The 115,343-nt window shown below is 39.6% G+C and carries 77 protein-coding genes and 4 tRNA genes (2 of these 81 running past the window's edge); 60 read left to right on the forward strand and 21 right to left on the reverse strand.

Translation table 11 applies throughout. The features are described from left to right. Positions 1-995 carry the 3' portion of a porin gene (locus Q4533_RS00790; protein ID WP_303501345.1) on the forward strand. 22 nt of this gene lie to the left of the window's left edge, so only the last 995 of its 1,017 coding nucleotides appear in the window; its start codon lies off the left edge, out of view; its stop codon occupies positions 993-995. A gap of 265 nt (positions 996-1,260) precedes the next feature. Here the strand turns inward: Q4533_RS00790 and Q4533_RS00795 are convergent. The 4 genes from Q4533_RS00795 to Q4533_RS00810 form a co-directional block, all read right to left on the reverse strand. Then, positions 1,261-1,336 (reverse strand) — tRNA-Thr (locus tag Q4533_RS00795). 38 nt (positions 1,337-1,374) lie between these two features. Next, positions 1,375-1,450 (reverse strand) — tRNA-Phe (locus Q4533_RS00800). Between the two features lie 64 nt (positions 1,451-1,514). Then, positions 1,515-1,590, reverse strand: a tRNA-Thr gene (locus tag Q4533_RS00805). Positions 1,591-1,629: 39 nt separating this feature from the next. Then, positions 1,630-1,705 (reverse strand) — tRNA-Phe (locus Q4533_RS00810). A gap of 384 nt (positions 1,706-2,089) precedes the next feature. On the opposite strand from Q4533_RS00810, the gene Q4533_RS00815 reads away from it, so the two are divergent. Together Q4533_RS00815 and Q4533_RS00820 are read left to right on the forward strand one after the other, a co-directional pair. After that, positions 2,090-2,641, forward strand: a complete 552-nt coding sequence (locus Q4533_RS00815; RefSeq protein ID WP_102440638.1) for a cytochrome b — start codon at positions 2,090-2,092, stop codon at positions 2,639-2,641. Positions 2,642-2,770: 129 nt separating this feature from the next. Further along, on the forward strand, positions 2,771-3,358 hold the full coding sequence (locus Q4533_RS00820) for a YceI family protein (protein ID WP_102440637.1): 588 nt from the start codon (positions 2,771-2,773) through the stop codon (positions 3,356-3,358). A 73-nt stretch (positions 3,359-3,431) separates the two neighbouring features. Here the strand turns inward: Q4533_RS00820 and Q4533_RS00825 are convergent, their stop codons facing one another. The 6 genes from Q4533_RS00825 to mutY form a co-directional block, all read right to left on the reverse strand. Beyond that, complete coding sequence (locus tag Q4533_RS00825) at positions 3,432-4,304, reverse strand: sugar-binding protein (RefSeq protein ID WP_303501346.1); 873 nt, start codon at positions 4,302-4,304, stop codon at positions 3,432-3,434. 140 nt (positions 4,305-4,444) lie between these two features. After that, on the reverse strand, positions 4,445-6,862 hold the full coding sequence (locus Q4533_RS00830; RefSeq protein ID WP_303501348.1) for a glycosyl hydrolase family 65 protein: 2,418 nt from the start codon (positions 6,860-6,862) through the stop codon (positions 4,445-4,447). A gap of 16 nt (positions 6,863-6,878) precedes the next feature. Continuing rightward, positions 6,879-8,276, reverse strand: a complete 1,398-nt coding sequence (locus Q4533_RS00835) for an MFS transporter (RefSeq protein WP_102475645.1) — start codon at positions 8,274-8,276, stop codon at positions 6,879-6,881. 377 nt (positions 8,277-8,653) lie between these two features. After that, a complete protein-coding gene (locus tag Q4533_RS00840; protein ID WP_303501349.1) occupies positions 8,654-10,456 on the reverse strand; it encodes an aryl-sulfate sulfotransferase in 1,803 nt (600 codons plus the stop codon). A 322-nt stretch (positions 10,457-10,778) separates the two neighbouring features. After that, positions 10,779-11,057, reverse strand: a complete 279-nt coding sequence (locus Q4533_RS00845) for an oxidative damage protection protein (RefSeq protein ID WP_102440634.1) — start codon at positions 11,055-11,057, stop codon at positions 10,779-10,781. A gap of 9 nt (positions 11,058-11,066) precedes the next feature. Beyond that, entirely contained in the window at positions 11,067-12,203 is a 1,137-nt protein-coding gene (gene mutY, locus Q4533_RS00850) for an A/G-specific adenine glycosylase (RefSeq protein ID WP_303501350.1), read from the reverse strand. Positions 12,204-12,366: 163 nt separating this feature from the next. On the opposite strand from mutY, the gene trmB reads away from it, so the two are divergent. The 5 genes from trmB to Q4533_RS00875 all read left to right on the forward strand — a co-directional run bounded on the left by trmB (position 12,367) and on the right by Q4533_RS00875 (position 17,084). Next, on the forward strand, positions 12,367-13,083 hold the full coding sequence (trmB, locus tag Q4533_RS00855) for a tRNA (guanosine(46)-N7)-methyltransferase TrmB (protein WP_102440641.1): 717 nt from the start codon (positions 12,367-12,369) through the stop codon (positions 13,081-13,083). Between the two features lie 55 nt (positions 13,084-13,138). Continuing rightward, on the forward strand, positions 13,139-13,465 hold the full coding sequence (locus Q4533_RS00860; RefSeq protein WP_102440632.1) for a 50S ribosome-binding protein YggL: 327 nt from the start codon (positions 13,139-13,141) through the stop codon (positions 13,463-13,465). Between the two features lie 8 nt (positions 13,466-13,473). Then, entirely contained in the window at positions 13,474-14,388 is a 915-nt protein-coding gene (gene glsB / locus Q4533_RS00865) for a glutaminase B (protein WP_102440631.1), read from the forward strand. Between the two features lie 398 nt (positions 14,389-14,786). Next, positions 14,787-15,596 carry a YggN family protein gene (locus Q4533_RS00870; RefSeq protein WP_303461713.1) on the forward strand — a complete coding sequence of 270 codons (810 nt, stop codon included), beginning with the start codon at positions 14,787-14,789 and terminating at the stop codon, positions 15,594-15,596. Positions 15,597-16,142: 546 nt separating this feature from the next. Continuing rightward, on the forward strand, positions 16,143-17,084 hold the full coding sequence (locus tag Q4533_RS00875; RefSeq protein ID WP_102440629.1) for a LysR family transcriptional regulator: 942 nt from the start codon (positions 16,143-16,145) through the stop codon (positions 17,082-17,084). A gap of 659 nt (positions 17,085-17,743) precedes the next feature. Here Q4533_RS00875 and Q4533_RS00880 read toward each other — a convergent pair. The 8 genes from Q4533_RS00880 to Q4533_RS00915 form a co-directional block, all read right to left on the reverse strand. Beyond that, positions 17,744-19,633, reverse strand: coding sequence for a DUF885 family protein (locus Q4533_RS00880; RefSeq protein ID WP_303501352.1), 1,890 nt, complete (start codon positions 19,631-19,633; stop codon positions 17,744-17,746). Between the two features lie 353 nt (positions 19,634-19,986). Beyond that, positions 19,987-21,138, reverse strand: coding sequence for a radical SAM family heme chaperone HemW (hemW, locus tag Q4533_RS00885; RefSeq protein ID WP_102475648.1), 1,152 nt, complete (start codon positions 21,136-21,138; stop codon positions 19,987-19,989). Positions 21,139-21,143: 5 nt separating this feature from the next. Continuing rightward, entirely contained in the window at positions 21,144-21,743 is a 600-nt protein-coding gene (gene rdgB, locus Q4533_RS00890) for an RdgB/HAM1 family non-canonical purine NTP pyrophosphatase (protein WP_303461708.1), read from the reverse strand. Between the two features lie 308 nt (positions 21,744-22,051). Continuing rightward, positions 22,052-22,486, reverse strand: coding sequence for a DUF4426 domain-containing protein (locus tag Q4533_RS00895; RefSeq protein WP_102440625.1), 435 nt, complete (start codon positions 22,484-22,486; stop codon positions 22,052-22,054). 213 nt (positions 22,487-22,699) lie between these two features. Next, on the reverse strand, positions 22,700-22,999 hold the full coding sequence (gene yggU / locus Q4533_RS00900; RefSeq protein ID WP_102440624.1) for a DUF167 family protein YggU: 300 nt from the start codon (positions 22,997-22,999) through the stop codon (positions 22,700-22,702). A gap of 42 nt (positions 23,000-23,041) precedes the next feature. Then, complete coding sequence (locus tag Q4533_RS00905; protein WP_102440623.1) at positions 23,042-23,593, reverse strand: YggT family protein; 552 nt, start codon at positions 23,591-23,593, stop codon at positions 23,042-23,044. An 86-nt stretch (positions 23,594-23,679) separates the two neighbouring features. Then, positions 23,680-24,498, reverse strand: coding sequence for a pyrroline-5-carboxylate reductase (gene proC, locus Q4533_RS00910; RefSeq protein WP_102440622.1), 819 nt, complete (start codon positions 24,496-24,498; stop codon positions 23,680-23,682). Positions 24,499-24,636: 138 nt separating this feature from the next. Further along, complete coding sequence (locus Q4533_RS00915; protein WP_303501354.1) at positions 24,637-25,332, reverse strand: YggS family pyridoxal phosphate-dependent enzyme; 696 nt, start codon at positions 25,330-25,332, stop codon at positions 24,637-24,639. Between the two features lie 35 nt (positions 25,333-25,367). Between Q4533_RS00915 and Q4533_RS00920 the strand changes: the two genes are divergently transcribed. The 5 genes from Q4533_RS00920 (at position 25,368) to hemH (ending at position 30,703) form a co-directional block, all read left to right on the forward strand. Further along, the gene (locus Q4533_RS00920; RefSeq protein WP_076542380.1) at positions 25,368-26,405 is read left to right on the forward strand and encodes a type IV pilus twitching motility protein PilT; all 1,038 of its coding nucleotides are present in this window, start codon (positions 25,368-25,370) and stop codon (positions 26,403-26,405) included. A gap of 11 nt (positions 26,406-26,416) precedes the next feature. Further along, a complete protein-coding gene (locus Q4533_RS00925; protein WP_102440621.1) occupies positions 26,417-27,529 on the forward strand; it encodes a PilT/PilU family type 4a pilus ATPase in 1,113 nt (370 codons plus the stop codon). A 188-nt stretch (positions 27,530-27,717) separates the two neighbouring features. Next, entirely contained in the window at positions 27,718-28,839 is a 1,122-nt protein-coding gene (locus Q4533_RS00930; protein WP_303501355.1) for a hypothetical protein, read from the forward strand. A 159-nt stretch (positions 28,840-28,998) separates the two neighbouring features. Continuing rightward, entirely contained in the window at positions 28,999-29,544 is a 546-nt protein-coding gene (locus Q4533_RS00935; RefSeq protein ID WP_102475766.1) for a glutathione peroxidase, read from the forward strand. Between the two features lie 145 nt (positions 29,545-29,689). Further along, positions 29,690-30,703 carry a ferrochelatase gene (gene hemH / locus Q4533_RS00940; RefSeq protein ID WP_303501357.1) on the forward strand — a complete coding sequence of 338 codons (1,014 nt, stop codon included), beginning with the start codon at positions 29,690-29,692 and terminating at the stop codon, positions 30,701-30,703. 69 nt (positions 30,704-30,772) lie between these two features. On the opposite strand, the gene ruvX is transcribed toward hemH, so the two are convergent. The 3 genes from ruvX to yciH form a co-directional block, all read right to left on the reverse strand. Then, positions 30,773-31,195 (reverse strand): Holliday junction resolvase RuvX, encoded by a 423-nt coding sequence (gene ruvX / locus Q4533_RS00945; protein ID WP_102440617.1) that lies wholly within the window; start codon positions 31,193-31,195, stop codon positions 30,773-30,775. A gap of 128 nt (positions 31,196-31,323) precedes the next feature. Continuing rightward, the gene (locus Q4533_RS00950) at positions 31,324-31,884 is read right to left on the reverse strand and encodes a YqgE/AlgH family protein (protein ID WP_102440616.1); all 561 of its coding nucleotides are present in this window, start codon (positions 31,882-31,884) and stop codon (positions 31,324-31,326) included. Positions 31,885-32,031: 147 nt separating this feature from the next. Continuing rightward, positions 32,032-32,361 carry a stress response translation initiation inhibitor YciH gene (gene yciH / locus Q4533_RS00955; protein ID WP_102440615.1) on the reverse strand — a complete coding sequence of 110 codons (330 nt, stop codon included), beginning with the start codon at positions 32,359-32,361 and terminating at the stop codon, positions 32,032-32,034. Positions 32,362-32,750: 389 nt separating this feature from the next. On the opposite strand from yciH, the gene Q4533_RS00960 reads away from it, so the two are divergent. The 47 genes from Q4533_RS00960 to Q4533_RS01190 form a co-directional block, all read left to right on the forward strand. Further along, positions 32,751-33,311, forward strand: coding sequence for a DUF4136 domain-containing protein (locus tag Q4533_RS00960; RefSeq protein WP_102475764.1), 561 nt, complete (start codon positions 32,751-32,753; stop codon positions 33,309-33,311). A 247-nt stretch (positions 33,312-33,558) separates the two neighbouring features. After that, complete coding sequence (gene rfaH, locus Q4533_RS00965) at positions 33,559-34,050, forward strand: transcription/translation regulatory transformer protein RfaH (RefSeq protein ID WP_102519267.1); 492 nt, start codon at positions 33,559-33,561, stop codon at positions 34,048-34,050. Between the two features lie 470 nt (positions 34,051-34,520). Then, complete coding sequence (gene wecA / locus Q4533_RS00970; RefSeq protein ID WP_303501360.1) at positions 34,521-35,567, forward strand: UDP-N-acetylglucosamine--undecaprenyl-phosphate N-acetylglucosaminephosphotransferase; 1,047 nt, start codon at positions 34,521-34,523, stop codon at positions 35,565-35,567. A 64-nt stretch (positions 35,568-35,631) separates the two neighbouring features. Next, complete coding sequence (locus tag Q4533_RS00975) at positions 35,632-36,033, forward strand: hypothetical protein (RefSeq protein WP_303501363.1); 402 nt, start codon at positions 35,632-35,634, stop codon at positions 36,031-36,033. A 23-nt stretch (positions 36,034-36,056) separates the two neighbouring features. Next, positions 36,057-37,757, forward strand: coding sequence for a polysaccharide biosynthesis/export family protein (locus Q4533_RS00980; RefSeq protein WP_303501501.1), 1,701 nt, complete (start codon positions 36,057-36,059; stop codon positions 37,755-37,757). Positions 37,758-37,759: 2 nt separating this feature from the next. After that, positions 37,760-38,545: an ABC transporter permease gene (locus Q4533_RS00985; RefSeq protein ID WP_303501365.1), complete on the forward strand. Its 786-nt coding sequence runs from the start codon at positions 37,760-37,762 to the stop codon at positions 38,543-38,545. A gap of 99 nt (positions 38,546-38,644) precedes the next feature. Next, the gene (locus tag Q4533_RS00990; protein WP_303501367.1) at positions 38,645-39,295 is read left to right on the forward strand and encodes an ABC transporter ATP-binding protein; all 651 of its coding nucleotides are present in this window, start codon (positions 38,645-38,647) and stop codon (positions 39,293-39,295) included. 2 nt (positions 39,296-39,297) lie between these two features. Further along, the gene (locus Q4533_RS00995; protein WP_303501369.1) at positions 39,298-40,872 is read left to right on the forward strand and encodes a lipopolysaccharide biosynthesis protein; all 1,575 of its coding nucleotides are present in this window, start codon (positions 39,298-39,300) and stop codon (positions 40,870-40,872) included. A gap of 66 nt (positions 40,873-40,938) precedes the next feature. After that, the gene (rfbA, locus tag Q4533_RS01000; protein ID WP_303501371.1) at positions 40,939-41,850 is read left to right on the forward strand and encodes a glucose-1-phosphate thymidylyltransferase RfbA; all 912 of its coding nucleotides are present in this window, start codon (positions 40,939-40,941) and stop codon (positions 41,848-41,850) included. 63 nt (positions 41,851-41,913) lie between these two features. Further along, positions 41,914-42,459, forward strand: a complete 546-nt coding sequence (gene rfbC, locus Q4533_RS01005; protein WP_303501373.1) for a dTDP-4-dehydrorhamnose 3,5-epimerase — start codon at positions 41,914-41,916, stop codon at positions 42,457-42,459. A gap of 94 nt (positions 42,460-42,553) precedes the next feature. Next, positions 42,554-43,480, forward strand: coding sequence for a dTDP-4-dehydrorhamnose reductase (rfbD, locus tag Q4533_RS01010; protein ID WP_303501503.1), 927 nt, complete (start codon positions 42,554-42,556; stop codon positions 43,478-43,480). Between the two features lie 50 nt (positions 43,481-43,530). Further along, a complete protein-coding gene (rfbB, locus tag Q4533_RS01015) occupies positions 43,531-44,619 on the forward strand; it encodes a dTDP-glucose 4,6-dehydratase (protein WP_303501376.1) in 1,089 nt (362 codons plus the stop codon). A gap of 25 nt (positions 44,620-44,644) precedes the next feature. Further along, entirely contained in the window at positions 44,645-46,060 is a 1,416-nt protein-coding gene (locus Q4533_RS01020) for a mannose-1-phosphate guanylyltransferase/mannose-6-phosphate isomerase (RefSeq protein ID WP_303501379.1), read from the forward strand. A 1-nt stretch (position 46,061) separates the two neighbouring features. Beyond that, positions 46,062-47,495, forward strand: a complete 1,434-nt coding sequence (locus tag Q4533_RS01025; RefSeq protein WP_303501382.1) for a phosphomannomutase — start codon at positions 46,062-46,064, stop codon at positions 47,493-47,495. Between the two features lie 130 nt (positions 47,496-47,625). Further along, a complete protein-coding gene (locus tag Q4533_RS01030) occupies positions 47,626-49,341 on the forward strand; it encodes a hypothetical protein (protein ID WP_303501385.1) in 1,716 nt (571 codons plus the stop codon). Positions 49,342-49,370: 29 nt separating this feature from the next. Next, positions 49,371-50,681 (forward strand): hypothetical protein, encoded by a 1,311-nt coding sequence (locus Q4533_RS01035; RefSeq protein ID WP_303501386.1) that lies wholly within the window; start codon positions 49,371-49,373, stop codon positions 50,679-50,681. A gap of 33 nt (positions 50,682-50,714) precedes the next feature. Then, on the forward strand, positions 50,715-53,228 hold the full coding sequence (locus Q4533_RS01040) for a hypothetical protein (RefSeq protein ID WP_303501387.1): 2,514 nt from the start codon (positions 50,715-50,717) through the stop codon (positions 53,226-53,228). A gap of 11 nt (positions 53,229-53,239) precedes the next feature. Beyond that, complete coding sequence (locus Q4533_RS01045; RefSeq protein ID WP_303501390.1) at positions 53,240-54,778, forward strand: hypothetical protein; 1,539 nt, start codon at positions 53,240-53,242, stop codon at positions 54,776-54,778. 66 nt (positions 54,779-54,844) lie between these two features. Further along, positions 54,845-56,071 carry a glycosyltransferase gene (locus Q4533_RS01050; RefSeq protein ID WP_303501392.1) on the forward strand — a complete coding sequence of 409 codons (1,227 nt, stop codon included), beginning with the start codon at positions 54,845-54,847 and terminating at the stop codon, positions 56,069-56,071. Between the two features lie 11 nt (positions 56,072-56,082). After that, positions 56,083-58,350: a glycosyltransferase gene (locus Q4533_RS01055; protein ID WP_303501395.1), complete on the forward strand. Its 2,268-nt coding sequence runs from the start codon at positions 56,083-56,085 to the stop codon at positions 58,348-58,350. Between the two features lie 17 nt (positions 58,351-58,367). Next, the gene (locus Q4533_RS01060) at positions 58,368-59,105 is read left to right on the forward strand and encodes a sulfotransferase domain-containing protein (protein WP_303501397.1); all 738 of its coding nucleotides are present in this window, start codon (positions 58,368-58,370) and stop codon (positions 59,103-59,105) included. 2 nt (positions 59,106-59,107) lie between these two features. After that, positions 59,108-59,440, forward strand: coding sequence for a sulfotransferase family 2 domain-containing protein (locus Q4533_RS01065; protein WP_303501398.1), 333 nt, complete (start codon positions 59,108-59,110; stop codon positions 59,438-59,440). A gap of 18 nt (positions 59,441-59,458) precedes the next feature. Further along, positions 59,459-59,830 carry a hypothetical protein gene (locus Q4533_RS01070; RefSeq protein WP_303501399.1) on the forward strand — a complete coding sequence of 124 codons (372 nt, stop codon included), beginning with the start codon at positions 59,459-59,461 and terminating at the stop codon, positions 59,828-59,830. Beyond that, positions 59,820-60,521, forward strand: coding sequence for a Stf0 family sulfotransferase (locus tag Q4533_RS01075; protein WP_303501401.1), 702 nt, complete (start codon positions 59,820-59,822; stop codon positions 60,519-60,521). Before Q4533_RS01070 ends, Q4533_RS01075 begins: the two co-directional genes overlap by 11 nt. 4 nt (positions 60,522-60,525) lie before the next feature. After that, positions 60,526-61,593, forward strand: coding sequence for a hypothetical protein (locus Q4533_RS01080; RefSeq protein ID WP_303501403.1), 1,068 nt, complete (start codon positions 60,526-60,528; stop codon positions 61,591-61,593). A 10-nt stretch (positions 61,594-61,603) separates the two neighbouring features. Next, the gene (locus tag Q4533_RS01085; RefSeq protein WP_303501404.1) at positions 61,604-62,626 is read left to right on the forward strand and encodes an NAD-dependent epimerase; all 1,023 of its coding nucleotides are present in this window, start codon (positions 61,604-61,606) and stop codon (positions 62,624-62,626) included. A gap of 478 nt (positions 62,627-63,104) precedes the next feature. After that, positions 63,105-64,220, forward strand: coding sequence for a GDP-mannose 4,6-dehydratase (gene gmd, locus Q4533_RS01090; protein ID WP_303501407.1), 1,116 nt, complete (start codon positions 63,105-63,107; stop codon positions 64,218-64,220). A gap of 6 nt (positions 64,221-64,226) precedes the next feature. Then, positions 64,227-65,648 (forward strand): SDR family NAD(P)-dependent oxidoreductase, encoded by a 1,422-nt coding sequence (locus Q4533_RS01095; protein WP_303501410.1) that lies wholly within the window; start codon positions 64,227-64,229, stop codon positions 65,646-65,648. A 42-nt stretch (positions 65,649-65,690) separates the two neighbouring features. Then, positions 65,691-66,656, forward strand: a complete 966-nt coding sequence (locus tag Q4533_RS01100; protein WP_303501412.1) for a GDP-L-fucose synthase — start codon at positions 65,691-65,693, stop codon at positions 66,654-66,656. 24 nt (positions 66,657-66,680) lie between these two features. Continuing rightward, the gene (locus Q4533_RS01105) at positions 66,681-67,847 is read left to right on the forward strand and encodes a nucleotide sugar dehydrogenase (RefSeq protein WP_303501413.1); all 1,167 of its coding nucleotides are present in this window, start codon (positions 66,681-66,683) and stop codon (positions 67,845-67,847) included. A 95-nt stretch (positions 67,848-67,942) separates the two neighbouring features. Beyond that, positions 67,943-68,959 carry a hypothetical protein gene (locus Q4533_RS01110; protein ID WP_303501415.1) on the forward strand — a complete coding sequence of 339 codons (1,017 nt, stop codon included), beginning with the start codon at positions 67,943-67,945 and terminating at the stop codon, positions 68,957-68,959. 31 nt (positions 68,960-68,990) lie between these two features. Beyond that, complete coding sequence (locus Q4533_RS01115; RefSeq protein ID WP_303501418.1) at positions 68,991-69,437, forward strand: GDP-mannose mannosyl hydrolase; 447 nt, start codon at positions 68,991-68,993, stop codon at positions 69,435-69,437. A 176-nt stretch (positions 69,438-69,613) separates the two neighbouring features. Next, positions 69,614-70,468: a hypothetical protein gene (locus Q4533_RS01120; protein WP_303501419.1), complete on the forward strand. Its 855-nt coding sequence runs from the start codon at positions 69,614-69,616 to the stop codon at positions 70,466-70,468. Positions 70,469-70,687: 219 nt separating this feature from the next. Continuing rightward, a complete protein-coding gene (locus Q4533_RS01125) occupies positions 70,688-73,402 on the forward strand; it encodes a glycosyltransferase family 4 protein (RefSeq protein WP_303501421.1) in 2,715 nt (904 codons plus the stop codon). Between the two features lie 25 nt (positions 73,403-73,427). Next, the gene (locus Q4533_RS01130; RefSeq protein ID WP_303501422.1) at positions 73,428-74,072 is read left to right on the forward strand and encodes a hypothetical protein; all 645 of its coding nucleotides are present in this window, start codon (positions 73,428-73,430) and stop codon (positions 74,070-74,072) included. Between the two features lie 42 nt (positions 74,073-74,114). Further along, the gene (locus tag Q4533_RS01135; RefSeq protein ID WP_303501424.1) at positions 74,115-74,519 is read left to right on the forward strand and encodes a hypothetical protein; all 405 of its coding nucleotides are present in this window, start codon (positions 74,115-74,117) and stop codon (positions 74,517-74,519) included. A gap of 372 nt (positions 74,520-74,891) precedes the next feature. Next, positions 74,892-76,442, forward strand: a complete 1,551-nt coding sequence (locus tag Q4533_RS01140; RefSeq protein ID WP_303501426.1) for an MBL fold metallo-hydrolase RNA specificity domain-containing protein — start codon at positions 74,892-74,894, stop codon at positions 76,440-76,442. A gap of 178 nt (positions 76,443-76,620) precedes the next feature. Further along, a complete protein-coding gene (locus Q4533_RS01145; RefSeq protein ID WP_303501427.1) occupies positions 76,621-78,654 on the forward strand; it encodes a hypothetical protein in 2,034 nt (677 codons plus the stop codon). 467 nt (positions 78,655-79,121) lie between these two features. Then, complete coding sequence (locus Q4533_RS01150; RefSeq protein ID WP_303501429.1) at positions 79,122-83,822, forward strand: thrombospondin type 3 repeat-containing protein; 4,701 nt, start codon at positions 79,122-79,124, stop codon at positions 83,820-83,822. 126 nt (positions 83,823-83,948) lie between these two features. Next, entirely contained in the window at positions 83,949-85,973 is a 2,025-nt protein-coding gene (locus Q4533_RS01155; RefSeq protein WP_303501432.1) for a hypothetical protein, read from the forward strand. Positions 85,974-86,726: 753 nt separating this feature from the next. Then, positions 86,727-91,421 carry a thrombospondin type 3 repeat-containing protein gene (locus Q4533_RS01160; RefSeq protein WP_303501434.1) on the forward strand — a complete coding sequence of 1,565 codons (4,695 nt, stop codon included), beginning with the start codon at positions 86,727-86,729 and terminating at the stop codon, positions 91,419-91,421. A gap of 284 nt (positions 91,422-91,705) precedes the next feature. Continuing rightward, the gene (locus Q4533_RS01165) at positions 91,706-93,115 is read left to right on the forward strand and encodes a hypothetical protein (RefSeq protein WP_303501435.1); all 1,410 of its coding nucleotides are present in this window, start codon (positions 91,706-91,708) and stop codon (positions 93,113-93,115) included. Between the two features lie 9 nt (positions 93,116-93,124). After that, complete coding sequence (locus Q4533_RS01170) at positions 93,125-95,800, forward strand: hypothetical protein (RefSeq protein WP_303501436.1); 2,676 nt, start codon at positions 93,125-93,127, stop codon at positions 95,798-95,800. 763 nt (positions 95,801-96,563) lie between these two features. After that, the gene (locus Q4533_RS01175) at positions 96,564-104,513 is read left to right on the forward strand and encodes a S8 family serine peptidase (protein ID WP_303501438.1); all 7,950 of its coding nucleotides are present in this window, start codon (positions 96,564-96,566) and stop codon (positions 104,511-104,513) included. 356 nt (positions 104,514-104,869) lie between these two features. Next, positions 104,870-109,429 carry a hypothetical protein gene (locus tag Q4533_RS01180; protein ID WP_303501441.1) on the forward strand — a complete coding sequence of 1,520 codons (4,560 nt, stop codon included), beginning with the start codon at positions 104,870-104,872 and terminating at the stop codon, positions 109,427-109,429. A gap of 353 nt (positions 109,430-109,782) precedes the next feature. After that, on the forward strand, positions 109,783-114,351 hold the full coding sequence (locus Q4533_RS01185; protein ID WP_303501442.1) for a hypothetical protein: 4,569 nt from the start codon (positions 109,783-109,785) through the stop codon (positions 114,349-114,351). Between the two features lie 157 nt (positions 114,352-114,508). Continuing rightward, positions 114,509-115,343 carry the start of a hypothetical protein gene (locus tag Q4533_RS01190; RefSeq protein ID WP_303501445.1) on the forward strand. It continues 1,163 nt past the right edge of the window, so 835 of the gene's 1,998 nt are visible here — the first part of the coding sequence; the start codon lies at positions 114,509-114,511; its stop codon lies beyond the right edge, outside the window.

Below are 115,343 nucleotides of genomic sequence, written 5' to 3' on the forward strand. Positions count from 1 at the left end.
CATCGGTTTCATCTATCATTGCACTAACATCATTTGGCGCGTTTGCCGAAGGGCCAAGCTTTTATGGCCGCTTAGATCTATCGCTGACCAACTCTGACACCGGCCTAACCACTCGTGAAGCCAAAGAGGGTACGGTACTGGAAAACAATTTCTCTCACCTAGGAGTTAAAGGCACTGAAAAGATTGCTGATGGTATCGATGTCATTTACCAAATGGAGTTTCAAGTAGAAAATACTTCAACTAACAGTGATGTGTTTAAAGCACGTAATACGTTTCTTGGTCTTAAGGGCAATGCCGGTACTATTCTTGTTGGCCGTAATGACACGGTATTCAAGCAGGCTGAAGGTGGCATTGACTTGTTTGGTAATTCAAATGCCGATATCGACCGTTTGGTTGGCGCTCAAACTCGTTCTGCGGATGGTTTTTGGTACTATTCACCAAAAATAGCGGACGTATTGACGATTAACGCGACATACTTGATGGAAGATAATCAAGCATCTGAAGGCAGCCAGTATGCTGTGAGTGTAACACTAGGTGACAAGAAGCTGAAAGCACAAAGCTATTATGTTGCTGGCGCTTATAACAAAGCCATTGCTGGTATGGATGCTTATCGAGGCGTGGTGCAGTTTAAGGTTGGAGAGTTTAAAATTGGCGGTTTATTCCAAAACTCTGAAAGCACCAGTAAGCCAAATCTTGAAGGGAACTCATACTTTGTAAACCTAGCCTATAACCTTAATGGCGTGAACCTAAAAGCCGAATACGGTATAGATGAAGCGGGTTTAGGGCTATATGCTAAACGTTCAGGTATTCAAAATGATGACACAACAGATGTCAACATTACCTCAATTGTTGTGGGGGCTGACTATAAGGTGACTAAATCGACAATGGTTTATGGTCACTATGCAATGTATGACGGTGATTATAAAGCAAACAGTATAAAAACTGATCTTGAAGATGATAATGTGTTTACCGTTGGTGTTCGTTATAACTTTTAATTAGGTAAACTAAGACTGTGATATTGGAAGGCGGCCTGAGGTCGCCTTTTTGTTTGGCTTGTATAAGCTAACATTCTATATTTGAAAGACCTTAATTCAACCAGAGTCTAAAGGGGTTTATATTGGTGGTTAAAAGGGTGCTTGCAGATAAATAGCTCGTCGGCATTGATGAATATAAACTGCAGTGATATCCAGTGCCGATAAGTCGCAGATGATAAATTTCAGACACAAAAAAGCCACTCATTGAGTGGCTTTTTTGTTTTTATGGTGCCGGCACCAAGAGTCGAACTCGGGACCTACTGATTACAAGTCAGTTGCTCTACCAACTGAGCTATGCCGGCTTATCTTTTTTAACGGTGAAAAACCATTAAATTAAATATGGTGCCCGAACCCGGAATCGAACCAGGGACACGAGGATTTTCAATCCTCTGCTCTACCGACTGAGCTATTCGGGCGACTAACTATCGTTAGCTTGAAACTTACAAGAAAAAACCACTCACTGAGTGGTTTCTCTGTATATGGTGCCGGCACCAAGAGTCGAACTCGGGACCTACTGATTACAAGTCAGTTGCTCTACCAACTGAGCTATGCCGGCTTATCTTTCTTAACAGTGATAACACTATTAAATTAAATATGGTGCCCGAACCCGGAATCGAACCAGGGACACGAGGATTTTCAATCCTCTGCTCTACCGACTGAGCTATTCGGGCAACTAACTAAGCGTTAGTTTACTACTTCAAACTGGGTGCTAACTTAATCGTTAGAGCCTGTGTCGTTTGGAGTGCGCACATAGTATAGCGATGGTTTTAATCCTGCAAGTGCTTTTTTAAATGATTTTAATCGTTCGGCTAGTAAATGGCCAAACTGAGCGATTTTTTACCTTTAATTGGTTTAAAGCCCAATGATAGTGGTTTTAGAGAGTTTAATCGATATCTCAAATTGAATGCTTATTTGAGTAAGACTGGCTGGGTTTAGTCAGGACTCAATTAGTTTTATTGTTCTATTTTATCGAATGATTTTGGCGATTTTTAGCGATATTCTTTTTGTTTTGTGTCGATATAATCATTCACATAGATTTTGACAAGGACAGCTTGATGTTAGCAAATACAAAAAATGGCTATGGTTTAGTGAGTATTAGTCTCCATTGGTTAAGTGCATTAACCGTTATTGGCTTATTCGGCTTAGGTTTTTGGATGGTTGATCTCACTTATTACAGTAGTTGGTATAAAACCGCGCCGGATATTCACAAAAGTGTTGGCATTTTATTGTTACTGGCAACGCTAGTGCGATTAGTGTGGCGCTTAGGCTCTGCGAAACCTCATGCAAAGAATAATCACAAGGCTTGGGAGCAAACGGCGGCTAAGTGGGCTCATGGAATGCTTTATCTATTAATGTTGGCCATTATGGCGACAGGCTTTTTAATTTCAACGGCTGATGGCCGCGGAATTTGGGTATTTGATTGGTTTGAAGTGCCGTCACTGGGCAGCTTTATTAACAACCAAGCTGATATTGCTGGCTTAGTTCATCAATATGCAGCCTATACATTAATAGCCCTAGTGATTATTCATGCTGCAGGCGCGGTAAAACACCAATTGATTGATAAGGATGGCACTTTATCAAGAATGATAAAACCTGCCACAAAATAGTTTTAACACCTACAGCACTTGAATCGAGCCTGTAACTCGACGAGCTGAGAACGCTAATTATTAGCTAGCAACACTTATTAGTACTTGAACATATCAATAATATTGAATTTATAATAAAGGGAATGACCAATGAAAAAGCAACTTTTAGCCACAGTATTATCTAGCGTTATCGGCGCTGCAATGTTACTACCATCAGTCGCTAATGCGGCCGATTATAAGATAGATACTCAAGGTGCCCACGCATCAATTCAATTTAAAGTAAATCATTTAGGCTATAGCTTTGTAGCTGGTCGTTTTAATGATTTCAGTGGTGATTTTAGTTACGATGCGGCAAAAATTGCTGACACTAATTTGAATGTCACCATCAATACAACGAGTGTTGACTCAAACCATGCCGAGCGTGATAAACATTTACGCAGTGCTGACTTTTTAAATACTGGCGCGTTTCCTCAGGCGCAGTACACCTCGACTAGTGTTGAAGACCAAGGCAATGGCAAGATATTGGTTAACGGTAATTTGACCTTAAATGGGGTGACTAAGCCTGTGGCTATTGCCGCTGAATTTGTTGGTGAAGGCCAAGATCCTTGGGGTGGTTATCGTGCTGGCTTTATTGGTACCACAGAATTTGCCATGAAAGACTTCGGTTTTAAAATGGATTTAGGCCCAGCGTCTGCCAATGTTAGCCTAGATTTGGTTATTGAAGGGATTAAGCAATAACGTCTATTGAACAGGTTTACTAAAAACAACAAAGCCGTCAATGATATTAGTCATTGGCGGCTTTTTATGATGATTATTGTGCCGCTTTTAGAATAATACTGCCAAAAACATCAGCGTGTTTATAGCCGCGATTCATGTCGCCATTTAACGGCTTTATCGGGTGGGAGCCAATAAAGTTCTCTCTTTGTTTGGAGCCATCATTATCACAATAGGCCAGCATAAAACCCATTTGTTTGTTGGCTTGTAAGCTAACGGCTGCAACCTGCTGCTTATCAAAAGCGCTTAAGCTGTCATTGTAACTGTCAGGGAATACCGTTATCGCCATTTCCCAATAGATTTTTTGAGGGTTAACTGGGTCTCTCGACCATGCTGTGGTGATATGCTCATTAAAGGTGGCGGCCTTTTTTTGCGTGGTAAAATCAGCCACTTGTTTATCTAATGCCACATGATAGGCAAAAGCATTATGGCTATATTGATGCTCGCCACCTGAGCCATCTTCATCAATAAACACCTCTACGGTGTCATCATCCCAATACCGCACTGTGGGATCTGCGGTTTGATCAAATAGCACATCATCAATCACTTCAGTCAGTAGATAGAGCTTATTTTCGCGCCAAAGCAGTTTATATTGGCCACTAAAATCATCGGCAGTTATAGCATCGCCGATGATCATTTGATCAATAGGTTGCCACTTAGCTTGTTGCCAATCAGATTCATCTGGAATGCCATCAAGGGTAATGGCTTTATTAGCGTAGTTAACTTCAATAGGGGCCTGAACATATTCGGCAGATGTTTTGTTTGTGCTTGAAGACGTATCAGCATTCGCCATTGAAGTAATTGCGGTGCAATTTAATGCCAACAGGCAGGGCAGTATTAGGCCTTTAAGTGAGGCGTTGGCCTTATGTTTATGGCTCGCTTTATTAGTTGGTTTTTCAGTGCAGTCCATTGTCCAGTAAACTCCTAATGTTTAAGTCTTAAAGTCAGTATCTTATAGAATCATTTATTATTGGGCATATTCACACGCTTTGACATTAGTCGAAAGCGTTATCTTAATCAGTAGCTAGGATGCTGATTTTTCAACTTGCGTTATTCAGCCAGCAACACGCTGATGCTATAGCTTGTATTAGTGTTAGGGCTTGTATCTGTACTGATCGGTAGAATATGCTCACCTGCAGCATTAGTCTGTAAGCTTTTACCATTAACTAGAACCTGCTGGGATCTAACGTCTGCTCGCCTTTGTATTGATACATCCACAGTTGCGCCGCGAAAACGTCTACTTACCTTTAGGCTAGGCCAGTGCTTTGGTAGTTGCGGTTTAATTTTTAAGCCGTCGCTGCAGCCTTTTAGGCCGCAAAGTTGCTCGATGATAATGCGGTAAATCCAAGCGACGGTTCCAGTATTAAATAACTGGCTCGATTTACCCGCATCGTCAGGATATTGAAAATAAGCCCCGCGGTAATAGTTGGGAATAAACACGGGCAATTGACCACGGGTGAGCTCATTTTGTACATCTTCAGTAGTTATCATGGTTTGTAATAGTTCAAATGCTTGCTCTGTTTCGCCTTGTTCAAATAGGGCGTATATATAAAATGCCCCAGCATGATTATAAACAGAGCCATTTTCAGCGGTGCCAGGAAACTTTTGGGTTAATCTGCCCACTTGCTTATCCATTTGGGTATAAGCGGGAGCTAGCATCATCATCCCAAAAGGTGTTTGTAATTGCTGCTGGATTTGCGGCTGCATCAGTGACCAGCGCTGATCATTAACCGCGCCAGATAACATGGCAAAAGTTTGCGGGTTAAGATAAATGCGGCCTTCTTGATTATCGCTTACGCCAAAACAGTGACCTGCATCGGTAATACCGCGGGCAAACCATTCATCATCCCAGCAATGCTCAATTACGGCATCATTTAATTCAGCAGCAAGTTGGCTGAATTTTGATGCTTTATTGTCACAGTCCATTTGCTGGCAGACTTTTGCCCACAGTGTCATGCTGTAAGCACTTGCTAACGTCAACCAGCTTGAAACACCCAAGCCTTTATAGCCCACCATGTTCATCGGATCGCACCAATCGCCTTGGTTAATAAAGTTAAGGCCGCGGTTATCACGTTGAGAGTATAAGAACTCCAGCGCTAAATTGACGTGCTCCATCACCGAAAGCTTATCTTCACTGTTGGCAAAACCAATGGTTTGATTTAAGAAATCAAAGTCGGCGGTTTCATTTAAATATGCCTCAATACAAATCACTAGCCAGACACAATGATCCGTGTGGGGGATTTGATTGATGTATTTAAGCTCAGATTCTGGGTGCAATAAAATGCCATCAGGCATTTCACCATTGCGATGTTGCTGGGCGAGGGCGACTTCAAAGGCGGCTTTGGCCTTGTTAGGGTTGATATAAATCATCCCCATAGCATCTTGAAGGTAGTTTCTGGTTTGTGGATCGGTACTTAATCGATTGACATCGCCATGGTAAAAAACCTGTCTTGGTAGCCAATGGTTGATGAAGTTATCAAGCTTAGGGGTTGAGGATAAAAGGCTTAAACAGCCAGTTTCTCTGCTGAGATACGCTTTGTATTTATCTTGGGCTTGAGTAAATTGCGCTGTTGAACTCAAATAGCGCTGTTTTAACTCACTCGCTTCGTGAGCATCTTTTACCGGCGCAAAAACAAACTTTAATGCCACTGCTGGCTTGGTGTTATTGCTAGCGTCATCATAAGCGGCAAGCTTACGATTAAATTGCATTATCGCTGCAGGGGTTTGGTAATGAGCAGGCTTATTTTCTAAGCGGTTATTACTGATAGCCGTTGGGTTATGTAAACCGCCTTCGCCTTCAAAAACACTTTGACGGGTTTCGTAACTATCAGGGGTTGTGTCAGTTAGAAATACCGTGGTGTCTTTAAAGTCTTGTTGAACAAAGTATTGATCGACTTTTTGATAGGGGGTGATTGAGTGACATAAAATTGCATTAAGTGAAGGATCAAATTTTGCAGATTGATTCATCCACGACATATAGCCCACAGGAAAGTAGCTATAAATGCTGATATCTCGCGCCGATTGACTTAGGTTATCAATGGATAATTGCCATAGCTCTGCGGTATCTTCAGTGGCTAAGGTTAAGCTTAGTTTACAGTGTAGGTTGAGGTGCTTAACTTGCCAACTGACTTGATGCTGGCTAACGATAAACTCAAATGATGCCAATGATTGCCTTACTGGCTCATAGGGCAATGAGAATAGCTCGTTAGTGTGGTTATCTTTTATATAAAAAAATCGCCCAGGATGATGGCTAAAGTAGGCGTGTTCTGGCTGCATAAAGGTTTTGGCTTCTAATGCAGGCCCATGGGCATATTTAGCAGGTTCTGGCTGCATAAATTGCGCAGTCGCAAAACCCCGACAATTCATTTGAATCATCATGTTTTTATTCCATAAAAAACCACAGGCTTTTGGCATAGTGGTTGGACTATGCAAGCTGACGTTGCCATTTTTTTGATGGTAAGTAATCACTATTTAAATTCCTCAACTACTCGCTTGCAGGCTCTGATTTATCAATAGGTTGATAAAGCGACTGGTTAATTTGGCGCATTTTTTGTTCATCTAAGCTGTAGTGTTTAACAACCCAAACCGCTAATAAGGCAAAGCCTGCAGGGATGATGGTATTGAGCAGTAAAATCCCCATTAACGAGTCGGGTGATTGCTGCTGATTTGCCACATAACCCATGGATGACAGCATCCAACCGATCATCGCGCCTGCAAAAGCGCCGCCTAATTTTTGCGAAAAGGCTGCTGCTGAAAAAATCATTGCGGTGGCGCGGCGGCCATTTTTATATTGTGAGTAATCAGCAGTATCGGCATACATAGAAAATACCAACGGCGATTTAGGCCCTAAGCAAAATCCAATTAAGGCCTGCATAATAAACATCAAGGTAAGGTTGTGAGCTGGAATAAAGTAAAAGCCAGCCGAAAGTATGGCAACAATGGTCATTAAACCAATAAGCAGTGGGCGTTTATCAAAGTATTTGGTTAATAGAGGCGTAGAGGCGGCGCCTAGGGCAAGTGAGATCATATAAACCGCGGTAAAGGTGCCAATGAGGTCTTCTCGGTTTACATAGTATTTAAAGTAAAAGGTGCCGGTACTGGCGCGCAAAGTGATGGTGAACATGATGATTAACGCTAAAGAGAATAAAATCAGCCATGGCTTGTTGTTGGTTAAATCGATTATGTCTTGTTTGATTGAGGTTTGTTGATTAGTTGGTGGCGCTATGCGCTCTTTAGTTGCAAAAAAAGTAAGGCAAAACAGCACCGCTGAAATAAGTCCATAACAGGCCATGGTCAGTTGCCAGCCTAATGCCTCATTACCCGCGCCAAGATAAGTAACTAATTCAGGCGTCATATAAGCAACTAAAGTACCACCAGAAAAAGCACCGATAAATCTAAAACTGGTTAATGTGGTTCTTTCCTGACTATTACTGGTGACCACACCTAATAGCGCGCCGTAGGGCACGTTAATAAAGGTGTACGCCAGCATCATGAAAATGTAAGTGCCATAAGCCCAAATCAATTTACCATCATCACCTAAATCGGGCACTGTGAAGGTGAGTACACCAGCTGCAGCAATCGGAATAATGCCTAATATGAGATAAGGGCGAAATTTGCCAAAGCGGGTGTTAGTTCTATCAGCGAGGGCGCCCATTAATGGGTCAGATACCGCATCGATTATGCGAGTCACTAACATCATGGTGCCAACAGCTGCAGCTGATATACCAAATACATCGGTGTAGAAAATAAATAAGAACACATCAAAAACACGCCAGTAAAAGTTAGATGCCACATCCCCAAGGGCGTAACCAACTTTCTCTTTAAAGGATAACTTATCGAATGTGACCGATGTGTTTTTTACGCTGGTTGCTGATTGTTCCATAATCGTTTTTATACCTTTATTGTTGCAATCTAACTTGAAGGTATTACTTACAACTAACCCACTATTCACTTGTATTTACAACATCTTCGCTGGGTTGATACCTGATAAAGTGTAAGGCTTTAATATTTATCACGCCTAAGTGTAAGCGCTTACATTGTGATTTTAATGTAAATTATTAATCATTTTTTGACCAGTATTAATTTAAATAAACTGAATATGATTTTTTGAAAAGAGGCGGGTAGAAGCGTTTTATTGATCTGGGATAAAGAGGCTAAGGTATTCAGCCCTTTTCCATCAAAGGGCTGAATAACATTTACTAAATAATTCTTATTGGATAATTGTTACTGGGTAACTGTTATTGAATAAGAAGCGACTCACTATTTAAGCATCTCGTTTACTCGTATAACCTGAGCGCGGTAACCCGTTGCGAACATATCGTGACTATTGATATTAATGCGCACAGCGGGTTTGGTTTCACCATAGCGATGCTCAACTAAAATAGATTTAACTTTACCTGTGGTGTCATCCATTTTTAAGTTGCCATAACCGCCACCTAAACCAAATAAACCAGCTGAGGCAAAGTAGCTCATCATGCTGTCTTTATCTTGCTGATATTTAACGATAGATGTTACTGGCGAGTAGCCTTGATAACCCAACTCGTCTTTACCGTATTGCCATACTTGGGTAACGGTTTTATTGGCCTCATCAATTTTGTATTCAACCGCGCGGGAATATTTTTCACTGGCAAACATCGGCTGACCAAGGTGTCTACCATCGCCATTATCAAATACGGTTAAAGTGCCCTTTTCAGGAACAAGATAAGCGGTATGGGACGTGTATGAGAAGTCAAAATAACTGCCTCGGCAACGACCCTTTTCATTACAGCTAAGTTTGTTACCTGTAGCATCAACTGGCGAGAGTAGCTTATCTTGGAACTTGTCACTCCAGCCTTTTTCAGGGCCTAATATCCATTTAACTTGTTTATCGCGGCCAATTTTGATTACCGCAGATTGATGACGTGAGCTAATAATGATGCTGTCATCTTTAGGGTCGTAATCAATTGAGTTTACATGGACCCAGTTACGGCCAGTTTCAACCCCATGAATGTCGCCATAAGGGGCATTCTTTAAATCTTCCAGAGTCGTTTGATGACCTGCTTGGTCAATATTCATATTCAAGCAAACTGCGCCAGCATCAAGGGATAATAAGGCTGCATCACGCAGTGGGTCTAAAATAGTATTAAGATCCCAGTAATCAACTAATTTACCTGTGTTATCAACCTCAATGATTTGATCGCGTATGGTGTTGACTAACATGCCATCAGCGCGGCGATAATCTTTGGCGGCGGCGCGAATAAAGATGTTACCGTTGGCGGCTTCAATACCTTCGTGTGATGCATCGATAAAATTTCCCGGTAAATTGTGCTCTGAAATCATTCTTCCCATTAATGACATCTTTTTCCAGCCTTGGCCCTGTACCCACACCATGTTGCCGTCTTTAGTGACGTTCATACCCATGGCGTAACCTGCGCTGTCATAATTTTTTGAGTTATGGGTGGTGTAAGGATTCAGGTACCAACGAATATCACCAGCGGTATCGATAATGAAAAACCCTGGTTTCCCATCCCAAGAAAACGCCCCAGGTGCATCAGGATTATTGTGGGATAACTGACCCGACTTTCCGTCTGGATTGGTCCAGTTTACAAAATAAAGGCGGTCTTTAAAGTCAGCGTCAACATGTTCTACTTCGACGATGGGCGCTTTAGCCCACTGGCTTTCTGAAAAGCCCATATCAATGTCTGGGGTTAGCATTTGATACTCGTGGCTGCGCTGCTTGCCGTTTTCAGTCCATTTAATTGTAAAGGTGTTCATAAAGGCAGGGTAGAGACCAAAAATGGGTACGCCACCTTCATCCATTACCCGCATATCATCAACTTGATAGTTTATGCTGACACCAGTTTCACCTTTGGCATGTATGGTGACATCCACATTGGAAATTTTATGGCCATTAAGAGTCACTAAAGCCGTTAGTGGGGCATTTTCATAGGGATTATGAATGATATAACCCAATGGCGCATCTGCCACTGGCATTGGCTTCATCCCCATGGGGTCTGCATTAACATTATTGATTGAATAAAGCAGTGACAAGGTCAATGCTGTATAAAGTATTGGCTTTAGCATGGGCACACTCTGAAATTAGTTATAGCGGCAGTATACCTTGGCATAATCGATAATAATGCAGTGTAACTAACAGAAAGTGTTATAATTTTTTACTTTTGATTAATAGCTCACGAAATAAGATTTTTAACTAAATTTAGGGAACTTTTGTGAATAGGCTGTGGAGTAACAACTATTTAAAAGCTATGGGGAAGTTAATTACAATTGTCTCAAAAGTGATTGGTAATTGATGCGAATAAAAAAGCCTACTTTATATCAACACGCCGTTAGCGGTTTTAAAGTAGGCTCTTAAGCTATTCAGCTAGCTAAGGGGTTAGCTATTTAGTTACTCGTCTTCACTTGGAGGTACATAACCTTCAACGGCAACATCTTTGCCTTCAAATAAAAAGCTAACCATATTCTCTTCAAGTAGTTTACGGTCATCAACATTCATCATGTTAAGTTTGTTTTCATTGATTAGCATGGTTTGTTTTTTCTGCCAAAGTGCCCACGCTTCTTTACTGATTGAATCAAAGATACGCTTGCCTAGATCGCCAGGGTAAAGTTGAAAATCTAAACCTGGAGCTTCTTTCTTTAAATATACGCAATTAACATTACGAGCCATGATTATTCCTTAAAGGGATTCCTTGACGGGATCTACTGCTAAAAGAGCGGCTAAGTTAGATAAAATCCGCTCAGTTGCTGCGGCTAATCCAACTTTCGCGGGATGATGTATGTTATACCAGAGTGTCTGATTTTGTTCCATTACACTTGAGTCAATTTGAGGCGATTGTTGATTTTCGCCGAGATTAACTAAGATAGGCTGAATATCTAAATGAAAATGACTAAAAGTATGTCTAAATCCTGCAAGCCATTGTGATTGTTTATTATTGTTGTTTTTTGCTGCGGCATATTCATTGCTACTGTGATTAAACCCATTAGCACAGATATGTGCAAGCAGCGCCGCCTCAGTATCAAATTGAGGAAAACACCATAAGCCGCCCCAAATGCCTGCTGGTGGTCTTTTATTAAGAATGACTTCACCATCTTTATGCAGTACTAGCATCCATGCAGATTTTACTGGAATGGTTTTTTTAGGCTTTTTACCGGGGAATTCTGTCTGTCGGCCAGCAAGCTGCGCTTTACAATCAATTGCAACAGGGCATTGAGCACAATTGGGTTTACTGCGAGTGCAAACCGCAGAGCCAATATCCATCATGGCTTGGTTAAATTTAACCACATCTTTTTGCGGGGTTAACTTATCCGTTAAGTGCCATAATTGTTGTTCAACTGCTTTTTGACCTGGCCAACCTTCAATTGCGCCGTGACGGGCAAGTACCCGTTTAACGTTTCCATCTAATATTGAATGATGCTGACCAAGGGACAATGACAAAATGGCCCCAGCAGTCGAGCGGCCAATACCCGGTAAGGCTATGACTTCATCTAGCGCTTCAGGAAACTTGCCTGCATGTTGCTCACAAACTGTTTTAGCCGCTTTATGCAGATTACGGGCGCGGGCATAATAGCCTAACCCCGTCCAATGATGCAGTACATCATCTTCGCTGGCATTGGCAAGGGCTTTAATGTCGGGAAAGCTTTGCATGAATTTTTCATAGTAGGGGATAACAGTGGCAACTTGAGTTTGTTGCAGCATGATCTCTGAAATCCACACTCTATATGGGGTTTTATTGATTTGCCACGGTAAGGTCTTGCGTCCGTGTAAATCGTACCAAGCGGTGATCCGCTCAGAAAAGGAGTTAACTTTTTTCATCAGCGCAGTGTATATGGAGAATATTCTATAAACAAGGGAGCCTGTTAACTGATAAATACTTTAGTCATGGTGATTTTAAGATATACTTAGCCACTATTATTGGAACAAAGATGAAACTTTGAATAGTCGGCAATTTAAACGCTATTCAAATGATGAGGCATACATGAGCGACGTTACCACCGCTGAATTTAACGAAGATGGCAAATATATTCGTAAAATCAGAAGTTTTGTATTAAGAGAAGGCCGTTTAACCAAAGGCCAAGCAAACGCAATTGAAGCACATTGGCCTGCAATGGGTTTAGATTACACACCAGAAGCGATTAATTTAGCTGAAGTGTTTAAGCGTGATGCTGATACCGTATTAGAAATTGGTTTTGGTATGGGTGCATCTTTAGTTGAAATGGCTAAAGCGGCTCCTGAGTTAAACTACATTGGTATCGAAGTACATAAACCAGGTGTTGGCGCATGTTTAGTTGATGCCGGTGAAGCTGAAATTACTAATTTACGTGTTTATCATCATGACGCGATGGAAGTGCTTGAAAACAGCATTGCTGATGGCTCACTTGCCCGAGTACAATTATTTTTCCCAGATCCTTGGCACAAAAAACGTCATCACAAACGCCGTATTGTGCAAGCTGAATTTGCGCAATTAATTCGTCGTAAGCTTAAGATTGGCGGTGTTTTCCATATGGCAACAGATTGGGAAAACTACAGCGAGCACATGTTAGAAGTGATGTCTGTGGCTGAAGGTTATAAAAACCAATCAGCAACCAATACTGTAGTTGAACGTCCAGATCATCGCCCGCTAACTAAGTTCGAAGCCCGCGGCCATCGTTTAGGTCATGGCGTTTGGGACATAATGTTCGAACGTATTGCATAATTATAATAAAATATTGTTAAAATAAGCTATTTAATCAACTAACTAGGAAATAACCATGGCTAAGACCCGAACTCGCCGTTTACGTAAGAAACTACGCGTTGATGAATTCCAAGAATTTGGTTTTGATATCAACTGGACTTTTGATGAGTCAATTTCTGAAGCAGATATTGATAAAGCTGTTGATGAGTTCATTGAACAAGTCATTGAACCTCGTAAGCTAGGTTTCCATGGCGGCGGTCATAAAATGTGGGAAGGCATTATTGCAACACAAGAGATCGGTAAATGTACCGAAGAAGATGTTGCTGCTGTTAAAGCCTTCTGGGAAGCGAAAAAAGTGCCACAACTTGAAGTTAGTGCACTGTACGACATCTGGTGGGGCTAATATAGCTAATGCCTGAGCAAATATTGCTTGATGAAGTGGTCGACAAGGTTCGGCCACTTATTGGTTTAGGGAAAGTCGCAGATTATATTCCTGCATTGGCTGACGTAGATCCAAACAAAATAGCAATAGCAGTCACTGGCGCAGATGGTCACACCATTGGCGCTGGGGATTATCTTGAGCCGTTTTCCATTCAATCTATCTCCAAAGTATTCAGCCTTACTTTAGCGCTAAGTTTGTACTCCGAAGATGAACTTTGGAGCAGGGTAGGTAAAGAGCCTTCAGGTCAGTCGTTTAACTCATTGGTTCAAGTTGAGCTTGAACGAGGCATTCCAAGAAATCCATTTATTAATGCTGGTGCATTAGTGATAGCAGATTTAATTCAAGCGCGCCTTGGTGCACCTAAGCATCACTTGCTTGAAGTGGTTAGAAACCTGAGCGAAAACCCTCACATACTTTTTGATAAAGTGGTGGCTAATTCAGAATTTCAGTTTAGTGCCCGTAATGCCTCTATTGCCTATTTAATGAAGTCATTTGGTAATTTTAACGGCGATGTTGATACAGTATTAAAGAGCTATTTTCATTACTGCTCATTAAAAATGAATTGCGCTGACTTATCAAAAGCGATGTTTTATCTCGCCAATCGCGGTAAAAGCCTAGCAGGGGATCAAATCGTTACCCCAGTACAAACCAGACAGCTAAATGCACTGCTTGCTACCTCAGGTTTATATGATGGCGCAGGTGAGTTTGCTTATCGGGTTGGTATGCCAGGTAAAAGTGGTGTTGGCGGCGGCATTATTGCGGTGATCCCTGGGGACATGTCTATTTGCGTATGGTCGCCTGAACTTGATCAAAATGGCAACTCACTGGCAGGCACTCGCATGCTTGAGCATTTATCACAATCATTAGGTCGCTCAATTTTTTAAACTCGCTTATGTTGCTGGGCAAGTTTTTTATGCCCATTTTCAAATGTTAAGCTTGAAATCATCCATTGTCTTTTTAGTATCCTCATCCACGAGTTTGAAAATCATCTATTCTTAAATCTACCCATATAATAGCGATGATGAAAATTACCAACATTTGGCTTATTTCACACATAGTTAATATAAATCCAAATCTAAAAGCTAAACCTATTAGTTATTACCTGCTTTAAGTTATTGATAAAAAGCTTATTTATGTTTTTGGCACAGCCTGTGCAATAACTTGGTATCAGTCTAATTAACATTGAAACTAGATATCAAAACGTTGGCAGTAGCTTAGTGAGCAGTTTAGCCACTCGCCCCATTGATTATCTACATAACGATTAACAGCAAGGATAGAGCTAATGAATACCCAAGGTTTATTTAAAAGTATTGCACTAACTGGTTTGATTTTTACCGCAGGGGCTATGACGCCTGCGGTGGCCAAAATGTCCCTTGAAGATAATCAATGCAACGTGACCTTAAACTATGATGTTACCGTTGAGCCACAAAAATTATCCTTTAGCGAAAAAGGCGCTGAGGTTTACCGAGTCGAACTTGGAAAGTTATATATTGATGGCAACCAAGTTGCACTAAATGATAAGCAAGCAGCTTTGTTAGCTGATTATTCGGAGCAAGTATCTAAACAGATCCCAGAGGTAATTGATTTAGTTGATGATGCTGTTATTTTGGCAACAGATGCAGTGAGCATGGCATTAACCCCTATTTTTGGCGATGCCACCGCGGCTAAATTGGATGAGCTTTTAGCTGGAATTCAAAGCCGTGTTGACCAAGCAGCATATCAACAAGGGGATAAGTTTTATCTTGGCGCGACAGAGTCTTCGTTAGAAGAAGCATTTAATGAAGAGTTTGAACAAGAAATGGAGCAAATGATTAAAAACTCCATGGGCAGTTTTATGATGGCGCTAGGGGCTGAAATGATGTCTTCAGAAGGCGGAAGCTTTGATGAAAAAATGACTGCCTTTTCAAGCAAAATGGAAAGAATCGGTGAAGATGTTGAATTGCAGATTTCTGAGCAATCAGAGGCCATAGAAGCTAAAGCCAAAAAAGTCTGCGGTAACTTTGAGCAGTTAATGGTGCTTGAAAGTGAATTACGTCAATCCATCCCACAGCTATCTTCTTATGAATTAGCGACATTCTCAGATACTGAGTAGCGGTAACCTTGTAAGTTCTAGCATTGTCAAAATGCACCTGACCTTCCCCTGTACCTTGTGCAGGGGCTTTTTAGTTAAACCATTCCTGCTTAAATTACCAATCAAAAACTTCGCCCGCCAATCAAGCTCTAGTTAACTATCTGTTATTTGCGCTACTTTGTAGCGAGATATGCTAGCCGAGCTAGTCGTTTTTTGTCTAATTGCCACCGTTCAAGTTGAGAAAATGTCATTAATATTACAGTTTATCGTAGATTTGTTCTGATAAAAAAATTGTATATTATAAATATAGAGCCATTTATACAATTTTTGGTATACTCCTAAAACTATAAAACTGTATGGCGTTAACCAATTAACTTGTTGTTTTAGTTTTGGTTGGCTATTCATGATAATGGACTATCGAAATTTAATTTCTTTTTGGGTGAGTGGCGCAACGTTTAAAGAACCATATAAAGTAGGTGGCGTTTATGCAGCATTGTCTGTAATAAGCGACATTACTTGGAACTCAAAAAATATTTTTAATGTCGTAAACAGCTTAAGGCGACTCCAATGTTAGAACTATTAGAACCTATTGCTATTTTTACTCATGTTGCTAGAGCCGGGAGCTTCAGTGCCGCTGCCAGAAGGTTGAGTATATCTAAGTCCAAAGTAAGTACTCAGGTTGCTGATCTTGAACATAAACTTGGGGTTCAACTCATCCAACGTACTACACGTAGTTTAAGTTTAACTGAAGCGGGTAACTTGCTTTACATACAAGGTGAGGAGTTATTACGTGATGCAGAGCAGGCCGTTGCTAGTGTGCATAATCTAAATGATGCCACCCGTGGTGTACTTAAAGTCGGTATTTCTCAGTCTTTTGGTACCATGCATATTATTCCTGCATTACCTGAGTTTATGGCACGACATCCAGAGCTTGAGCTACAAGTTAGCTTACTGGATCATAAAGTCGATGTGGTTAGTGAAGGTTTAGATTTACTTTTGACTATGTCTGAGCAGCTACCATTAGGTATGGTTGCAAGACCATTAATGAAGTGTCAGTTCTTATTAGTGGCATCGCCAGAATATATTGCCCAACATGGCAATATTTCTCGACCTGAACAACTTGTTGATCATAACTGTCTAGTCTACCAAGGTGAGTGGCATGAGCACAGCATGTGGCAGTTTAAGAAAGCTGATGATTACTGTGAAATTGGTGTTTCTGGTAACTTCCGGGTTGATAATGCACCAGCATTAAAATCGGCCGCGGTTAGCGGTTTAGGTATTGCCTACCTAGCAAGTTATTTACTTGAAGATGAAATCGAACAAGGTACATTAGTGCCGTTATTACCTGATTGGCAATTGACCAACAACTTACCACTACAGGCTGTTTACCCAAGACGTAAGCACCTTGCCCCTAAAGTAAGTGCATTTATTGAATTTATTAAAGGTCATATTGGTACTACACCTTATTGGGATGGTAAGTTTGATCATTTATACAAATTACGTAAATAGCCATTCAATGGGGTTTCTAAGTCAGTAACTAAAACTGGAAACATTGTTCGAATTTTAAAACAAAGTCGCAACTTAAGTTGCGACTTTTTTATTTGCATAATAAAAACAATAACTTGATTGTCTTGTGGTTGAAAAACGCTCAGGTTGTTTCTGTGCTGAGTTATTAATGGAGTGTAAAAAGCTGCTTGAACTCTGTTCTTAAATCAATACAATAGATTTCAGTTGATTCGGAATGATTTGAGTCACGCATCTTGTTGAGAAATGACCCCTTTTCAGCTTTTTGTGCAAATCAGCAACTTCGCAAGTTTTGAATCACTGCTGGCAGAGGTTTTAAAATCAGAACAATGCCGGCTTTGAAACCATCATCCTAGTTTTAATTGGTTTACCCCAGACATTGTGCTGGGGTTATTTTTTCTGCCCTATAATATCCGCTTAATTTGTTTACTCTCTCGCCTTTGTACTTTTGTTCTCTTTTAAGCTGCCAATTGAATATATTTGTCGGGTATAGCATTTGTTAATGCACTCGTTATTGAACTTGTTATTGCCTTGGTAATTTATAGAGTGGCGCTCATTACTTAGATTTCATTACTTAGGCTTTAGTACGAGCCAAAAAGAAGGCCACTAAAAAGTGGCCTTAGATAACTTAATCGATTGGTTGATTAACCGCGATTTGAGTCTGCTGATTGGCTTAATAGCTCAGGTTTATTGGTTTGATTAATCCAATTGTCCACTTCAGCTTCTAATACATCTAATGGTACAGGGCCATTTTGCAGTACTAGGGTATGGAACTGACGAATATCAAACTTGTCACCTAATTTAAGCTTGGCGTTTTCACGTAGCTCTAACACTTTAATCATACCGACTTTATAGGCAGTAGCTTGGCCAGGCATCACCACGTGGCGTTCTACCATTTTAATGGCATCAGACTTAGCATTTGGGGTGTTGTCTACGTAGTATTGGATACCTTGCTCACGAGTCCATTGTTGAGTGTGGATCCCTGTGTCTACAACCAGACGACAAGCACGCCATAGCTCCATCGCTAAGCGGCCAAAGTCAGAGTAGGGATCAGCATACAAGCCCATTTCTTTAGGGAAGTATTCAGTATAAAGACCCCAGCCTTCAATATAGGCAGTATAGCCACCGAATTTTCTAAATTTAGGAATACCTTCCAGCTCTTGGGCAATGGCAATTTGCATGTGATGCCCAGGGATCCCCTCATGATAAGCCAAGGCTTCCATTTGGTAAGTGGGCATTGCTTTCATGTCATACAAGTTGGCGTAGTAAGTACCAGGGCGTGAACCATCGGGAGCGGGTTGATCATAGAATGCTTTACCAGCAGACTTTTCGCGAAAGGCTTCAACAGGTTTAACGATTAATCCGGCTTTAGGTTTAATATTAAACACTTCACCTAAGCGTGACTCCATATTATCAATTAGGTCTTTAGCTTCGGTAATGTAACGAGTTTTACCTTCATCGGTGTTGGGGTAATAAAATTGTTCATCATCACGCATGAAAGCCATAAACTCGGCTAAGTTGCCGGTATAATTTACTTTTTTCATGATCGCACGCATTTCATTATGAATACGTTCAACTTCTGCTAAACCTAACTGATGAATTGTTTCAGAGCTCATATCAGTCGTCGTAATACGATTTAGACGAGTATTATAAAAATCTTCGCCTAAAGGTAACTTCCACACCCCATCACGGCTATCAGCTTTGGCTTCTAATTCATGTAAATAGCTGATTAAATTGTCATACCCAGGTTTTACACTTTTAATTAAGGCTGTTTTAGCTGCCGCCAATAATTCATCTTTTTGAGCTTGGGTAATATCGAGCTTCTCGATTTTACGGTTAATATCACCCCATAGGGTGCTTTTAACTTCAGTATCAGTAAAAGGTGCACCCTTGATAATATTTTCGCTGTCTGAAATCACATAAGGGAAGACAAACTTTGGCGCGATAATATTTTTATCGGCGCGAATTTTTAATGCATCGATCACTTGCTCAGTTATATGCTTTACACCGTTTAAACGGCTAATGTAAGCCTGTGCATCACTGACATTTTCAACTTGATGTTGATTGATAAGGAAGGTAGCAATAAACGAATGACTACCACGCATCTGGTTTACAGGGTAATTATGGTAACGCCATTTATCATCGCTGATTTGCTGCTCTAAGCCTTGTTTCATTAATTTGTAGCTAAGTGCCGTTTGCTTGTCTAACTTAGCAACATTAATAGTTTCAAGTTGTTTTAAATGCTTTTTAGCTCTGGCTAAGTCTTCGTCAGCAGATTTATCACTAAAATCACCCCATTTGTCATAATCAGTTTTGATGCGTAAATAGGTTTGGGAAATCGGGCTAGCCATTACATTTTCCATGAACATACTTTCAAACAGCTCATTGGCTTTTTCTGACTCGGTGGTGGCTGTTTTAGTGGAGGCTACTGTATTGGTTAAAGGTTGGTGCCCTGCAGTGTGGGCGATTGCGGCGTTTGATAATAAGCTGGTTAAAGCAACGGCTATTAATGTCGTTTTTGTTGTTAGTCGCATAGGGTTTCCGTTAGCAAAGTAATAGAACAGGAGATCGATTGATATCCTAAATGACACAAGCATAAATGTATAACGTGAAATGTTAGCAATTGTGTCTTAAATGTTGCTGAATTTACAGGGTAAATGCGAAATGATTTATTTAGTGACTTGCAGGCACTTTGCTTAAAGCGCCAAGCTTAATGGGCAAAGGAAATCAAAAAAAGCCTAATGCATTAACCTTGTTTTATAAAGGTAATCCATCAGGCTTTTATATAGGCTAGTAATAAATAGGCTAGTAATAAATATGCCAGTAATAAGTAGACTAGTTATATAGGCTAGTAATAACTTTAATAAATCAGCTAGCTATAAAGTAGCTAATCTAAAAACTGCGACAAAATATCATTAACAAACATATGGCCTTTGGCGGTTAATTGCCAATGGGTCTCAGTTTCGGTTAATAAGCCTCTTTTAATTGATTTAGCAATACCTTCATCAAGCTCTGACACAGGTAAGCCGGTGCGCAGTTCAAATTCAGTTTTAGGGATAGCCGTCATTAACCTGAGTCGATTCATTAAATATTCAAGGGCGCGATCTTCAGCTAGCACTTCAGTAGTTTCACTGGTGTAATCTGACGTTGCTAGATAACCCTTCGGATGCTTAATTTTGACGGTGCGAATAATCTTATTGAGCTCAGGTTGAGTAATCTTGCCATGGGCGCCGCAGCCAATCCCCAAGTAATCGCCAAACTGCCAATAATTGAGATTATGTTTGCACTGAAATCCATCTTTGGCATAAGCAGAGATTTCATATTGCACATAGCCAAGTGCTGCTAGCTTCTTCTGTCCTTGCTCATAGATATGCCACAAGTTTTCATCGTCAGGCAATTGTGGCGGTTTAGAGTGAAATAAGGTATTTGGCTCTATGGTCAGTTGATACCAAGATAAATGCGGTGGCATTAACCCAGCAGCAGTATCGATATCGGCCATGGCTTCATCAAATGACTGATTCGGTAAGCCGTGCATTAAATCTAAGTTAAAGCTGTTGTAACCTGCATTACGGGCTGTATTAGCAGCGGTAACGGCTTCATCCTCATCATGGATACGGCCAAGAAGGTTGAGTTTATCTTTTGAGAAACTTTGCACCCCAATGGACAAGCGCGTCACCCCTGCAGCGCGATATGCGGCAAAGTCATCATGCTCTAACGTACCCGGATTGGCTTCCATGGTAATTTCAATATCATCTTCAAAACCAATGGCGGCTTCAGCACCGGCTAGAATGCGCTGTATTTGGGTGGCTTCAAATAAAGATGGCGTGCCGCCACCAATAAAAATGCTGTGAAGTTTTCGCCCTTGTACATAGTGAAGGTCGTGATTGAGATCGGCTAAAAGTGCATCAACATAAGCTTGTTGCGGTAATACTCCATGCTGACCATGGGAGTTAAAATCACAATATGGGCACTTTTGAACGCACCAAGGGATATGGATATATAAGCTCAGTGGTGGCAGAGATAATTTCGCTGATTGCATGATAGTTACTTAATAATCCCTTTGGCTTTCATAGCGTCTACAAGCAAAGTAAGTGCTAACCCACGGTGGCTCAACTGGTTTTTTTGCTCACTTGAAAGCTCGGCAGCCGAAATATCAAACCCCTGTGGAATAAAGATAGGGTCGTAGCCATGGCCTTGCTCACCTTGAGGGCTCAATCCTATAGTGCCTTCCCATGCCGCTTGGCAAACTATTGGGGTTGGGTCTTTAGCATGGCGCATATAAACCAATACACACTGAAAGCGTGCTTTGCGCTGTGTTTTGTCTGCTAATGCAGCAAGTAATTTAAGGTAGTTGTCTTGCTCGCTGGCGCCTTCGCCGCCGTAACGGGCTGAATAAATCCCCGGTGCGCCTTGAAGGGCATCAACTTCTAAACCAGAATCATCTGCGATTGCGGCTTTACCAGTGATTTCTGCAGCGTGGCGGGCTTTAATAATGGCATTTTCAATAAAGGTGGTGCCTGTTTCAGCCACTTCTGGAACGTTAAATTGGTTTTGCGGTAAAACCTCAATATCAAATTGGGCTAGCATCTGATCAAACTCTGTTAGTTTACCTTTGTTACCGCTTGCTAAAACAATCTGTTGCATGGAATACCTTTTTATTAAATAAGGGGGCTGATGTTTTAAATAGTGCTTATGGGGTGAGCAGGCTTTGCAGTAAACTAAAACTCACATCAAATAAGTGGCATCTAGCCTTAAAAAAGGCTTAGTTTTCGCCTTGACTGGCTATTTAAATTTTCATCAATGAAATTGGCCTAATGATACCTAAGCACTGAGTTGATAGACAGCAGCAAAGGATAAAATAGCTATGATTTGCGCAACTAAATAAAAAGCTAAACCTTGAGGTTTAGCTTGTTAAAAGTGCAAAATCATTTGAAATAAGCCGCTGTTTAGCCTTATTCCACATAAAATTTTTGTTTGAACTTTAACGATGTATTGAGCTTATTGCCGTACTTTATCGTCAGGTTAAAGTTGATTTGTTGATCGTCTCGGTATGGCACTTGGGCGATATAATAAATAGCATCGCCTTCACGGATTTCTTTAAACTCTAAATCCATTCGTGCATCAAGTAAGTTGTTGGCTACGCCAGCGATTTCAACAGCAACGGCGGGATTACCTTCTTGACTGGTATCTAACACTGCAATATTGACAATACCGTTGTAATTACTGCGTTCAATACCATAGGTTTTGGCAATAGCAGGGGTAATAAAGGTACTACCTAATGCCATGTAATGAATATCATAATTACCGACAGTCTGTTTTTGTTCTGCTTGAACGGTCGTTAGGGTACTCATTAAAATGACAAAGCTACATAAAAGGGTGCGAAACATAATCTAAATCCTTGATCGACTCTGTGTTGCTAACAACTGGCTTAATTGACCTAGCGGGTTAGTTTAGCCCTAGGTTAGTTAATCGTCGCGACGAAAGAGTTGATTCACTAATTGGAATGTAGACTTAAGTATAGAGAATTTTTAGCCAGATCACCCGTAATTGGATCATTTTGATGGATGATTTCAATAATGGATGATTTCACTAATCGATGCTTAGTTGCATTGGGCTATTATCTGCGATATTTCAGGCGGGATCTTTAACGGGCTAAGTATCTTCACTTGCTTATGACGGCCTTGAAGCCCTTTTAGAAGCATCACATCAGACTTTGGCACTTTAAAGGCTTTGGCTAAATACTTTATCAGGTGGCTATTGGCTTTACCGTCGATTGGCGGGGCTGTGATGGCGATTTTTATTTCATCACCATGTAAGCCCACAATTTTATCACGGCTGGCCTTAGGCTGAATATAAAGGTTCAGCAACAGGTTACTCTGTTGCTGAATAACGACAGGCATTAGCTTAAGCTCGCTCGGAGGTTAAAACGGAAAACATGAACTTTAAACCTGAGCCCAAAATGGAATGTATTGCGCTAACAAAATATTAAGGAAGTTCATTGCAATCAGCACTAACATCACCGATAAGTCTAAACCACCCATAGGAGGCAGGATACGACGAACAGGGGCTAAAAAGGGTTCGGTAAGTTGATCCATTACCATCACAATCGGGTTGTGACCTTGGTTAAACCAGCTAAGCAGTGCGCGCAGAATGAGTACCCAAAACAGTAATACTCCAGCTTCTTTTAATACTGAAACCACAGTAAGAACACCAAGCATTAATGGGTCAAATAGCGCAGCAGGTGTCATAGCGGTAAGTATTGAATATTTTATAAATACCACCAATAAGGCCAGTACGATTGATGCGGTATCAATACTGCCCATAGACGGCAATACACGGCGCATTGGGGCTATGATAGGTTGAGTGGCTTTAATCACAAACTGGCTAAATGGATTGTAAAAATCAGCTCTGGCTAATTGTAGCCAAAAGCGCAGCAGGACTATCATAAGATAAAGACCAAAAACGGTATCGATTAAGAAATGTAGTGCATTCATTGAGTGTGCCTTAGTTGATCTGAAGTTGATCTAAAATTGAACTGAAAATTATCTTCACGGGCTATTTTCCATTAAATATCGTTTGTTTAAAATGTTTTTGCCATTTCTTGTGCCCGTTTTATGCAGTTTGTCATAGCTTTATCCACTAAACCGCGTAAATCGCCTTGTTCGAAGGTTTCAACCGCTTGAGCTGTAGTGCCGCCTTTTGAGGTAACATTATTACGCAAGGTTGCTAATGAAAGTTGTGGATTTTGAATCACCATTTGCGCCGCGCCTAATGCCGCCTGCTGGGCAAGCGCTCTTGCTGTGGTTTCATCCATGCCAGATTTAATGCCATGGTCAATCATAGACTCAATAAACAAGAAAAAATAAGCCGGTGAACTGCCAGCTAATGCAATCACTTGGTTAAGCTCGTCTTCTTTTTCAACCCAAACTATTTTGCCACCACTTATCATTAAGGTTTCGCAAATTTGTTTATGCTCTGCTGAAATGGATTCATCGGCGTATAAGCCTGTCATACCCACGCCAATTTGCGTTGGTGTATTAGGCATAGTGCGAATAAGGTTAATCGGTTGCTTAAAATAATCGACATAGCGCGCCGCAGGAATGCCTGCAGCGATAGTGATTAATAACTTTTTTGATAAATCTAACTGACTTAGTTGTTCACACACCATTTGCATTAACTGCGGTTTTACGCTGAGTACAATCACATCTGCATCATCTGCAGCAGCAATATTGTCGTGAGATACACCAATATTAAAATCGGCTTTTAACGCATCTAATTTACCAACACTGGGATTGGTGGCGTGAATACGATCTGCTGGGTAACCATTACTGACTAAACCACTGATAATTGAGCGGGGCATATTGCCTGCACCGATAAAACATACTTTTGCTTGAGTCATATTAAGGGTCACTTTTAATTTTTATGTCGGCTGTTATTTGCTAATTGCTTATTTACTAATGTTTGGGCTATTGCTTACTAATACAAGCAGTAGCGGATAAATTTTAATTAATGATTTGGCGTTTTTGGACTTTAGGGTTTATGGGTAATCTCGAGCGCCAAATATTGCGGTGCCAATTCTGACCATGGTAGAGCCATGCTCAATCGCCACCGCCAGATCATTACTCATGCCCATTGATAGGGTGTCAATGTCAGGGTATTGGCTTTTTAGCTGCGCAAAAAGCTGTTGCAGTTTGGCAAATTCTTGGCGTTGCAGAGCGATATCGCTGGTGGCAGTCGGTATGGCCATTAAGCCTCGTAAAGTCAAATTAGGGAGCGATGCTATCACCTTAGCTAAAGCGCTAACCTCGGTCGCTATCACCCCTGACTTTGATGCCTCTTCACTGATATTAACTTGAATACACACTTGCAACGGCGCTTTACCTGCTGGTCTTTGGTCATTGAGGCGCTTAGCGATTTTTTCACGACTTAAAGTGTGCATCCAATCAAAATGATCGGCAACAATACGCGACTTGTTGGACTGCAAAGGGCCGATAAAATGCCACTCAATATCACAATAGTCATCTTTTAGTGCGAGGACTTTTTCTTCGCCCTCTTGGACATAATTTTCACCAAAGCAGCGCTGGCCCGCTTGATAAGCCTCAATAATAGCCGATATGGGCTTAGTTTTACTGACGGCAAGTAAGGTGACTTCTTCACTATTACGTGAACAATTTTGCGTCGCTTGTGCAATTTGGCTCTGGGCGATTGATATTCGGTCTGCTATTGTTGTCATATTGTTTTGATTTGTTTGAATGGATGTCATTAGTCATGGAAATAACTGAGTTACTTGCCTTTAGTGTAAAGCACAATGCATCAGATCTACACCTTTCTGCCGGTGTTTCTCCGATGATTCGCGTTGATGGTGAAGTGAGAAAAATCAACTTACCCGCATTAGACCATCAAGCTGTTCATGGATTAGTCTATGACATCATGAATGATAAACAGCGTAAGGACTTCGAAGAACATTTAGAAATCGATTTCTCGTTCGAAGTGCCAAACCTTGCCCGTTTTCGTGTTAACGCATTTAACCAATCCCGTGGGGCTGGTGCCGTTTTCCGTACCATTCCCAGCGATATATTATCACTTGAGCAGTTAGGCGCTCCTGAAATTTTCAAAAAGATTTCAAGCTTCCCTCGTGGATTAGTCTTAGTAACAGGGCCGACAGGTTCTGGTAAGTCTACAACACTAGCGGCGATGGTGGATTATATTAATAATGAACGCCATGACCATATTCTGACCATTGAAGACCCAATAGAATTTGTGCACCAAAATAAGCAATGTTTGGTCAACCAACGTGAAGTGCATAAACATACCCATAGTTTTGAAGCGGCGCTTCGAAGTGCACTGCGTGAAGATCCCGATGTTATTCTTGTGGGTGAGATGCGTGACCTTGAAACCATTCGCTTAGCAATGACAGCAGCAGAAACCGGTCATTTAGTTTTTGGTACCTTGCATACCACTTCAGCGGCTAAAACCGTTGACCGTATTGTTGATGTATTCCCTGCAGGCGAAAAGGACATGGTTCGTACTATGTTGTCTGAATCTTTGCAGGCGGTTATATCGCAAACCTTAATTAAAAAGGTTGGCGGCGGCCGAGTGGCAGCTCACGAAATTATGATGGGCACGCCAGCTATTCGTAACCTTATTCGTGAAGATAAAGTCGCACAAATGTATTCAGCTATTCAAACGGGTATGTCTCATGGAATGCAAACCCTTGAACAGTGTCTACAAAACCTAGTCAATCGCGGCCTTATTAGCCGTGATGATGCCATGTCAAAAAGCTCTAACAAACAAGCTAACTTTTAAAGGAAAGTAAAATGGATGTGCATCCTTTTTTAAAGGTAATGGTTGACAGAAAGGCTTCAGATTTATTTATTACTGCAGGCTTTCCGCCCAGCGCCAAAATTGATGGTGAGCTAAGACCACTATCGGATAATAGCTTTAACCCTGAGCAGTCATTAGAGTTTGTTGAATCCTTAATGACAGAGGTGCAAAAGAAGGAGTTTCACGAGTCTCGTGAATGTAACTTTGCTTTTGCTGCAAAAGATTTAGGCCGTTTCCGTGTCAGTGCTTTTTGGCAACGTGAATCACCCGGCTGCGTGATGCGCCGAATTGAAACCAAAATTCCTGAAGTTGATGACTTAAAACTACCGCCGATCCTTAAAGACTTAGTGATGAGTAAACGTGGTTTGATCATCATGGTGGGTGGCACTGGTACTGGTAAATCAACTTCGCTGGCAGCATTAGTGGGTTATCGTAATGCCCATGCTCGCGGGCATATTTTGACCATAGAAGACCCAGTAGAATTTGTTCATGACCATCGCAAAAGTATTATCACCCAGCGAGAAGTCGGTATTGATACTGATTCATTTGATGCCGCGCTTAAAAGTTCGCTGCGTCAAGCGCCCGATGTGATTTTGATTGGTGAAATTCGTACTCAAGAAACCATGGAGTTTGCCTTAACATTTGCTGAAACAGGTCACTTATGTATGGCGACCTTGCATGCTAACAACGCTAACCAAGCGTTAGACCGTATTATGCATTTAGTGCCTGAGAGCAAGCATAACCAGCTATTGTTTGATTTATCATTAAACCTTCGCGGTATTGTGGCGCAGCAATTAGTGGCAAAATCTGATGGTAGTGGCCGTAGGGCAGCAATCGAAGTGTTAATTAATACCCCACGTATAGCCAGTTTAATTGCTAACAATGAGCTGCATTTACTCAAAGAAACCATGGCTAAATCAAGAGAGCAGGGCATGCAAACATTTGACCAAGCCTTGTTGGATTTATATCTTGAAAAAGAGATTAGCTATGCCGATGCATTACATCACGCTGATTCACCCAATGATTTACGCTTAATGATTAAACTGCAAAGTAATGAAGCTAACTCGTCAGGGATGATGGATGGGGTGACATTTGATATGAATTAACGGCTAATGTTGGTTGTGCTTTTAACTATGTGTTCACATTAGTGTTAATCTCCATTGATATTATTAAATATTTTATAAAAAGGCCAAGGCGTAAGCCTTGGCCTTTTTTAACGTTACAAATACTTACCATTTACAGTCTGCTAATTTGCTATAATAACAATCCAACCAACTACCCCCCTAGGGATCCCATGTTTTGTTTCAAAAAAAACGTATTAGCAACATCGCTAATAGCGGCATTTACACTTATGTCATCTTCGGCTCAGGCTGTCAGTATTAATGATGAGCTCGATATTGGTGGGGCAGTAAGGGTAAATTATGGTTGGCAAGATTACGCTGATGGTAATGGCACGCTTGAGTTTGAACTGTTTAGAGCTGATGTAAATTACAAATCAGACAGTGGCTTATTTGCCTCAGCCCAATACCGCTGGTATGAGTATATGGATGTGGTACACCATGCTTATATGGGTTATCAATTTGATGAAAACCAAAAGGTGCAAGTGGGCGTTACCCAAGTTCCATTTGGTGTGATGCCAGTGGCTTCTCATTCATTTTGGTTCGGGGCGACCTATTATCTGGGCTTAGAAGATGATTATGATGCTGGTATTCATTATCAATACCAAGGCAATGGCTGGCGTTATGATGCCGCATACTTTGTTAATGATGAGTATGGCGATGGCAGTCGTTTCGATCGTTATTCATTTGATGTTGGCACGACTGAAGATTCACCTTATCAGGAAGCGGGTCAATTAAATTTACGTATTGAAAAAAGCATGGGTGATGAATTTAAAAGTAAAGTTGGCGCGTCATTCCAATATAGCAATTTAGAATATGTAGCAGATGGCTTTGAAAATGCAGCTGAAGGCGAAGATACCACAAGTATTACTGCAGCTGTACATTGGCAGTTAGATTGGCAGCAATGGCAATTACAAACTCAGTATATTCATTATGACTATGATTTAGACAACCGCAACCGCATCACCTTAGCTGCTTTTGCCGCGCCGTTTGAAATTGCCGCTAAAGCCGATGTGGTAACGTTGAACTTATCGCGTCAAATTGATGTGGATTGGGGCCCGATTAGCCAATTAAACTGTTACAACGATTACAGTCAGGTGGTCGCTTCTGGTGAAGGCTTAGATGACTCTATTCAAAATGTCACCGGTTGTATGATTGCTGCCGGTAAGTTTTATTCATATGTCGACTGGATTGCTGGCAAGAATATGTGGTTTGCTGGTGGCGATGGGATTGGCATTGATAATGGTGATACCGCTTGGCATTCTCGGCTCAATATTAATGTTGGCTTTTATTTCTAAGCCCAGTGTATCAGTTTGATCTGATACGCTTATTAAAACGTATATGTACTTGTGGCCTGTGTAGTCAAAACTTTTTGTCAAAGTGGCGTTAAAGCAAAAGCCGCAAGTATGATTTACCTTAAATAGATTATTTTAGATATATGTTGGAAAGGAATCAAAATGAACAAACTCTTATTATCAGCAGGCTTAATCGGTTTAAGCTTTAGCGCTTTTTCAACGAATTCAATGGCTAATAGCTGTCCTGAATACCTTAATGTAGAAGCCAGAAAATTACATTCTGAAGATACGGTCGATTTATGTGAGTTAACCGCAGGTAAACCAGTATTAATTGTTAATACCGCCAGTAACTGCGGTTTTACACCGCAATTTAAAGCACTTGAAGCGCTGCATCAGCAATATAAAGATGATTTAGTGGTCATTGGTTTTCCATCGGATGATTTCTTTCAAGAAGAAGATGATGAAGCCAAAACCGCAGATGTGTGTTTTTTAAATTACGGCGTGACATTCACCATGGTGTCGACCTCTGCAGTCAGAGGCAGCGATGTTAACTCGGTATTTTCTTATTTAGGTGAAAAATCAGCAGCGCCTAAATGGAATTTTTATAAATACCTTGTTAGCGCAGACGGTGAAAGTGTGCAGCAATTCAACTCTCGAGTAAAACCAGATAGCGAAGAGTTGAAAAAAGCGATAGAGTCAGTGCTATAAATAATAATATTGCTAATAAAGCATAAGCTTGCAGATAAATTTGCGTGGCTATTATTAGCATGACAAATAGCCGTTATTGGATGATGCCTTAAGCAATAAATATTTAATCGGGCATCATCAATAATCACTTTTCTCGGAGTCAATCTTGTTCAAATTTTCTGGATTAAGTAAAGAAGTCGGCCACAAAACCCGTGGCAAAACCGGTGTGCTGTTAATGAATTTAGGCACCCCTGATGAACCTACCGCCTCAGCCGTTCGTCGCTACCTCGCAGAATTTTTATCTGATCCTCGGGTAGTCGAAATCCCTAAATTAGTGTGGATGTGTATCTTACACGGGATTATTTTAAGAGTGCGACCAGCAAAATCTGCAGCACTTTACAAAGAAGTATGGACCAAAGATGGTTCGCCTTTAATGGATATTAGCTTACGTCAACAGGCCAAGCTTGATGCCTTGTTTAAGCAGCACGATGTCGATGCATCAGTGCATTTATCCATGCGTTACGGTAACCCATCAACCCCAAGTGTGTTACAGCAAATGCACAAAGACGGAATTGATAAGATTATTGTTTTACCGCTTTATCCTCAATATGCCGCACCTACCACGGCGTCAGCCTTTGATGCTATTGCCAAAGAGCTATGTAAATGGCGCTATATTCCAGCGCTGCATTTTATTAATACCTACCATGACGATCCTAACTTTATTGATGCATTAGCTAACTCAATTCAAGCGGATTTTGACGCAAATGGAAAACCGGAAAAGCTAGTGTTGTCTTATCACGGTATGCCAGAACGTAATCTGCATTTAGGCGATCCTTACTATTGTTTTTGCGTTAAAAGTACTCGCTTAGTGGTCGAAAAACTAGGTTTGACGGAAGACGAATATGTGATGACCTTCCAATCACGTTTTGGTAAAGCCAAGTGGTTACAGCCTTATACCGATGCCACCATGGAAGCGTTACCAGGCCAAGGCATTACCGATATCGCAGTTGTTTGCCCTGCATTTAGCGCAGACTGCTTAGAAACATTAGAAGAAATAAAAGGTGAGAACCGCGAAGTATTTGAACATGCCGGTGGTAAAAAATTCCGCTACATTGAATGTTTAAATGATAATGATGACCATATCAATATGATGGCCAATCTGGTGAAGCCTTATCTTTAATTAATGCAATGGTGAACAATAAAAAAGGAGTCAGTTGACTCCTTTTTTGTGTCTAGAATTTAAAGCTAGTTATGAATACTGGTTTTCGAAATAGCTTTCGATAATCAGGACTGCAGATACTGCATCAACTTGGCCTTTGGTGAGCTTTTTATAGCCGCCTAATTCAAATAGTCTTGCTTTGGCGTCTGTGGTGGTGAGGCGCTCATCTTGAGTGACCACTTTTACCCCAAAGCGGCCACTAATGCGATTGGCAAATTTTCGCGCCCGCTGAGTCATCTCTTGTTCGGTACCGTCCATATTAAGCGGTAAACCAACAACGACTAAATCAGGTTGCCACTCTTTTAGTACCGCTTCAATTTCATCCCAATTAGGGATGCCATCATTGGCTTTTATGGCCGAAATTGGTGCCGCACTTGACGTGATTTCCTGGCCAACCGCAACACCGATACTTTTGGTGCCAAAATCAAAGCCTAATACTGTTTTAGATTGCATGTTGTTCTCTGGATAATCGTAATAATGAGTATCGACAGTTGCAAAGCCAATTGATTAACTGACAGCAATTGAAGATAAATACTTGGCGTTTATAAACATAAATTGGTGTATTAGCGAGTTTTAAAAGCTTAAGAGTGACCAACTTGTGATGATATTTGCCAAATATCAAAGCCTAATTGTTTGGTGGCTTGAGTCCAAAGCTGATTATAGTCTTGGTTAAAAACCAGTTCGGGTGTGGCTTCAATAGTTAACCAGGTGTTTTCAGCTAACTCTTCTTCTAACTGGTTTTTGCTCCAACCAGCATATCCTAGAGCGACAATAAATTGTTTTGGCGACTCTTCAGTGCCTAGGGCATTAAGCACATCTCGTGATGTGGTTAGCATGCAAAATTCACTTACGGGCTCACTATTAACCCAATCAGTTTGTGGCGTATGCAATACAAAGCCTCTGTCGGTATCAACTGGGCCGCCTAAAACTACCGATTCTTCAAGGGGTAGGCTTAATTGCACTTTTTTAGCTAAGCCAATTTGCTCTAGCAGCTCATCAATAACGATATTGGTTGGCCGATTGATCATTACGCCCATGGCGCCTTTATCGTTATGCTCGCAAATATAAATGACAGCACGCTCAAAAAAAGACTCATCTAAAGAGGGCATAGCAATTAACAGATGACCTTGTAAACTGTCCATTATTTATCCTTTTGAAAAACTAGGTGTCAATTTAACATACATACTTAAATGCCCTTAAACCCGAGGTTGTGATTTAAGCTTGATTGGCGATTGCTAATACTTAGACTTAGGCAAATACTAATATTAAATGTAAGTATTAGCGTAGGCTTAACCACCAGCAAGTTTGACCGTATAGTTCATTTTCTCTAGCAAGGTTTTGATTTTTTCACGGTCATCAGTTTGCACTTCAATATTGAACTCTTTTACCGTACCCCCACAACCACATTGTTTTTTAAGTTTTTGCGCTAAGGCTTTTAACGCTTTAGCATCAAGCCCAAGCCCTTTAATGATACTAACGCCTTTTCCTTTACGGCCTTTACTGTCTTTATGGATGCGGACAATGCCGTCACCTACTGGAATTTGCTCTGTTGGCTTTTCTTGAGCAATTTTACCGCCATCGGTGCTATAAACTAAAGAAACATTAGGATCAATACGCATAGGTTCACTTGTACTTTAAAATAAATAATCAATACACACAGTTTAACAAACTAACTGAGTTGGCTAAAGCAGCAAACGACCCCTCTAGCGGATAATCTAGCTGTTATCTTATTGGCGAGCACTAAGTGAATTCACTAAGCTCACTCATTAAGTCCATTAACTAAGCTCATTAACTAAGCTCATTAACTAAGCCCATTCACTAGGTAAGAATCATTTTCGCGGTGGTTAAGGCTAAAGCTTGCTGTTAAACATTTAGAAAACTGGCTAAAGCGACTATTGTTAATATTATCAGTTGATGATTATAGTTTAGCTAGGTAAGCTATTTATTAGCCTCATTAAAATGTATTTAATACAGAAACAGCCAGTTTGGGTTGTTATTCGGAGTTATTATGAAAAAGTTATTTGTTGCTGCAGCGGTTTTAGCATTAAGTGCATGTAGTACCTTAAAAACCAATACCGATTTTGATCCAGCCGTTTCATTTGACCAATATAAAACCTACTCTTGGGTCGAAAAGAAAAACCAAGATGCAAGTTATCATCTGGATGGCTTAATGGACCAACGTGTTCGCGATGCTGTTAACAACGAACTTGGGCAAAAAGGCTTAACAAAAGCAGACATTACTGAAGCTGACTTACTGGTTAACTACTTAACTAAAGTCGATAAGAAAATTAATGTCGACACCTTCAATACCAGTTTTGGTTACTACCCATATTATGGTCGTCGTGGCTGGGGCGGAGCAGGGATGAACACCCAAACCACAGTACGTGAATACGAAGTCGGCACCTTAATTGTTGATTTAATCGATAACAAAACCGGCAATTTAGTATGGCGCGGCAGTGTTGCAGATACTATCCGCAATAAAAACACCCCAGAAGAGCGAGTACAAATCATCAACTCGGCGATTTCACAAGTGATGTTGAACTATCCGCCACAGCCTGAAACAAAATAGGCTTTATTATTAGTTAAGTTACTCTTTATGATTAAACCGTATCTAATCTTGATACGGTTTTTTATTATTGTTCATTGAAAGCCCCCTTACGACGCCACATAAGTAATACAATTGAACACTTTTGTATCAATTTGCAGCATTTGAAATATTAAATATCAAAAAGCTTTCACTTAGATTACTGGCTTTGATAAAATACTGCACTTGGTGATAATGGACGTTACCTCGAATGATATTAAGTGAGTAGAAAATGAAGTCATGGTATTTGTTATATTGTAAGCCGCGCGGTGAAGTTAGAGCGCAACAAAACTTAGCATTACAACAAGTCGAAAGTTACTTACCTATCATTCAAGAAGAGAAAACCTCAAACGGAAAGACCAAACTCGTCGATGTCCCGCTATTCCCATGTTATTTGTTTATCTATTTTGACCCACTAGAAGTCAGTGTAAGCCGTATTCACTCAACTCGCGGTGCAAGTCGCATCATTGGTTGCAGTGAAACAATGACACCGATTGATGATCGAATTATACAAGCAATAAAAAACAGAGTTTCAGTTCACAAGCCTGATGTTGAAAGTGATTTAATCGCAGGTGATAAAGTTCAGTTTACTGACGGGCCATTTGTAGACTTAGAAGCCATCTTTGAAGAAAAAAATGCTCAAAAACGCTGTTTTGTATTGTTTAATATCATGGGGCAACAAAAAAGAATGTGTGTAGATAGTAGTAGCATTAAGAAAATTTAATGAGACACATTAGTTAAATTACAGTTTCAAGTTGTTACGCTCTGTTTTTTTACAATTTTTTGTGTGCGGATGATTAAGTTTTTGCATATTGAATCAATACGCTTCCTGCCAATAAGTTATATTATTTGTGCGTTTCGATTTAAGAGCATATAGATCCGACAGTTTGGTTTGTAGCTAGTACATTCGGTTTTTGACTGTACTTTTGGGTGATGCATCGCATTAAGTTAAACCAGTATAAATTGATTTTCAGATACCTGAAGGGCACTATAGAAGCCGCAATCTATGGGCGGTAGCGTGTCTAAATTGGATGCTTCTAGTTAGTAACCAGGGAAGAAGGTTACCACTAGTAAGCAAAACGTAACGAGTCAAAATCATTCTTTCAATCTTTCAATCTTTCAATCTTTCAATCTTTCAATCTTTCAATCTTTCAATCTTTCAATCTTTCATTCTTTCATTCTCGGAGTTTAATAATGGATTTTATCCTCCCTTTGCTGACTAGTTTTTTATTTTCTTTTGTGGCAATCAGGTTATCAAAACCAATCGCGATTAAAGCGGGTTTGGTTGATGTTCCAAATCAAAGAAAGCTACATGTGGGCGCCATCCCTTTAGTCGGTGGTATAGGTATTTATATTTCAATTCTTACAGCTTCAATGATATTTATTGACCAAAGTAGAGAGTTGAATATTTATCATGTAGCCGCAGCTTTAGTACTTTTTTTAGGTGCTTTAGATGATAGGAATGACTTAAGTGTTAAATTGAGGATTATAGCGCAAGTCATTGTGGCATCTTTGATGATCTTTGGGACTGAATTATATTTCACATCACTAGGTCATATATTGGGTTCTGTAGAATTAAGCCTTGGTATTTTTGGTGCCATGTTTACCGTCATTGCAATAATTGCCGGTATTAATGCGATCAATATGATGGACGGTATTGATGGTTTAGCGGGTTCCGTAAGCTTAATAGCATGTATAGGCTTAGCTTTTTTATTGCACCGTGCAGATAGTTATTGGTTATTACTCCCTGTACTATTTATTTCTTCTCTCATGGCATATTTGATGTTTAATTTGGGATGGCATCGATCGCTAACAAAGGTGTTCATGGGGGATGCCGGTAACATGTTTATCGGTCTAACCATAGTGTGGCTAATGGTCGTAGGAGTCGAAGATTCTGAGCCTGCCTTTAGACCAGTAACCTGTCTTTACCTAATTGCTATTCCTCTTATGGATATGGTGGCAATTATGTTCAGAAGAATTAAAAAAGGCAGATCGCCATTTTTGGCTGATAGAGAGCATTTGCATCATATCTTTGAACGCGCGGGTTTCAGTCGCAAACAAACCTTATTAATAATTACTTCAATCTGCATCGTATTTGCCATAGTTGGTTGCTGGTCGGAAATTGCACAAGTTCCAGAGTGGATAATGTTTACAATGTTTATCGGGATTTTTCTGTTATATAACTGGACCTTACAAAATATTTGGACAGTTTTAAAAAAGATCAGGCAAAATCAAGCTTAATAAAAGCGGCAGTATTGAATAACGTGAAGTTATTTCTCCAAGAGTAAAATAAATAATGATATCAATGAGAACTATATTTTTAACATCTTTTATAACCATACTGGCCTCAGGCTGTAGCTCTGCACCACCTAAAGTGCAAGCAAGTAGGCCACTAGTCGAAATTGTTATACCTACAGCATCAAAAGTAGAAGTCCCTAGCCAGCTATGGCAAAAATTATCGAATGACCCCGCAGGGAGTATTGTTGAATTTGAAAACCTGCAAGTCACTCTTGGGTCTGCTTATTTCTCTGGCCTTGGGCAATTATGCCGGAAAGTTGATATTCAACAGCAGTCAACAAACCATCAAACTGCAAATTTGCTGAATGTAGAAAAACGAATAGTTTGCCTTCAAGAGGCGACAAGTAAGTGGATGTTAATACCAGTGGTCATCGACGAACAAACTTCAGCGAGAGGCTTTAGCCAATAATGAAAAAAACTAACTCAAATTCAATGTTGGCTGTTTTAAGCTCTGTTCTAATATGTTTAACATCGATTAACTTTGCCATTGCAGCAAATGATATCAACAGCCAATTAGAGTCTTTAGGTGGCAGTCAAACTGCCATGTCAAATTCAACGCTAGAAAGCGGCAGTTTCAACAAACAAAATCGCTCAAACCTACTATTACCCGGTGAAGCAAGTGCAGAAGAATTGTTACCGATATCTGAAGCAGGGTTACCGCCTCCATATGGCGCAAATTTATTTGCCGGTGGTTATGAAAGTGAACGTTTAGACGGGCTTAATGACGACTATGCTATTGCACCTGGCGATAAGGTCTCAATTTGGCTTTGGGGCGCAGTCAATCAATCTGAAGTGTTAACTGTAGATAATCAAGGTAACCTTTTTATTACCAATGTGGGTCCAATTAATGTTGCTGGAGTTAAAGCCAGCCAACTAAATTCAGTTGTTTCAAATAAAATTAAACAAACATATAAATCAAGCGTCAGTATCTACGTCAACCTGTTAACAACAACGCCTGTAAGTGTCTTTATCAGTGGCAGTATTATTCGACCGGGTCAATATGCCGGAATTGCCTCCGATAGCATTCTTTACTATTTAAAAAGAGCCGGTGGTATTGATTCTGAGCGAGGTAGCTATCGCTCAATTAAAATCATCAGACAAAACAAAGTGATTCAAGAAGTTGACTTGTATGACTTTATGCTTAATGGGTATCTTCCTACAGTAACGTTTAAAGATGGCGATGTCATTTTAGTTGAAAGACAAAAAGCGACAGTTGTAGTCACCGGCAGTGTAAGAAACCCGTTTAGATTTGAATTTAAAAGTGAAGACCCTCAAGGCAATGAGTTAATTCATTATGCTCGCCCTTACTCAAAAGTCAGCCATGTGGGCGTTGTTGGCGATAGACCGACAGGGCCATTCTCCTTGTATTTACCATTTAACGAATTTACTGATTTCGATTTGAGAGACGGGGATAGGCTATTTTTTAATGATGATATTAGAGCGCAAGTTTTTGATATTCAAGTTGCAGGTAGTTACTTAGGCCCATCTTATTTTGCCGTTAAAAAAGAAACTCGCTTACATGATTTACTGGCCAATATCGAAATTGATAAAAGTTTAGCTAATTACGAAGCGATTTATATTCAACGTAAAAGCGTCGCTAAAAAACAAAAAGAAATGATCGACCAGTCGTTAGAACGCCTTGAACGAAGCGTATTTACCGCACCTGCATCTTCAGATGGTGAAGCTAGAATCAGGGCTGAAGAAGGTAAAATGATCCTCGAATTTACCGAAAGGGCAAGAAAGATTATGCCGCTTGGTAAGGTGATTGTTGCTGATAACGGTAAAGTCGCTAATATCCGCCTAGAACAAGGTGACATAGTATATATTCCACCAAGAACAGATTTGATACATGTTGGTGGCGAAGTAATAATGCCACAGGCCCTGGTATATAACAGCCAGGCAGTAGTTGAAGATTACATAGCATGGTCTGGCGGTTATAGCGAAAGAGCCAACTATGAACAAATAATGATTATTCACCCAAATGGCATGATTACCCTCAATGCTACCGGGACACTAAACCCTGGTGACCAGTTATTAGTGCTACCCAAAGTAGATGCTAAAATCATGCAAGCTGTTAAAGATGTTACCCAAATTATCTATCAAATTGCAGTTGCTGCAAACGCGATAAATTAATCATGGCCGCAGTCATTAAACGCAATAATTGGCAAATATGGCGAGATGTCATATTTGCTTTGTTTGTCCGTGAAATACGTACCGGCTTTAACGATAAATTCGGTATCGCCTGGGCGGTGGTAAGCCCAGTTGCATTTATTTTCATCCTGTCATATATGCGTGGACGTATGGATGGGGGGGAAACCCATACTATTCCTAGCTTTACCTTTATGGCTATTGGGATGCTGTTAGTGCAATTTTTCTTAGAGGTGCTTGCAGGCGCTTCATCAGCTATAAAAAAAAACAAAGCCTTATTCGCCTTTAGGCAAGTACAGCCTCTTAGTAGTATTATCGCCAGTGCACTATTTCAGTTGTTAGTCAAACTGTTTGTGTTTATCTGTATTGGCATAATAATGTTCTTTATAGGAATTGAAATACGAATAGATAACCCTATGGCATTTTTGGCCAATGTGTTTTTACTCTGGCTTATTGCTATTTCCATAGGTAGTTTATTTGGCCTTGCGGCTTGCTATGTACCGGAAGTTAGCAAAATTCAATTATTAATGACTCGGCCGTTATTTTTTATATCGGGAGTGTTCTTTTCATTGCAAGATATGCCAAAAGAACTCTGGCAATATTTTGATTGGAACCCGATATTGCACGCGATTGAATTGTCACGATATGCAGTTTATTCAAGCTATGGTAGTGAAGGCGTGAGTGAAGTGTTTTTAAGCTTAAGTGCGCTTGTGAGTGTTTTTGTGGCATTGAGTTGTTACTTTGTCACCTGGAAACAGGCTATTAGCCGCTAATATTACCAAGTGATACTTGTCATTAGAGCCGCTAAATAATGTCTTTAACTGTCCCTTATACTATTCCTTAACTACCCCTATTTGTAACGTTGGGTTTATATGATTCGTTTACATAATCTAACCAAATATTACCCCTCCAAACTGGGTAATCAGTATATTTTTAAAAATGTTAATTTTGAGATCCCTTCAGGGCATAATATTGCCATTTTAGGCAGTAATGGCGCCGGTAAATCAACCTTATTTAGATTATTAGCAGGCAGTGAATACCCCAATAAAGGCGAAATAATTACCGATTTAAATTTATCATGGCCAGTGGCATTAGCTACGGGTATTCACCCGCAGATGACAGGCTTAGAAAATGCCCGTTTTATCGGCATGATTAATGGCGTAAAAGACTTAGATGCCTATGTGCAAAAAGTCAGAAAATTTGCTGAGTTGGGTGCTAAATTTGATTTACCTGTTAAAACCTACTCCAGCGGCATGAAACCGCGCCTAGCATTTGCCTGCTCAATAGGTATTGATTTTGATGTGTACTTAATTGATGAAGTTACCTCAGTAGGGGATGCCAAATTTAGGCAAAAAACCAAAGCGGCATTAACCCAAAAAAGCCGCAAAGCAAGTGTGATTATGGTGAGCCATGAAATGGACGAGTTAAGGCATTTTTGTGACAGTGCAATAGTACTGCATGATGGTGAACTCACTTTTTATAACGATTTAGAACAAGCTATCGAGTGCTACCAGGCCCTATAATTATGACACTAAAAGAAGTAAATAAAGTAGAACAACGCTTTGAGCAACTAGCAAAAAAGACTCAGCCAAAGGTTTGGAACAATTGCCAATTATTAATCAATTTAGCCGCTGAAATTAAAACCGCTGATATCTTATTATCTCGCAGGGTGCTGCAACGAGCCAAAAACTTAAAACCCAACAATGTTGATGTTATCAGAGCGCTTAACCTTATCAGTGGTGAAATAAAAATATTACAACAGCAGGGTACAGTTGATGATATGACCGTAACCAGTACTGTTAGCGGCAGTGAAAAATCAGTTGTTGATAACAACGAAAAAGATATCGTCAAAGCCAAGGTTGAAGGCGTTGAAACTCCAGATTCAAAAAAACAACAGCCAACGGTTAACAGCCTTGTTAGTAAACTACAACTAAAATTTAATGACTTCATTAGCAGTGACCTAGGTAAGCTGATATGCAAACCCTGGGTGCTATTGATATTAATTCCTTTTTTATTGTTCAGTTTTTATCAATTGGTGTGGTCGAGTCCGCGATATGAAAGCCGGGCACAATTGATAGTTCAGCAACCCGATGGCATGGCAACCATGGACGCCTCAATGGCGTTACTTAGTGGCTTAGGTGTGAGCAGTAATGCTGGCGCTGATTCTGAATTGGTCAAAGCGTATGTGTATTCAGAGGATATGCTTCAATATCTACAGCAAACCAATAATTTGTCAGATCATTACACTAATACTGATACTGACTTTTTTTCGCGATTAAGCAGTAATTATAGCCGAGAAGATTTATTTGCATTTTATTTAGCCCATACTAAAGTCGAAATTGACGATAAGTCCGGTGTAATCCTTGTATTAGTACAAGCGTTTACGCCTGAATTTTCAAACGATATTGGCTTAGCCATTGTCGAACGAGCAGAGTGGTATATTAACTCCATTGGTCACCAATTAGCGCAAGCTCAATTATCGTTTATTCAAAACGAACATCAACAAGTTGAAAGCAGATTACAAGAAGCTAAAAAACAGCTGCTTTCTTTTCAACAAAGTAACAATTTATTAGACCCTGAAGCTGAAGGTGCGGCATTTCAGCAAATTACTTATTCAATGGAAGCTGATATTGCATCTAAACGGGCTGAGCTAAATGGGTTAAAGTCTGTCATGACAGAACAAGCCCCTCAAGTAATGATTTTAAATGCCCAATTAAATGCGTTGGTTAATCAACTAGAAGTTGAAAGACAGCGACTATCACTGCAACAGGCAAACAACTCAGATAAAAATGATGTTAAGACATTAATGACACTTGATGACACTAAATCCGTAAGTGAAATAATCGCCCAATATACTGACTTTAAAATTGAATTGGATTTAGCATTACAAGCTTATACTTCATCTGAAATATCGCTAGAAAAATCCCGCATAGAAGCATATCGGCAGCTTAAGTATTTGGTGGTGGTTGAAAGTTCAACCTTACCCGAAGACAATAAATTCCCCAGCGTTTTTTATAACTTATCATTATTTTTAGTGATCCAATTAATGCTTTTTGGTATTGGTAAAATCATTATTGCAACAGTAAAAGAATTGAACTGATCTTACTGAGTAAATCAAAGATGCAGTGATATAAAAAATTAAATATTCAACACTTATAGGTAGTACATGAATAATATTAAACCTTTGAATACATCGGCACCTTGCAAAGGTATTATTTTAGCTGGCGGGTCTGGAACACGTTTATACCCACTGACAAAGGTGGTGAGTAAACAGTTAATGCCTGTTTATGACAAGCCGATGATCTATTACCCAATATCAACTTTGTTGGTGGCGGGAATAAAAGAAATATTAATCATTGCCACACCAGACGAGCTACCGCGATTTAAGGCGCTACTGGGTGATGGCTCTGCTTGGGGCATTAGCTTTGAATATGTGACCCAACCAAGCCCAGATGGCCTGGCTCAAGCCTTTATATTAGCTGAAGAGTTTTTAAATGGTAGCTCAGCGGCATTGGTATTAGGCGATAACCTATTTTATGGTCATGATTTATCGCAATCACTGCAACGAGCGGCAACCCGTGAAACAGGTGCAACAGTTTTTGGCTACCATGTAGCCAATCCAAAGTCTTATGGCGTGGTTGAGTTTGATGACGCAGGTAAAGCTATATCAATTGAAGAAAAGCCAACTGAGCCGAAGTCAAATTACGCTGTGCCAGGGTTATACTTTTTTGATTCTCGCGTGGTTGAATTTGCTAAAAATGTCAAACCATCACATCGTAGTGAACTAGAAATTACCGATGTGATTGATCAGTATCTAACAAACGGTGAGTTACAAGTTGAAATTATGGGGCGTGGTACTGCCTGGTTAGACACAGGTACCCTGGATGATTTATTAGATGCGGCTAACTTTATTCGTACCATTGAAAAGCGCCAAGGGCTCAAAATTAATTGCCCTGAAGAAGTTGCCTATCGTATGGGGTATATCGATGACAAGCAGTTAAATAAATTAGCCCAACCGTTAATCAAAGCTGGCTACGGTAAATACCTATTAAGTTTAATTGAAAGCAAAGTCTTTTAAGCACTTTATAGGCATTTGTTGTTCTTCTATATCGCTTAAGCCAACAACCAAAAGTAGTGAATCATGAAATTTATTGATACCGCAATCAAAGACGTAAAGATAATTGAGCCTACCGTGTTCGGTGACGAACGCGGCTTTTTTATGGAAACTTTCCGTACCTCATTATTTAATGAGCACTGCGGCGAACGTGAGTTCGTACAAGAAAATCACAGTAAATCAAGCCATGGTATTTTGCGAGGCTTACATTACCAAACTGAAAATACCCAGGGTAAATTAGTCCGAGTTACCAGTGGTGAAGTATTTGATGTTGCAGTTGATATGCGCAAAGACTCAGCAACTTTTGGTCAGTGGGTTGGGGTGATACTGTCGGCAGAAAATAAACGTCAATTGTGGGTGCCTGAAGGCTTTGCTCATGGCTTTTATGTGACCACTGCAGAGGCTGAGTTTGTTTATAAATGTACCGATGTTTATAACCCCAATGTTGAAGTGTCGCTAAAGTGGAATGACCCTACAGTAAACATACAGTGGCCGCTTGTGGATGGTGTGTTGCCATTGTTATCAGCAAAAGATGAAGCTGGTCTTGCGTTTGCTGATGCGCCAACGTTTTAAAGCTTGATAATTACAATTGTGCTAAGTGCTATTTTGCTAAGTGATAAACAAGTGACAGCACATTAACCTACCTATTTGTTGATACATTTTGTTGATACATTTTGTTGATAAATTAAATAACGATGACCCAATGAAAATACTTATCACCGGAAAAGGTGGCCAATTAGCTTCTGAACTACAACTGAGTTGCCCGAACAATATTGAAATCGAATGTTTTGATAGTAAGGAACTTGATATAACCGATATTGCACGAGTTAATGAAGTGCTTTTTGCCTATTCACCTGATGTGGTTATTAATGCAGCAGCTTATACCGCAGTAGACAAGGCTGAATCAGACAGCGAACAAGCGTTTAATGTTAATGCTATAGGTGCTGCCAATTTAGCCCAGGTCTGTAAGGCCATTGATGCCAAGTTAATTCACATTTCTACCGACTTTGTATTTGATGGCACTAAAACAACGCCTTATGTTGCAGATGATGCAACAAATCCATTAGGTGTTTACGGGGCATCAAAATTGGCTGGAGAGCAAGCTGTAAATCAAATTTTAGCCAATCAAGCGATTATTATTCGTACCGCCTGGGTATATTCTCAGTTTGGTAATAACTTTGTCAAAAGCATGATCCGTTTAATGGCAGAAAAACCACAACTTGGTATTGTGTACGACCAAGTGGGTAGCCCAACTTGGGCTGCAGGTTTAGCAAATATGATTTGGCAATTAGTGCTCAATCATGGCGAGAGCTTTAATGTGTCAGCTAACCAAAGCCTCATTTTACATTGGACTGATGCAGGCGTTGCCTCATGGTATGACTTTGCCGTAGCGATACAGGAACTAGCCTTAGAGCATGGTTTACTCGATAACAGCATACCCATTAAACCAATTCCTGCTTCTGCTTATCCAACACCGGCTAAGCGGCCTTCATATAGTGTTATTGATAAATCTCAGGCTGAACTTGTATCAAATGTGGATGCTATACATTGGCGCGCACAGCTAACTTCGATGATAAAAACTTTAAAAATTTAATCGCTATTATCAAAGAATATCTACAGCTTTAAAAATTAAACGGAAAAAAAATGACAGTAAAAAAACTACTAGTAACTGGTGGTGCAGGCTTTATCGGTGCTAACTTTGTTCATTATTGGTTAGCTCAGTATCCACAAGATATCGTGATTGTATTAGACGCCTTAACATACGCAGGTAATAAAGCCAATTTAGATATCGTTGCAGATAACACTAATATGACCTTTGTCCATGGCAATATTTGTGACACAGCCCTAATTGAATCGTTAATTGATACCCATCAGATTAATACCATTGTTCATTTCGCGGCAGAATCCCATGTAGATCGTTCTATTACTGGACCTGATGCCTTTATCGAAACCAACATTTTGGGTACCTATAGCCTACTAAAAACGGCAAAACTTAAATGGATCGATGAGCCTAAAGCGCAGGGTAACGCGCCTTTAGCTCACCGTTTTCACCATGTGAGTACCGATGAAGTGTACGGCACACTAAGTGCCACAGATCCTGCATTTACTGAAGAAACCGCTTACGCACCTAATTCGCCATATTCAGCTTCTAAAGCAGCCAGTGATCATCTAGTGCGTGCCTATCATCATACTTACGGCTTAGAAGTTACCACTTCTAATTGCTCTAACAATTATGGGCCGTATCATTTCCCTGAAAAGCTCATTCCACTAATTATCACTAATATATTACAAGATAAGCCGTTACCCGTTTATGGTGATGGTCAGCAAATTCGTGATTGGTTATATGTTGAAGATCATGCCCGCGGTATTGATTTAGTATTACAAAATGGCCGTATTGGTGAAAACTATAATATTGGTGGTAATAATGAGTGGGCCAATATTGATATCGTGAAATTAGTCTGTAAAGTGTTTAACGACAAGTTTGCAACTAACCCAGAGCTTGCTGAAAAATATCCGTTAGCAAAAGCCGCGATGGCAGGTAAAGCAGAAAGTTTAATAACTTATGTTACCGATCGTGCCGGTCATGATAGACGCTATGCCATTGATGCAACCAAAACCAATCAAGAGTTAGGTTACGTACCAGCAGAGAGCTTTGAAACTGGTTTTGCTAAAACGTTAGAATGGTATCTTAAAAATGAGCAATGGTGGAAGCCACTGTTAGCTGATAAATAATTTGAAAAATTTAGTGGAATATAGAATGAAATTAACACCAGTAATTATGGCTGGCGGTTCTGGAACACGCCTTTGGCCTTTAAGTCGTTCACTTTTTCCAAAACAGTTTCTTGCACTAGCATCTAATATCAGTATGTTACAGCAAACAGTCCAAAGAACAGAAGGGTTACCGGCAGGTAAAAGTGTATTACTTTGTAATGACGACCATCGTTTTCTGGTCGCTGAACAATTACGAACGTTAAAATATGAAGGCGCTCGAATAATGCTAGAGCCTGCTGGTAGAAATACCGCCCCGGCAATTGCATTAGCCGCATTTGACATTGTTGAACAACAAAATGATGCGCTTATGATGGTGATGGCAGCAGATCATGTCATCGAAAATCAACAGGCATTTGAGTCCTCTGTACTAAGCGCTATTGAATTAGCGAAACAAGATAAACTCGTTACTTTTGGTATTGTTCCTAATGCGCCTGAAACGGGTTACGGTTATATAAAACGTGGCGCATCAATTGAAAGTACAGCATACACCGTTAGTGCATTCGTAGAAAAACCTAACCTATTGACTGCAAACGAATACCTTGAAAGTGGTGAATACTACTGGAATAGCGGTATGTTTATGTTCAAAGCGAGCGTTTATTTATCTGAACTGAAAAAATATGCACCTGCAATATATGAAGCTTGTGAAAAGGCATATGCAGATAAATCTGAAGACTTAGACTTTATTCGCGCGGGTAAAGAAGCGTTTCTGAACTCACCTGATGATTCAATTGATTATGCCATTATGGAACATACAGCAGATGCTGTTGTAGTCCCAATGGATGCGGGTTGGAGTGATTTAGGCTCATGGTCAGCATTATGGGATATAGATACAAAAGATGATAACCATAATGCAACAAATGGTGACGTTATTCTGCATAACACTAAGGGATCATTAGTTCATGCAACAAGTCGCTTAGTTAGCACGGTAGGCTTAGAAGATATAATTATTGTTGAAACAAAAGATGCAGTTTTAGTCGCCTCAAAAGATCAAGTACAAGACGTAAAAGAGATTGTAAATAAGCTTAAAGCCGATGGCCGTTCAGAGTTTAAGCATCATCGAGAAGTTTACCGACCTTGGGGTAAATATGATTCAATCGATAACGGTGAACGCTACCAAGTTAAGCGTATTACAGTAAAACCAGGTGCGAAGTTAAGTGTACAAATGCATCATCACCGAGCAGAACACTGGATAGTGGTTTCTGGTACGGCAAAAGTAACCAATGGCGAGAAAGATATTTTATTAACGGAAAATCAATCTACCTACATTCCTGTCGGCGTTATTCACGCACTCGAGAATCCTGGGAAAGTTGATTTAGAGCTAATAGAAGTGCAATCAGGTAGTTATTTAGGTGAAGATGATATCGTCCGCTTCGAAGATAGATACGGTAGGGTAGATAAGTAATATGTCTGATGTTCGCTTAAATAGTTCAAATGTTCTTTCTCAAAGTCAGGTGAAGTTTGGTACCAGTGGCGCACGTGGTTTAGTGACGGATTTTTCCTCAGACGTATGTGCAGCTTTTACAGCGGCTTTTATCAAAGTAATGCAGCAGGGCTTTGATTTCGACACTATTGCGTTAGCCATTGACAATCGTCCAAGTAGCCAAGCGATGGCACAAGCAAGTGCTGCCGTAGCTAAAAAAATGGGGTTTGATGTTGTATATTATGGCGTCATACCAACGCCTGCACTAGCTTATGTAGCCATGCAGCAGAATATCCCATCTATAATGATCACAGGTAGCCATATCCCCTTTGACCGCAATGGCATTAAATTCTACCGACCTGATGGTGAAATTAGCAAGCAAGATGAACAATCTATTTTACAGATAGACGCAAGTTATGAACCAGTTACAGACCTGCCACAACTAACCGTAGATCCAACAGCCGCTAAGAAATATATAGAGCGATATGCCTCTTTGTATCAAGGCAAGCCGTTGAGTGGAAAACACATCGGTATATATGAACATTCAAGTGCAGGTCGTGATCTATATCCTGAAATCTTTACCAAGCTAGGTGCGCAAGTGACCTCGCTAGAGCGAAGCAACACTTTTGTTCCTATTGATACTGAAGCCGTAAGTGAAGAAGACAAACAAAAAGCCTGTAATTGGTCAAAAGAGTATGGCTTTGATGCGATATTTTCAACCGATGGCGATGGTGACAGACCGCTGGTTGCAGATGAAAATGGTGAATGGTTACGAGGTGATATTTTAGGTTTGTTGTGTGCCGATGCACTTAATATTGAGTCTTTAGCAGTACCTGTAAGTTGTAATACTGCAATTGAACTCAGCAATAAATTTATTCATGTTGCCAGGACGAAAATTGGTTCACCGTATGTGATAGCTGAGTTTGCTAGTCTTAATAATGATTATAAAAGTTCAGCAGGTTTTGAGGCAAATGGCGGCTTTTTGCTTGGGAGCGATATTGACGTTGATGGATACTTATTGAAAGCCCTACCAACTCGTGATGCGGTGCTGCCTTTTGTTGCAGTGTTGCTTGCCGCAAAAGAAACGGGCATTAGTGCCATGTTAGAACAATTACCTAACAGAGAGACATCCAGTGATCGTATTCAAAACTTTGCAACTGAAAAAAGCTTAAGCATTATCGCACAAGGTACAAAAAATCCGCAACAACTCATCGACAAGCTTGGTTTTTGCAATTTAGAGGTGCAAAGCATTGATACAACTGATGGTCTTCGAATACTCTTAAGCAATGGCGATTTGATTCATTTACGTCCATCAGGCAACGCACCAGAACTTCGCTGCTACGCTGAAGCAAGTAGCCACGAGACCGCGCAAACCTATGTACAGCAAGCGTTAACTCATATAAAAATGCTAGATTAAAGTGTAGTGCTTTAATTTTAAGCAAAACCCTAAGTGCAAGCCCTTGACTAACCGAAAGGCTGAAAGGTAAAAGGTAGGGTAAGATAAACACTTGCTTGTAGTTGATTAACGAACGTTTCAAAGGTGAAAAATGAAGTTATTTATATTTTGTGGTATCCAAGACGCCGAGAACCAGGCAGTTTTAGAGGATTACTTGCAAACTCAACAACAAGTAAACTATCTTGGACAAAGTGGTGACCTGCAATGCTTATTGGATTTGAATAGCTATAACAGCCAGAATCAAAATAGTGTGGCTTCGGCAAAATTAGCAGCAAGTATCTATTCAGGCCCATTAGAGGCATTAACTAAACTGTCTGAACTACATATCGCTGATACTGAAATAGAGTTAGTGTGTTTTTATTCAACGCCAGAATTTTCCTATTCGAAGATCAAACCAGATGACGAACCAATTATTTGTAGCGATGATATAATCACTACCAATTGGCGTAATTCGTGGCTAACGACCCACCAACAACGCCTAGATATTGCCTTTACCCACACTGATAACTTTCTTCTCATTAATGAACTAACCGTGTTTAATGACCTAACGGGGTTTACCAAAGTAATAAGTGAACAATGTGGTGTTGCTTTTGCTGGTCCAAACGAACTGAACTTATACTCGATGGAACAATTCGTTCAACTAAGTATGGGGCTTGTTGAACTTAATTCAGACACCGAACTACAACAGCTATTTGAACAGTTGGAAAGCGCTGCAGAGCTGCTTAATACAGAGTTCAACCCGAGTACTAAAGCACGTATAGAAGCTTACTGTGAAATGATAAGCAAGTTGCAATACCAAGGTGAGCAAACTAAAAAACGTCAACAACAAGAATTAACTGAGCTTACCGCTAAAATCTCATCTCTTGAAACTAAGCTTTCTAACTTAACTACTGAACATGCTGAACTCAAAAATAAGAATATCTCTGCAGAGTCAGAGATACAGGACCTAAAGTCTAGCCTGTCAGAGTGTAAGTCAGAAAATACAGCGCTTACATCAGAAAATGAGTTAGCGCTGCTGCAAGTTCATCAACTGCAAGAAGAACTCGAGCAGACGTTTTTGAACTCACAAAAATTAGAAAGCGAAAATAACGAACTTGTTTCAAGTAATTTAGCCCTTGAGTCAAAGGCCTCAAACCTCATAACACTAAACACTGAACTTGAATCTGATAAAACTACTCTACAGTCGGTTTTTTCAGATCGAGAGTCAGAAAATAAGTTGGCGTTGCTGCAAGTTCATCATTTGCAAGAAGAACTCGAGCAGACGTTTATAAATGCGCAAAAACTGGAAACCGAAAAGAACTCAGCTTTAATTGAGTCTGGTAGAAATCAAATGACAAATAAGAAAAATAAACAATTAATGGATCAGTTAACGGTATCTAATAATAAAATTGAGAGTTTATCTCAAAACCTCGAACAGCAAAAAAGCATGTTTGAAGAAAACAAAGCTGAAAATGAGTTAGCACTATTGCAAGTGCATCAATTACAAGAAGAGTTAGAGCATACATTTCTGAAAACACAAAAACTACAAAACGAAAAAGAGGAACTTGTATCTAGCATTTCGTCGCTCAAATCAAAAGTATCTAACTTATCTAATAACTTAACAGCAAAGAACAATGAGCAATCAGAACTTGAATCAGATCTTGAATCAGAAAATGAGTTAGCGATACTACAAATTCATCAACTGCAAGAAGAGTTAGAGTACTACTACCTTAAGTATCAAAAAGAATCTAACTGGACGCCTATTCCCTTAGAGACTAGTGCAATTCAGTTACACTTGCAGCAGACACTGCAATTGTTAAAGCGTTAATTTATCTGATGTCGTTAAATCAACGCTTGGTGATTTTAGACCCAGGTTTAAATGAACTTGGAGGGCACCACCCAGCAACATTAGCATCGATAAAGTCTGCAGTGGTAGAACGCGAAAATTTTGATATTCAAGTATATTGCCATCAAGCCTGTTCGCCTGACTTTATGTCAGAGCAACAAGCAAAACAGGTACAGTGTTTTCCGCATTTTAAAACACACTATTATAGCTTCTTCTATGGAAAGCCAAGTTATACAGAACTGACTGAGTACACATTAGTCTTGGCGAAAGAATATCAACAGGCAATATTAGAGGTGTTAGAAACAACCGAAGATTCAACGGCAATATTGTTTTGGTGTCATACCCTTAATTGGGAGCATGCTACGGCCCTCGCATTGGCCTTAACAAATGTTACTAGAAAAATTACACCAGCACAGTGTGAGCGCTTTATGGTGAATGTTGGTCTAATGTATCACCCTATGAGCCGTGCCTCTACTGATGAACTGGGTGTACTACAACATACAATGCGTCATGAGTTGGCCTTTAAGCGACTTGCGGAGCTGGAAAGAGTTAGACTTTTCGCCGCGGATCAAGAAATACAGCAGTTTTATCAAAAACGCTTTAATTATCCTGTGGGTATTCAACCTTGTTTATTACTTGGCGCTACAGCAGCCTATGATGACTGTTTGACAGAGTCATGTGATATTCAAGATTCTGAGCATTCTGAGCAAATAATACTCTTTATCGGAGATGCAAAAGAGAACAAAGGTTTTTCAGAATTACCGCAACTGATTAAAAAAATCGTGCCAGCATCACCCCATAAAAAGTTTGTAGTTCAATACTCGAACACAGGTGTTGCTAGCGAATTGTTAGCTGTAGACAATGATGTAAAACGACTAAGTAAAGTTTATCCAAATCTAGAGTTAATCAATCGCTTTCTAACGCATCAAGATCTCATGGCACTGTTTAAATCGAGTCAAACGGTTGTGTTAAATTACGATGAAACTACATATAAATACCAAAGTTCCGGTGTGCTTTGGCTCGCGGCATTTTTTCCGCTCAAGGTGATCAGCTTATCGCATACTTGGATGTCAAGAGAAGCTGTGAGGCTTGGGGTGGATTACCGTGAATGTCAAACCTATGAGCAATGTGCTTCTGTAGTTAATAGTAACCCAAAAGCTTGCTTAATAAATCAGCAGGAATATGAAGGGCTTGTAAGGGAAAGGAACAAAGTACAAACTAACTATTTTAATGAGATGTTCATGGATGTAAACGAATGGTTGGATATTCAATTGTGTAGTGGTTTTGTCAAATTAATTAATTATAATATTGAACGTATTTAGTTTCGCGTTACGTTATTCGAGGATGGTAAGGGAATGAGTTTACAAGACCATAGCACTCAAATGTACGATGAAGTACAGCAAAAGGCATCAATGGATCTAACCCAAACAGCCAATATCTTACATTTAGGTGCTGGATTAGGTGGTGACCTTGAAAAATATATCGCCAGTGGTGCAAGTCAAATCTTTTTGTATGAAGGCGAGCCATCTTCATACGAAAAATTGTGCGATCGCATTAAAGCGCATGACACTGTTTCAGCCTTTTGTGAGGTTATTGCAGAAGTGGAAGAAGTAACGGATTTTCATTTCAATCAACCTGCCCAGTTCAGTGGGACTGATACAGATTGGTTGTATACGAAATTAAAAAACATAAATCAAACTGAGTGCAAGCAAGTTAAGCCACTAACCTTGCAAAGTATTGTTGAAAAGCACTCCCCGTTAACACAAAACGCTGCAAATAACACGCTGGTATTAGAACTTAATGGTTCAGAATGTAAGATAGTCAACAACACACCTGGCTCAGTTCTCAAGTGCTTTAATACTATTGTCCTTAATACCATAAATAACAGTCAAGATTACGAATATCAGAACCAGAAAGCCCTTACCATTGCAAGTTTATTCAATTTGGGTTTTAAAATAACCGATAGTAAATCAGTAGGATTGTTTGAGTCCTATCGATTTGTGAGCAAAGAGTACATGAGTAAGCTGAGCGATGATAATCAAAGTGAGAATAAGTCGTTAGCCCCTTCTGCTTGTTTGCTTAATGATGTTTATGCCTCGCTAGTCGAAAAACAACATAAAGAACAACAAATACAAGTTCAACAACTACACGCACAACAGTTAGAGTTAGAAGCCGAGATATCTGAACATCAACAAAATGCATTAGATGAAATTGTTACCTTGTCTGAGGTGATTACTTCTCTTGAGTCTAAAGTCTCAAGTTTAACCTCAGAGAACTCAGAGCTCGCAGAAGTTAAAGCTTCGGTGATAGCGGAGCGAGACAAAGCGCGAAATCAAGTCAAGAATAACGCTCAGCAATTAGAAAAATTGCAAAAAGGCTCACAGGCGAAAGAGAAAGAGTTAGGTGCTAACATCTCGTCACTAGAATCTACTCTTTCATCGTTAAAATCTAAAAATTCAAACTTAACCACAGAGAACGCTGAGCTTATCAAAGGTAAAGCTTCAGTGGTGACAGAGCGTGACCAAGCACGAAAGGAAGCTCAGAATAACGCTCAGCAATTAGAAAAATTGCAAAAAGGCTCACAGGCGAAAGAGAAAGAGTTAGGTGCTAGCATCTCGTCACTAGAATCTACTCTTTCATCGTTAAAATCTAAAAATTCAAACTTAACCACAGAGAACGCTGAGCTTATCAAAGGTAAAGCTTCAGTGGTGACAGAGCGTGACCAAGCACGAAAGGAAGCTCAGAATAAAGCTCAGCAATTGGAAGAGTTTCAGAAAACATCACAGGCGAGAGAGAACGAGTTAGCGACTAACATCTCGTCACTAGAATCTACTCTTTCATCGTTAAAATCTAAAAATTCAAACTTAACCAAAGAGAACGCTGAGCTTAGCAAGGGTAGAACATCAATGGTGACAGAGCGTGACCAAGCGCGAAAAGAAGGTCAGAATAAAGCAAACCAGTTAGAAGAGTTGCAGAAAACAGCAAAGGCGAGAGAGAACGAGTTAACAACTAGCATCTCGTCTCTAGAATCTACTCTTTCTTCGCTAAAATCTAAAAACGCAGACTTAACCACAGAGAACGCCGAGTTAACCAAAGGTAAAGATGCAGTGGCGGCAGAGCGAGACCATGTGCGAAAGGAAGTTCAGACTATAACTCAGCAATTGGAAGAGTTGAAAATAGCGGCACAGGCGAGAGAGAAGGACTTAGCTTCTAACATTTCGTTTTTAGAATCTACTCTTTCTTCGCTAAAATCTAAAAACGCAGACTTAACCACAGCAAACGCCGAGTTAACCAAAGGTAAAGATGCAGTGGCGGCAGAGCGAGACCAAGCCCGAAAAGAAGCTCAGAATAAAGCTAAGCAGTTAGAAGAACAGCAGAAAGCATCACAGGAGAGAGAGAGTGAGTTTGCTACCAACATCGAGTCACTAGAATCTACTCTTTCTTCGTTAAAATCTAAAAACGCAGACTTAACCACTGAGAACGCCGAGTTAACCAAAGGTAAAGATGCAGTGGCAGCAGAGCGAGACCATGTGCGAAAGGAAGTTCAAGACAAAGCTAAGCAGTTAGAAGAACAGCAGAAAAAAGCAAACGCGAGGGGGAATGAGCTGGCATCTAAAATCTCATCTTTTGAAACTGAGAATCTTGAATTAACCAGAGCTGCTCGCTTAAACCAAAAAATGTTAGTTAAGTCTCAAATAGACCTTGATGATCTTCGTGAAAAATATGCAGAAAAACTTAAATCAGAATCTGAATTGGTTGAACTCATTAAAGAGTTAAGAGAGAAGCTAATGATTGCCTCGCAGTACTATCATCAATTGCAACAAGAGCATCCTGAGCTGTTGAACCATACAACTATAGAAAATGATTAAAGGTTAGCACTATGAGTAATAGTTTTAGTCAATTTCAGCGGCAAATTGCTCAAGCACTTAGCTTAGTTGAGGGCGCGGCAGTGCTAAAAGACCAGCAGTTACCACAATTAAGTGGAAAAGAGCTGGTGGATACGCAGTCACTACTTAACCGCTGTGAAGACATTTGTGAAAAACACTCGGATAAAAAGCCGACTATACGAATCATTCACCATTTAGCTTGCAGCGGTGGCGCTGCGCTAGCGCAGTATATTGCTACAATGCCAAATGTTTATGTGTTAAATGAAGTGCATCCATTCATTCGTAGTAATATAAATCAAGCATCGCTAGAACTAACAAATGTCATTAAAGATGATCACCTCCCTAAAAGCAAAGAGCTTAATAAGCAACTTTTTTTAGAAAATATAAAAAGCATTTATCAGCATGTATCGCAACTAGGCTTAGATTTAGTAATTCGTGATAATGCTTATTATGATTATTTATTTGAAGAGCATATACATAGAGAAACGATTGCTACCTTATTAGCGCAAGACTTTAATATTATATCTGTTGTTTTATATCGAGATACAATAGATACCTTTGCTTCATTGGCAAGTGCAGAATTCTTCCGCAATAAAGCGCTTTCATTTAATGAGTATTGCGACAGGTCACAGGCTTTTGTAACTGATTATTCTTCTGCAAAACTTGTGAGGTATGAAGACTTAAGTGGTGAGCCTGAGAGAACGATTAAAACGATATGTGAGCATTTACAAATCGGTTTTGATAACAGCTTTGAATTAATGACCACAGAAATCAATCATCCTCAGTTTGATAAATGGAATCCTAGCGAGACCGATTGCTATAATACCAAACTTAAAACCGCTCCAAGCTTGGAAGAAGTAGGCGAATCAGAAAGTTATTTTGAGCTACAAAAGTTATTAAAGCCCAAAGACAAAAAGCTAATTCTTATTGCAACTATGCCAAGAAGCGGCAGTACCTGGCTATTTAACTGTGTACGTGAAATTCACAAAATCCAAAAGTTAGACTTTTATAGCTGTTGGATCGATGACTATAAACCGAGTAATAGTGCTGATATCCATATAGTAAAAGTGCATAATCCGGAGCATAGGCTGTCCAGTCAATCTGACGTGATTATTTCTTCAAGGAGAGACATAAGAAATATTTGTGCTTCACTAATGCGAATGGACTGGCTTCCTGAAGAGTCTTGTAAAATAATCCGGCGACTTAACTTTTTGGTTAATTCGTTACACCCTTTTTGGGGGGGAAGATCGGTTTTAGAGTTGGAATATGAAGATATTGCACATAGTGCGATAGATGTCGTAAAGGAAATAGCTAAAGCTATTGGCTCTGATCTAAGTTCAGTCGCATTGGCTGAATTAGTTCAAGTACTAGAACAACTGTCAAATCCAAAATCATTTGATAAAGTAACTCAATTACACCCGCATCATAGAGCCTTAAAAGAGACTGACTTTACGACATCATTAGATGAAAATATTCAGTCAGAGATTTTAAATGAGTTCTCTGGCTGGCTGAAAAAATTTAATTATTTATAGTTTAAAACGTTAAATTAAAGCTGAGTCCGTGTTAATTAAAAAATATATTTTGAAAGGATCGATCTAGTGAGAATAGCATCAATTGGTGAAACAGATAGAGGTGGGGCAGGGCTTTCAGCTTTAAAGTTGCATAATGAATTTTTATTACAGGGTTTAGAATCAAAATTTTATGTAAACAGGAAGTCACAAGACTTTGATGATATTGTCGAGGTCCCTAATAGAAAGGGTAAACCTAGCTCACCATTCAGGGTGGGGCAATACACCCTTGCAACTACAGACGTGCCTTTTACTACGGGGCTATCTTGTAAGTGTAGTCATTTCCTTCAAAATGTATGGGAGAAAAATGACATATTATTACTTAGATGGTCATCAGTGACTGTGTCAGATTTTATGGTTTCTACGTGGTCACATAGGGCTAAACCAGTAGTTTGGTGCCTTTCAGATATGGCACCTCTAACTGGAGGCTGCCACTACTCTATGGGGTGTGATCGCTATCAAACAGCTTGCTACCCTTGTCCAAGGATAGAGAGCGGTTTTCAGTTACCTACTCAAGTAATGTCAAGAAGACTGAAATTATGGGAAAAAATTACCATTGTCTCTCCTAGTAAGTGGCTCGCTAAAGTTGCAAAGGAAAGTGCAATTGGAAAAAACCATGATATCAGGGTAATTAGAACTGGAGTCGAATTAAATGTTTTCAAACCATATGAAAAGCTGGCTGAACGAAACTGGTTAGGGTTAGATAATGAAAAACCAGTTATTTTGTTTGGAGCCGCTTCGCTAAACGATTCAAGAAAGGGCTTCAAGTTTCTACCGGAACTTATAAATAACCTGAATGAAAAATTCGATTTAAAAGATAAGTACTCAGTTCTCGTTATTGGTGCCGGTTCACCAGACTTGAAACAATTAGACTGCGATGTGCACGTTACTGGCCACTTAACTTGCCGTGAGGAATTAGCGAAAGCTTATTCTGCAGCCGACGTAACGCTATTGCCGTATGTTGAAGATAATTTGCCTAACGTTTGTCTAGAGAGCCTATCTTGTGGTGTTCCTGTTGTTGCGTTCAGCATTGGTGGGATACCTGATGTAGTTATTCCAGGTACTAACGGTGAACTTGCTAGACCTTTTGATGTCTGGGATCTAACAAACCGGTTAGTTGAAACTATTAACCGTAAATACAGTATCGAGTCTATTCGAGAATGGTCAGTAGATAATATAGATATTAAAGACCAAGCTAGACAGTATAAAGAGTTATTCCAGGAATTAATTTCCAATGTCAATAATTTAAATAAATAGTTGAATAAAAAATGAAAACGAAAATTAAGTCTATAAGTGGCGGAAAAAGAAATTCGGATGATGAAATTACCGTACCGTTCTTTTCAATTATAACAGTTACTTACAATAATATAACTACACTTCCTAGATGTTTAGAAGCTATCTTATGTCAGTCATTCCAAGATTTTGAAGTTGTAATCGTAGATGGTGGTAGTAACGATGGTACTAAAGAATTTTTATTAGACCGAAAAGCTGATATAGATTGTTTTGTTAGTGAACCTGACGCTGGCATATATAATGCCATAAACAAAGGAATAAGATTAGCTAAGGGGGAAGTTATTGGATTAATTCACTCTGATGATATCCTGTCTTTTAATGCATTAGAGCGTTACCATCAAACATTTGAACAGTCTGACGCAGATATGGTTTTGGGTGATTGTTGCTATGTAGATGAAAACCTAAGATTTACAAATTATAAACCAGCCAGAAACTATGGGTTAGAAACAATTTTTAGGGGTATTACTGGTGCGCATGAAGCTGTTTTTATTAAGAAAAAAGCATATAAACAAATAGGGCTTTACGACGAAACGTATCGTTCTGCGGCTGACTTCAAATTATTGTCGGCTATGGTTAGTTCAGGTCTAAAAACAGCCATGACGAAAAGGCTTGAAGTTTATAAATTAATCGGCGGAGAAAGTTTTTCCAAAGAAGTTGAATTTAATGAAAACTTTCGCCTAGCGAAGGAATATATACCTGAGTTAACTGCAGAGGATTACGAACACTTATTAAAATTAAAGAATTATAGAGATCGAAGTAAATCTGACCTTCATGAAATATATAATATTATTTCTAGAATTGAGGCAAATAGTACTGTTCTAAGGTCTTTATCCTTATCACTACTAACCATTTTATTAGGTGATGATAAGAATACCTCCTTTAATCGAACTAACGAAAAGTTATTTTTTGAAAATCAAGATTACTCAGACAATCGGGTACTATTTGGGGCTATAGCCATAAAGGGTGTTACAGGTGGTGCTGAAAGAGTCTTAATTGATGTAGCCTCAAGCCAATCTATATCAGGTAAAGAAGTCCTGATAACGAGTGCTGATGGTAAAGCAGGTACGCCCTATTATAAGCCTAATGGTCCCATCGATATGGTTGATGTATTTGAACCACCTTTCAATAAACAATTGATGGTTAACTATGACTTACAAGGTGAACTTACTGACGTAATCAATAAGTTGCCTGAAGATATTTTGTTTGTTGTACATAACTGCTTATCTCTGAGGCATGAATTCAGAGACTGGAGTCAATTTGTTCAACTTTGTAAAAATGAGAATAGAGAATCGATTGAAACTATCAGAAATACCTTGCACGGTGAGGTAAACATTTGGGTAAAAAAACATGGTGGCAGAGTAAGTCGGTGGCGTACGTTAATCAACAAATATAAACCAGGTGTTGTTGTTCCTTTTATGATAAGTGCAACAACACAGATGTTTATTGCAGCGAGAAAAACCCGTGCAAAAGTTATAATTTCAAACCATGGCAATCCGATAAGAGATTACCTTTATCAGGACGATTGGGATAATTCTATGTTAGACCGTGCCTTGCGATTGTTTTCAACAATGGCTTCTTATAAGTCCCATTGGCTTGATGAAAAGTTTTTAGAATTTATCCCACATCAATCTAGAAAGAAAAGCGTGCCGATACCAAACCCTGTAACGGGGAGCGCTATAGTTCCTCCCTTCAAAGATCGTGAAAAAGTTATATTAGGAGTAGGACGCCTAATCCCTTTGAAGCGTTTTGAAGTATTAATTAAAGCTTTTTCACAAGTCAAAAATAAAAATGGTTGGGTTCTGAATATATATGGTGAAGGCCCTGATAAACAAAGACTGCAAACCTTAATCACAGAGTTAAATATTGAAAGTGAAGTTTACCTTAAAGGTCGAACCACTCAAATTTTTGATAGGTATGCGGAAAGCGGAATGTTGGTAAGCTGTTCTGAAATGGAGGGGTTTGGCTTAACTGTTGCGGAAGCCTTGGCTTCCGGAGTCCCTGCTATAGTCCCTGAATCAACTTCTGGACTTAATGAGTTAGTTACCCATAGGCATAATGGTCTATTGGTTTCTGATAATAGCGAGCAAGAGTTATTGACTAGTTTGACCAATGCAATATCAGAACTTATTGTCAACCAGTCATTAAGAGAAAAGTTATCTTTAAATACAGTGGAATCGATGGCTAAATATTCAGAAGAAAAAATATTTAAAACTTGGTCATTACTGTTGAATGAAATTAATTAGGTATTATTGAGTATATTATGAAGAAAATTATTGAAATAGCATCCTACCCTAAATGTGGAAATACGTGGATGCGACAACTTATAGCCAATACGTTTGATTTAAACGTTAATACTGATGTACCAGATGTTCACCAGCAAAAAGAGAATACTAAGGAGTTGATGGCAAAGGTAAGTTTGGCAGATGATACCTATTTTTATAAGTCACATCTACTAGATAATCAAACCATGAATCCCGATAAAATAATATATATATATCGCCATCCGTTAGACGTATTCTTCTCTTCACTTAATTATTTTTACATTAGAGAAAATGTAAAAAATTTCAAAGATGAAAAGCTAAAAAGTGTTGAACAAATCTATAAAGACGGAGAAATGCCGTATTATTTTGATGCTTTCAACGATAACTTAGGAAAAGAATATTATCGTGGCCTTTTAGGTGACGCTTCAGACTATTCTAATTATGTAAAAAGTGCTTTATCGAACCCAAAAATTATCAAAATACGATACGAGGATCTCGTTGATAATCCAGAAAGTACGTTCAAAAATCTATTGGGGCAAATCTCTCCTGACTTTGAGGTTCAATTACCGGAAAGTTTGTTTGAAGATGTAAATGCAGTTACTAAAAACTCAAAAAAAGCCTTCTTTTGGAAGGCTGGAAAAGAAACGTATAAAGAGTTTTTATCAACAAAGCAAATAGAGTTATTTAATGATAAGCACCACGATTTGCTTCAGGCTCTTGGGTACTACTCTGACTAACCATGTACTTTTTTCCTCATATACCTAAAGTTGGTGGTTCAACTTTAGGAAAGCACTTTTTTAATGCATTTGGTCAAGATAATTGTTTATGTATTTATCCTAGTAGTCGTATAAAAGATTATCATCCTGACGACTTTTATAGGTTAGGCCATCAAGAATTTAAAGGCAGAAAAACTATTCAAGGCCATATCGAAATGCATAGATTACTTGAAAACAAAATTATTAAACAGCAATTTAAAAATGGAAGGATTTCTACTTTAACTTCTGTCCGAGACCCTATCGCAAGATTAGTGAGTTTGAGGAATTATATTTTGATTCACAAGCATCACCCATAGTATAGTCATGTCAATAGTATGGAGCCTGAAGATTTTATACTGGCAGAACCTGAAAATTTTCAAGGCAAGTATTTAAGTCCAACTCCAGAACTGGACCTATTGTTTATAAAACTGTTTATACGACTTGTTCCCGTAGAGGAAAGCGAAAAGGTTTTTAGGAAGTACTTGGGTTATGCATGTAACAGCGATATACCCGAAGTAGCCATAGAGAATGTTACGGCTTTAAAGGCTCCAAAGTCAGTTCAATTATTTATGGTCTCAGATATAGGAAGTAAAGTATTAGCTGCTTTAAAGGATAAACATAAGCAAGATACACTGCTATATGAATATTCTCTAAAGTGTTTTGGTAATATTAGCAACACAAAGATGTGGCTCAACTATGATTTGTGACGATATTATTGGGACAAAGCGTCTTGGTCTTCCTAAAGAATGGTTTACATCGTGGATTAATAGCTTTAAGAGTGATGGAAAAGTTGACATAAAAAAACTTGACGAGTTTCTATTAGAAAAAGCATCAAGTGATAATAATGTTTTATCAATAAAAATCATGGCAAACCAAATTATTCATATTAACAATATTTATTCATTAAATCCTGTTAATGGAAGAAATAAGTCTGAAAGCTTAGATAGTTTTTATGAGGCATTTAAAGATGCTACTTTTGCATGGGTTACTAGAAAAGATAAAGTTGCACAAGCTGTTTCCCGATTAATGGCAAGAAAAACAGGTGTGTATCATCACATTGTCGAGGACAAAAAGGAGTTGTCTACTGGAAATCACTTTATTTCGAATGGGCAGAGGGTAGAAAGTGATGAGTATCGTTATGAAGAGATTGCTCAAGAAATTAAAAGGATTGAGAGAGAGGAAGCAATTATTGAGAAATTTCTGAATAAGTACAGTATAGGTCACACTAAAATCATATATGAAGAGGCTGTTAACTCTCGTTCATATATACAAGATGTTGGACGCAATTTGAATCAGTTTGATATACCTCTTTCGCCAAGGAAAATTAAAAAAATTGGTGGTCAGAAAAGCTTAGATTGGATTGCAAGGTATAATCAGGATACAAAGGGTAAACACTAAATAAATGGAAAAATTTCAAGGTCAGTTGACTATCAACAACTTTCAAAAGTGGAGCTACGTTCACGGAAATAATATACACACGAACCGACGATACACTAAGTTTACTATTTTTTCAAAAGTAGAACCTATTCATGTAGAAAACGTACATGTTGTCCTTAGGCTTCAGAATGCGAGCGAAATTGAAGAAAGTTTTCGAGTGATTGCTGAGGTTAGTGGGTACAAAGTTGGTAAAACCTCTTTTGATTTTAAGAATGATATTTGTTCATTAGATTTAGTCATTCCTTCGAAATTTTTTGTTGATGGCTGTACTATTGACTTAGTTCTTAATAGTGAAGCTTATAAGAATAAATCAGGCTTTCCTGCTTTCACTATTGCGGATATTAACTATGATGCAAGCGTTGATATCAGCGAAATTGTTTTCGGAAACCCGCCCCCTCAAATAGAGTTTGAGTTTGAAAAAGGTAGTGAACCGGGTTTGTTTGTTGTTTTTACTAGTTACGGAGTTGAAAACAAAGTTGTTGAAAATTTTGAGTTTAAACGACAATTGTCAAACTCACGCTGTTCAAAACTTTTCTTAAGAGATAATTCAAGGTATTGGTATCAAGCTGGCATTAGAGGTTTTTCTGAAAACTTAGATGATACCGTTATTGTTTTGAAAAACTTGGTTACGAAAACGCAAGGTAAAGTTACTTTTTTAGGTGTATCAATGGGGGGGTATGCGGCTTTATTGTTTGGTGCTCTTCTTAACGTCGATAGAGTATTGGTTTTCTCACCTCAAGTTAGAATTGATGAGGCGTCACTTAAGAAAATTAAAGATCAAAGATGGGCTGCATGTATCAAACAGTTAAACTCTAAATTCAAACCTATTAAAATAGATGAGTTGCTTTTAAAAAATACTAACATCCCAATAATTGATTTGTATGTTGGAAACTCAGACTTAAATGATATCGCGCACAGTAGTTATTTGGAAGATACACCAAAAGTAACAATCCACAATATCGAGACTGACAGTCACAATGTTGCAGGAGAGCTCGCAAAAAAAGGCGAGCTATCATCTATTATTTTTAGTTAGGTTAATAAATATGAATTTTTTGATTACTGGCGCGGCAGGCTTCATAGGCTTTCATGTGGCGAAGAGATTGTGCGAAGATGGCCATCAAGTGCATGGTATAGATAATTTGAATGACTATTATGATGTCAATTTGAAATTAGCGCGTTTAGAGCGTTTGAAAAAGTTTGGAACATTTACTTTTGTAAAGTTAGATTTAGCAGATCGAGAAGGCATAGCTGAACTATTCTCAACAGAAAATTTTGATCGCGTCATCCACCTTGCTGCACAAGCAGGTGTGCGGTATTCCATAGAGAACCCAATGGCTTATATTGATTCAAACTTAGTGGGCATGGCAACAATACTTGAAGGTTGTCGACACAATAAGGTTGAACATTTGGTTTATGCCTCATCAAGTTCTGTTTATGGCATGAATGAAAAAATGCCTTTCTCAACGGAAGATGCAGTTGATCACCCCGTTTCACTTTACGCCGCAACAAAAAAAGCAAATGAGTTAATGGCGCATAGTTATAGCCATTTATATGACCTGCCAACAACCGGTCTTCGTTTTTTCACTGTATATGGCCCGTGGGGGCGCCCAGATATGGCACCTTTCCTGTTTACCGATGCAATACTCAATGATCGCGAAATTAAAGTATTTAATCACGGAAAAATGAAGCGTGATTTTACTTACATTGACGATATTGTGGAAGGCATCATGCGTATTCAAGATGTCGTACCACAGCGTAATCCAGAGGACGATAACAGATCGCCATCCTCAAGCAAAGCTCCGTATAAAGTCTTTAATATTGGTAACAATGAACCGATTCCATTGATGCAGTTTATTGAAGCCATTGAAAAAGCGGCTAGCAAAGAAGCCAAGAAAAACTTCATGCCAATGCAACCTGGTGATGTACCTGCAACATTCGCCGACATTGGTAGTCTTCAAAACGAGGTAGGTTTTAAACCAAATACTGATATTGAGTATGGTATGCAGCAGTTTGTTGATTGGTTTAAATTATTTTATAAATTAGATCCGTGTGAGAGCAAAAAATAATAGGATTTCCCTAAAACCGAAAGGTTAGGTTTTGACCTAAGCTATAATTATCCAGCTAATAAAAAGTTTAGGGATTTAGCAACTCATAACTCAACCAAGAAAACAACAAGTAAGGCCTATTATCACTGTATTTGACAACGTCTACTGTTCTGGCAGTTACACTTAGAAGAAGAACAGTGACTATTGGGGGTTAAACTGTATGTAAATCAGCAGTTTAACTTCGAAGTGTAAGACTTCCCCCTCCTTGTTGTAATTTTTATAAATGGAGTGAAACAAACTACTATGTCATCCATTGTTGGTGCCCCCTTTTAGAAATGCATCGATTCAGTGTTTATTGAGCTTTAACGTTTTGCAATTCTAAAAGGTTATTTTAATAAAGTAATAAGTAATAAGTAATAGTCAATAGTTAATAGTTAATAGTTAATAGTTAATAGTTAATAGTTAATAGTTAATAGTTAATCGATAAAGAGTATTAAAAATGAAAAAAGCATTAATTACCGGTGTGACCGGACAAGATGGCTCTTATTTAGCCGAATTTTTATTAGAAAAAGGTTATGAAGTACATGGTATTAAACGCCGTGCTTCATCACTTAATACAGAACGAGTTGATCATATTTATCAAGATCCTCATGCTGCAAACCCTAAGTTTTTTTTGCACTATGGTGATTTAACAGATAGTTCAAATTTAACTCGCATTCTAAAAGAAGTGCAACCTGATGAAGTGTATAACTTAGGTGCGCAATCACACGTTGCAGTATCATTTGAAGCACCAGAGTACACCGCTGATGTTGATGCTATCGGTACGTTACGTTTATTAGAGGCGATTCGCTTTTTAGGTTTGGAGAAAAAGACAAAATTTTACCAAGCCTCTACCTCTGAGCTTTACGGTGAAGTACAAGAAATTCCGCAAACAGAAACCACGCCGTTTCACCCGCGTTCACCCTATGCGGTTGCAAAAATGTACGCTTACTGGATTGTGGTTAACTATCGTGAGTCTTACGGCATGTATGCATGTAACGGTATTTTGTTTAACCATGAATCTCCGCGTCGTGGTGAAACCTTTGTGACCCGTAAAATCACCCGTGCAATTGCCAATATTGCACAAGGATTAGAGCCATGCTTGTACCTAGGAAATATGGATGCACTGCGTGATTGGGGCCATGCGAAAGATTACGTGCGTATGCAGTGGATGATGTTACAACAAGATGTAGCAGATGACTTTGTTATTGCCACGGGTAAGCAAATTTCAGTACGCGAATTTGTTAGAATGTCTGCGCTAGAGGCAGGCATTGAACTTGAGTTTAGTGGTGAAGGTATTAACGAGATTGCAACTGTCACTGCTGTAAGCGGCGACAATGCGCCAGGCGTAAAAGTGGGTGATGTGATTGTTAAAGTCGATCCGCGTTATTTCCGCCCTGCAGAAGTGGAGACCTTATTGGGTAATCCTGCTAAAGCAAAAGCTAAGTTGGGCTGGACGCCAGAAATCACCGTAGAGCAAATGTGTGCTGAAATGGTTCAACACGATTTAGGTAAAGCTAAGCAGCACGCTATTTTAAAACATCATGGGTATGATGTTTCGGTGGCAAAAGAGTAAATTGTTGTGGATTTTAAACAACAGTTATTAGAGGAGGGGCTAATAGGCCCTTTTTCTTTAAATACCCCTGATAAAATACTGGACGATTTGGCCAGCCAAGTGATACACGAGTTTGACGTAGTTAAAAATCGCCATATTGACAACCAGTTTGTTCAAAGTGTTTTTAATGATGAAGTTTTACTTCAGAAGGTAAATCAGTTTTTTGGTGATAAATTTAACTTATGGCGCAGTAATTTTTTTGTAAAAAAAACAGGATCTGCAGAAGTTGCTTGGCATCATGACAAACATTTTGAAAATGGCAATCAGGACATAAATTTTAATGATTTAACTAGCCATTTATCAATATTAGTCGCTGTAACCGATATGGAAGCTGGCGGAGGTGTTTTTGAATATATCAAGGGCACACATATTAGTAATGGATTAGCTGAACGTGACTCAAGGCCTTTCCATTTAAGGTCAATAGATAATCATTTTATTAATTTATCTGAGTCATTAATATCCAATAAAACAACACTACCCTTGAAAAAGGGTCAGTTTGTGTTATTTCATTCGGCGTTACTTCATCGCAGTTTAGCATTCAATCATGGTAATACCCGTATATCAATGATTGGTAGACTGGCTAAAAATAACCTTGAAATTCCTGTTGAATTGGCAGATGAAAAGAGTATTGTTCCTTTTCAGCATCGTGATTGTAATCCAAACGGGTTGATTTCTAATGTATTGCCTAAACAAGCACATCGAAAAGTTGTTTTAATTACCGGGGCGAGTCGCGGTATAGGAAAAGCTTTAGCTGAGGGTTTTGCTGAGGCTAACATGAATGTTATTTTAGTCGCTAGAAATGAACAGTTACTTAAGCAAGCTTGTTTACACATTAATAGTAAAGATGCAGGCATCGCAATATATGCCGTTGCTGACATTACTGACGAAAACCAGCTAGATCTCGCTTTTAAAACCGCAGCAGAGCAATTTGGTCACCTAGACATCGTTATCGCAAACGCGGGGGTTAACCAAAGAAGTGCTTCACTTGAAGAGCTTACTTTGGCTGAGTGGCAAAAGCTATACCAGGCTAATGTGTTTGGCTTGATGTCAACGTGCAAGTTAGCTGTAGAGTATTTAAAAGCTTCAGGTGGTAATATTATTACTATTGGTTCAGCAATAGGCCATTTTGGGGCTGCAAATAATGCTGCCTATGCATCATCTAAATCTGCAAGTTGGGGTTTGACTCAGTCTCTAGCAAAAGAAGTTAGCAGTTATAATATTAACGTTAACGAACTTATACCTGGCCCAGTCAAGACTGACATGAATCCTAATGCGAAAGGCAATATGTGGAAAAATCCAACAGACATTGTTCCTTTAGCATTATTTCTAGCTAATCAAAATATTGTAAATGGGGCTACTGGGCAAAGCTTCAGCCTGAAAAGGTTATAGCTTTTCCTTTAAACTAAATGTTTCTTCATAATAAGTGAAAATATGACAATGAAAAAAGTATTTGTTGCTGGTCATCGAGGTATGGTTGGTTCAGCGATAGTAAGCCAACTTTTAAAAGATTCTGAGGTGACGATAGTTACCAGAACCAGAAGTGAACTGGACTTAACTTCTCAGCGTGAAGTACAAGAGTTTTTTGCTACTGAAAATATCGATCAAGTTTATTTAGCGGCTGCAAAGGTGGGAGGTATACATGCCAATAACACTTATCCTGCTGATTTTATTTATGAAAACTTGATGATCGAATGCAATATTATTAACAGTGCTTTTAAGGCTGGCGTAAAGCAATTATTATTTTTAGGGTCATCTTGTATTTACCCTAAGCTTGCTGAACAGCCGATGCAAGAATCTGCTTTGTTGACAGGCACTCTAGAAGAAACTAACGAGCCTTACGCGATTGCAAAAATTGCAGGAATCAAGTTATGTGAATCTTATAACCGTCAATATGGTGTTGATTACCGCAGTGTAATGCCGACCAACCTTTATGGACCTAATGACAATTTTCATCCACAGAACTCACATGTGATCCCTGCATTATTACGCCGATTCCATGAAGCTAAACTTGCCGGTGATGAACAAGTCGTTGCTTGGGGCAGTGGTAAACCAATGCGCGAGTTTTTACATGTTGACGACATGGCGGCAGCCTCTATTCACGTCATGGAACTGGATAAGGCGATTTACGAGGCCAACACTGAACCAATGCTAAGCCATATTAATGTTGGGACAGGTGTTGATTGTACCATTCGTGAGCTTGTTGAAACGGTTGCCAAAGTAACCGGTTTTAAAGGAAACATCGTTTGGGATAGCACTAAGCCTGATGGTGCGCCTCGCAAATTAATGAATGTAGATCGCTTAGCGGCGTTAGGTTGGAAATACTCATACAGCCTAGAAGAAGGCTTGAATGATGCGTATCAGTGGTTTTTAGATAACCAAGATAATTTCCGCGGGTAAATCAATAAATAAGTAAGTAAAATTATGAAAATAGCAATTGCTGGTACAGGTTATGTAGGCTTATCTAACGCGATGCTGCTTGCGCAGAATCATCAAGTTACTGCTGTCGATATTATCGAAGAAAAAGTGACACTTTTGAATAACAAGCTGTCTCCGATTGTGGATACTGAGATATCTGATTTTTTGGCAAACAAAAAATTGAATTTTACCGCTACTCTAGACAAAGAGTTGGCTTATAAAGATGCAGATTTTGTGGTGATTGCTACACCGACAGATTATGACGTAGCAAACAATTATTTTAATACTTCTTCTGTAGAGGCGGTAATTAAAGATGTAATAGCTATTAACCCTGACGCAGTCATGGTCATTAAGTCAACAGTCCCTGTTGGTTACACTGCAGGTATTAAAAAGACGTTGGGAAGCGATAACATTATCTTTTCTCCTGAGTTTTTGCGTGAAGGCAGCGCACTTTACGATAACCTACATCCATCGCGCATTATTATTGGCGAACGATCGAAGCGAGCAGAAGTCTTTGCTAATCTTTTACTTGAAGGTGCAAAGGAGAAAGATGTACCTGTGCTGTTTACTGACTCAACAGAAGCTGAAGCTGTTAAGCTGTTTTCAAACACCTATCTTGCTCTGCGAGTGGCGTATTTTAATGAGCTAGACACATATGCTGAATCACACGGTTTAAATTCTCGTCAGATTATTGAAGGCGTAGGTTTAGACCCTCGAATTGGTAAGCACTACAACAACCCATCTTTTGGTTATGGTGGTTACTGTTTACCAAAAGATACTAAGCAATTACGCGCTAATTTTGATGATGTGCCGAATGAGATTATTGGTGCCATTGTAGACGCAAATCGAACACGCAAAGATTTTATCGCGGATTCTATTATTAAGCGTAATCCACAACGTGTTGGCATCTACCGTTTGATTATGAAAGCAGGGTCAGATAATTTCCGTGCTTCGAGCATCCAGGGGATAATGAAACGCATTAAAGCTAAAGGCATCGAAGTGGTAGTGTATGAACCTGTACTTAATGAGCCTGAGTTTTTTCATTCAAAAGTTATGACGGACCTAGATGAATTTAAAGCCAGTTGCGATGTTATTGTCTCTAACCGTATGGTAGATGAGATCAAAGATGTTGCCGATAAAGTTTATACTCGAGACCTATTTGGCAGCGATTAATTTTTCATTGTTATAATTTAAGGCGCAAACGTAAAAGTTATACCTGCCGATTAGTCTAAACGTGGTTATTTAAATTATGATGGGGGTAGCTTTTCGTGGCAATTAAGACTCAAAGTACAGCTATGTCAAAAGAGGTTGTTAATATACTTCGTGACACAGCTGTGCAGCTTGAAACCAAAAACTTGCTCTTAGCTCGATCTATAATGGAAATGGCAAAATTAGGTAGGCCTGATGGACCTTTTATTACTCAGCGGTTGGATGAGTATAATGAGTTATTGGCGTCTACTGATGCTTTGCCATCTAAAAATATTCAGGTTGTGTTTTCTTATCCGAGAAGTGGCAGTACTTTTTTGCTACGTGAACTTGCCGGTTATTCTAATATCAGCATTGCAATGGAGCCATTTCACCAGTTTGAAAATGTTAGGCATAAACAGATTGATACGTTTCTGAAAAGCAGTAGCGAACTTAGTGAATTTGATAGGCAAAATTTTACACATCAGTTGGTCACCCATGCTCGTGAAGACGTTTCACTGTATTTGAAAGTAATTGACTCTTCCATAAGCTCTGAAAATGTTGCGTTTAAAGTGTTTCCTGGCCACCTAGAAAAGCCACAGCTAAGTTACCTAATTAAACATACATCCAAACCAATCCTGCTTTACCGAAATTTATTACATTCTTATATTTCAGATGTGATAGCAACGGAATCTAATCGGTATGCCAATACAGATACATCAGAGATTAAAATCTCTTTTAACGAGAAAGATTTTGTCACTCGTTCTCGTAAAATACTGGGTTTTATGAATACGGTGAAGCGAAAGTTGCGATTGCTTGATATCAATTTTTCGACTATGCATTACGAAGAGCTCGCAATGGTGAGTTCAGAAAAAAGTTCAGAAAAACGCGACGAATATTTATCAAACAAATTTGCTGTGAAATTTGAAATGCCCAGCAATACACATCAGTCCCTGAAAAAGCAAGACTCTAGAGGGTTAGCTGTCGAAAAAGTCACAAACCCTGAAAAAATGATGGCATGCTTACACCGAATGGGGCTTACTGACTTAAACGATAATACGACTAAAATGACAGAGCGTTATAGCCGTATTCTAAGTTAACCAAATACTTTCAACCTAAATAGACAAAGACATGTATTTAGATAAACCGATTTTTACAACCGTCATCAATTCTACCCCATTGGTGTCCATCGATTTACTCATCGAAAACTCACAAGGTCAGGTTTTACTTGGTCTACGTAATAACCGTCCTGCAAAAGGTTTTTGGTTTGTACCTGGTGGCCGAATACAAAAAAATGAAAAGTTAGACGATGCCTTTAAGCGCTTATGTTTTGAAGAGCTTGGTATTAAGCATGCTCGCCAAAAGGCTGAGCATCTTGGTCCTTTTGAGCATTTTTATGATGACTTTGTGTTTGGTGAAGAAGTATCTACCCACTATGTCGTGCTGGGATACAAAATTGTGGTAGATCTTGATATTGACGCTTTACCGCAAAAGCAGCATGGCCAATATCAATGGTTTGACAAAGAAGCCATGCGACAAGATGAAAAAGTTCATATACACAGCAAATGGTATATTTGATTCGAAGATCATTTTTTTCCACAAATCTTTCAAAGATCAAACTATAGAAAGTTCTTGCTTTTAGCCCTTAAGGCTTCAAAATCCGCTATAGCATTCCGTAATTTAAACTATAATTTAAACTGTAATTAAATTCTTATTTAAACTGTAATTAATACCCAACCTCCAGTGAGATTCAAATGACCGAACAACAAACAACAAAAATTGAAGATTACCAATTCTTTATTGATATTGTCTCACCAGAGCTAATTTCTGGCTGGGCATTTTACCAGGGCGGCGATCATAAAGCACATATCGAAGTACGTAGCGGAGAGACGACACTTTGGAGTACTATGGCAGATAACGTGCGTGAAGATTTGCAGCAAGCTGGCTTTGGAGATTGTGCATTTAGTATTACCCCTAATATTAAGGTGCTTGTTGGCAATATTGAGTCTGTTGATATTTATATTGATGGTCATAAAATAAATGAAGCACCGTTCCCCTTGGTGATGCAAGCTCTTAACCTTGATGCATATACTTGTCACATTGATATCAACGAAGGTGATAAGGTGAATGGTTGGGCACGCTATAATGACAACGATACTCACCGTGTTGAAGTGTCATTGCAGGTTGGTGATGCCGTTTTAGGTCGCGTGATTGCAGATAATATGCGTCAAGATCTCGCGGATGCCAACATTGGTGATGGTCAGTATGGTTTTCAGATGAGCCTAGACCTTGCTATGTTCCCTGCTGCCACTGTTAATGCTGATGTTTACGTTGATGGCAAGCTTTCTCAACTTCCTGCTGTTGAACTCTCTGTCGCGCAAGAAGCGGTTGACCGTGCAAAATTCTTGACTGAGTTTGCTGACCAAATTGGTAGTTTTGAGCAGCTAGTAGAAAAAGAGAGCCAACGCTTAGCTGAGCAAATTAATAGTAACACTGCAGAAGACCAGCAGGTTTCTTTGAATACAGTGACCAATGTTGCGATTCAAAACATCGCTGAACTTTCAGCAAGGCTTCATGTTCTTGAGCATGTGGTGTCTAAAAAACTGTAACCATTCATTTTATCTGTATACAGGCTTGTGACTAAGTGGTCATAGTTTATTCGGGTTAACAATAGTGAATAACGATTTATATTATTTTGACCATCGCTATTGTTTATCCCTAAGACCCATTAGCGAATAAGCTTTATTAGCAAGTAAGAACTGTGAAACAAGATATAAATAAAATCATTAAGTTAAACCAGTTAGAGCTTGGCAATATAAGGACTAGTAGTGACTGACATTTCAACGATTTCGCAGGTGAAAGGTTTTATTGATACCTTGGATGCGGGGCGTATTCGTGGTTGGGTCTTTGACCCAAAGAATGAAGGAGAGCGAGCTAGATTTTATGTGGCGCTTGATGGCATGGTGATCACCCAAGGTATCGCTGATTTGTATAGGCAAGACCTGGAGCAAGCGGGATTTGGTACCGGACATTGCAGTTTTTCTATTCCTTTCACATTGCCTTTCGAAGCTGTAGCAGGGAAAAAGCTCACTTTGCTTGATAAGGATGGACGCCTTATTGATGGTGCTCGTCTAGAGGTCGCAACCCAAACTCCCAATGTTACAATGAGCCTGGAGGCTTTAACTAGTCATCAATTAGCGTTTATCTATAACGGTGAAGTCGATCTAAACACGAGTGTTATTTTGAGTGTCGATGGAGTACCAACTTCTTCTCAAGACGTGATACTTCAAAGCCAAGGTGTTGATAAACGATTCTTAATTCCTTTACCTTCGACAGTAGAACGTGGAAAAGAAACTTCATTTCAACTGGCTGTAGTCGGCTCGCCTTGTGTTGTTTGGCAAGAGACTCTTTTTGTTGCAGCATTAAGTGGCGATAGCCACTTTTTAGTCCCTGAGTTGGAGATTCCTAAATTAACGCCTAAACCACTGCAAGCTTCTAAAAACGAAGCTGCGTTCGGTACATCGCGTGAAAAAATGCTTTTTTCAGCTTATGCTGCATCAATCAAGCAAGTTCGAGCTGACAACTCACAAATACTCTCTAATGCATTAGCGATTTCATTGGGCTCTAAGGAACATGACTTAGTATTACCAAATGTGGATGCGCCTGAGGTGACTATCGTTTTGCCACTATTTTTAGCAGAAGAGCGGTTATCGTCTATGGTTAGTTCTGTTGTTTTGGCAACAGAGCCCATGACCTATCAAATTATTTGGATAACGAATACCCACCAACATTGTGATATTGCTAATTTGGTTGTCGTACAGGCGCAAGCTGGCATGAATGAAGCGGCTGCACTTCATCAAGCTTTAGTTAGTGTGGCTGCCAAAGCGACTATTGTATTGCCAAGCGAAGTCGATATATCTTGTTCCTGTATTGCGCAAATTAAGCAAGCGTTGCATAAGCCTTATGTCGGTTTTGTAAGCACTAAGCTTGTTGATTTTAACGGTCAATTGATAGACCGTGAGGTTAGGGGGAGATTTGACGGTGCCCTTAAACATGCTCTTGAACATAAGGCTGCACAATCAGCTAATCATTGCCAAAACAGTTATTTTAGAGCCGTTAATTACGCACTCTTTTCAGTAACAGGCTACAAAACCGCTCTGATTAAGGCATTGCCAAAACCAGATAGCGCTACCAGCGCAACTGATATGTTTGTTTATTGGCAAAAGATAATTAATCAAGAACAACTTGGTGGCTATTGTTTGGCGCATGCATATGCATTGTCTCAAGTTTCGCGCCAAGAGTGGCTGCCTATTGTTTCTAAGCAATATCAAGTTTTGGAAAATCAACAAGGTGAAAACTCTAATCAACCGACCTTAAGTGTAACTGGGCAACCCATCCTAGGTACAGTGGTCATGATTGATGCGCAAACACCAACACCAGATCACGATGCTGGTTCCTATGCCGCAGTTGAAGAAATCAAATTGATTCAATCGCTTGGTTATCATGTGGTATTTATACCTTTAGCTTTTACATATCGACAAGCGTATACGGCTAGGTTACAAGAGTTAGGCGTAGAGGTGTGTTATGCACCTTATTATTCATCTATTGGTGACTTGTTGTGTGAGAAGTTGAAACAGGCTGATGCCGTTTATATCACGCGGTATTATGTCGCTTCTCAGTATATCGATTTTATCAAGGTTCATGCGCCATCTCTGCCTATTTTATTCAATAATGCCGATTTGCACTTTTTACGTGAAATCCGTAGTGCACTTGCAGTTCCCTTGAGCAGTGATGCTAGTAAGCAAAAACGTGAAGAGCTGTTGCAGCAGGCACAGCTGACTAAGGTAAATGAACTGAGTGTGATGGATGAGGTCGATGTGATTCTCTCGTACAATGAGCATGAGCATGCGGTTATTACTTCTCACTTGCTAGAGCAAAATAAAATATTTACCTGCCCGTGGGTTTTACATCCGAAATCGACTCATTGTCAGTTTGAAGCCAGTAATGGCATAGCTTTTCTTGGGGGGTATAAACACCAGCCAAACGTAGAAGCGGTAGAGTATTTTTTTGAGAATATTTTCCCTAAGTTGATGGAGTCTGATCCAAGCATTATTGTCAGTATCTATGGCAGTAATATGCCTGAGTCGTTCAAGCGCTATGAGCACCCCAATGTAGAGCTTGTTGGTTTTGTAGAAAACTTAGATGACGTTTTTTTGCGTCATCGTATCTTTATTGCGCCTCTGTTATCAGGGGCTGGAATTAAGGGCAAAGTGTTAGAGTCCACATCTTATGGCATACCCAGTGTACTTTCTCCAATAGCAGCTGAAAGTACTGGATTAGTTCATCAGGTCAATTCATTGATTGCAAATACTCCAGAGGAGTGGGTTCAGCAAATAAAAATGCTCTATAACGACCATATCCTTTGGAATAAGTTATCTGCTCATGCTATCAGTCTTGCTAATGAACGGTATTCTTCTGATAATGCATTACTTAAAATGAGTCATGCATTTCGTTATGCAGGTTTAAAAACCACTGTTACTTAATAATTACTTAGGAAAAGTTACATAAATGAATTTAAAACTTCTTGGTGCTGCAATACGTATTATCCCGAAAAGAATGCAAGGGAGAGCCCTGGTAAAAGCATTAAATTACATTTTAACAAGCCAGCCTATAAACTTAGTTAACAATACTAAACTAAGAGTGGCAATAAATGATTTAAACCGGGAGTGGTGGTTTGTATTTGAAAATGAAAAGTTTTCGTTTTTACCCAATAGCCCTGCAAATGGGATGTCTAATGACTTAGCCGTTTCAATGAGTGCAGACATAGAGACGATTTTATTACTTAAAGATGATGAGGCCATTAAGTGTTTCATTAATAAAGAAAAGCTAATATTTGATGGTGCGCAAAAAGATGATTTTATTGGAATGCTTAAAGGTATTCCACAAAACAAAATTGATGAGTTAATTGAACGAGGTTATGGTTTTTTAAAGTTGAAAAGACCGCCTAGGCTAGATATTAACTCCGTCAGTATAACTGATGTACGAACACCTAAAGATGTGGAATTTCTGCGTGATGAAGCTATTAGGCTAGAAAATGATGACTTAAAAAAAGCGTTAGCGTTGATGGAAATTGCGTTTAAGGCTAGACCTGAAGGACCTTTAATACGCCGAAAAGTTAAAGAATATCGCGCAAAGGTTTCATCGCTGCGCTAGACATAAACAATTAAATGTAAACCGTTCTAAAAGGATAGGCAATTGATTAACAAAGTTGTAAGAAAAATCAAATCTAAATTAGTTAGTACTCCAACCGCTGAAATAGAGGAGTATCATTTTAATATTGATGTTTCATTTAATCATATCGTCAGTGGTTGGGCATACAAGAAGTCAAACCCAGAACAGCGAGTGCATGTTGCCTTTAAAGAAGGTGATAACCTTTTTTGTGAGGTTATGGCGGATCAAGAAAGAGAAGACCTAAAGTTAGCAGGTTTACCAGTAGACTCTTGTTCATTTGAAGTTGCCCCCGATTTACCTCAACAAACCTTAACTCCGGTTTTTGCTGACTTATATTTAGATGGCATTAAAGTTAATGTTTCACCTATAGTATTTAGTGCTAGTTATGATGAGTTTATTAAAAACATTAAACAAGAAGGTGTTATTTAGATTTATCAGACATTGTGACTTTTTACTGTGGTCAACTAGCATTGGCCACAGCCTTGTTTAAAAATATTTTTAATCAATTGATTATAAGTTAAAAATTTGTTCTTCCGCCCGCGAAGCTAACATTAAAGCCTTAACGAAATAGTTTGCTATGATGTTGCTGTTTTGCTGTAAGGGGCGGTTTTTTATCGGGCGTAACTGACTGGTCCGAGGGCTGGTGTTATTGCCTTTGCAGCTCTAGGCTCATTAATGGCTTATTTCTATTTAATAATAGATTTGTTCTATTTAGATTATCTATTGTTACAAGGCTCGATTTAGCTAATATTATTTCAATTAGGATTATTTAAAACTCTCTACCAAACCTAAGGATGGGTTATGCAAATTATTCACCATGGCGCAGTGACAGGCGTTACCGGATCATGTCATGAGTTAGTAATTGATGCCGCTAACAGCTTATTAGTTGATTGTGGTTTATTTCAAGGTGCTGAGACATCAGGCAATACTAATCAATATCAACTTGCTATCGAATTTGATGTTAGCAATGTGCAGGCACTATTGGTGACCCATTGCCATATCGATCATGTGGGGCGAATTCCTTATTTACTGGCTGCAGGCTTTACTGGCCCCATTTATGCTTCAACTGCCACCGCGGCTCTATTGCCCATGGTTATTGAAGATGCGCTTAAAGTCGGTGTGACTCGTAATAAAAATATGATTAAGGCCTGCCTTAATCGCTTATCAAAGCAAGTCGTTGCAGTACCATATCGTCAATGGCAATTATTACCCGAAGTTGATACACATCAGGTAAAAATTAAATTCCAACCAGCAGGTCATATTCTAGGTTCTGCTTATATTGAAGTCGATGTATTACCAGTTAGTGACATCGATTCATCTGCTGCTTCACCAACTCGCCGTTCCCTCAATAAATCCAATGAGGCTGAGTCGAACTCACATTCTGAGTCGGACAGTGGGCTTGTTTCAACGCTTATTTCAACACCTGTCTCAACGCCTAAAACTCATATCAATTTTTCCACAGGTGTTTCCGTTAAGGGGAATAAGTCGATACGGATTGTTTTTTCTGGTGATTTAGGAGCTACGTACACCCCTTTGTTGGCGGCTCCTCGTAGCCCATATCGAGCTGATGTCGTGGTGATAGAAAGTACCTATGGTGATCGAGTTCATCAAGGGCGTAAAGCGCGCCAGCAACAATTGCAGGCGGTGATAAAAAAAGCCATCGCAGATAAAGGCATTGTGATTATTCCTGCATTTAGTATTGGTCGAACTCAAGAGTTATTGTATGAAATTGAGCAAATTATTAGCCGCAGTGGTGACAAGCAAATTTCACAGTTGGAGGTGATAGTTGACTCACCAATGGCTGCTAAATTTACTGACCACTATAAAAAATTCCAATCTTTATGGGATGCAGAGGCTAAGCGGGTGGTGCGCGAAGGGCGTAACCCACTTGATTTTGATAGCTTATATACGGTCAATTCCCATCAGGAGCATTTGGCCACTATTGATTATTTAGCTAAACGGAACAAAAGCGCGATTGTTATTGCTGCTAGTGGTATGTGTGCGGGTGGCCGAGTCGTCAATTATTTAAAACGTTTTTTATCCGAATCTAGCACAGATGTTTTATTTGTCGGCTATCAAGCTAAAGGTACTCCAGGTCGCGATATCCAGCGCTTTGGTCATGCAAATGATGGTTATGTCATGCTAGATGGTCAAAAAGTTGATATAGCAGCTAATATTCATACTATTTCAGGTTACTCAGCCCATGCAGATAAGGCTAATTTAGTTAACTATATTAAACGTATTAGAGTTGGCCCTGAAAAGGTCATCATTGTGCATGGTGATGATGAAGCCAAAGCAAGCTTGAAAAATAGTTTAATGCCGTTGGTTGGCGAGGTAGTAATCGGTGTTTAGTGTACCGGTGTTTAACGTATTAGCACCTAATCTGTGGTAGATATGCGCTAACGTTAGATAAACACTTACTGTGCTCACATGCATCAATGAGTCCAAGGCTAAAGTGCTTACTAAGATTGACCCATTAAAACATTTTAGTATATTATTCGCGCACTTATATATTTCAAGGATGAAAATAATGCGTTTTTCCGCATCTACGTTTGCTTTTCTATTTAGTTCAACTCTTGCAATAACTTGCCCATCAGCAATCGCTGAACCATTCCATGTCTCAGATGGAATTAAACTCGCGGCTGATGTCAATAATGATGGTATCTCTGACTTTGCACTGTATGGTGCCAGTGTCACACTCTTTAAATATGATGTTATTTCTGGCGCTGATGGCGTAAAACTTACTTCGTTTTCGTTTCCTGATCCAGATTCATTTGCTCATGCAAAATTTCATTGGGTCGCTGATCGCGATAATGATGGTGTTCAAGATATTGGATTATTTGGTTTAAATACCACCACGGATAAATATCAATTTGTTTTAAAGAGCAGTAAAACGGGTGGCAGTTTAGGTACTTGGACCTGGAATAATACGCTTTTTTTACCTGAGTTTAATGAGATTGATGACATTACCTTGGATGGAATGCCCGAGTTTGGTGTTTTAGGTACTCATGTTGCAAATTCAACTTTGCAGCTTCAAGTTCGTGATGGAAAACTAAAAAGTCCAGTGGCCACTTTTAAGTGGCCTAATATTTGGGATGACCCGCGTGTGGTGACTATGTCGGATGTCACTGGTGATAGTATTCCAGAGGTTGCAATATATGGGGTGAACAAGCGCCGCGGTAATGGACAACTTTTTGTTTACGATGGTGCATTAGCCACTAATAAATTGGATGTTTATAACTGGGGTAAACATTGGGGGAATACTTCTTTATATCAATTAGAAGATATTGACGGTGATGGTACTAATGAGTGGGGGCAATTTGGTAAGCGCCACGATGATGGCCGCTATCAGATGCTGATGAAAAGAGGCAGCAGTAAAGTTGGCGTGTTGCGGACGTTAACCTGGAACACCACCATGAATGTGGACAAACCCGTGTTATTGGACGATATAACCAATGATGGTATTCAGGAAGTTGCACTGGCACAGTTTGATGTTGACCTAAGGTTTAAAATTTTAATTAATGATGGACGTTTACCTAATAAGCGCATAAAAAATATTTCATGGCCGATGAAATGGCTGCCTTTTGCTCGTCTTGTACAGTTACATGATATCGATGGTGATGGCGTGGGCGAAGTTGGTTTGTTAGGGCCAGATATCAGCACAGGTAATATTGTGTTAAGCATTAAAAGCTTAGTGACAGGTAAAGAACTGACTCAATATACATGGGATAAACAGTGGACGAATGGTTTTACTCAACTTGAAATATTTGATGCCAATAATGACGGTGTGCTTGATTATGCTTTAACCGGCTATCAGGATCTTAGTTTCTTTGAGCGAATTTCTGTTATTAGCGGTACCAGTGATCGCGCTGTTATTTTTGATAAAATTGTCGGGCAAGAGCGGGCGACGTTGAGTTCTTTTTTAACCGCAACATACGATACTGATTTCCGTTATATTACATCATTTAATGATGCGCTTAGGGCTAATGATAATGTAGAGCCGCTTTTATTCGATGGGGATTTACTACATTATGGCGCTGAGGAGGTTTTACCTTATACCGTCAATAATAGTTTATTAACCTTACATCATGATGACGGTGATGAAGAGATAAACTTCACCTATGTCAGTGATGAATTTGGCGTATCCTTATCACCTGACGCTGAATTATCGTTGTTTACTCAATCGAGTTTCAACTTAACGTCTGATGATAAGTTCGATGAATCAATGATATCGGGAAAGATATTCTCATATCTAATGGACGACTCAGGTGCCAATTCAACATTTTCAGAGCCATTAGGGTTTTACATTACCTTTTACGCTACTGGTCTGGCATTCGTTGGTGCAGAATCTATTGTTGTGCCCTGGTCAATTGATAGTCAAGGTCGTTTAGTCATTGCGTTATCTGAACATAATGGAGATGACGATTTGGTGTTTTCTCGTTATGTCGATGATGGAAATCTGTTTGTGATTAAAGATGAAAGTCGCAATGATAAACCCTTGCTAATGTCCGAAGATTTAACATTGATGACGACTTTACACAATAACTGGCTGATAGCAGATTAAGTTCAATTAAGGCTGTAAGCCTTTTGTAAATGAAATAAATAAAAACGCTCCCTTGTGGAGCGTTTTTATTTGAGGCCTGCATTGTATGAACTTTTGGGTACTGCGCTAGCGGATTATTGCTCTAGCTATCCAGTTGCTTGGTTATTTAAAGGGCATGTAATGCTAGCGGGTTAAAATATTGGCTGCTGGCAAATATTCATAATATTTCGAGTTATTTTTTTATATTGATAAATCATTACCAGCACCACAAGTAAGCGCTGTTGTACTAAGGGCTTAAACTTCAAGTTACATTAGCTAGTTCTATTTCAATTAAATACCAGCACCGCAGGATGTTGCGTTCTTTTTCGGGAGGCGTCGCTTGGGTGTTGCTCTGGCGTTGCTCGGGTGTTGCCGAGGTGTAGCTGTGAGTGTAGACTATTAATGTTTTAACTTTTGCAGTTAACCTTAATCTTAATAAGGATATAGTAATGAATATATCAAGGATGATGCTTGCAGGCTTAGCGCTTGCGATCACAGCCCCCACTAGCGCCAATAATTTAAACTCTAGTGTACAAGAAGCGCTCTTAGCATCTCAAGATTTTGCAAAAAAGCAAGGTCAGTTTTTTTCTTCAAAAAATAGTCCTACATCTCATCAAGCAATAGCGTTTTCAAACCACACTATTTCAGTTGCTAATCATAAAAATCAATCACAAGTTAATGCGAATGGGCTTAGCTTTAGCAATGATGAGATAGCAGGTCAAAGCTATATTTTAATTGAAGATACCAAAGAGGGCTATGCACCTCGAGGTGGTGGAGCATTTAGTTTTAACGCAGATGGCACTGGTATAGCAGGTTTTGATGAATACCTCTGGTTTAGTGACGATAGTATTAGTTGGGAAGTCGTTAACGATAATCTGCATCTTACTAGTACGCCGAAAACTGAAGAGGAAATGGATTGGTATCCTTATACTTATATTGCTGAAATATATGGGCAAGAAATTGCGGATCATTTAATTGCTAAAAACGATGCTGGTGAGATTTCATGGCAAATTAGCTTTGAAGAAGAAGTTTATTTTGATGCAACTTTTGAAAAGTTATCAGTCACGGGTGCTCATTCACGTTTAAAGGTCTCTGGTACTGATTATTCTAAACTGATTATCCCAGACGAGTGGGAGTGGAATGAGTCAACCATTGATGGTGTCGAGAACTTCGATATAGAAGAGAATTGGTATACGACTTCAACGAGTTTATTTGTAAATGAGACGGCTGAATCTTTATCAGGCGAATGGCTAATTGATTTATATCAGGGTTTTAGTAACCAACAAGTCAATCCGGAAGATTTTACTTATGGCATTTTAGGTGAGCGTTTAACATTAAATCAAAATGGTTCAGTCACAGATTCCCATTCTGGGAATGACTATACTTGGTCAATTCTCAATGGTGAACTGACACTTACCTCTGGCGATAGTCGATTTGTGATTAAACCAGTGCTTCAGGTCAATAAAGCTTATTTAGCTAATGTTGAGCAATATGAAAATGGTAATTTAGTTAGAGTTTTTAACGGACAACTAGCAAAATTTGATAATAGTTTTAGTGAGTTTACCGATAAAATAGTAACGGAGTTACCTAATGTTTGGTTGTCAGGCATGAATCTCTCCTCATTAGAAGCTTGGGATGGCGACAAGCCTAGTTTTGACTATGGCTGGGGATATAAGTTTCTTGATGATGGTACTTTTTATCGGGGTATTAGCGCTGATTATGAATTTAGTGACACTTTTAGCTTTGGTCAAAAGTGGAATTACACTATTAATGAACATGATGTTGTAACCTCTATAGAAGAAAATTATTATCAACTTTCCTATCGCGAGCGGCATTGGGAAGTGCTATCTGTTGATGATGAAGGTAAAGCGCTGGTTTTTGAATATTCGTATAGAAGTTACGATTATAATGATGATGGTATTATAAGCTCTGATGAAGTTCAGAATTTCATTCCACCACGTTTAAACTCGATGGTACTACTTGATTTAACCCTATTCCCGGAGGCTTGGGATTCATTACCTGATACTGACGGCGACGGCCTAAATGATTATCAAGAAGAAGAATATGGAACTTCACCCACTAATCCTGATTCAGATAACGATGGGATTAATGATGGTGATGAAATTGCATTAGGTTTAAACCCATTATCGCAAGATTCAGATGGCGATGGCTTTACTGATGGTTTTGAACGTGAGCAAGGAACCGATCCTAATTCTGCCGTATCCAAGCCTGGTTCTACAACTATGTCATTTAGTTCAGCAGAATTAAATAACGCTAAGGTTGCATTACTTGCTAATGCTCAGGAAGGTTGGCTTCAAAATTCTGGTATAGCGCTTCAGTTAAGTGAGGATGGTTCTGGCTCAATGAGTGATGGTTGGCTAGAGAGCTTTACTAGTAATTCAATTTCTTGGTCTATTTTGGATGGTCAATTAAGGTTGTCTACTGCTGATAGCAGTATTAGCAATTGGTATCATATATATCCATTTGAAGATATTGCGATACGTTATGGTCAGGAGGTTGCTGATTGGTTAATAAATGCTGCAGATAGCGGTCTGATAGAGTATTCATTTCAATTAGAAGAACATATTGAAGTCACTGAGCGTATTTACACTAAAAATAATCAAGTTGATGATACGTTAGAAGTTATAGAGTCTATTAATAGTGAGACCACACTAATATTCCCAGAAAGCTGGGGTTGGACTGATGAGGCACCTAGCTTTAACACGTTATCAGAATCCATTATGCAATGGCATACTGATATTTCAGGTCCATTTGACGCATTGTCAGACAGCGATGTAGTCGGTACTTGGAGTGTGCTAGCACCTACAGAATTGACATATGGTCCTGTTCGTGGTGGTTATACCGTTAATGGTCTGTTTGTTAATGAATTAGTATTAGATAATGATTCAACTGCAGGGTTTGACTCTACTGTGGCAGCAGTGTTTGATTCTAATGTGTACACTTGGTCACTAGATAGCGGTGTGCTGGAACTTACCTCTGGGGATAACCTAATAAAAGTTACTCCATTTAAACAACTAGAGAAGCAATACCTTGCATATTATGAAATGTATGACAGTGGTAATTTGATTTATAGCTATGTTGCTCCTTTGGCAAAATTTGATAACACCTTTACTCAGTTAACACAAAATATAGCTACACAGCTACCTCAGATTTATTTTGCAGGCATTAATGCTAGCTTTATTGAAACGTGGGACGGTGATAATTTAAAGTTTGATAGCATTTTTGGGTATCAATTCCGCAATGATGGAACAATGCGCCGTGGTATTGGTGGTAGCACAGATTATGACACTGGCGAAAACTTCCTTTCTATGGGGCAAGAGTGGACTTATGAGGTTGTTGGTAACACCATTGCTATGTCATATATCACTGCAGATATTAACCGGATGCGAACCTGGGAGGTTTTATCCGTAGATAAAAATGGCCGTGCAATCGTATTCGAGAGTTCTACATATGCAAGGGACTTAAATTATGACGGTATTATCAGTCCTGATGAAGATGGTTTTTATATTGCTCCGCGTATCAACACCCTCGAGTTATTGGACCTCAGTCAATACCAAGATGAATGGAACGCATTACCAGATAGTGATGGTGATGGCCTAAATGACCATCAAGAATATGATTACGGTACAGACATGTACAATAGTGATTCAGATTTTGATGGTATCTCAGACGGTGACGAAGTTTTAGCGGGTTTAAACCCATTAGATCCAACAGATGCATTGGCAGATAATGATGGTGATGGTTTAACCAATGCTGAAGAAATTGCGTTAGGCACAGATGTGAATAATGCTGATACCGATATGGATGGTGTGTCTGATTTTGATGAACGAAATGCTGGCACTAACCCGTTAGATGCTGATGATTATCCAACTCCTGTATTAACCACTATGTCTATTGCTGATATCACTAATGATGGTGCGAGCGATGTTTTAGGCTATTACATGCAAGCTGGTGTCATTAATGTTGAGGTGTTTTCAAGTAATGACTATGTGTCATTAAACACTTTCTCAATCAGTCACAGCCTTGATAACCCACAATTACACTTGCTTGAAGACAATAATGGTAATGGTAGTAATGAACTTGGAGTATTTGGCTTTAATTCTGAGGTAAGCCGTTATCAACTGTTTGTTTATGATATTGAATCAGGTAATCAATTGTCTGTTTTCAATTGGCCTGCAACCTTGTTATCAGCAGACTTTGTTGCTTTAGCCGATTTAAGCGGTGATGGTGTGCAAGAGTATGCAATATCAGGGGTTCACTCTGGTAATGGTACCCGTCAGTTAGTGGTTAAAAACGGTGCAACTCGAGGTGCTTATGCCACATTCAAATGGCCTAACCAATGGTTAAACCCGACGTTTGTCACCATGACTGATATCACAGCTGATGGCGTTCCTGAAGTTGCTTTATATGGTCAGCATGAACGTTTAGATAAAGGACAATTATTTGTCTACGATGGCGCATCTGCATCAACTAAAATTGACGTTTATAACTGGAATAAACTCTGGACTAACATCCAGTTACTTGAAATGGATGATGTTGACGGTGAAGGTACCCTTGATTGGGGCCAGTTCGGGCAACGTAAAGATGACGGCCGTTACCAATTAGTGGTTAAAAAAGGCCACGATAAACGCGGCGTAATTAGAACCTTTAGCTGGCCAAATGATTTAGTGGACGTTAAACCACTATTGGTTGCGGATAGAACCGGAGATGGTGTTCGTGAAGTTGCTGTAACGGGTACTAGCTCAGTTACAGGTAAGCAATTCTTGCGCATCAACGACGGTAAACTGGCTAATCAACGTATTGCTAATTTTAGCTGGCCAAGTAATTGGGAGAACAGTCAGATTGTAGAATTAGGCGATCTTGATAATGATGGCTTTAACGAATTTGCTTTATTGGGTTATTTGAAAACTAATGGCAATGTGCAGCTGATTGTTAAAAATGGTCAAACAGCGACAGAACTAGGTCGTTATACATTAACCGGCGACTGGCGTGATGTGTCAGTTTCTAGCTTTAAAGATGAAAATGATATGTTCATTACCATTACTGGAGTGGATCAAGCGAATCTATCTAATAAAGTCACTTTACTGGATAATAGTTTAACTGCTGTTGGAACTTATATTTTGCAATAACTTTAAATTATAGTTAATTAATAAAGGCGCTTCGGCGCCTTTTTTATTTATGAACTTGTTAAATTTGTTGCTTTTTGAGAGGGTGGCAATTAGGATCTTGATTCTATTTAAAACAAGGATGTATAAATGAAATTCTCCGTTATTTCTCTTTTTTGCTGCTCTTTTTATAGCGTTTCAATTTGTGCCAATATTGGTGAAATTGCGACTGATATGGATAAAGTTCGATTACTTGCTGATGTAAACCAAGACGGTGTTGTTGATTGGGCATCATACAATGATGCTATGGGGGCACCTAAATTTGAAGTCTTCTCAGGTCAAGATGGTTCGTTTTTAAAGTCTTTTTTATTTCCTAGCCATTTTATTGAAGATAGCTTTCATTGGGTGAGTGATCGCACTGGAGATGGTGTGAATGATGTTGGACTCTTTGGTTTTAATCCCACACTTAATAAATATCAATTTATTTTAAAAAATAGTGCAACTGGTGACACTATTTCTACGTGGAGTTGGAATAATAACGTAAGTGATGCGGTATTTAATGAGCTTGAAGATCTAACACTCGATAATATCTCTGACTTTGCAATTTTAGGTATTCACCGCGCAAATGGAACCGTACAACTACAAGTTCGAGACGGGAGTTCACGTAGTCAGGTTGCTACATTCAAATGGCCAAATAATTATGTAGAGCCAAGAGTCGTCTCCATGTCTGATGTGACTGGTGATAATATTTCCGAAGTTGCTTTATATGGGCAAAATAAAAGGCTAACAAATGGGCAGTTATTTGCATATGACGGAAATAACCCAAGTAATAAAATTGATGTTTATAATTGGGTTAAAAATTGGGACGAAATTAATTTAATTCCATTACAGGATCTTGATAGTGACGGAACCCTAGATTGGGGCCAGTTTGGCCAACGCAGGGACGATAAACGTTACCAATTAGTGATTAAAAAAGGCAGTAGTAAACTTGGTACAATTAGAACTCATTCATGGAGTACCAAAATATTGAGTGGTGAATTACTCACTTTATCAGATATTACTGGTGATGGTTTTGATGAAGTCGCTGTAACTGGCTATGATTATACCGATGGGAAATTCAAAGTTTTAATTAATGATGGTAATGGGCCTAATGAACGTCTAAAAAACATTTCTTGGCCCAATAAATGGTTACCAGGTTCTAAAGTTATAAAATTACATGATATCGATGGTGACGGTATCAATGAAATTGGATTATTAGGTACAGACAGCAATAGTCTAATAACAAAATTATCTATCAAAAGTATTGTTACTGGCCAGCAATTACTTTCGTACCAATGGAGTGGGGTTTGGGCTGATTTTCATATTGAATCATATGATGCCAACAACGATGGTGTGTTAGATATTGGGCTAGCTGGCTTGGTAGGCTATACACAATTATCCCGTATTGTTGTTAAAGATGGCACAGATAGCAACCTGACTCTTATTGACAAGACATTAGACTCTCCCTTGGTTAGTCTTGATTCATTTTTATCGGCAACGTCAGATCAAGATTATCGATTTTTTACTTCCTTTAACAGTGCTTATCGAGCAACAGACTCTGTTAGTGAGTTGTTTTTCGATGGGAAAAATGTGCATAGTGATGACGTGGTAATGCCGTATACAATTGAAGGCAATAGTTTAACCCTCGAACATAGTAGCGCTAATCATGAAATCCACAATTTCTTATATGTTAATAGTAATATTGGGGTTTCACTTGTTGATACGGGTGAATTGGCATTATTCTCTAAACTGACCACTGCCTCAGATGTTACTACGGAAATATGGACTAAAAGTGACTTCGTCGGTAAGAATTTACACTTCTTAATGGACGATGCTGGCTCTAACTCGACTGATATTGTGCCTTTTATGTTTGATATATTTTTTTGGCCTAATGAAGCTGAGATAAATTTGGATGACGAAACGATAGATGTACCATGGCATGTCAACGATAGTGGTCAGTTAGTCATAAGTTTGTCAGAAGTTACTGGTGACAAAGATATGATTATTAATCACTTTTCCTCTGATGATAAAGTTCAAATTGTAATTGACAGTAACAGAAATAATAGCCCGTTAATGATGTCGGTTGATCCTTTAATTATTTATAATATTGGACTTAAATGGTACAACGCACAATAAATATTCTCTTTGATAGTGACCTAGCATCATTGAGGTTACTTTATCTAGCAGGAGTTCTATTACAGATATTTACAACAATAATTAAATAGAGTCAAAAAAGCGTTTTACTAAATAAGTAAAACGCTTTTTTTATATTTGAACTATTTGTATCGGTCATGGAATATTACTTACTTAATTAGGTCGTTATAGATAACGGTTGATTGGCATGATGTGTCAGTGTCAACTAATACTAATACTAATACTAATACTAATACTAATACTAATACTAATACTAATACTAATACTAATACTAAATCAGGTTATGCATTTTTCACCATCTATGGCATTGCCCTGACGGGACTAACGAATAATATGACTATATTATGTTCTTCATAAAATCTAAACTTGATACACTTTTTCAATAGTTTTATTGTGTGGTTTTTATAACCGAAGGCGCTTTTGGAAATGGGGATGTAGGCTCTTAAGAAAACTATACCAGAGCGAGATGGAGAAGGTTATGTTGAGTAAAATTGTTTATTTAACATTGCCGATTTAAAGTGAATCAGCCGAAAGTAACATGCTTTTAAGCAGTAAATGTTATTTTCAAAAATAGAACACTGATACGGTTGCCCTGGTTACTATACACAAAAACTTAATTAGTGTGCTTGTACGCTCGACCTTTTAACAAGGTGTTTACGTTGATGTTTGTTGTTTATTTTGTTAATGTTTTGCGCATCTTGAAGATGCGTGTTTATTACTAAAAAAGGACTTTTAATGAAATATGTTCATGTAGCGATGGGAGCATTAATGACTCTTGTTGCTTCACCATTGTTTGCTTCAGAAATTGATACAAATTTAAGACTTCAAATTGAGACTGAAAAGCGACAAGGAATAAACCAACATCAAAGAGGATTTTTCTCTAATTTAGCTTCTCAAAAAGCCGTTTCAACTTCATCAGCTCAAGTGAATATGTTGAGCAATGTAAATGGAACGCTATCAGCTTCACCCTCCGCATTTAGCTCGACAGAATTTACTGAAGCAGAAATTGCTGGTGGTAATTTTATGTTAGTTGGAGATAACCACCCTAGTTATTTTCCCACTGGTGGGTCTTTCAGTTTTTTTACTGATAACTCTGGCATTGCCGGTTTGGAAAGCTCTTTCTTCTATAGCGAAGAAGCTATTAGCTGGCAAGTATCAGCAGGTAAGTTACAGATCATTAGCGCAAGTAGAATAGAGCAAGAATTTGATTCATACCCTTACGGGACAATTGCAAAATTCTATGGCCAAGAAATCGCAGACCATTTAATTGCTAAGCATGATGCTGGTGAGCTTTCATGGCAAGTTAGCTTTGAAGAAGAAGTTTATTTTGATATCTTACTTGAGAAGTTATCAGTCGATGTTAATAAAACTAGAGTTAAGATATCGGGCAAAGATTTACAGCGACTTATTGTTCCTAGTGAGTGGGGCTGGAATGCTTCAACAATTGATTCTGAAGATGAAATAGATATAGAAGAAACGTTTTACTCAGCTTCGAGCAGTTTATTTGATACAGAAACAACACAGACCTTAGCCGGTGAATGGTTTGTTGGTTTATATCAAGCTTACAGTCAGCAGCAAGTCGATCCTACAATTTTTTCTTATGGTATTTTTGGTGAGCGTTTAATATTAAATGACGATGGTTCTGTTAGTAATTCTTATTCTGGAGATACCTACACATGGTCACTACAGAATAGTGTACTAACATTATCTAGCGATATTGATAGTTTTGTGATCACACCTGTCATAGAAGTTAATAAGGCCTTTGTTGCAAATGTTGAGCAATATGAAAGTGGCCACTTAGTTAGGGTATTCAATAGTCAGCTTGCTAAATTCGATAATAGTTTTAATCAATTTACAGATGCAATAGTTACTACGCTACCGAATATTTGGCTATCAAATATTAACTTAACTTCTATCGACAAATGGGATGGAGATATACCTATTTTTGATTCTGTTTGGGGGTATAAGTTTTTTGATGATGGTAGTTTTTATAGGGGGATTACTGCAGATTATGATGAAAATTCAGACCCTACATTTTCATTTGGGCAGAAATGGAATTACAGCATAAATTACAACCATGTAGTAACAAGTTATAAGCAAGGCACGTTTTCCAGCCGCGAACGCCATTGGGAGGTGCTATCGGTTGATGCCGATGGTAAAGCTCTTGTTTTTGAATATTCATATTGGGGATGGGACAATAATCAGGATGGCACAATAAGCGCCGATGAAATTAAAAATCATATATCTCCGCGTTTGAATTCAATGTTGTTACTCGATTTAAGGCAATACCCAGAGGTTTGGGACTCATTACCTGATCAAGATAATGACGGTGTGAACGATTATTTAGAGGCCGAATATGGTACAACACCCACCAACCCTGATTCAGATAATGACGGCATTAATGATGGTGATGAGATTGCGTTAGGGCTTAATCCTTTGTCTGAAGATACAGATGGCGATGGATTTACAGATGGCTTCGAGCAGGGTCAGGGCTCAGATCCTCAATCAAGCTCTTCAACACCAGGTTCTTCAACATTACGTTTTAGCCTATCAGATCTAAACAACCCCACAGCAGTACTGTTAGCAGATGCCAAAGATGGTCATATGCAACATGCAGGAACAACAATTCATTTTAATGATGATAGGAGTGGTATATATAGTTCAGAATGGCTGCATAATTACACTTCTAAATCGATGACTTGGTCGTTATCCAATAATGGTCAGTTATTAATAAATAGCCAAAATCAATCTACAAATTATTTATCATCCAGCAATCCCTATACAGAAATTGCAAATAGCTTTGGGCAAGATGTAGCTGATTGGCTTGTTATTAAGTCAGCTAATGGGTTATTTCCAGATGATTTTAATTTTGAACTGCAAGAGTCCGTAGGTGATTTAGTGCTAACTAAGCATTCTATCGCCAATGGTCAATTGAATATTATTGAGTCTAGCGAAACCACCACAACGCTTATGATCCCCGATGGATATGGTTGGGTCGGTGAACTTCCGCAAAATAAAGTAACCAGTGAGTCGGTTGTTCAGTGGAAAAACACTTTTGAAAATCAATTTGTAGGCATTTCGGAAAGCGATTTACAAGGTAAATGGGGCTTGTTTTTAGAATCTGAACTGACTTATGGAGCACTTCGCGGGTTTGGTTCGGTGGATGGCTTGTATGCTGATATGTTTACTTTTCATGATGATAAATCAGTAGGATCAGCTTTTGCTGAAGATGATTATACTTGGGCCTTAGTTGATGATGCTCTTGAATTTTCATCAGCTGATCATAAAATCATTATTAAGCCATTTAAGACGCTGGGTAAAGTGCATCTTGCTCTTTATGAGGTATATGAGAATGGTACCTTAACGTCTATTTATGCAACTAAATTAGCTAAGTTTGATGATAGCTACGTTCAACTAACCAACAACATTGCAACTCAATTGCCTACAATTTACTTTGCAGGCATAAATGCTCATATACCTCAGCAATGGGACGGGGAACAATTATTGCTAGAAAATGTTTTTGGTTATCAGTTTAGAGAAAATGGGACAATGCGCCGTGGTGTGGCAGGTTTCTTTGATGAGTTGATTCAAGAAGATACTTTTTATATGGGGCAAGAGTGGACTTATACGGTTGCAGATAACATTATCGAAATGTCTCATATTACTGATGAAAGAGAAAGAGTTAGAACTTGGGACATTATATCTGTTGACGATAATGGTCGAGCATTGGTATTTGAACGTTCTCGTTATGATATTGACTTTAATGGTGATGGTGTGATTTCGGGTGATGAAATCGGTGGAGCCTTTATTGCACCTCGATTCAATACCCTTGAGTTATTTAATTTAAGTCAATATGAAGATATTTGGGAGTCATTACCCGATGATGATATGGATGGTCTTAATAATTATCAAGAAGCTGATTATGGGACCGACCTTTATAACAACGATAGCGATTTCGATGGCATATTAGATGGTGATGAAGTATTAGCGGGTTTAAACCCATTAGATCCAACAGATGCATCTGCTGATTTTGATAATGATGGTTTAACCAATGCTGAAGAAATTGCGTTAGGCACAGATGTGAATAATGCTGATACCGATATGGATGGTGTGTCTGATTTTGATGAACGAAATGCGGGCACTAACCCGTTAGATGCTAATGATTATCCAACTCCTGTATTAACCACTATGTCTATTGCTGATATCACTAACGATGGTGCGAGCGATGTTTTAGGTTATTACATGCAAGCTGGTGTCATTAATGTTGAAGTGTTTTCAAGTAATGACTATGTGTCATTAAACACTTTCTCAATCACTCACAGCTTTGATAACCCACAATTGCATTTACTTGAAGACAATAATGGCAATGGGAGTAATGAACTTGGGGTATTTGGCTTTAATTCTGAGGTAAGCCGTTATCAACTGTTTGTTTATGATATTGAATCAGGTAATCAATTGTCTGTTTTCAATTGGCCTGCAACCTTGTTATCAGCAGACTTTGTTGCTTTAGCTGATTTAAGCGGTGATGGTGTTCAAGAGTATGCAATATCAGGGGTTCACTCTGGTAATGGTACCCGTCAGTTAGTGGTTAAAAACGGTGCAACTCGAGGTGCTTATGCCACATTCAAATGGCCTAACCAATGGTTAAACCCGACGTTTGTCACCATGACTGATATCACGGCTGATGGCGTTCCTGAAGTTGCTTTATATGGTCAGCATGAACGTTTAGATAAAGGACAGTTATTTGTCTACGATGGCGCATCTGCATCAACTAAAATTGACGTTTATAACTGGAATAAACTCTGGACTAACATCCAGTTACTTAAAATGGATGATGTTGACGGTGAAGGTACCCTTGATTGGGGCCAGTTCGGGCAACGTAAAGATGATGGGCGTTATCAATTAGTGGTTAAAAAAGGTCACGATAAACGTGGCGTCATTAGAACCTTTAGCTGGCCAAATGATTTAGTGGACGTTAAACCACTATTGATTGCGGATAGAACCGGAGATGGCGTTCGTGAAGTTGCTGTAACGGGTACTAGCCCAGTAACGGGTAAGCAATTCTTGCGTATTAACGACGGTAAACTTGCTAATCAACGTATTGCTAACTATAGCTGGCCAAGTAATTGGGAGAACAGTCAGATTGTAGAATTGGGCGATCTAGATAATGATGGCTTCAATGAATTTGCTTTATTGGGTTATTTGAAAACCAATGGCAATGTGCAGTTGATTGTTAAAAATGGTCAAACTGCGACAGAACTAGGCCGTTATACATTAACTGGCGATTGGCGTGATGTGTCAGTGACTAGCTATATTGAACAAGGCGAGGTATTTATCGCGCTAACAGGTATAGATCAAGTTGCTCTTACCAACAAGGTTACTGTATTAAATACAGAGTTAAATCTAGTTGGTACATATGCTGTTCAATAGTTTTATTTTTAAATCTCTATAAATAGGAAGGCGCTTCGGCGCCTTTCTGGTTTCTGCTATAAGTTATTTTAGCTGTTTAGAAATCGATGTAGTGAAGTGGTTATTTATTTTTTTATGCCTTTATTAGGTACTGATAGCGAGAGTGTCACCTGAAATTCAATGGATGAACTGCAAATTTTTGATCTGGCATAATACTTTTGTTGATTATCTTTGCTACATTGTAGTTAACAACCTTGTAACGTTCGTATCAGGGTGGTGTATCTAATAATGTAGGGGTAATAGAGATGAAAAAAGTTAAAGGGATTTATTTTTTATTAGCGAGTGTGCTTTTAAGTTCCGCTTTTACAACAAAAGCAGCTGAAATAACAGTTGATACGGGTTCAAATACCTTAAGAACCGCGATAGCAGCAGCTGAGGCTGGTGATGTTTTAATTCTGCAGGATGGTATCTATACCTTGTCTAACCCTGACTTGGTGATCGATAAAAGTGTGACTATTCGTGCCATTAATAAAGCTGCGACACCGCGAGTCTATTTTTTAACGGGTTCTAATACTCCTGCTATTTCAATCCAAGGTGCTGATACGGACTTCATCTTACAAGGTATTTATTATTACGAAGGCGCTTCGGTTTCTAATCAACCTAGAATAGAAATAGAGGGTGCTGTTAGCTCTGTTGCGTTACTTGAAAATCAATTTGTATCCATTGATTTGGCGGTAAATGAAACGACTGATGCTGATGGTAATCGATTTGTCGTCAACGATTTGGTTATTGTTGGTAATAACTTTGGTGGCACTAATGGCTCTTTATACAATATTGGTTCTAAAAACAACTTTTTGTTTGCTGGAAACAGTGTTAGTTATAACTATTTTTATGCTAATACCTATGGAGCAGAGGCTAATATTATAGGTAATTCCTTTGTAAATAATTATCAGTTAATGACGTTATATAAGAATGGTTATGTAGGTTCTTATTATCGAGTTATTGGGAATACATTCAAGCAAACTCTGTCTAGAGTGCTTAACCTGTCAGTTTCGAATAGCGATTATGCAATGTTATCACTCGATGGCAGTGGCACTTTTAGCAATAATATTGTGGTTCAAGGTGACAACCCTTATAGCGCAACAGGTACACCTGGATCTTTTCAGTTTTTAACATTAAGTAGTAGTAACTCCCATTGGGATATAAGCAATAATACTTTCGATGTTAAACCTACAGCACTTTATGATGATTCGCCATATTATGAAGAAGCATTTAAATTTGCTTCTCCCGTCTCTTTTGAAAATAATATTATTGTTGGAAACTTACAACCGACAATGTTTACACTTACAAACTCAGTTACGTTAGTGGACAGTACTTTTTCAAATAATTTGTGTTTTGATAACGTTGCCAGCTGTGACTTAGATGCCAATAAAATAGAAGCTGATCCTAAATTTATTGATGATATTGACTATGTATTAGATGTAGGTTCACCGGCAATCGATGCTGGTATTGATTCAGAATCTACTAGAGATAACGATGGCAGTGTTTTAGATTTAGGAGTGCATGGAGGTGTGTTCTCATATTTTCAATTTGAAAAACAACGCACCGAAAATACTGTTGAACCATATTTTTATCCCCTTTTTGAAGCGAATACGAGTCTAAGTACAACTGGTGCTTTGAAAGTCAAAGCGGTTGCTATAGCGAGATTACGCTAAGGAGGGGGTATGAATTTTATCGTATCTAGAATAAGTCCAAATCATCTTTGGTTGCCCAGTTTACTGAGTGGGTTATTATCAATCATTACGTTTAATGTTCAAGCCAGTAATCTTGTACAAGGAGAAATCTATTTTGATGAGCAAGATAGAAGCTCTGCGGAAGTTACTGGGTTAACAGGAAATCGTGCTTGGGTTTTATATGAGCAAACTGTATCAACAGACTCCTTTAGTACAGGTAATCATACCGTTAACTTGGTGGTATTAGATGATGAAGATAGTTCTTCTATTATCTATAAAATGCCATTGTATATTAGTGAACAAGCTAATTATGACCTTGCTGGTCAGTCTAATGTTATTGTTACTTCAACGCTTGAAAGGTCCAACCGGAACGTATCTACACCGCTTGCAACGGTGAAATCCGCGGGTAAATCTGCTGATGGTGCAGTTTGGGCCAGACTAAGTGCTCAAACATACTTTGAGCCTGTGGATATAGGTCAAAGAACATTATTATTATCAAGTACAGATGCATACAGCGCAACCAATTCAGATGTGATTCAACACCTAAATGTTGATGCAGAGCTAATATCTGGTCTTGCAGAAATTAAATCGACTAACATATCGATTAATGGACTGTCACTTGCTATAGAGTCTGAAATGTCTGTCGGCAGTTACAGCATTACATATTTTGACTCACCATCAAGTTTTGATTCAGTCAATAATCTACAGTTTGATACGGTTGATTGGCAAGATAATAGTACCCAACTGGGTGATGCCTATTTTGCTTTTTACGACAATGATACTGACTTTATTGACGACCGGTTTGATCCAGATTTAGACAATGACGGTTTAACCAATGAAGAGGAAATTGCATTAGGAACCGATCCGACTGATAGTGATTCAGATGGTGATGGTGTGAGTGACTTTATAGAAGTCGCTAATGAAATGGATCCATTAGATGATCAAGATATTTATTTAGATGCTGATAATGACGGTTTAACGAATGAAGAAGAGTTAGCTCAAGGTACAGGAGTTAATAATTCTGATAGCGATGACGATGGCATTAATGATGGCCTTGAAGTGCTTTATGGATTAAATCCTACTAATGGTGCGGATGCTGCATTAGATAAAGACGGAGATGGCATTTCCAATTTAGAAGAAGTCTTAGCGGGCTTATTACCCAATGATCCTGACTCTGATGGTGATGGTATTGATGATGGTGTCGAATTAGCATTAGGCTTAGATCCACTAGATGCTTTAGATGCATTAGCTGATGCCGATGGTGATGGTATATCCAACATTGATGAAATTGCATTGGGCACTGACATTAATAATGCAGACAGTGATGGTGATGGTATTAGTGATGGTGTTGAAATCGCTAATGGCAGTGATCCTTTAGATGAAAATAGTTTTGTTGGTAAAGCTGAAACGCTTATTGCTTTTGATGACTTAGATAATGATGGTGTAAATGACTGGTTGGTGATTTACGAAGTTAACTCATCTGAGCAAAGCATTAATATTATCAGTGGTGCTAACTTTGCTTCATTAGTGTCTTATTCGATACAGCACTTAGTTGATAATGCTGAAGTCTTTATATTAAATGACCGAAATGCTGATGACGTCAGTGAAATTGGTGTATTTGGTTTTGACTCCGCTGCTAATCGCTATCAATTAGTTGTGCATAATAGCGTGACAGGAAATAAGTTCGGCGCTTGGAATTGGCCAGCCACATTAGGCGAGGTTAAGTTTGAAGCGCTAACTGATTTAACTCAAGATGGTATTCAAGAGTATGCAATCAGTGGTGTGCATTTAGTAAACGGCACTCGTCAATTAGTGGTAAAAGATGGTTCGACTAAGGCTAGCTATCAAACCTTCAAATGGCCAAACCTTTGGGATAATAGCCGTTTTGTTACTATGACAGATGTGACATTTGATAGTGTGCCAGAAGTGGCGTTATATGGTCGTCATACTCGTTTAGATAAAGGCCAGTTGTTTATTTATGATGGTGCAAATGCCTCATCTAAAGTGGATGTTTATAATTGGAATAAGCTATGGTCAAACATTGAATTAGTCGAAATGGATGACCTAGATGGCGATGGCACCGGTGATTGGGGCCAATTTGGTCAACGTAAAGATGACGGCCGATATCAATGGTTAGTTAAAAAAGGCCATGATAAACGCGGTGTTATCCGTACATTTAGTTGGCCTAATGACTTAGTTGACGTCAAACCATTACTTGTTGGTGATAGAACTGGCGATGATATCCGTGAAGTTGCCTTATTTGGTACTAATCCAAATACAGGTAAAGTTTTCTTACGGATAAATGATGGACGTTTACCTAATACTCGAATTGCCAATATTAGTTGGCCAGCTAATTGGGAAGATGTTCAAGTTAAAGAACTTGGCGATTTAAACAATGATGGCTTTAATGAGTTTGGGTTATTAGGCTTCACTAAATCGAACCGAACTGCACAGTTAATTATCAAAGATGGTAATTCTTTAGCTGAATATGGTCGATATACTATTGGCATTGAATGGGAAGGTTTGTCGTTTGAATCACAAGATGTGAATGAAGATGGTTATGATGATGTCATTGTTATTGGTGTAAACCAGTCAACATATCAACAAATTGTGATGGTACTCGATGGTTCTGATTTAACCTATATTGATGGTACCGTTATGGAATAGCAAAATTTGCTTTTTTATTTGCAACTATTTTAAAAAGGGTCACGTTATGTGGCTCTTTTTTATTAATAACGTCAATGTTGATGGACGTGGAGTCTATCAATTTGCTTGTTAAAAGGAACATGATAAACGCAGTATTGTTTATTAGCTAATTAACTTATAGCTAATATTGGCTAGCGACCCTGTTGGGAATATTTACAAGTGAAAATAGCTTGATAATTTAAATAGCGATGGCGCTAATGATTTTGGTCCATTGCTCTAATTAAAACTAATCGAATTATTCAGATTGTAGTAAAAATTAAGATTAACTAAACGACTATGCAGCGCACTAAAAAAGCATTCTTCAAAGGTAGGCGCTTGAATTAATGATTATTCACTAGTTTAAAGTCACTGTTTTGTGTTTTTATGTGTTAATTTTATTTTTGCATTAATTTATTAGTTGCTTTATTAGGGAACCATTTTTTTGCCTTATTTACAATAGCGGGTGGGTGAGTTTGGTGGAGGGCTAGTATTAGTTAAGCCGTTATAATGGCTTTCTTTATTAAAAAGTATAACAAATTGTAACCTTATTGGTTTTGATGGGCTTTATTGATTGATATTTGCTATTTATTTGTGATAATAGTGTTGCTTTGGTGGGTTGTCGTTCAAGTGTCTGATATTAAAGCAGCTTATAAGAGTCATCTTTTTTACTCATATGCGATATAAAATTGTATTAAAACCTAAGTCAGGAACGACTATTTTGAAATTGAACTTCAAGGTCTATTTAATGAATAATAAAAATCAGATTAAACCTGTGCTGGCAGTGCTTAGTGCAGTGTATTTGTCGTTATCTTGTCATGCCTCAGCATCAATAGCTCAAACACCTAATATTGCTAGCACAGTAAATAATGAGCCTATTCAAGCTCAGCTTGCTGGGGATTTAAACGAAAATGCTCAAAGCTTACCTAATGCTGCACAGTTACTAAAACAAACTCATTTTCGGGGCCCTTATAAAGGATTATCTGCAACAGGCGCACCTACAGCCAGTATTGATGAGAAAATTAATCGCTGTAATGGTAAACAATGTGACACCGGTGAGTTATTAGTTAAGTTTGCCCCTGTAGTTTTACAAGCTAATACTAACAGTTTAAGTGCATTTTCAACCTCCTCAGTGCCGTTTATACAAGGCGTAAACCTTAAGCAACTTTATAAATCAAATGATGCACAGGTCTATAGCTTACAAAAAAATAGTCGCTTAAATGCTGCAGACCCACAAAAAGTCAAAGCCCAGCAAGAAGCGAGTCGCTGGTATCGGGTCAAGCTTGATGATGCCCAGCAACATGAAAAAATATTGATGCAATTAGCCACTCGTGATGATGTTGAGTATGTAGAAGAATTGCAAATTCGCACCTTAACAGCGGCTTTACCCTTACCCAATGATCCTCAATACAATGAGCAGTGGCACTTATCAAGCACTCGCACTCCCGAGGGCTGGCAGTGGTTGTCAGATCAAGGCTTTGACCCAAGTGGTAATCGTGATGTGGTAGTGGCCGTTATTGATACTGGTGTCGATTATAATCACCCTGATTTAAAGCTCAATATGTGGGTAAACCGTGGCGAAATTGCTGGCAGTGGCAGGGATGACGATAATAACGGTTTTATCGATGATATTCATGGGGTGTCGGTAGTCGGCTCTAGCTGGGATCACCATGGCGACCCAATGGATGACCACGGTCATGGTACCCATGTGGCAGGCATTATTGCCGCAAAAAACAATAACAATGAAGGCATTGTCGGCGTTGCCCCTAACGTGCAAATTATGGCCATTAAGGCGGCGCAATACAGTGGTGTGTTGACCAGTGCCGACGTTGCTGAGGCAATTTACTATGCATCAGAAAATGGTGCCGACATTATCAATATGTCATTTGGCGGCAGCTTTTATTCTAAAGCTGAAGAAGATGCCCTAGCTGTTGCTTTTGGTACCTCAGTACTTATTGCTTCAGCCGGTAACAATGGCATGCCAAACAATGCTAGTTGTGGTAAACCATATTCTATCTCCTATCCTGCAGCTTACCCTTGGGTATTGGGTGTTATGGCAGAGTCACCTACAGCTAACATTAAAGGCGATTACCTCGCGGGTTTCTCAAATTTTGACTGTATAAGTGATGACAGCGTCGAGTATGAAGTCATGGCGCCTGGTGCCAATATTTTATCAACCTTACCCAACGATAGTTATGCCAAATGGGATGGCACCTCAATGGCTGCGCCTGTGGTAGCAGGTATTGCTGCGTTAGTGCGTACTCGCTTCGACGATAAAGCCACATACTCATCGCGTTTTATTATGGGGCAATTGGGCGCTACAGGCCCGATGAAACAAGGTAAAACCTATGATGTGAATAAACCGCCTATCTCTTATCACAGTATTGATGCATTAGAAGCGCTTACCAACACCCCAAAACCTAAGCTTAATTATCTGGAACATTATTTATGGGATGGTGGCAATCAAGGTGCTGGCAATAACAATGGTAAGGTCGATGCGGGCGAAACGATTGATTTAGCCGTGATTGTACGTAATCAGTGGGGGCAGGCCGATAATGTACAAGTCACTCTAGAGGCATCTGTTGATGGTGCCGTTGGTGTTGACCCCTATGTGCAATGGTTAACTGATACCGTTGATTATCAATCGGTAGGCACCTTTGGTAATGATGATAATGGCTTAATTTACGATGTTGATGGTGTTGTCACTGGCGTAAGCGATCCATTTACTTTCAAAATTAGCGACAATACCCCTAATAACCATATTATCAATATTAAGGTTAAGTTTACTGGCACTAATGGGCTAGACCCATTAGACAGTTCAACTTATCAGTCGGAATCCGAGTTTCAGTTATTGGTCAATCGCGGCATTGAATTACCGTCTATTTTAGACAGCGATGCGCCGGGCACTGCCGGAGGGTTATTAGATACCGATGGTGTGGTTGATGGGGTGATCACCCTTGATAGCAAAGCGCTATACATTATTGATAAGCCGGTGTTGCTTGAAAAAGATATCACCTTAAAAATGGGCCCTGGGGTACAGGTGCAATTTTGGGGCAGTCAGCCCGACGATGCCTATGCCCAGTTCCACAATAGCTATTTACAAGTTGAAGGTTCGTTGATTGTTGAAGGCTCCGCCGAGCAACCAGCAGTGTTTAAACCATCTGACTTATTCCCTGACCGAATGGTGGTACTGCGGACTACAGATGCTCAACAAGTGAGTTTTAAGTATGCTGAGTTGGTCAATTTTTATAACGATACAGCTATGGGTAACAGCAATAAAATAACCGCTGAATTCGTTCATTTTTCTAGAGGCATTGAAGGTTATGAACTATTTTATGAGAAAAAATCGAATGGTTGGGACTATGCTTATACTACTAAGGTACAGGGATTTGATATACAAAACAGTCGATTAAATTCACTTGGTGCATTTTTTCCTTGGGAAAGTGAGGGAGAGGAATCACATTATAGCTGGTTTAAATTCGAGTTTCCTGAAGGGATGTCAGGTACATTGGTTGAACATTCTTATGCAATAAATCAAAGTTCAGTAGGAAGTGACAATGTCTTTTTAGGCAATGTTAAAAAGAATGCAAGCGGTGGTATTTACCCAAGTGTATTAAATAGCCCTGCCGCTGACGCCCTGTTAAATCATAGTTTATCTAAGTCGTTAACCTATAATAACAGCAGTTACTATCAAGCTTCTGTTCAGGGCTGGCAGCTTGAGGATGCCCAAGCTTTTGTCAGTGAATTAGGTGATGGTGCTTCGCTAGCCACAGTTTCAGATGCTGATGAATTTACCGCACTATCTGACTGGTTATATAGCGCAATGGATGATGCTGAAAGTAACATCAGTACGATTGCCAACGTCGGTTATATATTGCAAGCCGATGACAGTTATGCCTGGAGCAATGGCGAAACGCCAACTTATGATTTTACCGAGGGGCAGCTGTATTGGAATAACCGCACTCAAAATCCACCAGTGATAGCCATTCAAGGTAAGCAGCCGCAACTGATTTATGTAAAAGATAAGCTTTGGGACACTATTCGCAGTAATTTCAGATGTTGGGATGAGTTCAGCGATCCTGTGTTATGTGCATTTACCCCAGATGAGCCACTAACAAGCAGCTGGATTGAAAGCCGATATCAACAAAAACAAGCTGACTTGCTTAATCAAGAGCTGCAACAAGTACTTGATAATAATGGCTACAGTGATTATGCATCATGCCATGCTGCTGGAGTGTATGATTGCCGACTTGAAGATGAGGCCAGTTGGAAACTAGCCCAAATTGAGCAAGCTAACCAGGATTGCTCCAACAGTATCTATGATTGGTATTGCGAAGGTAATTATCCTGTAGATTACAACTATTGGTATGAGCACTATATTAACACCTACAACAGCGAAGATGCGCTCACTCGGGTGAGACCAGATTACTCTACCGATGTTTATATTATCGAGTTCGATACCGACCCCGGTGAAACCAGTTTAAAAGCTGCGTTAACCAGTTATATTGAAAACAGCTTTCAATCGGATAGCCAGTTTAAAAACAATGCCTTTTTAAATCGCTATTGGGATCCGCGTCCTGATTTGTGGCTGCAAATTCATACCGCTGAAAAATCAGGCGACCCAAACTATGAAGATTTTAGTGGTAACTTTTGGGGCACCGACAGCGACTTTTTAATCGATACCGCCATCATTGATTACAATGATGACTTTAACCTGAATAAAGCCAAAGTAGGGCCAAGGTTAACCGTAGCACCTGAAAGCGCTTATCCGTTTGTGGCCGATGTACAATTACTTGATGCTGATGGTAATGTGCGTGAAGACAACAAGTTTGGCGCTGAAACCATGCAGTGGCAAGTTAGCTTTAACCGCGACATGGACACCAATATTCAACCTAATGCATGGTATGGGCCTGACTACCCTTACACTGATTTCGGTGTGACAGGTGATTGGGTTGATGCACGTACCTGGCGCGGCCAAGCTGCCATTTCACCAGTAGCCAGTGACGGTTATCAATATGTGCGTATTCAAGGGGCGGTAGCCGCGGATAACGCATGGTTGGTGACAGGTAATGATTACGCCCGTTATCGCTTTTTAGTCAACAGTAAGGGATTAGAGGCGTTAACATTACAGGCCAGTGCCGGTGAAGGTTTTGTTGATTTATCATGGTCACAGGATGATTTTGAAACCTTATATGGCTACAACCTTTATCGTGCAACCGAGCAAAATGGCTCTTATCAACGTATCCATCAGTCTTTGATTGAAAGTGAAACGCATCAATACCGCGATGAAAATGTCGAACCTGGGCAACTTTATTACTATCAATTTAAAGTGGTATCAGCCGCTGGTGAATCAGATGGTTCTAATGTTGCGTCAGCAACACCTGTAGATACGATTGCGCCTGTAATTAGCCATGTTCCTCTTAATGAGGCAGGTTTTGGTGCCAACGTATTTGTGCAGGCAGACGTTACCGACAACATTGCCGTAAGCAGTGTTGACCTTAATTACCGCACCATGGGCAGTAGTGCTTATGTCACTGTGCCTATGTCAAATCAGCAAGGGGTTCAATATCGCGCCACTATACCTGGCAGTGCAATGCAAGCACCTGGTGTGGAGTATTTTATTGAAGCAACTGATGGCACAACCTCATCCTATAGTGGTCGCACAGCGACACCTCACAAAATTTTTGTTACCGATGCGCCAGTAGTCACAGCTTTGCAGCCAAATATGGGGGCCGCTGATGGTGGTACTTTACTGACGTTATCAGGACGAAACTTTAAAGAGGGGGTATCAATTGCGGTAGGTAATACTGTGTGTATGTCACCTAACCGCATTAGCGACAGTGAATTGCAATGTACTACAGGAAGCCATTATCCTGCGCAAGTGGATGTAACGGTAACCAATAGTGACGGTAAATCATCAAGACTTGCAGGGGCGTTCACTTATACCTCATCAGATGTGAGCGTGGGTATTGAAGATATTCAAGCTGGCACGGGTCAAACCTTAGATGTGCCAATTAGCGTTAATAATGTCAATGGTTTAAAAGCCATGAGCTTAAATATTGACTTTGATGCCACTAAACTGAGATTGGAGCAAGTACGCAAAGGCGCTTTAGTTGCCAGCTGGGCAATTGAGCAACATCAGCCGACTAACGGCAGTGTCAATATTGCGGCGGCAAGTAGTGGTAGTGCTGCCAGCGGCAGTGGTTCATTGCTGTGGTTAGAGTTTACCGTAATTGCAGATGCAGAAAGCACCACTGAAATAGCCTTATCTAATGTGTCGCTAAATGATAATGCGATAAATGCAACGGCTTACTCCGGTAATGTGAACATTGCCAAAGGTTACACAGTAAGTGGAAGTATAAGTCATTGGGCTGCAAATGAGCCCATGTCAGATGCCGCAGTGCTGCTTGATAATGGCGTATCGCAAGCTGTATCTAACGCCTTTGGCGAATATAGTTTATATGGCGTTAAAGCTGGGGCGCACACTTTACGAGCGACTCATGTTGCAGAGCCTGCAAGTCAGAAAATTACCTCATTTGATGCCTCATTAATGCTCAAACATATCACAGGCTCGTCACTGCTTGTTGGTAGCGCATTAGATGCTGCGGATCTTAATGGTGATGGAAAAGTCACGGCTATGGAGGTTAATACTGTTTTAGAATATGCCGCAGGCTTAACCCAATTACCGTTAACAGGCAGTGCCGCTATTTGGCAGTTTACCCCCAAAGAGCGCAGCCTTAACAATGTTAACAGTGATTTGAATGGGCAAAACTTTACGGCTTATCTGGTGGGTGACCCAAGTGGTAATGCTATGTCTGCGACCCAAATAAATGCAGTTGCTGCTAGTGTTCACTGGTTTAACCGCAGGGTGGTTGAAGATAGCGTTGCTGTTGACTTATATGTCAATGAGCCGAATGTCAGTGCCATTGATCTCAGCTTACTATTTAACACCAGTGATGTGACTCTATTGCGCATTGAGCAAAGCACGTTAACTAGCCAATGGAATATGATTCTAAATGATCAAACGCCGGGAGAGCTAAAAATAGCGATGGCATCAGGGCGCATTCTTGGTGAGTCAGGTACAGTGCTAACGGTTTATTTTGATGTTAAGTCGGATAATACATCAGAATTAGCATTAAGCGGTGTACTGATTAATGAGCAAGAAGTTATGGCTACAGGCATTGCATTGTCAACCGCACCAAGTGATGTCGACAACGATGGTATTCCAGACTACCTGGAGCTTTATTATGGATTAGACCCGTTTGAACCAACCGATGCACATGCTGACAATGATGGTGACGGCTTAACCAATCTTGAAGAAATTTTGTTAGGTACCGATCCAAATAACCCAGATACCGACGGTGATGGCGTTGATGATGGCACTGAATACTACAATGGCAGTAATCCGTTAGATCCAAACATTACCGTAGGTAAAAAGGATACGTTAGTTAGGGTTGCAGATATTAGTGGTAACGGTGTTAGCGACTGGCTTAAATATCAGATTGGTGATACGGCCGTAGATGTCACATTACTAAGTGGTGTTGATGCGTCGGAACTTGCAAGCTTTAGCCTTAACCACAGTTATGAGTCGGCAAGCGTTAACCTACTTACAGATCGTAATGCTGATGGTGTTGGTGAAATTGGTATCTTTGGTTTTGATGCGAGTGCTAACCGATATCAGTTAGCGGTTTATGATGGTGTTACAGGCGCTAAATACGGCAACTGGAACTGGCCAGCTACTTTAGGCGAGGTTAAGTTTGAAGCCCTAACAGATCTAACTCAAGATGGTGTTCAAGAGTACGCAATTAGCGGGGTGCATTTAGTTAATGGCACGCGTCAGTTAGTGGTGAAAGATGGTGTGACTAAGGCGGCTTATCAAACCTTCAAATGGCCAAACCTTTGGGATAATACCCGTTTTGTGACAATGACAGATGTGACATTTGATAGTGTGCCAGAAGTGGCGTTATATGGTCGCCACACTCGTTTAGATAAAGGGCAGTTGTTTATCTATGATGGTGCAGATGCCAATTCAAAAGTAGATGTCTATAACTGGAATCAGCTGTGGAATGATATCCAGCTAGTTGAAATGGATGACATTGATGGTGACGGCACCCTAGACTGGGGACAGTTTGGCCAACGTAAAGATGATGGTCGTTATCAGTGGCTTATTAAAAAAGGCCATGATAAACGCGGCGTAATCCGTACCTTTAGCTGGCCTAATGATTTAGTGGATGTTACTCCCATGTTGGTTGCAGACCGCACCGGTGACGGTATCCGTGAGGTTGCAGTGTTAGGCGTCAGCCCAGATACTGGTAAAGTGTTCTTACGTATCAATGACGGTGCGTTAGCGAATGAGCGCATTGCCAATATCAGTTGGCCAGCAAGCTGGGAAGATATTCAAGTCAAAGAACTTGGCGATTTAAACAATGATGGCTTTAATGAGTTTGGCTTATTGGGTTACACCAAAACCAACCGCACAGTGCAGCTGATTGTTAAAGACGGTAAAAGCCTGACTGAGTATGGCCGTTATACCTTAGCGGGTAAGTGGGAAAGCTTAACATTGTCTCATGATGATATTAATCAAGATGGTGTGATGGATGTTATCATTGAAGGGATAAATCAAACCTCTAAACAACGCATCATAACGGTGTTAGACGGTAGTGATTTAACGGAAATAATGAGTAGTGGCGTTAACTAAATAATTATTTTAAGTCAATATAAAAGAGCCGCATTTTTGTGGCTCTTTTTTTTAATTTATTTTTATCTGTTTTTCAAATCTAAAAGGTTTAATTAACTGCAGCTAGCTTTGTGATTATTAAATTAATCTTTTTCTCTCGATATATATAGAGGTTTGTAGTAGATAATATATTTCCACGCACCTTTAACTCATGATTTTAAAGAGCTTTAATTTGTATCATTGTTTGTTGTTTTGTTACCATGTTGCATATTAGTGTTTTTTTGTCGTGTTTAAATCGCGTATTTCAAACCATTGCTCAATCATTATTAATAAAACCCTTCAGTAAAAGGATTAAAAGAAATGGAGTTCATTACAATATGAATCGTAAATCTGCTTTAGTGTCTATGGCCTTAGGCGCAATATTTGCTTTGCCGCAAACGGCTAGCGCTTCAAGTATCAAAACCTTTCAAGATATATCTACTTCAACATATCATTCAGTTGCGGTGACAACAGACGGACAGCTTTATGGCTGGGGCACTAATGCTCACTCTCGCTTTGGTACAGAAGGTATGGATGAGTATGCCTACAAAGTGCCCACTTTATTAGCCAGTGAGTTGGATGTTGTATGGACAAAAGCTTTTGCAAATTCCAGTGGCGTTGTTGCACTAACAGATGACGGAAAATTGATGAGCTGGGGAAAAAATGCTAATTGCCAAACCGGCCAGGGTGAAACTGACACTTCGTTGACCCTAACTCCAGCATACCTTGATATCGAAACTGACTCTCCTTTTATTGCCATTACTGGCTCTAATTTTACATATTCAATTGGGAGTGCATTTGCCCTGACAGAAAGTGGCGAGTTGTGGGCTTGGGGTAATAACACCTATGGTAGATTAGGTAATGCCTCTAATGAGCAACAATGCTCCCCTGTTAAAGTATCTTCTGAGCAAAAGTTTAGCGCTATTTCAGTGTCAAACACCCATACATTGGCTATTGATGACGCTGGTGAAATTTGGGGCTGGGGTCGAAATAGTAATGATCAATATAATAATATTGATGATGATTATGAGAGTAATATCCCAGTCAATACTCAAACCAATAAACAATGGAAAACAGTTGCTGCAGGCGATAAATTTAGTTTTGCCATTGATATTCAAGGTGTTTTGTATGTCCGTGGGGTCGCTGATAATTTAGTTTCAGGTATTGCAGATGAAACACAATTTTCCGATTGGACATTGGTTGATGATAACCAAGAGTGGGATGAAATTAAGGTTGCTCCAAACCATGTCATTGCTAAAGACAGCAGTGGCAATCTATGGACCTGGGGATATAGCTCCAGCGGACTACTTGGTTTAGGTAGCGGTATTAAGAGCGTTAGTGCGCCGACAAAAATCCCATCACAGAACAGTTGGCTTACTGTTGCTATGGATGACAAAAGAAGCTTCGCTATTCGAACAGATAATACGCTATGGGCCTGGGGAAGCAATGTTTTCGATGCTTTAGGTGATGGAGGTGATAGCTCCCAATATTTACCTGTCTCATTGTACCATCAAGTCACCAACAAAGCGGTAACTGTGTCCGCAGGTTATGAGCACTTTATGCTAATTGATGCCCAAGGTCAGCTGTGGGGTGGACAATCTCAAAGAAGTGGACGTATAGGGAATGGTAAAAATACCAGTAGTCGAGCTGTTAGCCCAATTCCAATATCATCAAAAGTGTGGAGTCAGGTTGCCAGTGGTGGTGACTTTACTGTCGCGATAGATGCTAAAGGTAAGCTTTGGGGCTGGGGTGAAAATGGCGATAAGATTTTAGCTAATACCAGTGACTCATACTTTACTCGACCTATCAAACTAAGCGATAAAGATTGGCAGTTTGTCAGCGCTGGAATGTCGCATTTTGCAGCTATTGCTACAGATGGCAGTTTATGGCTTGCTGGTGATAATTACTATGGTCAGTTAGGCACTGGAGACCAAGTTGACACAAATGGTTTAACACAGCTAGGAACTGATACAGATTGGAGAGAGGTCAGTGCTACTCAAGCGACCACAATCGCATTGAAAAATGATGGTAGCTTGTGGGGCTGGGGGTATAACGAAGGTGGACAGCTTGGTTTAGGCTATGTAAACGAATATGAATCAGCACCTATGGCGTTAAATTTAGGCAATGATTGGAAAACCTTGTCTCAGGGTGCTTCTGGCTGGCAAACGTTGGCTGTTAAATCCGATGGTAGCTTATGGGGTTGGGGCTATAATCGCTATGGTCAATTAGGTTTGTCTCATACTGATATAGCAGTAACTGTCCCTACTCGAATTGGCACCAAAAATGATTGGGGTAGCGCAGTTGTTGGTTGGCATTATTCGCTAGCGCTTAAGCAAGATGGCAGGTTATATGGCTTGGGGCGAAATGAGCATTCTCAATTAGGTGATGGTGCTGGTGGCACTGATGATTTAATCTTAAAGCCCAAGTATATAAGTGAAGGCTGGAAATCTATTGCTGCCACAGAGGAGTTTTCTGTTGGCATTAAAGATAATAACGATGTTTACACATGGGGGAAATTGGCACTACCTGGCGCATCTTCGTCAAATACACCTATCCAAAATAGCTATGCTGACAGTGATGCTGATGGCATAGCTGATTTGGCTGATGCCTTCCCATATGATGCCTCTGAGTACATGGATTTTGATTTTGATGGTATTGGTGATAATGCCGACCTTGATGATGATAACGATGGTTTTGACGATGTATATGAACTAAGTAATGGTTCTAGTCCTTGGAGTGTAGATAGTCAAACAGATGACATTGATAACGATGGTTACCCTTTAGCCGTTGAGTACCTTGCTGGTACATTTGATAACGCCGCAGAATCTATCCCATCGCCACAAGCGAGTAAGTTATATAGTTTTGAACAGGCAGCCCATTTACAAAGCTTTAATTTACACGGCTGGGCACTTGAGCCGGTTGATGATGCGAGGGTTGGTGTGGCACTAGCATCACAAACTAAAGTTGATAATGCTGAAGATATCGTATCGATTACCGCAGCCTTTAATAGTGGGGTCGTTGCTTACTCAGTAAAAGTGTCAACTGAATCATTTGATGAGTTTTATGTTGAAATCGATGGTGAAGTCGTCGACAGCACTGTGCTATCAGGTGAGCATGGTTGGCAGGTCGTACTTGTTGATATTGAAGCGGGCGAACATACATTAAGCTGGCACTACCTAAAAGATGATGAAACCGCTGAGCTTGAAGATACCGTGTGGTTAACTGATATCGTATTGCCACTTAATCTTGATGTTTTAGATTCGGATTTCGACGGTATGCCTGATGGATGGGAATATACTTATGACTTAAACCCATTCTTGAAAACAGATGCAAGTGATGATATTGACCAAGATGGTTTAACTAACCTTGAAGAGTATATTGCTAATGCTAATCCGCTGATTGCTGATACAGATGGCGATGGATTACCTGACGGTTATGAAGTGGAAATGGGTTTAGATCCAACCTCTGCTGCTGACGGGCTGTTAGACAATGACAGCGATGGTTTAACTAACCTAGAAGAGTATCTGCAAAACACCAACCCATTTGATAGTGATAGTGATGGCGATGGTGTTTCTGATTACGATGAAGTTGCATCAGGCAGTGATCCACTTGATCAAAATATTATCGTCGGTGTACCTAATTTATTAGTGGCAGTAAATGATGCTAATGGTGACAGAGTCAACGATTGGGTGAAATATACGCTAACTGATAATAGTGTCGATATAAGCTTGTTAAGTGGTGTCGATAACACTGAAATAGCTAATTTTAGTATTGTTCACAGTTATGATGACGTAAGTGTTTCAATCTTGGCAGATCGTAACAATGACAATGTTGAAGAGATTGGTGTATTTGGCTTTGATGCTGCAGCTAATCGTTACCAATTAGTGGTGCATGACGTAACTTCGGGTAGTAAGTTTGGTGCTTGGAATTGGCCTGCTACTTTGGGTGAAGTAAGTTTTGAAGCCTTAACTGATTTAACTCAAGATGGTATTCAAGAGTACGCGATTAGCGGGGTGCATTTAGGTAATGGTACTCGTCAGTTAGTGGTAAAAGATGGCTCGACTAAAGCGGCTTATCAAACCTTTAAATGGCCTAACTTATGGGACCGTTTAAGCTTTGTGACTATGACCGATGTCAGTGCTGATGGTGTTCCTGAAGTGGCACTATATGGTCGTCATACCCGCTTAGATAAAGGGCAGTTGTTTATCTATGATGGTGCAGATGCCAATTCAAAAGTGGATGTCTATAACTGGAATAAGCTGTGGAATGATATTCAGCTAGTTGAAATGGATGACATTGATGGTGACGGCACCATTGACTGGGGCCAATTTGGTCAGCGTAAAGATGATGGTCGTTATCAATGGCTAGTAAAAAAAGGCCATGATAAACGCGGCGTAATCCGTACCTTTAGTTGGCCTAATGATTTAGTTGATGTGCAGCCAATGCTGGTGGGTGACAGAACCCAAGATGGCATACGTGAAGTGGCTGTTGTAGGAACAAACCCTAATACGGGTAAAGTGTTCTTACGCATCAATGACGGCGCGTTAGCGAATGAGCGCATTGCCAACATTAGCTGGCCAGGCAATTGGGAAGATATTCAAGTTAACGAGCTTGGCGATTTAAACAACGATGGCTTTAATGAGTATGGTTTATTGGGTTACACCAAAACTAACCGTTCAGTACAGTTGATTGTTAAAGATGGCAAAGCACTGACGGAATACGGCCGTTATACCTTAACTGGCCGCTGGGAAGGTTTATCACTGAGCCATGATGATATCAATCAAGATGGTGTGATGGATATTATTATTGAAGGGATAAATCAAAGTACCAAACTACGCACTATTACGGTGTTAGATGGTAGTGATTTATTGGAAATAAGTAGTAGTGCTATTAATTAATTATTAAACTAACTAACTTATAATCATAATAGTAATAAGAAAGTGCCACATTGTTGTGGCACTTTTTATTGATTTAATTAAAACTAGTATGAAATTTATTGAGTAAACTTGTTGGAGTATATTTTTGCAACTAATGTTGTCTATTAAGAATGGACTTTATTAGTTTGATGTCTTTTGAATAAAATCATTGATTAGTTGTAGCTATACTGTGCAGCCTATTGGTTAAGTGATTGAATGTGTAGTTATATATTCAATTAATAGCCGCTAGTGTATTTAGTCAATTTTTATAATCTTAAATAGGTGTCTTTAATTAATGGCTGTCCTAAGCTAACCATATATTAAAGGGATTTATTATGAGTAAAATATCCACATACTTTCTTTCATTAGTGATTGGCTTAGGGATTACAGCACCTAGCTTTTCAGCTTCGAAAATTAATAAGTTTTACGATATTTCTGCCAGTGATGATCATGCCATTGCCATTGGTGAAAATGGTAGCCTCTATGGCTGGGGTGATAATGCCGGTGAATTTGGCACCGGTGAAATGGGCAGTAATTATTATACTTATCCAACTCAGTTGTTACCAGATGACCAGGAGTCGACAGTATGGGTTCTTGGTCGCGCGAACTATTCTAGTAGCTTAGCCCTTAATCAAGACGGCGAAATCTACACTTGGGGGCAAAATGTTAACTGCCAACTTGGCCAAGGGCTAGAAAGTGGTACAACGGTTTATTTACCTGCTGCAATAAATGCCCAAAATCAAACTCCTTTCACCGAGATTGTTACTACAACGTCAGCATATTATTCCTCAACAACTGGAACTGTGATTGCTATGACTGAAAATGGCAAGTTATGGGGCTGGGGGTTTAATGGAAATGGTCAATTGGCTGATGGCACCACCGAAGATGCATGTTTGCCTCAAGCCATTGCAGAGGAGCAAAGCTTTAGCTCCATCAGTCATTCTGCAACCCATGCAGTTGCTGTATCTACAGATGGTGATTTGTGGGCTTGGGGTGATAATTATTATAAGCAATTGGGTGATGGCAGCACCGTTGACGTGCTGGAGCCTAAGCAAATCATTACCGGTAAGAAGTGGCTCAAGGCGATAGCGGGAATAAATTACACGCTTGTGATCGATGAGGATGGCATATTATATGGCGTCGGCTACGGCGACAGAAATCAGCTTGGTGAAAACAGTAGGCTAGATAGCCTGGTAGTCATAGATACGGACAGTTGGGTGGATGTGAGTGTGGGTTATTACCACGTGATTGGTAAGAAAAGTGATGGCAGTATTTGGTCTTGGGGTTATGGCGGTGACGGACAGTTGGGTTTAGGGCAAAATAGTTCTGGTAATAATATTACCACCACAGAAGGGATACCCACTCAAATAGGCACCGCCACAGATTGGCAAACTATAACAGCCTCAACTTTTGCCAGTTTTGCCATAAAAGATGATAACACCCTGTGGGCATGGGGGGATGCTGGTGATTACCTTCAAGGCACAGGGTCTAGCGCAGATGAGTGGACACCGCAGTCAATTTCTTATCGGATGATCCATAAAGCAACTGCCGTGAGTGCAGGCTATGTGCATTTTTTACATCTGGACGCCAGCGGCCTGTTATGGGGCAGTCAAAATAGGAACAGTGGCCGTTTGGGTGATGGCAATGTCAGCGGTTCAACTCGCGGAACGCCAGTGCTGGCCACCACTAATCATTGGCAAATGGCCAGTGGCGGCAGTGATTTCACTTTAGCCATTAAGGATGATAATACCCTCTGGGGCTGGGGCGACAATAACGATAACATGTTTGACTCTACTGATGTAACGCGAGCATATCGCCCGATTCAGGTTAGTGATGACAAATGGAGTTTTGTTAGTGCTGGTGGTGCTCATCTGGCAGCAATTACTCAAACGGGTGAATTGTGGCTTTCTGGGGATAATTATTACGGTCAAATAGGGGATGGTAGTCGTAATGATCCGCAAACCTTAGTTAGGCTAGGCAGTGATAGTGATTGGTATTCTGTATCACTATTGAGAGCGTCTACCATAGCACTTAAACAAGACGGTACCCTATGGAGTTGGGGTTACAATAACTTAGGTCAGTTGGGAAGAGGTTTTACTTCTAGTTATGAGGAAACCCCTGCGCCTTTGTATGCTGGCGGAGATTGGTCTTATTTAGCTCAAGGTTCAAGTGCTTCGCATACATTGGCTATAAAGCAAGATGGCAGCCTTTGGAGTTGGGGTTATAATCGTTATGGGCAATTAGGGCTAGATCATACCGATAATGTTAGCGTTCCGACACAAATAGGAACCAAGACAAACTGGGCCATGGCGGTGGTTTCTAGATACGATTCATTAGCGCTTAAAACCGATGGTTCATTATATGGCTGGGGTCGAAATCAATATGGTCAATTAGGCAAGGGTGATAAAGACCAGGTCAATAAACCAGTGTTTATCAGTGGTGGCTGGAAATCAATTGCGCTTACTGAACACAGTGCTATTGGTATTAAAGAAAATGGTGATGTGTATATTTGGGGTTACGTCAATACGCCGAATGGAACCAAAACTTCTCTTGTCCCAACTCAATATAGTTACCTTGACCGAGATTTTGATGGTGTTGCAGATGCTGCAGATGCTTTCCCGTATGACGAGACCGAAATTCAGGATTATGACTTTGATGGTATAGGGGATGTCGCCGATAGCGATGATGATAATGATGGCTATGATGATATTTACGAACTTGCTAATGGCAGTAGTCCTTGGCATGCCAATACTGGATATGAAGACAGTGATAGTGATGGGTACTTGCTAAGTTTTGAATATACCGCAGGAAGCTATGATAATTCAGCCAGTTCCATTCCTACAAGAGACATTTACACCCAATACACTTTTGCTAGCACCTCTGAACTCAATGAGTTTAACAATGCAGGTTGGCAGCGAGACTCCAACTCAGATTCTCGAAGTGGCTTTGCACTAAATTCAACAACAAAAGTCGATAATGGCGAGGATATTTTTACCAAGTCAGCAAGCTTCAATGAAGGTATGTTTTCTTTCGCGGTAAAAACCTCAACAGAAGAATTCGATAAATTCTATTTCCAAATCGATGGTACCTTACAAGAAACCACACTCATAGGTGGTGATACCCAATGGCAAGTGTTTGTGTTCGACATTGATGCAGGTGAACATACCTTAAGTTGGCATTATAAAAAGGATGACGAGTCAGCCGAGTTAGAAGATACGGTTTGGGTAACCGATATTGTACTGCCCCTAAACCTTGATGTGTTAGATAGCGATCAAGATGGTATGCCTGATGGCTGGGAATATCGATTTGGATTTAACCCCTTCTCTAATAGTGATGTTAATGGTGATCCTGATAATGATGGACTCACCAATTATCAGGAGTACATCGCGAATACTAATCCGTTAATTGCTGATACAGATGGCGATGGACTACCTGACGGCTATGAAGTTGACAATGGATTTGATCCAACATCAGCGACCGATGCGAAAATGGATGGCGATAATGATGGGTTAACTAATCTTGAAGAGTTTACTTATGGCACCAATCCATTTGATAGTGACAGTGATGGCGATGGTGTTTCTGATTACGATGAAGTCGCATCAGGCAGTGATCCACTTGATCAGAATATTATTGTCGGTGTACCTAATTTATTAGTGGCAGTAAATGATGCCAATGGAGACAGTGTCAACGATTGGGTGAAATATACGCTAACTGATAATAGTGTTGATATAAACTTGTTAAGTGGTGTCGATAACGCTGAAATAGCTAATTTTAGTATTGTTCACAGTTATGATGACGTAAGTGTTTCAATCTTGGCAGATCGTAACAATGACAATGTTGAAGAGATTGGTGTATTTGGCTTTGATGCTGCAGCTAATCGTTACCAATTGGTGGTGCATGACGCAACCTCGGGAAGTAAGTTTGGTGCTTGGAATTGGCCTGCTACTTTGGGTGAAGTGAGTTTTGAAGCCTTAACTGATTTAACTCAAGATGGTATTCAAGAGTACGCTATTAGCGGGGTGCATTTGGGTAATGGTACTCGACAGTTAGTGGTAAAAGATGGCTCGACTAAAGCGGCTTATCAAACCTTTAAATGGCCTAACTTATGGGACCGTTTAAGCTTTGTGACTATGACTGATGTTACCTTTGATAATGTGCCTGAAGTGGCCTTATATGGTCGCCACACTCGTTTAGATAAAGGGCAGTTGTTTATCTATGATGGTGCAGATGCCAATTCAAAAGTGGATGTCTATAACTGGAATAAGCTGTGGAATGATATTCAGCTAGTTGAAATGGATGACATTGATGGTGATGGCACCATAGACTGGGGCCAATTTGGTCAGCGTAAAGATGATGGTCGTTATCAATGGCTGGTAAAAAAAGGCCATGATAAACGCGGCGTAATCCGTACCTTTAGTTGGCCTAATGACTTAGTCGATGTGCAGCCAATGCTGGTGGGTGACAGAACCCAAGATGGCATACGTGAAGTGGCCGTTGTCGGAACAAACCCTAATACGGGTAAAGTGTTCTTACGTATCAATGACGGTGCGTTAGCGAATGAGCGCATTGCCAATATCAGTTGGCCAGCAAGTTGGGAAGATATTCAAGTCAAAGAACTTGGCGATTTAAACAATGATGGCTTTAATGAGTATGGTTTATTGGGTTACACCAAAACCAATCGGACTGTGCAGTTGATTGTTAAAGACGGTAAAGCACTGACGGAATACGGCCGTTATACCTTAACTGGGCGCTGGGAAGGTTTATCACTGAGCAATGGCGATATCAATCAAGATGGGGTGATGGATATTGTTATTGAAGGTATTAACCAATCTACAGAGTTACGCACTGTTACAGCACTAGAAGGCACTAGTCTTGAGTTGCTAAGTTCACAGGTGATTAATTAGGTTTTAGTCTTTATAAAGCTAAACTGATGTCATACTTAAAAAGCTATCTGTGAGGTTGAACTTTTCAACCGACAGATAGCTTTTTTTTGCTAAAGAATAAGCAAGCTCACTGTAATCTTGGTATATTGAGTGCCTTTACTCTCATAAGGACTTGAACATGATGACGTGTATTAAACGAATAAGTTACTGCTTGCTCATATTACTTAGTGTGACATCATCTGCAGTGATGAGTAGTGACTTATCATCACTGACGATCATGGGAGAGGAATACCCCAAAAGTATTTATTTTAGAAATGCAGAAAACAGCGCCGCCAATGAAACCATTCCCTATGAAAAATGGAAAAACCGTTGGTCAAAACTTGATGGCATGGTCGTTAAGGTTTTAGATGAAGAAATCCCCGGAAGAAGTGGTGAGGCTCAAAAGAAGTTTCTTAAATATAAACAAGAATTCCCGCAAAAAATGATGTTATTGCATTTCAATGGTAATGCCAGAGATCCTCGTTTTGATTTAGATGCTTTTAAACACCATGATTGGACTTACTTTGTTGGAACTGACGCGCAAGGTAAGATTACGTCATCTCCAGATGCCACTGACATAAAAGTAAACAATACAGATGTATTTAAGCAGGGATGGGGACGAGGCAATAAAGGCAATGATGATATTGCTATTGTGACCCGAACGACCGATGGCAAACTTAACTGGGAGAGAGTTGAGCAAGTTAAATTAGTCTCTATCAATAAAAAGCAAAGTTCAATTACTGTCGCACGCGGGCAATTTAATACCAAGCCTCTTTCATTTGACAAAGGTAAAGCCTATTTAGCGCCACATGTTGCACAAGCCCCTTTTGCTAAAGGGAGCGAGCAATCCTTATGGCGTTATAATTTTACTCAATTAGGAAGTAAAGCCGATTATAGTCAGTCAATGGCGCAAGCTTTAGCTGATAATTTACTCAGTTATATGAGTAGCGATGGCCCGTTATCTTCATTTGATG

The sequence above is a fragment of the Shewanella sp. 6_MG-2023 genome, from assembly GCF_030547195.1.
Taxonomy (GTDB): Bacteria; Pseudomonadota; Gammaproteobacteria; order Enterobacterales; family Shewanellaceae; genus Shewanella.

Bases quoted from the DNA above. Each gene is read 5' to 3' on its own strand.
- Q4533_RS01070 (WP_303501399.1), top strand. From the start codon at position 59,459: ATGGAGCCTGAAGATTTTATACTGGCAGAACCTGAAAATTTTCAAGGC.
- Q4533_RS00815 (WP_102440638.1), top strand. From the start codon at position 2,090: ATGTTAGCAAATACAAAAAATGGCTATGGTTTAGTGAGTATTAGTCTC.
- Q4533_RS01105 (WP_303501413.1), top strand. From the start codon at position 66,681: ATGAAAATAGCAATTGCTGGTACAGGTTATGTAGGCTTATCTAACGCG.
- Q4533_RS00975 (WP_303501363.1), top strand. From the start codon at position 35,632: ATGAGAACTATATTTTTAACATCTTTTATAACCATACTGGCCTCAGGC.
- Q4533_RS00835 (WP_102475645.1), bottom strand. From the start codon at position 8,276: ATGGAACAATCAGCAACCAGCGTAAAAAACACATCGGTCACATTCGAT.
- Q4533_RS00860 (WP_102440632.1), top strand. From the start codon at position 13,139: ATGGCTAAGACCCGAACTCGCCGTTTACGTAAGAAACTACGCGTTGAT.
- mutY (WP_303501350.1), bottom strand. From the start codon at position 12,203: ATGAAAAAAGTTAACTCCTTTTCTGAGCGGATCACCGCTTGGTACGAT.
- Q4533_RS01055 (WP_303501395.1), top strand. From the start codon at position 56,083: ATGAAAACGAAAATTAAGTCTATAAGTGGCGGAAAAAGAAATTCGGAT.
- hemW (WP_102475648.1), bottom strand. From the start codon at position 21,138: ATGCAATCAGCGAAATTATCTCTGCCACCACTGAGCTTATATATCCAT.
- Q4533_RS01145 (WP_303501427.1), top strand. From the start codon at position 76,621: ATGCGTTTTTCCGCATCTACGTTTGCTTTTCTATTTAGTTCAACTCTT.
- proC (WP_102440622.1), bottom strand. From the start codon at position 24,498: ATGACTCAAGCAAAAGTATGTTTTATCGGTGCAGGCAATATGCCCCGC.
- Q4533_RS00880 (WP_303501352.1), bottom strand. From the start codon at position 19,633: ATGCGACTAACAACAAAAACGACATTAATAGCCGTTGCTTTAACCAGC.
- Q4533_RS01115 (WP_303501418.1), top strand. From the start codon at position 68,991: ATGTATTTAGATAAACCGATTTTTACAACCGTCATCAATTCTACCCCA.
- Q4533_RS00930 (WP_303501355.1), top strand. From the start codon at position 27,718: ATGTTTTGTTTCAAAAAAAACGTATTAGCAACATCGCTAATAGCGGCA.
- Q4533_RS00925 (WP_102440621.1), top strand. From the start codon at position 26,417: ATGGATGTGCATCCTTTTTTAAAGGTAATGGTTGACAGAAAGGCTTCA.
- Q4533_RS01065 (WP_303501398.1), top strand. From the start codon at position 59,108: ATGTACTTTTTTCCTCATATACCTAAAGTTGGTGGTTCAACTTTAGGA.
- Q4533_RS01180 (WP_303501441.1), top strand. From the start codon at position 104,870: ATGAATCGTAAATCTGCTTTAGTGTCTATGGCCTTAGGCGCAATATTT.
- Q4533_RS01170 (WP_303501436.1), top strand. From the start codon at position 93,125: ATGAATTTTATCGTATCTAGAATAAGTCCAAATCATCTTTGGTTGCCC.
- Q4533_RS00985 (WP_303501365.1), top strand. From the start codon at position 37,760: ATGGCCGCAGTCATTAAACGCAATAATTGGCAAATATGGCGAGATGTC.
- Q4533_RS01045 (WP_303501390.1), top strand. From the start codon at position 53,240: ATGAGTAATAGTTTTAGTCAATTTCAGCGGCAAATTGCTCAAGCACTT.
- Q4533_RS01020 (WP_303501379.1), top strand. From the start codon at position 44,645: ATGAAATTAACACCAGTAATTATGGCTGGCGGTTCTGGAACACGCCTT.
- Q4533_RS00915 (WP_303501354.1), bottom strand. From the start codon at position 25,332: ATGACAACAATAGCAGACCGAATATCAATCGCCCAGAGCCAAATTGCA.
- wecA (WP_303501360.1), top strand. From the start codon at position 34,521: ATGGATTTTATCCTCCCTTTGCTGACTAGTTTTTTATTTTCTTTTGTG.
- Q4533_RS01155 (WP_303501432.1), top strand. From the start codon at position 83,949: ATGAAATTCTCCGTTATTTCTCTTTTTTGCTGCTCTTTTTATAGCGTT.
- Q4533_RS00845 (WP_102440634.1), bottom strand. From the start codon at position 11,057: ATGGCTCGTAATGTTAATTGCGTATATTTAAAGAAAGAAGCTCCAGGT.
- Q4533_RS01120 (WP_303501419.1), top strand. From the start codon at position 69,614: ATGACCGAACAACAAACAACAAAAATTGAAGATTACCAATTCTTTATT.
- Q4533_RS01080 (WP_303501403.1), top strand. From the start codon at position 60,526: ATGGAAAAATTTCAAGGTCAGTTGACTATCAACAACTTTCAAAAGTGG.
- yggU (WP_102440624.1), bottom strand. From the start codon at position 22,999: ATGCCTGTCGTTATTCAGCAACAGAGTAACCTGTTGCTGAACCTTTAT.
- Q4533_RS00995 (WP_303501369.1), top strand. From the start codon at position 39,298: ATGACACTAAAAGAAGTAAATAAAGTAGAACAACGCTTTGAGCAACTA.
- Q4533_RS01060 (WP_303501397.1), top strand. From the start codon at position 58,368: ATGAAGAAAATTATTGAAATAGCATCCTACCCTAAATGTGGAAATACG.
- Q4533_RS01085 (WP_303501404.1), top strand. From the start codon at position 61,604: ATGAATTTTTTGATTACTGGCGCGGCAGGCTTCATAGGCTTTCATGTG.
- Q4533_RS00960 (WP_102475764.1), top strand. From the start codon at position 32,751: ATGAAAAAGTTATTTGTTGCTGCAGCGGTTTTAGCATTAAGTGCATGT.
- Q4533_RS01185 (WP_303501442.1), top strand. From the start codon at position 109,783: ATGAGTAAAATATCCACATACTTTCTTTCATTAGTGATTGGCTTAGGG.
- Q4533_RS01030 (WP_303501385.1), top strand. From the start codon at position 47,626: ATGAAGTTATTTATATTTTGTGGTATCCAAGACGCCGAGAACCAGGCA.
- Q4533_RS00935 (WP_102475766.1), top strand. From the start codon at position 28,999: ATGAACAAACTCTTATTATCAGCAGGCTTAATCGGTTTAAGCTTTAGC.
- rdgB (WP_303461708.1), bottom strand. From the start codon at position 21,743: ATGCAACAGATTGTTTTAGCAAGCGGTAACAAAGGTAAACTAACAGAG.
- Q4533_RS00920 (WP_076542380.1), top strand. From the start codon at position 25,368: ATGGAAATAACTGAGTTACTTGCCTTTAGTGTAAAGCACAATGCATCA.
- Q4533_RS00875 (WP_102440629.1), top strand. From the start codon at position 16,143: ATGTTAGAACTATTAGAACCTATTGCTATTTTTACTCATGTTGCTAGA.
- Q4533_RS01165 (WP_303501435.1), top strand. From the start codon at position 91,706: ATGAAAAAAGTTAAAGGGATTTATTTTTTATTAGCGAGTGTGCTTTTA.
- Q4533_RS01075 (WP_303501401.1), top strand. From the start codon at position 59,820: ATGATTTGTGACGATATTATTGGGACAAAGCGTCTTGGTCTTCCTAAA.
- Q4533_RS01175 (WP_303501438.1), top strand. From the start codon at position 96,564: ATGAATAATAAAAATCAGATTAAACCTGTGCTGGCAGTGCTTAGTGCA.
- trmB (WP_102440641.1), top strand. From the start codon at position 12,367: ATGAGCGACGTTACCACCGCTGAATTTAACGAAGATGGCAAATATATT.
- Q4533_RS00895 (WP_102440625.1), bottom strand. From the start codon at position 22,486: ATGTTTCGCACCCTTTTATGTAGCTTTGTCATTTTAATGAGTACCCTA.
- rfaH (WP_102519267.1), top strand. From the start codon at position 33,559: ATGAAGTCATGGTATTTGTTATATTGTAAGCCGCGCGGTGAAGTTAGA.
- Q4533_RS00825 (WP_303501346.1), bottom strand. From the start codon at position 4,304: ATGGACTGCACTGAAAAACCAACTAATAAAGCGAGCCATAAACATAAG.
- Q4533_RS00840 (WP_303501349.1), bottom strand. From the start codon at position 10,456: ATGCTAAAGCCAATACTTTATACAGCATTGACCTTGTCACTGCTTTAT.
- rfbC (WP_303501373.1), top strand. From the start codon at position 41,914: ATGAAATTTATTGATACCGCAATCAAAGACGTAAAGATAATTGAGCCT.
- Q4533_RS00990 (WP_303501367.1), top strand. From the start codon at position 38,645: ATGATTCGTTTACATAATCTAACCAAATATTACCCCTCCAAACTGGGT.
- ruvX (WP_102440617.1), bottom strand. From the start codon at position 31,195: ATGCAATCTAAAACAGTATTAGGCTTTGATTTTGGCACCAAAAGTATC.
- Q4533_RS01040 (WP_303501387.1), top strand. From the start codon at position 50,715: ATGAGTTTACAAGACCATAGCACTCAAATGTACGATGAAGTACAGCAA.
- rfbA (WP_303501371.1), top strand. From the start codon at position 40,939: ATGAATAATATTAAACCTTTGAATACATCGGCACCTTGCAAAGGTATT.
- Q4533_RS00905 (WP_102440623.1), bottom strand. From the start codon at position 23,593: ATGAATGCACTACATTTCTTAATCGATACCGTTTTTGGTCTTTATCTT.
- Q4533_RS01150 (WP_303501429.1), top strand. From the start codon at position 79,122: ATGAATATATCAAGGATGATGCTTGCAGGCTTAGCGCTTGCGATCACA.
- Q4533_RS00950 (WP_102440616.1), bottom strand. From the start codon at position 31,884: ATGGACAGTTTACAAGGTCATCTGTTAATTGCTATGCCCTCTTTAGAT.
- gmd (WP_303501407.1), top strand. From the start codon at position 63,105: ATGAAAAAAGCATTAATTACCGGTGTGACCGGACAAGATGGCTCTTAT.
- Q4533_RS01130 (WP_303501422.1), top strand. From the start codon at position 73,428: ATGAATTTAAAACTTCTTGGTGCTGCAATACGTATTATCCCGAAAAGA.
- Q4533_RS00820 (WP_102440637.1), top strand. From the start codon at position 2,771: ATGAAAAAGCAACTTTTAGCCACAGTATTATCTAGCGTTATCGGCGCT.
- Q4533_RS01025 (WP_303501382.1), top strand. From the start codon at position 46,062: ATGTCTGATGTTCGCTTAAATAGTTCAAATGTTCTTTCTCAAAGTCAG.
- rfbB (WP_303501376.1), top strand. From the start codon at position 43,531: ATGACAGTAAAAAAACTACTAGTAACTGGTGGTGCAGGCTTTATCGGT.
- Q4533_RS01140 (WP_303501426.1), top strand. From the start codon at position 74,892: ATGCAAATTATTCACCATGGCGCAGTGACAGGCGTTACCGGATCATGT.
- Q4533_RS00870 (WP_303461713.1), top strand. From the start codon at position 14,787: ATGAATACCCAAGGTTTATTTAAAAGTATTGCACTAACTGGTTTGATT.
- Q4533_RS01160 (WP_303501434.1), top strand. From the start codon at position 86,727: ATGAAATATGTTCATGTAGCGATGGGAGCATTAATGACTCTTGTTGCT.
- Q4533_RS00980 (WP_303501501.1), top strand. From the start codon at position 36,057: ATGTTGGCTGTTTTAAGCTCTGTTCTAATATGTTTAACATCGATTAAC.
- Q4533_RS01100 (WP_303501412.1), top strand. From the start codon at position 65,691: ATGACAATGAAAAAAGTATTTGTTGCTGGTCATCGAGGTATGGTTGGT.
- glsB (WP_102440631.1), top strand. From the start codon at position 13,474: ATGCCTGAGCAAATATTGCTTGATGAAGTGGTCGACAAGGTTCGGCCA.
- yciH (WP_102440615.1), bottom strand. From the start codon at position 32,361: ATGCGTATTGATCCTAATGTTTCTTTAGTTTATAGCACCGATGGCGGT.